The organism is Aliiruegeria lutimaris (genome assembly GCF_900099935.1).
GTDB lineage: Bacteria > Pseudomonadota > Alphaproteobacteria > Rhodobacterales > Rhodobacteraceae > Tropicimonas > Tropicimonas lutimaris.
The window spans coordinates 57,345-170,874 of the sequence record NZ_FNEK01000002.1; the positions used below are offsets into that span (position 1 = coordinate 57,345).

General features: G+C 62.5%; 105 protein-coding genes, 1 pseudogene and 1 riboswitch (2 of these 107 only partly in view). Of the genes and pseudogenes, 54 read left to right on the forward strand and 52 right to left on the reverse strand.

The annotated features are described in order from the left end of the window. Together BLR85_RS01545 and BLR85_RS01550 are read right to left on the reverse strand one after the other, a co-directional pair. On the reverse strand, window positions 1–432 hold the beginning of the coding sequence (locus tag BLR85_RS01545) for a hypothetical protein (protein ID WP_093148080.1). 675 nt of this gene lie to the left of the window's left edge; the window shows 432 of its 1,107 coding nt (coding positions 1–432); the start codon lies at window positions 430–432; its stop codon lies off the left edge, out of view. A gap of 12 nt (window positions 433–444) precedes the next feature. Next, window positions 445–738 carry a hypothetical protein gene (locus tag BLR85_RS01550; RefSeq protein ID WP_093148084.1) on the reverse strand — a complete coding sequence of 98 codons (294 nt, stop codon included), beginning with the start codon at window positions 736–738 and terminating at the stop codon, window positions 445–447. Between BLR85_RS01550 and BLR85_RS28980 the strand changes: the two genes are divergently transcribed. From BLR85_RS28980 to BLR85_RS01565, 4 genes are all read left to right on the forward strand, one after another. After that, window positions 737–877 carry a hypothetical protein gene (locus BLR85_RS28980; RefSeq protein ID WP_170844422.1) on the forward strand — a complete coding sequence of 47 codons (141 nt, stop codon included), beginning with the start codon at window positions 737–739 and terminating at the stop codon, window positions 875–877. The two genes, BLR85_RS01550 and BLR85_RS28980, sit on opposite strands and share 2 nt — an antisense overlap. A 114-nt stretch (window positions 878–991) precedes the next feature. Next, complete coding sequence (locus BLR85_RS01555; protein ID WP_093148088.1) at window positions 992–1,645, forward strand: protein-L-isoaspartate O-methyltransferase family protein; 654 nt, start codon at window positions 992–994, stop codon at window positions 1,643–1,645. Between the two features lie 66 nt (window positions 1,646–1,711). Next, on the forward strand, window positions 1,712–3,124 hold the full coding sequence (locus BLR85_RS01560; protein ID WP_244520573.1) for a TolC family outer membrane protein: 1,413 nt from the start codon (window positions 1,712–1,714) through the stop codon (window positions 3,122–3,124). Window positions 3,125–3,242: 118 nt separating this feature from the next. Further along, a complete protein-coding gene (locus BLR85_RS01565) occupies window positions 3,243–4,307 on the forward strand; it encodes a hypothetical protein (RefSeq protein ID WP_093148092.1) in 1,065 nt (354 codons plus the stop codon). A gap of 398 nt (window positions 4,308–4,705) precedes the next feature. Here BLR85_RS01565 and BLR85_RS01570 read toward each other — a convergent pair whose 3' ends face one another. Further along, window positions 4,706–5,026: a DUF6280 family protein gene (locus BLR85_RS01570; protein WP_068308919.1), complete on the reverse strand. Its 321-nt coding sequence runs from the start codon at window positions 5,024–5,026 to the stop codon at window positions 4,706–4,708. A gap of 213 nt (window positions 5,027–5,239) precedes the next feature. Between BLR85_RS01570 and efp the strand changes: the two genes are divergently transcribed. Continuing rightward, complete coding sequence (gene efp / locus BLR85_RS01575) at window positions 5,240–5,803, forward strand: elongation factor P (RefSeq protein ID WP_093148096.1); 564 nt, start codon at window positions 5,240–5,242, stop codon at window positions 5,801–5,803. Window positions 5,804–5,872: 69 nt separating this feature from the next. On the opposite strand, the gene BLR85_RS01580 is transcribed toward efp, so the two are convergent. After that, window positions 5,873–6,679, reverse strand: coding sequence for a fructosamine kinase family protein (locus BLR85_RS01580; protein WP_093148100.1), 807 nt, complete (start codon window positions 6,677–6,679; stop codon window positions 5,873–5,875). Then, complete coding sequence (ygfZ, locus tag BLR85_RS01585; RefSeq protein WP_425284459.1) at window positions 6,672–7,433, reverse strand: CAF17-like 4Fe-4S cluster assembly/insertion protein YgfZ; 762 nt, start codon at window positions 7,431–7,433, stop codon at window positions 6,672–6,674. Before ygfZ ends, BLR85_RS01580 begins: the two co-directional genes overlap by 8 nt. Before the next feature lie 69 nt (window positions 7,434–7,502). Here ygfZ and BLR85_RS01590 point away from each other — a divergent pair, with 69 nt between their 5' ends. Next, window positions 7,503–8,195, forward strand: a complete 693-nt coding sequence (locus BLR85_RS01590; protein ID WP_093148104.1) for a TIGR04283 family arsenosugar biosynthesis glycosyltransferase — start codon at window positions 7,503–7,505, stop codon at window positions 8,193–8,195. Here the strand turns inward: BLR85_RS01590 and BLR85_RS01595 are convergent. Continuing rightward, window positions 8,192–8,932, reverse strand: coding sequence for a tyrosine-protein phosphatase (locus tag BLR85_RS01595; protein ID WP_139188283.1), 741 nt, complete (start codon window positions 8,930–8,932; stop codon window positions 8,192–8,194). The genes BLR85_RS01590 and BLR85_RS01595 overlap by 4 nt on opposite strands. Before the next feature lie 279 nt (window positions 8,933–9,211). Here BLR85_RS01595 and BLR85_RS01600 point away from each other — a divergent pair, with 279 nt between their 5' ends. After that, a complete protein-coding gene (locus BLR85_RS01600; RefSeq protein WP_093148107.1) occupies window positions 9,212–10,408 on the forward strand; it encodes a pyridoxal-phosphate-dependent aminotransferase family protein in 1,197 nt (398 codons plus the stop codon). Here the strand turns inward: BLR85_RS01600 and BLR85_RS01605 are convergent. Beyond that, entirely contained in the window at window positions 10,405–10,587 is a 183-nt protein-coding gene (locus tag BLR85_RS01605; protein ID WP_231700974.1) for a hypothetical protein, read from the reverse strand. The two genes, BLR85_RS01600 and BLR85_RS01605, sit on opposite strands and share 4 nt — an antisense overlap. Window positions 10,588–10,675: 88 nt before the next feature. Continuing rightward, a complete protein-coding gene (locus BLR85_RS01610; protein ID WP_093148111.1) occupies window positions 10,676–11,779 on the reverse strand; it encodes a pyridoxal phosphate-dependent aminotransferase in 1,104 nt (367 codons plus the stop codon). 92 nt (window positions 11,780–11,871) lie between these two features. Between BLR85_RS01610 and BLR85_RS01615 the strand changes: the two genes are divergently transcribed. The 4 genes from BLR85_RS01615 to BLR85_RS01630 all read left to right on the forward strand — a co-directional run bounded on the left by BLR85_RS01615 (window position 11,872) and on the right by BLR85_RS01630 (window position 14,857). Then, window positions 11,872–12,627: an alpha/beta fold hydrolase gene (locus BLR85_RS01615; RefSeq protein ID WP_093148115.1), complete on the forward strand. Its 756-nt coding sequence runs from the start codon at window positions 11,872–11,874 to the stop codon at window positions 12,625–12,627. Next, complete coding sequence (locus tag BLR85_RS01620; RefSeq protein WP_093148119.1) at window positions 12,624–13,592, forward strand: alpha/beta hydrolase; 969 nt, start codon at window positions 12,624–12,626, stop codon at window positions 13,590–13,592. Before BLR85_RS01615 ends, BLR85_RS01620 begins: the two co-directional genes overlap by 4 nt. A 22-nt stretch (window positions 13,593–13,614) precedes the next feature. Further along, window positions 13,615–14,052 carry a VOC family protein gene (locus tag BLR85_RS01625; RefSeq protein ID WP_093148527.1) on the forward strand — a complete coding sequence of 146 codons (438 nt, stop codon included), beginning with the start codon at window positions 13,615–13,617 and terminating at the stop codon, window positions 14,050–14,052. Between the two features lie 94 nt (window positions 14,053–14,146). After that, window positions 14,147–14,857, forward strand: coding sequence for an alpha/beta fold hydrolase (locus BLR85_RS01630; protein ID WP_093148122.1), 711 nt, complete (start codon window positions 14,147–14,149; stop codon window positions 14,855–14,857). A 41-nt stretch (window positions 14,858–14,898) separates the two neighbouring features. Here the strand turns inward: BLR85_RS01630 and phaZ are convergent, their stop codons facing one another. Next, the gene (gene phaZ / locus BLR85_RS01635; protein WP_093148125.1) at window positions 14,899–16,182 is read right to left on the reverse strand and encodes a polyhydroxyalkanoate depolymerase; all 1,284 of its coding nucleotides are present in this window, start codon (window positions 16,180–16,182) and stop codon (window positions 14,899–14,901) included. A gap of 116 nt (window positions 16,183–16,298) precedes the next feature. Between phaZ and phaC the strand changes: the two genes are divergently transcribed. From phaC to BLR85_RS01655, 4 genes are all read left to right on the forward strand, one after another. After that, on the forward strand, window positions 16,299–18,095 hold the full coding sequence (gene phaC, locus BLR85_RS01640; protein ID WP_093148129.1) for a class I poly(R)-hydroxyalkanoic acid synthase: 1,797 nt from the start codon (window positions 16,299–16,301) through the stop codon (window positions 18,093–18,095). A 144-nt stretch (window positions 18,096–18,239) separates the two neighbouring features. Continuing rightward, window positions 18,240–18,686: a phasin, PhaP gene (locus tag BLR85_RS01645; protein ID WP_093148531.1), complete on the forward strand. Its 447-nt coding sequence runs from the start codon at window positions 18,240–18,242 to the stop codon at window positions 18,684–18,686. Between the two features lie 138 nt (window positions 18,687–18,824). Then, on the forward strand, window positions 18,825–19,376 hold the full coding sequence (phaR, locus tag BLR85_RS01650; protein WP_093148132.1) for a polyhydroxyalkanoate synthesis repressor PhaR: 552 nt from the start codon (window positions 18,825–18,827) through the stop codon (window positions 19,374–19,376). A 39-nt stretch (window positions 19,377–19,415) separates the two neighbouring features. Further along, the gene (locus tag BLR85_RS01655; RefSeq protein ID WP_093148136.1) at window positions 19,416–20,381 is read left to right on the forward strand and encodes a LysR family transcriptional regulator; all 966 of its coding nucleotides are present in this window, start codon (window positions 19,416–19,418) and stop codon (window positions 20,379–20,381) included. A gap of 6 nt (window positions 20,382–20,387) precedes the next feature. Here BLR85_RS01655 and BLR85_RS01660 read toward each other — a convergent pair whose 3' ends face one another. The 15 genes from BLR85_RS01660 to BLR85_RS01730 form a co-directional block, all read right to left on the reverse strand. Beyond that, complete coding sequence (locus tag BLR85_RS01660; RefSeq protein WP_093148140.1) at window positions 20,388–21,590, reverse strand: DegT/DnrJ/EryC1/StrS family aminotransferase; 1,203 nt, start codon at window positions 21,588–21,590, stop codon at window positions 20,388–20,390. A 135-nt stretch (window positions 21,591–21,725) separates the two neighbouring features. Beyond that, the gene (locus BLR85_RS01665; protein WP_093148145.1) at window positions 21,726–23,084 is read right to left on the reverse strand and encodes a glutamine synthetase family protein; all 1,359 of its coding nucleotides are present in this window, start codon (window positions 23,082–23,084) and stop codon (window positions 21,726–21,728) included. A gap of 3 nt (window positions 23,085–23,087) precedes the next feature. Next, window positions 23,088–23,768 (reverse strand): type 1 glutamine amidotransferase, encoded by a 681-nt coding sequence (locus BLR85_RS01670; RefSeq protein ID WP_093148147.1) that lies wholly within the window; start codon window positions 23,766–23,768, stop codon window positions 23,088–23,090. Window positions 23,769–23,811: 43 nt separating this feature from the next. After that, complete coding sequence (locus BLR85_RS01675; protein ID WP_093148151.1) at window positions 23,812–25,146, reverse strand: glutamine synthetase family protein; 1,335 nt, start codon at window positions 25,144–25,146, stop codon at window positions 23,812–23,814. Between the two features lie 51 nt (window positions 25,147–25,197). Then, window positions 25,198–26,037 carry an ABC transporter permease gene (locus BLR85_RS01680; protein WP_093148155.1) on the reverse strand — a complete coding sequence of 280 codons (840 nt, stop codon included), beginning with the start codon at window positions 26,035–26,037 and terminating at the stop codon, window positions 25,198–25,200. Beyond that, entirely contained in the window at window positions 26,034–26,912 is an 879-nt protein-coding gene (locus BLR85_RS01685; RefSeq protein WP_093148159.1) for an ABC transporter permease, read from the reverse strand. The genes BLR85_RS01680 and BLR85_RS01685 overlap by 4 nt, the downstream gene beginning before the upstream one ends. A 95-nt stretch (window positions 26,913–27,007) precedes the next feature. Beyond that, a complete protein-coding gene (locus tag BLR85_RS01690) occupies window positions 27,008–27,724 on the reverse strand; it encodes a transporter substrate-binding domain-containing protein (protein ID WP_093148163.1) in 717 nt (238 codons plus the stop codon). A gap of 37 nt (window positions 27,725–27,761) precedes the next feature. Then, window positions 27,762–28,541: an ABC transporter ATP-binding protein gene (locus BLR85_RS01695; RefSeq protein ID WP_280138459.1), complete on the reverse strand. Its 780-nt coding sequence runs from the start codon at window positions 28,539–28,541 to the stop codon at window positions 27,762–27,764. A gap of 102 nt (window positions 28,542–28,643) precedes the next feature. Beyond that, window positions 28,644–29,402 carry a phosphate/phosphite/phosphonate ABC transporter substrate-binding protein gene (locus BLR85_RS01700; RefSeq protein ID WP_093148171.1) on the reverse strand — a complete coding sequence of 253 codons (759 nt, stop codon included), beginning with the start codon at window positions 29,400–29,402 and terminating at the stop codon, window positions 28,644–28,646. Between the two features lie 2 nt (window positions 29,403–29,404). Further along, window positions 29,405–29,845, reverse strand: coding sequence for a tellurite resistance TerB family protein (locus tag BLR85_RS01705; protein ID WP_093148175.1), 441 nt, complete (start codon window positions 29,843–29,845; stop codon window positions 29,405–29,407). Window positions 29,846–29,884: 39 nt separating this feature from the next. Continuing rightward, complete coding sequence (locus BLR85_RS01710; protein WP_093148179.1) at window positions 29,885–30,337, reverse strand: tellurite resistance TerB family protein; 453 nt, start codon at window positions 30,335–30,337, stop codon at window positions 29,885–29,887. A gap of 69 nt (window positions 30,338–30,406) precedes the next feature. Then, on the reverse strand, window positions 30,407–30,700 hold the full coding sequence (locus BLR85_RS01715) for a DUF1330 domain-containing protein (RefSeq protein ID WP_093148183.1): 294 nt from the start codon (window positions 30,698–30,700) through the stop codon (window positions 30,407–30,409). Between the two features lie 25 nt (window positions 30,701–30,725). After that, complete coding sequence (locus BLR85_RS01720) at window positions 30,726–31,424, reverse strand: hypothetical protein (protein WP_093148188.1); 699 nt, start codon at window positions 31,422–31,424, stop codon at window positions 30,726–30,728. After that, window positions 31,421–32,335, reverse strand: coding sequence for a PhzF family phenazine biosynthesis protein (locus BLR85_RS01725; protein ID WP_244520574.1), 915 nt, complete (start codon window positions 32,333–32,335; stop codon window positions 31,421–31,423). Before BLR85_RS01725 ends, BLR85_RS01720 begins: the two co-directional genes overlap by 4 nt. Before the next feature lie 61 nt (window positions 32,336–32,396). After that, window positions 32,397–33,494, reverse strand: coding sequence for a LacI family DNA-binding transcriptional regulator (locus BLR85_RS01730; RefSeq protein ID WP_244520575.1), 1,098 nt, complete (start codon window positions 33,492–33,494; stop codon window positions 32,397–32,399). Between the two features lie 143 nt (window positions 33,495–33,637). Between BLR85_RS01730 and BLR85_RS01735 the strand changes: the two genes are divergently transcribed. The 3 genes from BLR85_RS01735 to BLR85_RS01745 all read left to right on the forward strand — a co-directional run bounded on the left by BLR85_RS01735 (window position 33,638) and on the right by BLR85_RS01745 (window position 38,095). Further along, on the forward strand, window positions 33,638–34,633 hold the full coding sequence (locus tag BLR85_RS01735; RefSeq protein ID WP_139188284.1) for a phosphate/phosphite/phosphonate ABC transporter substrate-binding protein: 996 nt from the start codon (window positions 33,638–33,640) through the stop codon (window positions 34,631–34,633). Between the two features lie 2 nt (window positions 34,634–34,635). After that, window positions 34,636–36,768, forward strand: a complete 2,133-nt coding sequence (locus tag BLR85_RS01740; protein ID WP_093148197.1) for a putative bifunctional diguanylate cyclase/phosphodiesterase — start codon at window positions 34,636–34,638, stop codon at window positions 36,766–36,768. A gap of 391 nt (window positions 36,769–37,159) precedes the next feature. Beyond that, a complete protein-coding gene (locus BLR85_RS01745; RefSeq protein ID WP_093148202.1) occupies window positions 37,160–38,095 on the forward strand; it encodes a sugar kinase in 936 nt (311 codons plus the stop codon). Between the two features lie 33 nt (window positions 38,096–38,128). On the opposite strand, the gene BLR85_RS01750 is transcribed toward BLR85_RS01745, so the two are convergent. The 3 genes from BLR85_RS01750 to BLR85_RS01755 form a co-directional block, all read right to left on the reverse strand. Beyond that, window positions 38,129–38,824 carry a GntR family transcriptional regulator gene (locus BLR85_RS01750; protein ID WP_093148206.1) on the reverse strand — a complete coding sequence of 232 codons (696 nt, stop codon included), beginning with the start codon at window positions 38,822–38,824 and terminating at the stop codon, window positions 38,129–38,131. A gap of 303 nt (window positions 38,825–39,127) precedes the next feature. Next, on the reverse strand, window positions 39,128–39,577 hold the full coding sequence (locus BLR85_RS28360) for a hypothetical protein (RefSeq protein ID WP_139188285.1): 450 nt from the start codon (window positions 39,575–39,577) through the stop codon (window positions 39,128–39,130). Between the two features lie 169 nt (window positions 39,578–39,746). After that, the gene (locus BLR85_RS01755; RefSeq protein ID WP_093148210.1) at window positions 39,747–39,941 is read right to left on the reverse strand and encodes a heavy-metal-associated domain-containing protein; all 195 of its coding nucleotides are present in this window, start codon (window positions 39,939–39,941) and stop codon (window positions 39,747–39,749) included. Window positions 39,942–40,069: 128 nt separating this feature from the next. Here BLR85_RS01755 and BLR85_RS01760 point away from each other — a divergent pair, with 128 nt between their 5' ends. The 5 genes from BLR85_RS01760 (at window position 40,070) to BLR85_RS01780 (ending at window position 46,514) form a co-directional block, all read left to right on the forward strand. Then, window positions 40,070–42,526, forward strand: coding sequence for a heavy metal translocating P-type ATPase (locus BLR85_RS01760; RefSeq protein ID WP_093148214.1), 2,457 nt, complete (start codon window positions 40,070–40,072; stop codon window positions 42,524–42,526). A gap of 13 nt (window positions 42,527–42,539) precedes the next feature. Beyond that, entirely contained in the window at window positions 42,540–42,947 is a 408-nt protein-coding gene (cueR, locus tag BLR85_RS01765) for a Cu(I)-responsive transcriptional regulator (protein ID WP_093148218.1), read from the forward strand. 237 nt (window positions 42,948–43,184) lie between these two features. Continuing rightward, the gene (locus tag BLR85_RS01770; protein WP_093148224.1) at window positions 43,185–44,186 is read left to right on the forward strand and encodes a tripartite tricarboxylate transporter substrate binding protein; all 1,002 of its coding nucleotides are present in this window, start codon (window positions 43,185–43,187) and stop codon (window positions 44,184–44,186) included. A gap of 60 nt (window positions 44,187–44,246) precedes the next feature. Then, the gene (locus BLR85_RS01775; protein WP_093148228.1) at window positions 44,247–44,996 is read left to right on the forward strand and encodes a tripartite tricarboxylate transporter TctB family protein; all 750 of its coding nucleotides are present in this window, start codon (window positions 44,247–44,249) and stop codon (window positions 44,994–44,996) included. Between the two features lie 9 nt (window positions 44,997–45,005). Then, window positions 45,006–46,514 (forward strand): tripartite tricarboxylate transporter permease, encoded by a 1,509-nt coding sequence (locus tag BLR85_RS01780; RefSeq protein ID WP_093148232.1) that lies wholly within the window; start codon window positions 45,006–45,008, stop codon window positions 46,512–46,514. Between the two features lie 140 nt (window positions 46,515–46,654). On the opposite strand, the gene BLR85_RS01785 is transcribed toward BLR85_RS01780, so the two are convergent. The 6 genes from BLR85_RS01785 to BLR85_RS01810 all read right to left on the reverse strand — a co-directional run bounded on the left by BLR85_RS01785 (window position 46,655) and on the right by BLR85_RS01810 (window position 55,908). Further along, a complete protein-coding gene (locus tag BLR85_RS01785; RefSeq protein WP_093148236.1) occupies window positions 46,655–47,971 on the reverse strand; it encodes a malonyl-CoA decarboxylase in 1,317 nt (438 codons plus the stop codon). A gap of 108 nt (window positions 47,972–48,079) precedes the next feature. After that, complete coding sequence (locus BLR85_RS01790; RefSeq protein ID WP_093148241.1) at window positions 48,080–48,544, reverse strand: Lrp/AsnC family transcriptional regulator; 465 nt, start codon at window positions 48,542–48,544, stop codon at window positions 48,080–48,082. 195 nt (window positions 48,545–48,739) lie between these two features. After that, window positions 48,740–51,181, reverse strand: a complete 2,442-nt coding sequence (locus tag BLR85_RS01795) for a GcvT family protein (protein ID WP_093148246.1) — start codon at window positions 51,179–51,181, stop codon at window positions 48,740–48,742. 136 nt (window positions 51,182–51,317) lie between these two features. Next, a complete protein-coding gene (locus BLR85_RS01800) occupies window positions 51,318–52,862 on the reverse strand; it encodes a trimethylamine methyltransferase family protein (RefSeq protein ID WP_093148251.1) in 1,545 nt (514 codons plus the stop codon). A 36-nt stretch (window positions 52,863–52,898) separates the two neighbouring features. Beyond that, window positions 52,899–55,340, reverse strand: coding sequence for a GcvT family protein (locus BLR85_RS01805; protein WP_093148260.1), 2,442 nt, complete (start codon window positions 55,338–55,340; stop codon window positions 52,899–52,901). 10 nt (window positions 55,341–55,350) lie between these two features. Next, on the reverse strand, window positions 55,351–55,908 hold the full coding sequence (locus BLR85_RS01810; RefSeq protein ID WP_093148537.1) for a helix-turn-helix domain-containing protein: 558 nt from the start codon (window positions 55,906–55,908) through the stop codon (window positions 55,351–55,353). A gap of 16 nt (window positions 55,909–55,924) precedes the next feature. Between BLR85_RS01810 and BLR85_RS28370 the strand changes: the two genes are divergently transcribed. Further along, window positions 55,925–56,149, forward strand: a complete 225-nt coding sequence (locus BLR85_RS28370; RefSeq protein ID WP_139188286.1) for a hypothetical protein — start codon at window positions 55,925–55,927, stop codon at window positions 56,147–56,149. An 8-nt stretch (window positions 56,150–56,157) separates the two neighbouring features. Here BLR85_RS28370 and BLR85_RS01815 read toward each other — a convergent pair whose 3' ends face one another. From BLR85_RS01815 to pdxR, 5 genes are all read right to left on the reverse strand, one after another. Continuing rightward, a complete protein-coding gene (locus tag BLR85_RS01815) occupies window positions 56,158–57,177 on the reverse strand; it encodes a YeiH family protein (protein WP_093148266.1) in 1,020 nt (339 codons plus the stop codon). 229 nt (window positions 57,178–57,406) lie between these two features. Continuing rightward, window positions 57,407–59,182, reverse strand: a complete 1,776-nt coding sequence (gene xsc, locus BLR85_RS01820; protein WP_093148269.1) for a sulfoacetaldehyde acetyltransferase — start codon at window positions 59,180–59,182, stop codon at window positions 57,407–57,409. 286 nt (window positions 59,183–59,468) lie between these two features. Beyond that, complete coding sequence (locus tag BLR85_RS01825; protein ID WP_139188287.1) at window positions 59,469–60,038, reverse strand: hypothetical protein; 570 nt, start codon at window positions 60,036–60,038, stop codon at window positions 59,469–59,471. A 60-nt stretch (window positions 60,039–60,098) separates the two neighbouring features. After that, entirely contained in the window at window positions 60,099–60,773 is a 675-nt protein-coding gene (locus BLR85_RS01830; RefSeq protein WP_093148277.1) for an ArnT family glycosyltransferase, read from the reverse strand. Window positions 60,774–60,947: 174 nt separating this feature from the next. Continuing rightward, a complete protein-coding gene (gene pdxR, locus BLR85_RS01835) occupies window positions 60,948–62,420 on the reverse strand; it encodes a MocR-like pyridoxine biosynthesis transcription factor PdxR (protein WP_093148281.1) in 1,473 nt (490 codons plus the stop codon). Window positions 62,421–62,902: 482 nt separating this feature from the next. Here pdxR and BLR85_RS01845 point away from each other — a divergent pair, with 482 nt between their 5' ends. From BLR85_RS01845 to BLR85_RS01855, 3 genes and pseudogenes are all read left to right on the forward strand, one after another. Continuing rightward, window positions 62,903–63,820, forward strand: coding sequence for a LysR substrate-binding domain-containing protein (locus BLR85_RS01845; protein ID WP_093148289.1), 918 nt, complete (start codon window positions 62,903–62,905; stop codon window positions 63,818–63,820). 254 nt (window positions 63,821–64,074) lie between these two features. Continuing rightward, window positions 64,075–64,971 (forward strand): annotated as a pseudogene (locus BLR85_RS01850) (ABC transporter permease); the annotation flags it as partial. A gap of 111 nt (window positions 64,972–65,082) precedes the next feature. Then, on the forward strand, window positions 65,083–65,514 hold the full coding sequence (locus BLR85_RS01855; RefSeq protein ID WP_244520576.1) for a methylglyoxal synthase: 432 nt from the start codon (window positions 65,083–65,085) through the stop codon (window positions 65,512–65,514). Window positions 65,515–65,528: 14 nt separating this feature from the next. On the opposite strand, the gene BLR85_RS01860 is transcribed toward BLR85_RS01855, so the two are convergent. The 5 genes from BLR85_RS01860 to BLR85_RS01880 all read right to left on the reverse strand — a co-directional run bounded on the left by BLR85_RS01860 (window position 65,529) and on the right by BLR85_RS01880 (window position 71,917). Next, window positions 65,529–66,782 (reverse strand): DNA polymerase IV, encoded by a 1,254-nt coding sequence (locus BLR85_RS01860; RefSeq protein WP_093148293.1) that lies wholly within the window; start codon window positions 66,780–66,782, stop codon window positions 65,529–65,531. A gap of 82 nt (window positions 66,783–66,864) precedes the next feature. Then, on the reverse strand, window positions 66,865–68,166 hold the full coding sequence (locus tag BLR85_RS01865; protein WP_093148297.1) for an NAD(P)/FAD-dependent oxidoreductase: 1,302 nt from the start codon (window positions 68,164–68,166) through the stop codon (window positions 66,865–66,867). A gap of 11 nt (window positions 68,167–68,177) precedes the next feature. After that, window positions 68,178–69,569 (reverse strand): aspartate aminotransferase family protein, encoded by a 1,392-nt coding sequence (locus BLR85_RS01870; RefSeq protein WP_093148301.1) that lies wholly within the window; start codon window positions 69,567–69,569, stop codon window positions 68,178–68,180. An 18-nt stretch (window positions 69,570–69,587) separates the two neighbouring features. Then, window positions 69,588–70,958: a glutamine synthetase family protein gene (locus BLR85_RS01875; RefSeq protein WP_093148305.1), complete on the reverse strand. Its 1,371-nt coding sequence runs from the start codon at window positions 70,956–70,958 to the stop codon at window positions 69,588–69,590. A gap of 119 nt (window positions 70,959–71,077) precedes the next feature. After that, window positions 71,078–71,917, reverse strand: coding sequence for a GntR family transcriptional regulator (locus BLR85_RS01880; RefSeq protein ID WP_244520577.1), 840 nt, complete (start codon window positions 71,915–71,917; stop codon window positions 71,078–71,080). A gap of 2 nt (window positions 71,918–71,919) precedes the next feature. On the opposite strand from BLR85_RS01880, the gene BLR85_RS01885 reads away from it, so the two are divergent. From BLR85_RS01885 to BLR85_RS01910, 6 genes are all read left to right on the forward strand, one after another. Next, window positions 71,920–73,005, forward strand: coding sequence for a polyamine ABC transporter substrate-binding protein (locus tag BLR85_RS01885; protein WP_093148313.1), 1,086 nt, complete (start codon window positions 71,920–71,922; stop codon window positions 73,003–73,005). Between the two features lie 58 nt (window positions 73,006–73,063). Then, entirely contained in the window at window positions 73,064–74,254 is a 1,191-nt protein-coding gene (locus BLR85_RS01890) for an ABC transporter ATP-binding protein (RefSeq protein WP_093148317.1), read from the forward strand. 10 nt (window positions 74,255–74,264) lie between these two features. After that, window positions 74,265–75,161, forward strand: a complete 897-nt coding sequence (locus BLR85_RS01895; protein WP_093148322.1) for an ABC transporter permease subunit — start codon at window positions 74,265–74,267, stop codon at window positions 75,159–75,161. Further along, window positions 75,158–75,973, forward strand: a complete 816-nt coding sequence (locus tag BLR85_RS01900; protein WP_093148327.1) for an ABC transporter permease — start codon at window positions 75,158–75,160, stop codon at window positions 75,971–75,973. The genes BLR85_RS01895 and BLR85_RS01900 overlap by 4 nt, the downstream gene beginning before the upstream one ends. Next, a complete protein-coding gene (locus BLR85_RS01905; RefSeq protein ID WP_093148331.1) occupies window positions 75,970–77,307 on the forward strand; it encodes an NAD(P)/FAD-dependent oxidoreductase in 1,338 nt (445 codons plus the stop codon). Before BLR85_RS01900 ends, BLR85_RS01905 begins: the two co-directional genes overlap by 4 nt. 134 nt (window positions 77,308–77,441) lie before the next feature. After that, entirely contained in the window at window positions 77,442–78,275 is an 834-nt protein-coding gene (locus BLR85_RS01910) for an inositol monophosphatase family protein (RefSeq protein WP_093148335.1), read from the forward strand. Window positions 78,276–78,566: 291 nt separating this feature from the next. Here the strand turns inward: BLR85_RS01910 and BLR85_RS01915 are convergent, their stop codons facing one another. The 3 genes from BLR85_RS01915 to BLR85_RS01925 are packed head-to-tail and all read right to left on the reverse strand — an operon-like array spanning window position 78,567 to window position 83,207. Next, window positions 78,567–81,632: an efflux RND transporter permease subunit gene (locus tag BLR85_RS01915; protein ID WP_093148339.1), complete on the reverse strand. Its 3,066-nt coding sequence runs from the start codon at window positions 81,630–81,632 to the stop codon at window positions 78,567–78,569. Between the two features lie 10 nt (window positions 81,633–81,642). Next, the gene (locus tag BLR85_RS01920) at window positions 81,643–82,725 is read right to left on the reverse strand and encodes an efflux RND transporter periplasmic adaptor subunit (RefSeq protein WP_093148342.1); all 1,083 of its coding nucleotides are present in this window, start codon (window positions 82,723–82,725) and stop codon (window positions 81,643–81,645) included. Then, the gene (locus BLR85_RS01925) at window positions 82,722–83,207 is read right to left on the reverse strand and encodes a MarR family winged helix-turn-helix transcriptional regulator (protein WP_093148346.1); all 486 of its coding nucleotides are present in this window, start codon (window positions 83,205–83,207) and stop codon (window positions 82,722–82,724) included. The genes BLR85_RS01920 and BLR85_RS01925 overlap by 4 nt, the downstream gene beginning before the upstream one ends. Window positions 83,208–83,385: 178 nt before the next feature. On the opposite strand from BLR85_RS01925, the gene BLR85_RS01930 reads away from it, so the two are divergent. Next, window positions 83,386–84,915 carry a UxaA family hydrolase gene (locus BLR85_RS01930; RefSeq protein WP_093148349.1) on the forward strand — a complete coding sequence of 510 codons (1,530 nt, stop codon included), beginning with the start codon at window positions 83,386–83,388 and terminating at the stop codon, window positions 84,913–84,915. Window positions 84,916–85,204: 289 nt separating this feature from the next. Then, a complete protein-coding gene (locus tag BLR85_RS01935) occupies window positions 85,205–85,801 on the forward strand; it encodes a hypothetical protein (RefSeq protein WP_093148351.1) in 597 nt (198 codons plus the stop codon). 51 nt (window positions 85,802–85,852) lie between these two features. Here BLR85_RS01935 and BLR85_RS01940 read toward each other — a convergent pair whose 3' ends face one another. From BLR85_RS01940 to BLR85_RS01965, 6 genes are all read right to left on the reverse strand, one after another. After that, on the reverse strand, window positions 85,853–86,131 hold the full coding sequence (locus BLR85_RS01940) for a metal-sensing transcriptional repressor (RefSeq protein ID WP_093148354.1): 279 nt from the start codon (window positions 86,129–86,131) through the stop codon (window positions 85,853–85,855). Between the two features lie 143 nt (window positions 86,132–86,274). Next, entirely contained in the window at window positions 86,275–86,955 is a 681-nt protein-coding gene (locus BLR85_RS01945; RefSeq protein WP_093148358.1) for an energy-coupling factor ABC transporter ATP-binding protein, read from the reverse strand. Then, on the reverse strand, window positions 86,942–87,736 hold the full coding sequence (gene cbiQ, locus BLR85_RS01950; protein ID WP_093148362.1) for a cobalt ECF transporter T component CbiQ: 795 nt from the start codon (window positions 87,734–87,736) through the stop codon (window positions 86,942–86,944). The genes BLR85_RS01945 and cbiQ overlap by 14 nt, the downstream gene beginning before the upstream one ends. Then, window positions 87,733–88,386 (reverse strand): SH3 domain-containing protein, encoded by a 654-nt coding sequence (locus tag BLR85_RS01955; protein ID WP_093148365.1) that lies wholly within the window; start codon window positions 88,384–88,386, stop codon window positions 87,733–87,735. Before BLR85_RS01955 ends, cbiQ begins: the two co-directional genes overlap by 4 nt. Next, on the reverse strand, window positions 88,383–89,000 hold the full coding sequence (cbiM, locus tag BLR85_RS01960) for a cobalt transporter CbiM (RefSeq protein WP_093148368.1): 618 nt from the start codon (window positions 88,998–89,000) through the stop codon (window positions 88,383–88,385). The genes BLR85_RS01955 and cbiM overlap by 4 nt, the downstream gene beginning before the upstream one ends. 8 nt (window positions 89,001–89,008) lie before the next feature. Continuing rightward, entirely contained in the window at window positions 89,009–89,800 is a 792-nt protein-coding gene (locus BLR85_RS01965; protein ID WP_244520578.1) for a DUF4198 domain-containing protein, read from the reverse strand. A gap of 143 nt (window positions 89,801–89,943) precedes the next feature. Then, window positions 89,944–90,157, reverse strand: a riboswitch (cobalamin riboswitch). 278 nt (window positions 90,158–90,435) lie between these two features. Between BLR85_RS01965 and BLR85_RS01970 the strand changes: the two genes are divergently transcribed. The 19 genes from BLR85_RS01970 to tagH all read left to right on the forward strand — a co-directional run. Next, window positions 90,436–91,962, forward strand: a complete 1,527-nt coding sequence (locus tag BLR85_RS01970; protein WP_170844423.1) for a TadE/TadG family type IV pilus assembly protein — start codon at window positions 90,436–90,438, stop codon at window positions 91,960–91,962. A gap of 282 nt (window positions 91,963–92,244) precedes the next feature. Continuing rightward, window positions 92,245–93,399, forward strand: coding sequence for a sirohydrochlorin chelatase (locus tag BLR85_RS01975; protein ID WP_093148374.1), 1,155 nt, complete (start codon window positions 92,245–92,247; stop codon window positions 93,397–93,399). Further along, window positions 93,396–94,037: a precorrin-8X methylmutase gene (locus BLR85_RS01980; protein ID WP_093148378.1), complete on the forward strand. Its 642-nt coding sequence runs from the start codon at window positions 93,396–93,398 to the stop codon at window positions 94,035–94,037. The genes BLR85_RS01975 and BLR85_RS01980 overlap by 4 nt, the downstream gene beginning before the upstream one ends. After that, the gene (gene cbiE / locus BLR85_RS01985; protein ID WP_093148381.1) at window positions 94,034–95,230 is read left to right on the forward strand and encodes a precorrin-6y C5,15-methyltransferase (decarboxylating) subunit CbiE; all 1,197 of its coding nucleotides are present in this window, start codon (window positions 94,034–94,036) and stop codon (window positions 95,228–95,230) included. Before BLR85_RS01980 ends, cbiE begins: the two co-directional genes overlap by 4 nt. Beyond that, on the forward strand, window positions 95,227–95,925 hold the full coding sequence (gene cobI, locus BLR85_RS01990) for a precorrin-2 C(20)-methyltransferase (RefSeq protein WP_093148385.1): 699 nt from the start codon (window positions 95,227–95,229) through the stop codon (window positions 95,923–95,925). The genes cbiE and cobI overlap by 4 nt, the downstream gene beginning before the upstream one ends. After that, window positions 95,918–97,732, forward strand: coding sequence for a precorrin-3B C(17)-methyltransferase (gene cobJ, locus BLR85_RS01995; RefSeq protein ID WP_093148391.1), 1,815 nt, complete (start codon window positions 95,918–95,920; stop codon window positions 97,730–97,732). The genes cobI and cobJ overlap by 8 nt, the downstream gene beginning before the upstream one ends. After that, a complete protein-coding gene (gene cobM / locus BLR85_RS02000; protein ID WP_093148396.1) occupies window positions 97,729–98,493 on the forward strand; it encodes a precorrin-4 C(11)-methyltransferase in 765 nt (254 codons plus the stop codon). Before cobJ ends, cobM begins: the two co-directional genes overlap by 4 nt. A 273-nt stretch (window positions 98,494–98,766) precedes the next feature. Next, window positions 98,767–99,813, forward strand: coding sequence for a type VI secretion system protein TssA (gene tssA / locus BLR85_RS02005; RefSeq protein ID WP_244520581.1), 1,047 nt, complete (start codon window positions 98,767–98,769; stop codon window positions 99,811–99,813). A gap of 51 nt (window positions 99,814–99,864) precedes the next feature. Beyond that, window positions 99,865–100,395 (forward strand): type VI secretion system contractile sheath small subunit, encoded by a 531-nt coding sequence (tssB, locus tag BLR85_RS02010; RefSeq protein ID WP_170844428.1) that lies wholly within the window; start codon window positions 99,865–99,867, stop codon window positions 100,393–100,395. Window positions 100,396–100,398: 3 nt separating this feature from the next. Beyond that, complete coding sequence (gene tssC / locus BLR85_RS02015) at window positions 100,399–101,895, forward strand: type VI secretion system contractile sheath large subunit (protein WP_093148408.1); 1,497 nt, start codon at window positions 100,399–100,401, stop codon at window positions 101,893–101,895. A gap of 81 nt (window positions 101,896–101,976) precedes the next feature. Next, window positions 101,977–102,462 (forward strand): Hcp family type VI secretion system effector, encoded by a 486-nt coding sequence (locus BLR85_RS02020; RefSeq protein ID WP_093148412.1) that lies wholly within the window; start codon window positions 101,977–101,979, stop codon window positions 102,460–102,462. An 81-nt stretch (window positions 102,463–102,543) separates the two neighbouring features. Next, window positions 102,544–103,371 carry a type VI secretion system accessory protein TagJ gene (locus BLR85_RS02025; protein ID WP_093148415.1) on the forward strand — a complete coding sequence of 276 codons (828 nt, stop codon included), beginning with the start codon at window positions 102,544–102,546 and terminating at the stop codon, window positions 103,369–103,371. Window positions 103,372–103,374: 3 nt separating this feature from the next. Then, entirely contained in the window at window positions 103,375–103,872 is a 498-nt protein-coding gene (gene tssE, locus BLR85_RS02030; RefSeq protein WP_093148418.1) for a type VI secretion system baseplate subunit TssE, read from the forward strand. A 4-nt stretch (window positions 103,873–103,876) separates the two neighbouring features. Further along, a complete protein-coding gene (gene tssF / locus BLR85_RS02035) occupies window positions 103,877–105,751 on the forward strand; it encodes a type VI secretion system baseplate subunit TssF (RefSeq protein ID WP_093148422.1) in 1,875 nt (624 codons plus the stop codon). Further along, complete coding sequence (tssG, locus tag BLR85_RS02040) at window positions 105,715–106,746, forward strand: type VI secretion system baseplate subunit TssG (RefSeq protein WP_093148426.1); 1,032 nt, start codon at window positions 105,715–105,717, stop codon at window positions 106,744–106,746. The genes tssF and tssG overlap by 37 nt, the downstream gene beginning before the upstream one ends. A gap of 35 nt (window positions 106,747–106,781) precedes the next feature. Further along, entirely contained in the window at window positions 106,782–109,565 is a 2,784-nt protein-coding gene (tssH, locus tag BLR85_RS02045) for a type VI secretion system ATPase TssH (protein WP_093148430.1), read from the forward strand. 76 nt (window positions 109,566–109,641) lie between these two features. Beyond that, window positions 109,642–111,783, forward strand: a complete 2,142-nt coding sequence (locus BLR85_RS02050; protein WP_170844424.1) for a type VI secretion system Vgr family protein — start codon at window positions 109,642–109,644, stop codon at window positions 111,781–111,783. 15 nt (window positions 111,784–111,798) lie between these two features. After that, on the forward strand, window positions 111,799–112,407 hold the full coding sequence (locus tag BLR85_RS02055; RefSeq protein WP_093148436.1) for a DUF6931 family protein: 609 nt from the start codon (window positions 111,799–111,801) through the stop codon (window positions 112,405–112,407). A gap of 73 nt (window positions 112,408–112,480) precedes the next feature. Next, window positions 112,481–113,530: the 5' portion of a type VI secretion system-associated FHA domain protein TagH gene (tagH, locus tag BLR85_RS02060; RefSeq protein ID WP_093148440.1), read on the forward strand. The gene runs 585 nt beyond the window's last position; the window shows 1,050 of its 1,635 coding nt (coding positions 1–1,050); it begins with the start codon at window positions 112,481–112,483; the stop codon falls past the right edge of the window.

Sequence of the window (113,530 nt, forward strand, 5' to 3'; positions counted from 1 at the left end):
TCTTGCGTCTTCGGCGGAGATGCGAAACGGGATGAGCGCCATGGCGTCGTAGCCGGAACGGCCCGGAACGAGGACCATCGGACCATTGCAATACGGGCACCGCTCGGACAGCGCCGTGCCGGAAAAGAGCACCGTGCCACCGCAGCCGCTGCATTGATGTTCCTGCGCAGGCGGCACCCCGCGCGGTTCTGTCTCGGGCGAGTTGGGATCGAAGGGGTATTCCCGTCCAGCCCGGTACTGGTTGGCCGCCGCGATCACCTGGGCATTGCCGCACCCGTCGCAGATCAGAGCTTCCTGAGCCGGGTCGAACCGGCATTGGTTGCCGCAGGCGTTGCAGCTCAGCTCGCGTTGCGACGGCGGGCTCTCTTCTGTTGGTGATGGAGAGGGGCTGCGCCTTGAAACACGCAGGATCGCGCTGGAATGGGTAAACATGCTGTCGTCTTCCTACACGGCAGGTCTTGGGAGATCTCGTGTGTTGAAATGCTTCAGTGACCCATTCGGAGGCGTCGTGCTGGCGATGAAATACCCGACGAACAGCGCCAGCCAAAAGACCGTCAGGATCCACACCGTCGGGGCAAGCCACCGGCCCTGCGCACGAACGTGGCTGGCGGACTCAACCTGGGCCTCCCTTTGCGCCTCTCTCCTCCGGATCAAAGACTCCAGTACGAAAACACCGAAATAGGTGGATAATCCGAAGAGCAGGGCGGCGGCTGCAAGGGAGGACAGATAGGTAGACATGAGCGCAAAGAGCCTGGAAACGCGAACTGACCATGCGACCCTGCATGACCAGGATATTTTCAACAAGCATCCGTGGGGCGGCAATTTGGTCTCGGGCATTGCCGCGATCATTCTGACGGCCCGCTACGACCGACATTGATATTGCTGTCCGAAAGCGCTCCCTGATGTCCGACATGCGGCGCGTCGGCAACTTGCCTCATAGGAACGATTGTGCCACAGAACGACGACGCTTCCGGACCGACAGGTGGATCAGATGAGCAGCTTTGAAACCCAACGCACGACGATGGTCGATTCCCAGATCCGCCCCTCGGACGTGACCAAGTACCCCGTCCTCGACGCCCTGCTGGCCGTTCCGAGAGAACTTTATGTCCCGGCCGGTCAGCGCGATGCGGCCTATGTCGGCAATAACCTGCCGCTGTCCAAGGGCCGCGTGCTGCTCGAACCGCGGACCCTGGCAAAGATGCTGGAGGCGCTGAACGTTCAGCCGAACGAAATGGTGCTCGATATCGCGGCCGGCTATGGGTATTCCACGGCGGTTCTCGCGCACTTGGCCGAGGCGGTGATCGCGCTCGAGGAAGACGAATCCATGGCGCATGAAGCAGAGGCGACGCTTTCTTCGGAGGCGGTCGACAATGCTGCCGTCGTCATCGGGCCGCTGGCCGAAGGGGCCGCGCAACACAGTCCCTATGACGTGATCATTCTTCAGGGCGGCGTGGCCAAGCTTCCCGCCGCGATCGAGGAACAACTGAAGGAAGGCGGCCGTATCGCCTGTCTCTTCATGGAAGGTGCGCTCGGCTTGGTTCAGATCGGCTACAAGATCGACGGGCGGATCAACTGGCGTTTCGCATTTAATGCATCTGCGCCTGTTTTGCCCGGTTTCGAAGAGGCGGGCTCTTTCGTGCTGTAAAGGCAATGTTTGAATTGCTATAGTGGCGCCAAATGAAAGCAGGCCCCACGAGAAGGAGCAGTTCGCGTGTGGAAATTTGGCAATAGTTTCAAATATAACTTCGTTGGTATCGCGATAAGTGTTCTCGCGGTCACGTCTCTTCCGGCCACGGGCGAAACCCTGACGGACGCCCTGATCGACGCCTATCGCAACTCCAATCTCCTCGATCAGAACCGCGCATTGCTGCGGGCTGCCGACGAGGATGTCGCCTCCGCTCAATCTGCCCTCAGGCCGACGCTCGACTTCGTGACGAGTTGGAGCGGCGCGCACCCGCATCGCCAGATTTATTCCTCCTTATACAATGCCGGCCTGTCGCGGGACAATTTCGTAGCGACATACCAGCTTCAGGCTTCCATGTTGCTCTATGCCGGCGGTGCGAACCGACTGACCGTCGAGAGCAGCAAGGAAACCGTGCTTGCCACGCGCGAGGCGCTTCGCTCGCTCGAGCAGAGCGTTCTGCTCGGTGCCGTGAACGCCTACATGGAAGTGCTGCGGGCCAAGGCCTTTGTCTCCCTGCGGGAAAACAACGTTCGCGTTCTCACGCAGGAGAAGCAGGCCACCGAGGACCGTTTCGAAGTCGGTGAAGTCACGCGGACGGACGTCGCTCTTGCCGAGAGCCGTCTGGCGGCAGCCGTAAGCCAGCTTGAAGCGGCACGTGGCGATCTCGCGGTGTCGCGCGAGACGTTCCGGACGGCTGTCGGACGTTACCCGGGCAATCTCGAATTCCCCGGGGCCTTGCCGAAAACAGCCCCGAGCGTCGAAGAGGCGATCCGGATCGGTGTGAGGACACACCCGGAAATTCGCCAGGCGCAGCGCCAGGTGACCGTGGCCGAGTTGGGAATGCGGTTGGCGAAGACCAACTACAAGCCCACCATCTCGGCTTCCGTCACTTCGCAGACCGACTCGGAGAACCAGGACGAAGAGCATTACCTGAGCCTCAACTTCACGCAGCCGATCTATCGCGGGGGCGCCTTCGCGGCGCTTGAGCGCAAGGCGATCGCCCAGCGGGATTCGAACCGGGCGATCCTTCTGCAGGTGACCTTGGGGATCGAGGAACAGGTGGCCAGCGCCTGGGCCTTTATCGAATCCGCAACGGCGCAGATACGCGCCTCGGACTTGCAGATCCGCGCGGCCCAGATCGCGTTTGATGGGACGCGGGAGGAAGCAACGCTCGGTGCGCGGACAACTCTCGACGTTCTGGACGCCGAACAGGAACTGCTGGACGCACGGGCGGCACGGATTGATGCAATCGCCACGCAGTACGTAGCGGTTTATTCACTTCTTTCTGCGATGGGTCTGATGACGGTAGATCACCTGAACCTTGGAATTCAGACCTATGACCCCGCAGGGTATTACAACAGCGTCAAGTCTGCGCCCGCGCGGCTGTCCCCGCAGGGACAGAAACTTGACCGCGTGCTGCGAAAGCTGGGTAAGCAATAGGCACAACCGGGACGGGCTTCTCGCTCGCTCGGGCTCGTGGGGTACCGCTCGGCCTTTGTAGCCGGCGGCATGCTGTGTGATTGTACTCGTTAATGTGAGATGAAGAACAGGAGCAGGCATGTCCGACCCAGTAAGCAACGCTGATATCGAAGATGTCCTGTCGTCGATTCGACGCCTTGTTGCAGGGGACAAGCCGGACGAAACTGGCGCTGCTGACGCAACGCAAGCGGAAGCGCCGAAAGATGCGGCACCTCATCAACCGCCCGTTCAGGGCGAGGAGGCGCTGGTTCTGACGCCGTCGCTTCGAGTGGAAGAAACCGAGGAGCAAGATGCGCCGAGTGTTTTGCAGGATCCGGAGACCGATCGCTGGGAAGAGGATGGCGAAATGGATCGTGAGCCATCGGCAAGCGATGCGCCCGATCCGGAAACAGCACGCGGCCTGGAAAGCGAACCCGCCGAGGAATTGGCGTTTTCCGCGGTTTCTCCAAAAGAGCCGGTGGATGCAGAAGATGCTGCCCTCGAGTTGCCGACCTTCATTCGGCCACTGACGACACCAGCCGATTCCGAAGTGCCACCGAAGCGCGTGGCCGCCGAGTCGGATCTGGCTGATTCGGAACATCTGGAAGAACAAATTTCGGATGACGAAACCCTTCAGGCGCGGCCGGCCCCGCGCGCTGGTTTCATGTTCAGTCCGCTCCGCAAGCAGGAAAACGATAGCCCGTTCGACGATGAAGTGGATGAGCCGCAGGCGCCTTTCCTCGACGCATCGGATGCTGTCGAGGCCGGGGAGATCGAGGAACCCGCTGCTGTCGCCGAAGCGGATCGCCCCCCCGCGTCGGAGCCAGAAGCAGAAACGGATATGACAGCGGCGCCACGAGAGTCCCACCTGCACCTGACGGTTGGCAGCGCGGAAGAGGTCGGTGTGCTGGACCCCTGGTCTGCGGACCTTGACGATGCGGTCTCAGCGCGTTCCGAGGAATACGAGGAGTCGCAGCTCGAAGCACCGGACAATCTGTTTGCGTCCGGAACCGTTGCGCTGGACGAAGAAGCATTGCGGGAAATGGTGTCCGAGATGTTGCACAAGGAGTTGCGGGGCGCGCTCGGTGAGCGGATCACGCGGAATGTGCGCAAGCTGGTTCGCCGCGAAATTCACAGGGCACTTGCATCCCGGGATTTCGATTGAATGCCGGATTGGATGTGACGGCTCGAAACCGTGGCGCAGCCGGTCGATAGCTTCGCCATTGTAGCGACACATGTCCTTCCAAGCTATCGCAACATATCTGCCCCGAGGCGCCGGCTACTGGGCGTTCAGGAAATACTCTGAATCACCGCTTCTGGCCTTTTGCGCTCCTGACGAAACCGAAAGGAAATGAAGGTCGGTTTGGTGACCTCTTAAGTCGCCTGACTCATCTCCGGAAATCGGTTGTCATCACAGGTTGAGCACCCGACGCAGCAAAAGTGCTCGGTGTCGCTCCGGTGATCCGGGCACGAGTCCGTCAAGGAAAGTATCAAACGCGATCCAAAAGAAAAAAGCACGCGCCAAAGGCGCGCGCTTTTTTGCGTAGACCGCTTTGAAAAAAATCAGGCGGCTTCGGCCTGTTCGGCGGCCTGGCGACGTTCGCTTTCTTCACGCGAAAGCGCAACCGACGTCCGGACGCCGTTCGATACGAATTCCATCAGGCCGGATACAACCCGTTCATTCGGGTCAATCCCGGCACAACTCAGAACTTCACGTCCATCGCGGGACCGCGCCCAACGGGCGATTTGTTCGGGGCCGTTGCCGTATTTCTTGTCGTCGGCGATGGCATCATCCAGTGCGGCCAACACAACAGCGGCAAAGAGCTTGCGCGCCCGTTGACCCTGTTCGTAGTTGAATGCCGTACCGTCAACGAAATCAGTCATCTCGTCGTCCTTTTTATTCTTGCTCTTGTCTTTTCGGCGTGGGGCCGAATATGACGTTTTTGAAGCGATTCGGTATTTCCGTTTCGGAATGGCTCCTATGCGCTCACGTCATAGCTATCGCGGCCCTAACGCCATATCTAGTCGGCTTGTCAGCACGCAGCCTCCAAGATATAGAAGCCGACAAACTTCGTTCAAGCGCCGTGAAGGTCAAATATGCCGAAAATCAATGGAAACGAGATCCGCCCCGGTAACGTTCTGGAGCATAATGGCGGGCTCTGGGTGGCTGTAAAGGCCGATCACGTGAAACCCGGCAAGGGGGGCGCGTTTGCCCAGGTCGAACTGCGCAACCTGCGCAACGGCTCCAAGCTGAACGAGCGTTTTCGCAGCGCGGACAAAGTCGAGCGCGTGCGCCTCGAGCAGAAAGACCAGCAGTTTCTCTATGAAAACGATGGCATGCTGGTCTTCATGGACAGCGACACTTTCGAGCAGATTGAGCTTCCGGCCGAAATCCTCGGCGATCGTCGCCCCTTCCTGCAGGACGGCATGACGATCCAGATAGAGTATCACGAGAGCGAGGCTCTGAGCGCGACCTTGCCGCAGAAAGTCATCTGCAAGGTCGTGGAAACCGAGCCTGTCGTAAAGGGACAGACCGCGGCGAACTCGTTCAAGCCGGCGATTCTCGATAACGGCGTCAAGGTGATGGTGCCGCCCTTCGTCGGGCAGGACGAGGATATCGTGGTCAATACCGAGACCATGGAATATTCCGAGCGCGCCTGAGCCGACCGGCCAAAAAAACGAAATCAGGAACGGGGTGGCCCAAACGGGCTGCCCCGTTTTTATGGCACCCTAGGCTCCGAGCACGGAGAGGCGCTGTTCGACCATCCCGCGATACCCGGAACCGAACAGACGAAAATGCACCAATGCGGGCCATAGCTGGTAGGCCGCCAGCCGAATCTCGGCGCCGGGTTCGAGCGATCCATATTCCTGCCAGAACGCCACCGGCGGCTGTCCGAAGAGCGTAAGCATCGCCAGGTCCACCTCGCCATGGCCGAAATAGCATGCCGGATCGATCAGATGCGCGCTGCCTTTTGGGCCAAACAGGACATTGCCGCTCCAAAGGTCTCCATGCAGGAGCGCGGCATCGGGCCGGGCAGGCAGAAGGTCCGGAAGCCGGTCAGCGGCGGCTTCAATCCGATGGGCAAGGGGTGCGGGCAAATGGGAGAGAGAGGGCAGAAGGCGGTTTTCAATCCAGAAACTCGGCCAGTCCGCCCGGGCGCTGTTATGGATCGCAACCGAGCCGAAGGCATAGTCCTTGGGCCAGCCGAATGTTTCGCCGTGATGGCTGTGCAGTTGCTTCAGCCCCCGCGCAAGAGCCGCCCAGCCGGCGGTCGAAGCGCGGGATTCGGGGAGGTGTTCGAGAAAGAGATGCTGCCCGGCCACTCCCAAAACGCCGGGTACGGGCGCCTGCGCGGCAGCCATCGCCCGCAGCATGGCCGTTTCGACTCCAACCAGCGGACCCGTCTTGGCGACGATTGAACGCCCATCTTCCAATACCAGGCTTCGAACCTGCGAGAGATCACCACCGTGCAACGGGCGGACAGACTTCGGGTCCTGCCCGAAAAGGGCCTGAACCTGCTGGCCGAGATCACTCATTTTGCCAGTTCACGGTCGCATCGCCCGCCTGCATTTCCCCCGCCGCCCGGTCGAAACGCAGATAGGCAATGGCCTTCGTTCCCGATTGAGTGAAAAGCGTTCCGGCGGGTTTGCCCGCAGCTAGGATTTCGGTGCCGACAGGTGCCCGCCCTTCGACCGCGACGGTCACAAAGCCTTTCCTGAGCTCGGTCTTGTGCTTCATCCGGGCGGTCACTTCCTGCCCGACGTAACAACCCTTGCGGAAATCGACACCGTGCAGGCGTTCGAAATCCGCTTCCAGAATATAGGTTTCGTTCGGAACCAGCTCGATACAGGATTCGGGAATGCAGTTTTCGACCCGGATCGCGTCCCAATCGACGCAATCTTCCAGAGGTCCGTCACTCGTGTAGAGGCGCCAGCCGAGTTCCGGGCTCCGCGGGTCGGCAAAGGCGCCTTCCGGTGGCACTCCAAGGCCGCGCGTGAGGGTCAGCCCGCTCTCTTCAATGGTGACATCGGCCCGCAGCCGGTACATCGACAGCCGCTTGGCGAGGCCATCGGCCAATGGTTCGGCCACGTCGAGAAGGATGCGTTCGTTATCCTGAACCAGGAAGAAATCCGCCAGGTACTTGCCTTGCGGCGAGAGCAGGGCCGCGTAAAGGATCCCGTCCTGGGTCAGACGGTTCACGTCATTTGTCACCAATCCTTGCAGAAAGGAGGCCCTATCGGCACCGCCAATGGCAAGTACCCTGCGTCCGATGATCGCTTCGCTCGTCATTTCGCGCTCCTATCCATCCATTTCGTCATATAGGGGAGAGAGCGCCGCCCTGACAGTCCGGAGTTTGCAATGCCCGCGCCGCTATCGGTCATCATTCCCACCCTGAACGCGGCCCCCAAGGTGGCGGGCCTGCTGGCCGATCTCATGAGAGGTGTCGCGACGGGCCTTGTGCGCGAGGTGATCGTGAGCGATGGCGGCTCCAGCGACGATATCGAGGAGCTTTCCGAAGCGGTTGGCGCGGAATTCCTGTCCGGTCCCGCCGGACGTGGCGGACAGCTCGCTCGGGGCGTCGCGGCGGCGCGCGGCGAATGGGTGCTGGTTCTGCACGCCGACAGCGAATTGCCGGAAGGGTGGAGCAACATTGTGCAGGCGGCGATGGCCGACCCGGCCCACGCGCATGTTTTTCGGTTGAAGTTCCGGGAGCGGGGCGCGGCGGCGCGGATCGTGGCGGGCTGGGCGAACCTGCGGACATGGCTGTTCCGGCTTCCCTACGGTGATCAGGGGATGCTGATTTCACGCGCGCTTTATGCGGAGATCGGAGGCTATCCCGACATCCCGCTCATGGAAGATGTCGCCCTCGCTCGGGCGCTGAAGGGGCGGTTCGACGTGCTTCCAGCCGTGCTGACGACCTCTGCGGAGCGCTATCGTTCCGAAGGCTGGCTACGGCGGGGCGGGCACAACCTGCTGACTTTGATTCGGTATCTTGCCGGGGCCGACCCTGAGCGGCTTGCACGCGGCTACACGCAGTCTCGGCAATCCTAGTCGGCGGTGGCCGGTTTCGCAGGTGCCGGCAACGCCATACTCGCCTTCCAGTCCTTGCCGGCCTGCTTGGCCCGGAAGCTTTTGCCCGCAACCCGATGGTCGTATTCCGTCCGGAACCAGGTTTCCATGTCGATCGGGGAGGCCGCATTGCGCAGCTCGTACATGTCGATGATGTGATCGACGATGCCTGTGTCGGTCCAGTCGAAGTGGATGTATTTCACCGCGAGATGCTTGCGCGCTTCCTCCAGCGGGACGCCTTCGATGATCGCCTTGTAGAGCACGGCGGCGAAACCGGCCCGGTCCGCGCCCGATTTGCAATGCATGACGAAGGGCTTGGGCATCGCGCGCATGGTGTCGATCAGGCGGACGATTTCGTGCCGCTTCGCAGCCTTTCGGGCATAGATCTTGGCCACTCGCAATTCGAGGCCCAGTTCTTCACAGGCTTCCTGCTCGAAGAGCCAGGGCGAATAACCATCGGCTCCGCGCAGGTTCAGGATCGCCCGGATGCCCATTTCCTTGTAGCGCAGCAACCGCCTGGGGCCGGGGTGGTTGGAACGGTAGACATCGTCCGCGACCTTGTCGAAATTGGTCCAGGGGACGCGCAGGAAGGCGTGATCGAACAGGTTGAAGTGCCACTTGGCCTGCCGTCGCAGCTCCGGCGTCGAGATATCGTCGCCGAAGGAACGGCGCAATCGGCGCTCGGTAGTTTCGAACCAGTCTGAAATACGCTTGAACATGACACCTGCCGGATCGTGGAACCTGCCGCGAACACGGCGCCGGGCGGGAATACCCTGAACGGCCGGATCGGGCAAGTTGCGTGACTCCGGGGCATCGTTTCCCGCCTGCGCGCGGGCGTATCCGGGGGGGGGCGATGGCAGACAATTTGGGCCAAGTTGCTCGGAAAAGCAGCAAGATACGCGAGAGATGAATCTTTCTGGGCCTGCCCTTGGCGGGAGATTGACCTGCCGTGGGCGTCGGCTTACGACCAAGCGTCCGATCCCGTGGGAGACCCTGCAATGACCCTGTCCCGAGGCAGCCATTACCTTGCCATTCCCGGCCCCTCCGTCATGCCCGACGAGGTGCTGCGGGAAATGCACCGGCCGGCGCCCAATATCTATACCGGCGAGCTGCACGAGATCGTCGACTCCATCATTCCCGACCTGAAGCAGGTGGCACAAACTTCCGGTCAGGTGGCGGTCTATATTTGCAACGGCCACGGAGCCTGGGAAGCGGCGACGACCAATCTCTTCTCTCGTGGAGACAGGGTTCTGGGGCTCTGCACCGGCCGGTTCACCCATGGCTGGGCCGACATGGTCGCGCCTTTCGGGTTGCAGGTCGAACGGTTGGATTTCGGGCGGCGGGCGGCGATCGATCTGGACGCGGTGGAGGCTGCGCTGGCGGCCGATACCGGCCACGATATCAAGGCGATCTGGGCGGTGCATGTCGATACAGCCACATCGGTTCGCAACGACATTCCCGGGCTCAGGAAGCTGCTGGACCGGCTCGGCCATCCGGCGCTGCTTGTCATCGATGCCGTGGCCAGCCTGGGTGTTGACGAGTTCCGCATGGACGAATGGGGCGTCGACGTGACGATCACGGCCAGCCAGAAGGGGCTGATGACGCCGCCGGGGCTTGGCTTCGTCTATTTCAGCGAGAAGGCGGCGGCGGCACGAGAGCAGGCCGATCTGGTCAGCGGCTACTGGGACTGGAAGCCGCGCGTGTCAGCGGAGGCCTTCTACCAGTATTTCTGTGGTACGGCGCCAACCCATCACCTCTACGGCCTGCGCAAGGCGCTGAATCTGATGATGGACGAAGGCATGGAGCGGATCTGGAAGCGGCACGATGCGCTGGCCGGTGCCGTCTGGGCCGCCGTGGATGGATGGGGTGCCGCCGGCCCGCTGGAGTTGAACATTGCCGATCCGGCGATACGTAGCCGCGGGGTGACATCGATCCGCGCCGGCAAGGAAAACGGCACCCGCCTGCGCGATTGGGTCGGCGCACATGCTGGCGTGACGCTGGGTATTGGCCTGGGCATGGAAACCGAGGCCGATCCGGCCTCGGACGGCTTCTTCCGCATCGGGCATATGGGATATGTAAATGCCCAGATGGTCATGGGGGCGCTCGGAGCGATCGATACCGGGTTGAAGGCCACCGGCATTCCGCACGGCCCCGGTGCACTGGAAGCCGCCTCGCGGGTTCTGTCGAAGGCCTAGCGGCGGCGTCTTTGCAGGAAGTTGAGGGCGCGGTCCGCGGCAAAGCCGAAGAGCAGGACCGCAGCAAAGCCGAACAACGCCCAGATCGCGCAGAGCAGGCAAAACAGGTTGATGCCCAGCGTGACCAGAGCGGCGGTCGTGTAGTCGGGTGCGCTACCAAGCGAGTGGCGTTTCATCATCATCGGTCTCCACCCAAGACGATAACCCGAAGGCAGCCGCTTTCCGGAGTCAAATCTGGAAACCTCTGCGTGATTGGCGGGCAGATGCTCAGGTGATGGACGCCAGCGCCAAAGGAAGCGCTTGTTCGAAAACGGCCAACTCTTCCTCCGGGGCGCAGGAAACGCGAATGCACCGGTCCTGCGGGGCGACAAAGGGCATGCGCACGAAGACATCGCGCGAGATCAGTTCCTGCAGAAGCGCGCGTGCGAATTTTCCGTCCCGTCCGCAATCGAGCGTGACGAAATTGGTCGCCGAAGGGAGCGGCGTCAGGCCGTTGGCGCGGGCAATCCCGGCGATCCGTTCCCGTGCGGCGGCAACGCGGGCGATGGTCTTTTGCAGGTGAGACTGGTCAACGAGGCTGGCGAGTGCGGCCTGCTGGCTGACACGGCTCATCCCGAAATGGTTGCGCACCTTGTTGAAGGCCCGGATCAGTTCCGAATGGCCGATTGCGTAGCCGACGCGCATCCCCGCCAGCCCATGCGCCTTGGAGAAGGTTCGCATCCGGATCACGCGCTCATTGGCAACATCGAGCGGCGGCGCGGTGCCCTCCGGGGCCAGTTCGACATAGGCCTCATCCAGCAGCAACACGCAGCCTTCGGGAATGCCCTCGATCGCTTGTGTGATGGCCTCGGCGCAATGCCACGTGCCCATCGGGTTGTCGGGGTTGGAAAAATAAACGAGCTTCGCATCGACTTCGGCGGCGCGGGCCAGTAGCGCGGGAAGGTCCTCGTGATCGTCGCGATAGGGCACCTTGTGCAGCGTGCCGTCGAAACCGGCCACGTGGTAGTTGAAGGTCGGGTAGGCGCCGTCCGAGGTAACGACCGCATCGCCCGGGCCGACGACCAAACGGACGAGATAGCCCAGAAGCCCGTCAATGCCTTCGCCGACCATGATGTTGTCGGCGGCAACGCCGTGATGTGTCGCGAGCGCCTGTGTCAGGTCGTGGTTTTCCGGATCGCCATACATCCAGGCGCCGCTGGCGGCCTCGGCTATGGCGTCGATGACGGACGGCGCGGGGCCGAAACCGGATTCGTTCGCGCCGATCCGCGCGGCAAAGGGGCGGCCGCGAGCGCGTTCCTGTGCCTCGGGGCCGACGAACGGCACGGTCGCGGGAAGGCTGGCGGCGAGGGGGGTGTAACGAGGGCCTGTCATGGTCGCGGAGATTGGCGCAACCGCGCGGCAACGGCAAGACTTGCGGTGCCGTGACGCTCCGATAGTCTGACGCCAACAAGAAAGAGGAAGCCATGAGCGAGCCGCAATTTCTGACGACGCCGCAGGGGCGCCGCATCGCCTATCATCAAAGCGCGGGAATGGGCCCGACGGTCATGTTCTGCCACGGGCTGCGCTCCGACATGGAAGGGACGAAGGCCCTGCATCTGGAAGAGTGGGCCCGGGCACAGGGCCGCGCCTTTATCCGCTTCGATTGCTCGGGGCATGGGAAGAGCGGTGGTGCGTTCGAGGAAGGCTGCATCGGGGATTGGGCCGAGGATGCCGCCGCCGTGATGAACGGGCTGACCGAGGGCAAGGTCGTGCTCGTCGGCTCCTCCATGGGGGGCTGGCTGTCGCTGCTGCTGGCGCGCGATCTGAGCGAACGTTTGGCAGGGCTGGTGACCATCGCCGCCGCGCCCGATTTCACCGAAGACGGGTTCTGGGCGGAATTCTCCGAGGCGCAGCGCGCGGAGGTGATGGAAGCCGGGCAGGTTTCGCTGCCGTCGGATTATGGCGACCCGCTGATCGTGACCCGCCGCATCATCGAAGATGGCCGCGAGCGGCTTGTCCTGCGCAGCCCGCTGCCGCTGCCTTTCCCGACCCGGTTCCTGCAAGGGACGGCCGATGCCGATGTCGACCCGTCCGTGGCGCTGCGTCTGTTGGATCACGCAACGGGCGACGACATTCGCCTGACTCTGGTCAAGGGCGCCGATCACCGTTTCTCGGAGCCGGACGAGCTTTCGCTGATCGTGACCGCCGTCGAAGAGGTTCTGGCGGGCGGCGCGGCATGAAACTGGTGCTTACCCTGTTGATCGCCTTCGCGATCCTGCTGACCGTTGTGCTGGTATTCGGGCCGCGTGAGCCGGTGGATCGGGAGGTTGCGTTCAAGGCGGACCTGCTGGGCGAGAATCTCGACCTATGGCTCGCCGAGCAGGAAGCCGGGGTGCCATCGCTACGGCCCGGGGTGGAAAAACGTATTCTCTGGGCTGGGGAGGCGGGGCAGAAGACGCCGCTTTCCATCGTCTATCTGCACGGCTTCTCCGCGACCTCCGAGGAGATCCGCCCGGTGCCGGACAAGGTGGCCGAGGCGCTTGGCGCGAATCTGTATTTCGCCCGCCTGAGTGGGCATGGGCAGGACGGGGCGTCGCTTGCGCAGGCAAGGGCGGGCGAGTGGATCGAAGACGCTGCGGAAGCGCTCGAAATCGGCCGCAGGCTGGGCGAGCGCGTTCTGGTCATGGGCACCTCGACCGGGGGAACGCTGGCCGCACTCGTGGCGGCCGACCGGGAATTGTCGCGGGACGTGGCCGGGATCGTCCTGGTCTCGCCGAATTTCGGGCTGGCGAACCCGGCTGCGCGCTTGTTGGCGCTGCCCTGGGCGCGCCAATGGGTGCCGCTCGTCGCGGGGGAGGAGAGAAGTTTCGAGATCCGGAACGAAGATCACGCAGCCTATTGGACATCGAGCTATCCGACGATTGCGACGATCCCGGTGATCGCGCTTGTGCGCCATGTTGCCGGGCTCGACCTTGCCGCAGCCCAGATGCCCGCCCTCTTTATTTATTCTGAGCATGATCAAGTGGTTGCGCCAGGAAAGACCCACGAGGCCGCCGCAAGATGGGGCGGCCCGGTCGAGCAGGAATTGCGCGTGATGGGCGCCGAAGACGACCCCGGATCGCATGTGATCGCCGGCGATATCCTCAGCCCCGGCCAGACAGAGGAAACGGCGAAAATCATCGCCAACTGGGCGAAGGAGCTGTGACATGAGCAAGGAAAATGCAGCGATGGAAAGGCGGGTCAGCCTGATCACCCTCGGCGTGGCCGATCTGGAGCGCGCGGCTGGCTTTTACGAGGCGCTCGGCTGGCAGCGCGAGCCGAGCCCGGAGGGTGTGATCGCTTTCAATCTGCTCGGCCAGACGCTCGGACTTTTCCCGCTCGACAAGCTGGCCGAGGATATCGGCGTGCCGGTGGAACAGCTCAAGCCCGGCGGCTCGACGGTAACGCTTGCCCAAAACGTTCGCAGCGTGGAGGCGGTGGCGGAGCTGCTACAGGCAGCGGAGGCCGCCGGGGGCAGGGTGCTCAAGCCGGCGCAGGACGTGTTCTGGGGCGGGCATCACGGCTATTTCGCCGATCCCGACGGCCATTTCTGGGAGGTGGCCTTCAACCCGTTCTCGCCGCTTGGGCGGGATGGCGCCTTCCAGTGGGGCGGCGGGGCTTCGTGACGCGTTTCGGGCTTTCGGTCGGAGTGGCGGCGCTCTAGCATGGGAGCGAACGCGCGAAAAAAGCGCGAGAGGCAGTTTCGATAAGGTCCAAGGAATGAACGAACCGCTGGTTTTCCTGCCAGAGATGATGTGCGATGCGCGGATGTTCTGGCCGCAGATCCTCGAATTCGGTCTGACACGGGCGGTGATGGTGGCGCCTGTCACCGGGGCGTCCTCGGTGGGGGCGATCGCCGCGCAGGTGCTCGATGCCGCGCCCTCCCGGTTCGCCCTTGTTGGTGCATCGATGGGCGGCGTGATCGCCATGGAGGTGCTGCGCCGGGCGCCGGAGCGCGTGACGCGCGTTGCGCTGATGGATACCAGCCCGCTGCCGGAATCGCCGCAGGTCGCGGCGGGCCGCGAGCCGCAGATCGTCGCGGTCAGGGCCGGACGGTTGGGTGGTCTGGTGCGGGAAGAGATCGGCCCGGCTGCGTTGGCGCATGGGCCCCATCGCGGCGAGATCCTCAACCTGTTGGTCGAGATGGCCGAGACGCTCGGGCCGGACATAATCGTCGCGCAGTCGCGTGCGCTGCAACGCCGCCCCGATCAGCAGAAAATTCTGCGGACGATGCGGGTCCCCGCGCTGGTGCTATGTGGCGAGCATGACAAGGTCTGCCCGGTGAAGCGGCATGAATTCATGGCCGAACTCATCCCCTATTCCGATTTCCAGATCATCCCCAATGCGGGCCATTTCCCGACGCTCGAACAGCCGGAAGCGACCAGCGCGGCACTGGCGACGTGGCTGGACAGCCCGCTGGTCCTGCGCTGAGTAAAACGATGCGGGGCCGCCGAAGCGGCCCCGCATTCTGCCTATCTCGCGTGAAGCGACTTGATATTGGCGAAGTCCATTCGCCGGCGTTCGTGCGTCATGTTGGCGTCGATGAATTCGAGCACCAGCGGGCGGATGTTGTTGCGCCAGGACTTGCCGGCGAAGATACCGTAATGGCCGGCGCCGGGTTCGAGATAGCTCGCCTTCTTGCTGTCATCGAGACCGGTCAGCAGGTCCAGCGCGGCAACGCACTGGCCGGGAGCGGAGATGTCGTCCTTGCCGCCTTCGACGGTCTTGACCGCAACATCCGTGATGGCGCCGATATGGACGCGCTTTCCATTCACCTCGAAAATGTCCTGGGCAATTTCACGGTTCTTGAAGATCCGTTCGACCGTCGACATGTAGAACTCTGCCGTCATGTCCATCACCGCGAGATACTCGTCGTAAAAGCGGTTGTGGCGGTCAAACTCATGCGCCTCGCCGCGCGCCGTGCGCACGATCTGGTCGAAGAAGGCTGCGGAATGCATCTCCGAATTCATCGCCATGAAGGAAGCGAGCTGTTGCAGGCCAGGATAGACCATGCGACCGGCGCCGGCATATTTGAAACCCACGCGTTGCAGGACGTGCTGTTCGAGATGGCCCATGGTCACCGTGCGGCCAAAATCGGTGACCTCCGTCGGGGCGGCGCCGGGATCGATCGGGCCGCCGATCAGGGTCAGGGAGTTTGGCTGCGCTTCCGGATCTTCCTCGGCGAGGTAGGCGGTGGCGGCGAGCGTCAGCGGCGCGGGCTGGCAGACCGCGATCACATGGGTGTCCGGGCCGAGGAGCTTCATGAAATCAACGAGGTAGAGGACGTAATCCTCGACATCGAACTTGCCCGCCGAGACCGGAATGTCGCGCGCATTGTGCCAATCGGTCGTGTAGACCTCGCAGTCGGGAAGCAACGACACCACCGTGCTGCGCAGCAGCGTCGCATAGTGACCCGACATCGGCGCAACCAGAAGAACCTTGCGTGGCTTCTCGGTCCGTCCTTGCACTTCGAAATGGATGAGGTCGCCAAAGGGTTTCTCGAGCTTCTTGATCACGTCGACCAGGTGATCGCGCCCATCGGCGCCAACGACGGAATTGATGTTCCAGTCCGGCTTGGCTTGCATGCGCTGGAACGTCCGTTCGGTTACTTCGCCCCAAGCCGCGGTAAGCTGCAGGAGCGGGTTCATCGACAGACCGAACGCCGGATGGGAGCACGCGGCCTTCGCCGTCGAGCCCAGCCACGCATTGGTGAGCCGGATGCTCTCCATCAGGTCATAGGTTGCCATGTATTTCATGCGTCACTAACTCCTTGTGTGGCGCGCCCCGAGGTCGACCGGAACAATTGGTCGCTTTGCTGGAACATTCCTGCGAATATATTCATCGCGACGAAACTAATGGAAAAGGGCCTTCGATGACAACCGATCATGAGACCGGTGCGCCGGATCAGGACACGCTTACAGCGAATCTGGCGAAAATCGAGTCGCTTTCTCAACGGCTTGTGGCAGCCTTGTCGCATCAGCGCCAGATTGATCCTTCTCTTCAGGGCCCTGGGCAGGATCTCTACATGAAAGCAACCTCGGCCTACTGGACCGAGATGATGAAAAATCCGGCCAAGGTGTTCGAACATCAGGTGGATTTCTGGGGCAAGACCCTCAAGCACTATATCGAAGCGCAACAGGTTCTGGCCGCTGGCAAGCTGCAACCGCCGGAAGACAACACGCCGAGGGATCGACGATTCGCCGGTGAGCTCTGGCAGAGCCATCCGTATTTCAACTTCCTCAAGCAGCAATACCTGATGACGAGCGACGCGATCAGTTCCGCGGTCGCCAATCTCGACTACCTCGATCCAAAGGACAAGCAACGGCTGACCTATTTCACCCAGCAGATCGTGGATATGATGAGCCCGGCGAACTACCTGGGCACCAATCCGGAGGCGTTGCAGAGAGCGGTTGATACCGAGGGACAGTCGCTGGTGGACGGGCTGGAAAACCTCGTGCGGGATCTGGAAAACAATAACGGCGATCTCGTCGTCACACTCGCCGACAAGGATGCATTCCATGTTGGCGAGAATATCGGTTCTTCCAAGGGGGAGGTCGTGTTCCGCAACCGGATGTTCGAGCTGATCCAGTACGCGCCGACCACGGAGAAGGTGCATCGCACGCCGCTGCTGATCTTCCCGCCCTGGATCAACAAATTCTACATTCTGGACCTGAAACCGGCCAACTCGCTGATCAAGTGGATCGTCGATCAGGGCTACAACGTTTTCGTCGTCTCCTGGGTGAACCCGGACGCCTCCTATGCCGATATCGGCATGGATAACTACATCGAGGAAGGTTACCTGACCGCGATCGACGAGGTGAAGTCGATCTGCGGCGAGGACAAGCTCAACGTCATCGGCTACTGCATTGCCGGCACCACCCTGAGCCTGACGCTGTCGCTGATGAAGAAACGCAACGACAAGTCCATCCGCTCGGCGACCTTCTTCACTACGCTGACCGACTTTTCCGACCAGGGAGAGGTGGGCGTCTTCCTCCAGGACGATTTCGTCGACGGGATCGAGGCGGAATGCAACAAGTCGGGCGTGCTCGATTCATTCTACATGTCGCGCACCTTCTCCTTCCTGCGCGCCAATGACCTGATCTACGCCCCGGCGATCCGCAGCTACATGCTGGGAGAGGCGCCGCCCGCTTTCGATCTGCTTTACTGGAACGGGGATGGCACGAACCTGCCGGGCCGGATGGCGGTGGAATACCTGCGAGGCTTGTGCCAGCGCGACGAGTTCGCCACCGGCGAGGGGTTCAAGGTCTGCGGAGAAACGCTCTCGATCAAGGATGTGGATGTGCCGCTCTGTGCCATTGCCTGCGAGACGGATCACATCGCGGCGTGGAAGAGTTCCTACCGCGGGGTTCAGAAGATGGGCTCGAAGCAGAAGACCTTCATCCTGTCCCAGTCCGGCCACATCGCCGGCATCGTGAACCCGCCCAGCAAGAAGAAGTACGGCCATTACACCAATGAGGATCTGAGCCTGTCGCCCGAGGAATGGCAAAAGACGGCGGAGTTCCACGAGGGATCCTGGTGGCCTCGTTGGGAAGCCTGGCTGAAAAAACGCTCGGGCGCCCAGATCCCGGCTCGCACGCCCGGTGATTCGGCGCATCCGCCGCTCGCCCCGGCGCCGGGCACCTACGTGGTAGCAGAAAAAGCGTCGTGACTCCGATGGGTTGGGTGTTCGAAAGGTAAAAAATTCTGCGCTGCAGCAAAAAGGCTTGAAATGCTGCGGTGCAGAAAGTATATCTTGGTCATCGAACAACAGCAGCGCCCGGCGGCCCGGGTCGCACTCGCAAGGAGCAAGACCATGACCAAGACCGATGACATGACCAAGATGATGCAAGACATGCTGTCCGCGTTCCCGGTGGACGCGACCGCCATGCAGGACGCCTTCAAATCCCAGGCTGCCCTGGGCGAGAAGTTCTCCAAGGTTGCGCTGGAAGCTGCCGAGAAGTCGACCGAGATTTCCTCCAAGTGGACCAAGGAAACCATCACCAAGCTGAGTGAAGTCACCAAGCTGAAGGATGAGCCGGCCGATTACTCCAAGGCGATGACCGATTACGCCTCTGCCCAAGCCGAGCTGGTCGCCGAGACCATGGCTGCCTTCGCCGAGGTCGCCAAGAAGGTCCAGATGGAAACCGTCGAACTGATGCTGGCCGCCGGCAAGGACTTCTCCGAGGATGCGCAGGCCGCCGTCAAGAAGGCCACCGACGAGGTGACGTCCGCTGCCAAGAAAGCCACCGCCGCCAAGTAAGGCTCAAGGTGAGAGGTTCAATGCGGGTGTCCTCCTCCCTAACCCGTGAGAACCTGAGGGTGGGCGTTTACGCCCACCCTTTTCTTTTGAGCATACGTGGTTTAGGCTTTGCTGCACTGCAACAGGGGAGGGAAATGCGTGGCCGATGATACACCGCTTCTGATCAAGCGCTACGCCAGCCGGCGGCTCTACAATACCGAGACAAGCGACTACGTGACGCTTGAGAATATTGCCGGTTTCATTCGCGAGGGGCGCGAGGTTCAGATCATCGATCTGAAGTCCGGTGATGACCTGACACGCCAGTATCTCCTCCAGATCATTGCCGAACACGAGAGCAAGGGCGACAGCGTCCTGCCGATCAACGTTCTCACCGATCTCGTGCGCAGCTACACCTCGTCGGCCAATTCGGTCGTGCCGCAATTCCTGGCCATGTCTTTCGAGATGCTCCGCGACGGGCAGTCGAAGATGATGGAGAACATGGGCAAGATACACCCCATGGCCTCAATGCCCGGTTTCGAGGCGATGCAGGCACAGCAAGCCGCATTTCTCAAGGCGATGACCGGCGGCATGGGGCCTTGGCCGCCGCAAAAGGGCGACGAAGCGCCGAAGGAAACCACCGGCGAAGATCTGAACGAGATCAAGAGCCAGCTTGCCGATCTTCAGGCCAAACTGGCGCGGATGAACAAGTAACCGCCTCCGGTTGGTCGGGGCTTTGGTTCGAGGACGAAGATGACCGACACGGCCGGTCGCGTGACCCTATGGGGAATCGAAGTGTTCCTGGCCGTGGCCGAGGAAGGCTCCGTTTCGTCCGCCGCGCGCAGGCTTGGCGCGAGCCCGTCCGGGGTCAGTCAGCAATTGAGCAACCTGGAATCGGCGCTTGGCCGGGTTCTGATCGACCGAAGCCGACGACCGGCGCAGTTGACTGCGGCCGGAAGCATTTTCCGTAAAAGGGCGCAACGGATCTGGAACGAGGCGCTGCGCGCGCGCGCGGAACTGGCCACGGGTGATCTGCGGGCGTTGACGGATCTGCGTCTCGGCATGATCGAGGATTTCGATGCCGATGTGACGCCCCGCCTTCTGTCGAACATGGCCGAGGAGCTGCGCGACTGCCGTTTCCTGCTGGAAACCGGCGCCAGCCACCGTCTGTTCGACCTGCTGGAGGCGCGGGCGCTGGACGTGATCGTGGCAGCGCAGCTTGCCGAGACAGAAGCGGACTGGACCGAGGTACACCCGCTGATGGAGGAGCCTTTCGTAGCCGCCGTGCCGCGCGGATTATCCGGCGGCGAGGACCTGCTGCAGCGGCTTCAGAAGATCCCCTTCATCCACTACACTCAACGGCATTTGATGGGGCGGCAGATCTCGGTTCATCTGGAGCAAAACCGGATCGAGCTCTCGCGCCGTTTCGAACTCGACAGCTATCACGCCATCATGGCCATGGTCGCCGCCGAGGCTGGCTGGACTATCCTGACGCCGCTGGGCTACCTGCGCGCGCGCAGGTTCCGTGATGCGGTGGACGTGTTGCCGCTGCCGATGAAACCGCTCTCGCGACGTATCTCCTTGATCGCACGCTCCGCCGAGATTCAGGACATGCCGGGCAGGTTGGTGGAGCGGCTCAAGCCGCTCCTTCAGGAGATGATCGTGACACCCGCCGTGGAACGCATGCCGTGGCTCGACGGAGAATTGAAGCTGCTCTAGTGCCCCTCAAGTGCCGTAGGCGCGTTGTTCTTCCATTGCAGTTGCGGCAGCCCCCACCAGCGCTTCGGCGATGAAATCGAGCTCCGGCTTTTTCAACCGGGCCGGCAGGCGCACATCGCAGGCACGCATCAGCATCGCGCGGGTCGTCGGAAGCTCCGGTGTTTCGCCCTCGATGAACTGCCAGTTCCAGAAGGCGCGCGCATTATCCGTGCTCTTGCCAAAAACCTGGACCTTCACGCCCGCGGCTTCTGCAGCGGTGATGAAGGCCGTCACCTCGTCATCCGACATGTCGACGAGGTTGAACTGGATTGAATCCGGCGCGCGCAGTTCCTGCGCCAGCGGCGGCGGCACGTCGAGCCAGGGCGAGAGGTTCAGTTGGTCGGCGACGTAGTCGTGATTGGAGCGACCGTCATTCACTCGACGGGCCAGCTCTTTCAGCTGCGGGCGGATCACAGCCGCGGAGAGGTTCTGAAGCCGAAGGTTGTAAAGCGGCAGCTTGTTCTGCCAGCGTTCGAACGCCTCCTTCAGGCCGTCATGCTTCTTCCAGTTATGCTCGTAGGCGCCGGACATGATCACGGCACGCGCCACCAGATCGGCGTCGTCGGTGATCATGACACCGCCTTCGCCCGCGTTGAGCAGCTTGTAGGACTGGAAGGAGAAGCAGCCGATCTTGCCGATGGTGCCTATCTTGCGGCCGGACCAGAGCGTGCCGAGCGAATGCGCCGCGTCCTCGATCACGGGCACGCCGCGCATATCGGCCAGTGCCATGATCACGTCCATGTCCGAGGTATGGCCGCGCATGTGGCTTATGATAATCGCGCCGATGTCGTCGGTGAACTTGGCCTCGAAATCCTTCAGGTCGATCCGGTAGTTCGAGCCACATTCCACGAGGACGGGCTGGCATTCGGCATGAACAATGGCGGAAGGCACCGCGGCAAAGGTGAAGGCAGGGATCATCACCTTGGTCCCCCGCGGCAGGCCGAGCGCCCTGAGCGACAGGAACAGCGCCGCCGAACAGGACGAGACCGCCAGGGCGTATTTGCAGCCCATTGCCTCGGCAAACTCGCGCTCCAACAGCGTGACCGGCGCGTCCGCAGCAGCCGTGTAGCGGAACAGGTCCCCCGTTCTCAGAAGCCGGTCGATTTCCGTGCGGGCGGCTTCGGGGATCGGTTCGGCGTCATAGACATTGGGGGCGTCGATCTGGGGCATATGCAATGGTCTCACTTTTGTTTCAGAAAATCTTTAAAGATCATTCGGAAAACTGGAAAGAAAAAATTTCACGACGAAAAGGCCCTCCTGCGGAAACTCTCCGCCGGGCAGGCATCCGAAAGTAAGAGACTCAGGTCAGACGTTGAGCAGCAGGTGCTCGCGTTCCCACGGGCTGATCACCTGCAGGAATTCGCTATATTCGGTTTCCTTGACCGCGCTGTAGATGCGGCAGAATTCCTCGCCCAGAACCTCGTGCACCTCGGTGGCCTCGGCAAAGAGCGGTAGCGCCTCGCCGAAAGTCCGGGGAATGCCCTCGTTGCTGTTATAGGCGTCGCCCTCGAACTCGGGCGCGGGGTCGAGCGCCTCCTTCATGCCCAGCCAGCCACAGGCAAGCGAACCGGCAATGGCGAGATAGGGATTGCAGTCCATCCCTGCCAGCCGGTTCTCGACACGGCGCGAGGCGATGCCGGAGACGGGCACCCGCAGCCCGGTCGTCCGGTTGTCATGGCCCCATTCGAGATTGATAGGGGCGGCGAAGTCCGGGACGTAGCGGCGGTAGGAATTCACATAAGGCGCGATCAGCGCGATGATCGATGGCACATGGCGCTGCAACCCGCCGATGAAATGCCGGAACGCGACGGAATCCTGCCCGGTCTCGTCGGTGAAGATATTGCGGCCCGTGGCCGTCTCCACCACCGAGTGGTGGATATGCATGGCACTGCCCGGTTCGTCCTGGATCGGCTTGGCCATGAAGGTAGCATAGCAGTTGTGCCGTAGCGCCGCCTCGCGGATTAGCCGCTTGAAAAAGAAGATCTCGTCGGCCAGTCGCACCGGGTCGCCGTGGCGCATGTTCAGCTCGATCTGGCCCGCGCCGCCCTCCTGCATGATGCCGTCGATCTCGAAACCCTGCGCCTCGGCGAAATCATAGATGTCGTCGATCACGGGACCGTATTCGTCCACCGCGGAGAGTGAATAGGCCTGCCGCGCCGCTGCGCGCCGTCCGGAACGGCCCATGGGCGGCTCGACGGCCTTGGCCGGGTCGGTGTTGGGCGCAACGAGATAGAACTCCATCTCCGGGGCAACGATCGGCGACAGCCCCTTTTCTTCGAACAGCGCCACCACGCGCTTGAGCACGTTGCGCGGCGCGGTCGGCACCGGGGTGCCCTCTTGATCATTGACGTCGTGAATGACTTGCAGCGTCCAGTCCGCAGTCCAGGGCGCGGCCGTGGCCGTGGACAGGTCCGGCGTCAGCACCATGTCCGGCTCGGTATAGGCCATGCCCGGAATATTGGTCCAATCGCCGGTGATCGTTTGCAGGAAGACCGAGTTCGGCAAGTAGAAATGCGACTGCTTGGCGAACTTGCTGCCGGGCATCGCCTTGCCGCGCGCGACGCCGGCAAGATCCGAGATCACGCATTCCACTTCGTCCAGCTTGCCATGCGCCAGATAGGCCTGCGCGGCCTCCGGCAGCTTCTCTATCAGACTACGAACCATGGGCTATCCCTTTCGTTCGGCGAGGAAAAACGAAGCGATCCTTTGTCCGAAACTGTCATTGTCCGTAGGCGTTGCCAATGTCTCGTGCGCCCTCTTGACGATCGGTGCCGGAAGCAGGTTGCCGCGTATCCGGATCAATCCGTCGATCACGGTGGCGTTGAACTCGGGATGCGGCTGGATGGACAGGATCGTGTCGCCATAGAGCAGCGCGGCATTCTCGCAGAAATTGGACGAACCGATCACCGTCGCTCCTTCAGGCAGCTCGACGACCTGATCCTGGTGCCAAGCATTGAGCGCGATTTGTTCGCCTTCGAGTTCATAGACCGTCGGTCCGACGGACCATCCGCCGGCGAATTTCTCGACCTTGCCGCCAAGCGCCTGGGCGATGACCTGATGACCGAAGCAAATACCGACCAACGGACGGCCGCTTGCATGAACGTCCCGAATGAAATCCTCCAGCGGGGGAATCCACGGGTGGTCCTCGTAGGCACCATGCTTGGAGCCGGTGATCAGCCAGCCATCGGCGTCGCCGATGCTGTTCGGAAAAACACCGTCTACGACGGCCCAACTCTGAAATTCGAAACCATGCCCGTCGAGGAGTCTGCGGAACATCGAAGGGTAATCGCCGATCTCGGAGATCAGTTCTTCCGGCGCGTGGCCGGTCATCAGGATGCCGATACGCATCTGTCCATTCCCGTTTTCAGTGTTCGTAGCGTGCCGCACTGGCTCAGACCGTGTCGATATAAAGCTCGATCTGTTCCTGCCTGGTAGTCTCCGCCATGTAGCGAAGTTCCTGCCGCTTGGTCATCAGGTAGTTCCGCACGAGGTCGGGCGAAAAGATTCGGGCAACCTCCGAACAGTTCTCGAACCGGTTGATCGCGCTTTCCCAGTCGGTTGGGATGCGCGGAAGTTCCTGGTTATAGGCGTTGCCGCGGATCGGATCGGGCGGCAATTTGCCATCCTCTATCCCGTTCAGCGCCGCCCCCAGCACCGCCGCGATGGTCAGGTAGGGGTTCACGTCGCCGCCCGACAGGCGGTGCTCGATCCGGCGCGCCTTGTGACTGCCGCTGGGGATCCGAACGGCAGTGGTGCGATTCTCATAGGCCCAGCAGATGCCGGTCGGCGCATGGGCGCCGGGCACCATCCGCTCGTAGCTGTTGGCGTGGGGCGCAAAGATCAGCGTCGAGCCGGGCATCGCGTTCAGGCAGCCATTGACCGCGTGCAGCAGCAGGTTGGAGCCTTGATCGGTGCCGTCGTCGAAGACATTGGCGCCATTCTTGTCGAGCACAGAAAAATGCATGTGCAGCCCGGAGCCGGCGTAGTCATCGTAAGGTTTCGCCATGAAACTCGCCGCGAAACCGTGCCGGCGAGCCAGCCCCTTGACCAGCATTTTGAACAGCCATGCGTCGTCGGCGGCGCGCAGCGCATCTTCCTGGTGCATCAGGTTGATCTCGAACTGGCCCGAGCCGGCTTCCGAGATCGCCGTGTCGGCGGGAATGTCCATCGCCTCGCAGGCGTCGTAAAGCTCGGTGAAGAAGCTGTCGAACTGGTCCAGCGCGCGCAACGACAGGATCTCACCCATCATCCGCCGCTTGCCGGTATTCGGCGAGGCGGGCACCTGGAATTTCTTGCCGCTGTCGTCGATGAGGAAAAACTCCAGCTCCACCGCCACCACCGGCGTCAGCCCGCGTTCGGCATAGCGGGCGACCACGTTGGCCAGCGCGTGGCGCGGGTCGCCGGCAAAGGGGCGGCCATCTTCGTGGAACATCCAGATCGGCAGCAGACCCGTCTTCGTATCGAGCCAGGGCATCGGCATGAACCCCCGCTCGGTCGGCAGCAGCACGCCGTCCCGGTCGCCGGTGGCCAGAACCAACGGGCTGTCGTCGATATCCTCGCCCCAGATGTCGAGGTTGAGCACCGACATCGGAAAGCGGGTGCCGTCTTCGATCACCTTGTCGGCAAATCGCACCGGCACACGTTTGCCGCGCGGCTGGCCGTTGAGGTCGGCCGCAGCCACCCGGATTGCCTGGACATGCGGGTTCTTCCGCAGCCAGTTCTTCATCAGCAATTGATCTCGTATCACAGGCGCCTCCGGAATTTGATCAAATTGCTACTACCTGATCAGGTTGAGACGCAAGCTAATTTTCCTGCGTCGAGCCCGTGGTAGGTGCCGGTTGAGCCTTTTATTGATCAAACCGAAGATCGCGATGATGATCAGCGTCCCGAGGATGAAATAACCGGCGACGATCGGATAGGGCACGAAGGGGTTGAACGTCTTGTCGGCGAAGTAACTCGCGTAATAGAGCGCGTCGCCCATCTGTTTGCGGGCCGGGAAGCCTGAGAAATACACCAGCGTCGTGGCGTGGAACAGGAAGATCGCCTCGTTGGTATAGGCCGGCCAGGCCAGCCGCAGCATGGTTGGCCAGACGACGCGGCGGAACCGGTGCCAGCCCGTGAGCCCGTAGGCGTCGGCGGCTTCCAGGTCGCCCTTGGGAACCGAGCGCAGCGCGCCATAGAAGATCTCGCCCGAATAGGCCGCAGTGTTCATCACCAGAACCAGCGTCGCCCCGAGCCAGGCGCGGGTGAGCCAATGCGTGCCGGCGTCGAACTCGACGCCCATCAGGCTGAATTCCACGCCCACCTTGGGCAATTGCACGAAGGCGAGATAGGCAAGGAAGAACTGGATAAACAGCGGCGAGCCGCGGAAGACGAAAATGAACCACTCCGCCGGCTTGCGCGTCCAGCGGCTCTTCGTGCCCTTGGCGACGGCCAGGACGGTGGCGAGGATGAAACCGGCCAGCAACGCGATGGCGGCGAAGTAGATGTTCCAGATCAACCCCGAGCCGATCAGCACGACCTGATCGCAGAGCGTGATGTCGGTTTTGGGCAGCAGGCGTTCGCCGAAACCCAGGGAGCGCAGCGCATAGGCCTGAAATGTTTCAACGCAGGTCATGCTTCGCGCCTCAATGCTTCGCCACCGGCGGTTGCCTGCCCGTGCGAGAGTTTCCGTGTCATCCGTTCGATGAAAATCTCGGAGACGCGGGTGAAAGCCAGATAGAAGACCAGCAGGAACAGGAAGTAATAGATCCGCCAGTCGCCATGTGGATAGTCATAAACCGGTGTTTTGGAGCCACCCAGCTCGCGCGCCCAGTAGACGATATCGCGCACGCCCAGCAGGAACAGAAGCGGCGTCGCCTTGATCAGGATCATCCACAGGTTGCCGAGGCCGGGCAGGGCATAGACCCACATCTGCGGTACGAGGATGCGCCAGAAGGTCTGCCGGTTGTTCATGCCATAGGCATGCGCGGTTTCGAGTTGCGCATGCGGCACGGCATTCATCGCACCGTAGAGCACGTTGGCCGCGAAAGCGCCGAAGACGATGGCGAAGGTGAAGACGGCCAGCGAAAAGTTGTAGACCTCGTGGATCCATTGCGGCGCGGTCGAGAGCGGAGCCTTGGCTTGCGGGCAGACGAGGAAATCGCTGCCTTGCCGGATCGGCTCGGTCCAGTCGGGGCAGAGCGCCTGGTGGCGTACCCATTCGATGCCCTGGTCCAGGGCGATCACGAAGAAGAGGAAGAAGACGATGTCCGGTACGCCCCGCACGATGGAGGTGTAGAGCTTTCCGAACCACGCCAGGGGCAGGAAATGCGACCGCGACGCCACGGCGCCGCCAAATCCGAAGGCTAGCGAGACCGGCGCGGTGATCGCCAGCAGCAACAGAACCGTCAGGAAGGACTGGTAGAACAGCATGTGCTTGCCATTGGTCAGGTAGCACGAGAGCCAGGTCAGGCCTTCAAGGGTCTTGGGGTCCGAACAAAAGGAAAAAATGGCAATCCGTCCCGCGGGCTGTTGTCTTTCGGCCCGTCAATTCTGTTTTTCGGGGTGCCGGGGCGCAGCGATGGCGCGCGCCCCGGCGGAAGTCCTTACCACAAGGTGGAGACTTCCCACTTCTTGATCAGCTCGTTCAGGCTGCCATCGTCCTTCATGGACTGGATGGCGGCGTCGAACTTGGCTTTCAGCCCAGTATCGCTCTCGCGCAGGCCCATGCCCACGCCGCCGCCGAGGGCGACCGGATCGCCGACGATCATCAGTGAGCTGTCGGCGGCCACGACACCTTCGAGGAAGGAGTTGTCGGCCAGAACCGCGTCGGCTTCGCCGTTGCGGACAGCGGCGACGGTGTCCTCGGGAACCGGGAACTCGACCAGCGTGGCACCGCTCTCGGCAACGTAAGCGGCCTGGATGGTGCCCGTCTGGGCGGCGACGACGCCGCCGGTCAGGTCAACGTCCGCGTCCATCGCCACGAAGATGGACGGATCCGGCGGCGTGTAGGGCTGGGTGAAGTCGATGACCTCATCGCGCTCGTCGGTGATCGACATGCCGGCGATGATGGTGTCGTAGTTGCCCGACACCAGGTTCGGGATGATCGAATCCCAGTCATTGGTGACCCATTCGCAGGTCAACTCGGCACGCTTGCAAAGCTCGTCGCCCAACTCGCGCTCGAAACCGCCGACCTCGCCGTTATCGTCGATGAGGTTCCACGGAGGGTAGGCGCCTTCGGTGCCCATGCGGACGACATCGGCCGCGGTCGCAGCTCCGGCGACGAGCGCCAGCGCAGCGGTAGATAGGATCAGTTTGTGCATGGATATTCTCCCATCTTGGTCAGTGATTAGTGGTGTTTCATCTGTCCTGGCTATGAGACAGGAATTGTTGCAAGCGTTCGGTCTGCGGATTGCCGAACAGGCTCTCGGGGGGGCCCTCTTCCTCGATCTTGCCTTGGTGCAGGAAGACGACATGGTCTGACACATCCGCGGCCAGCCGCATGTCATGTGTCACCAGCAGCATGGTGCGCCCCTCCTGGGCCAGTGCCTTGATGACCTTGACCACTTCCTGCTCCAGCTCGGGGTCGAGCGCCGAGGTCGGTTCGTCGAAGAGCAGTGCCTTCGGTTCCATTGCCAGCGCGCGGGCAATGGCGGCGCGCTGCTGCTGGCCTCCCGAAAGCTGCGCGGGATAGGCGTCGCACTTGTCGCCGATGCCGACCTTGGCCAGCAATTCCCGGCCGAGCGCCTCGGCCTCGTGGCGGTCGCGCTTGAGCACGGTCACGGGCGCTTCGATGACATTTTCGAGGATCGTCATATGGGCCCAGAGGTTGAACTGCTGAAAGACCATAGACAGGTTGGTGCGAATGCGGATGAGTTGCTTGTGATCGCCCGGGCGGCGGCCAAGGCCAGTGCCGTGCCACAGCACTGGCTCGCCTTCGAAACGAATTTCTCCCTGCTGGCTGTCTTCCAGCAGGTTGGCGCAGCGCAGAAGCGTGGATTTGCCGGACCCCGAGGAGCCGATCAGCGACACCACCTCGCCTTTCTCGGCGACCATGTCCACACCCTTGAGGACTTCCAGCGCTCCATACGCCTTGTGCAAATCGCGGATTTCGATGACGGGCGGTGTGGTTTCAGTCACGGGCACTTCACTTTTAATGGCTATTTCGGGGGCAGAGTAGGGCGCAAAAACAGGGCAATTGCAACGCGGAAAGGCAATTTGACCCTACGGCACGCGCCTTTATCACGCCGCTGCGGAACCATATGCCTCAGGACTAGGCGGATTGGGGACCGAGAGATAGTCCTGCGGGGAGGTCCGCAAGAAACCGCGAATCCCGAGCGCGGATTTTGCCTTTTCCGGCAGGGCGGCGATTCCCGCGACCAGAGCGGAGCGCACAGCGGTTTCGTATTCCGGGACGGCGGTGATGATCGCCTGACCGGGGCTGGTTCCGCTGCGTCCGAGGCGTTTCAGGCCCCGCACAAGATCGGTGTGTTCCTCGAGCAGGCGCAGCGAAATCGCATCGAGCGCGGCAATATCGGCTTCTCCGGATGTCACGGCGCGGGCGCTGTCGCGATGGCTGCCCGTTTCGGGGCCGGGCCGAAAACGAACTGGCGCCGCGCAGGCCGTGGCCCAGCCGGAATGGGATCGGCGGTCGTTATAGGCGAGCAAGGCACCCCTGAACTCGGTGACGTGGCTCCGCGAGTCGTCGTTCCGGGCAACGAAAATCGAGTGATAATGCCCCGGCGGCGTCTCCGGCAGGTCGTAGTCGATGGAGCCCAGCAGGGTCACGCGGTAGTGCAGGTCGGTCCGGAAGGGCAGCCCGCAGGTCTGTCCCAGCAGCAGCTCCGGGCTCTCCCATTGCGCATGCAGGTCGTCCTTGCGCAGCAGGTCCTGCGGGGCATCGATCCCGGCGTCGCGCAGACGGTCCCGGATCGCGGCCCAGAGCGCGTCGGTCTCGGCTCGAACGCCCGGGTGGTCATACATCGGGAGCGCCGCGAACATGTTCAGCCCTTCGCCTCGACCCGCTGGCGGGCAAGCGCGCTGTCGCGGTCATTGATACCGAGCAGGTTCGCCACCAGCCGGATCAACGCGTCTTCTTCCTCGTCGCGGGTCCCGTCGGCCAGTACCACGGCCCAGAGCGCCTCCACCACGGCGGAGCGCTCCTCGTAGGGCACGGCGTCCTTGATGGCGCGGGTGAAGCGCACGGTATCGGGCGCCTCGTCCTCCAGCGCCTCGGCCTGCACGCGCAGATCGGTGGCCTCGAAGGGAGACAATTCATAGCGCTTGGCGACAATCCGGTCGATCCGGTCGATCTCGGCCTCGGCATAATCGTTGTCGGAGCGCGCCACCCGAACCAGAAGCGCCGTCAGCGCGAGCCGGGCGTCCGGGTCCGGCAGTTGCGCGGGGTCCGGAGAAACGAGCCGTTTGAGCAGGTCTGCAAACATCACCAATTCCCAAGTATTCGAGGTGCCGGCGCTTGCCGGTCAGCGGTTCAACGGGTCCGCCTGTTCGGCGGCCTTGTGGGCGCGAAGTATGGCGTCGGCGTCGAGCCCCAGCCGTTCGCCGGCTCGGGCGAGATATGCCTGTTCCTCGTCTTTTTCCACCCCGTCGGACAGGGCAACCCGCCACATCGCGACCAGCACCGCCTCGCGATGCTCCGGGTCAAGCCTTTCGCGGACCGCGGCGGCGAAGCGGCCATCCTCGGGGGCCTGCGCCTCGAGCTTCTCGGCACGTGCCCTCAGTTGGGCGGCCTTTACCGGGTTCAGGTCATAGGTCGCGGCCAGGATGCGGTCGATCCGGCGGATCTCCTCCACGGCATAGCTTTTGTCCGTCTTGGCAGTGCGTACCAGCAATCCGGCCAGTGCGTGGCGTCCGTCCAGTTCGGGGAGCGGGGCGGGATCGGGGTGAAACAATCGGTTGAGCAGATCGGTGAACATTTTTCTCCTATGCCGATCCCGTCTGCGGGCATCAAGCCCGGAAATCGCGGAGCCAGCAACTGCGGTGCTTCAGACGCTGTGGCCTTCGACGATCACGAGGTCGCCTTCGGCAATCGGATCGCGGATCGCCTTGGCCGCCTGGTGCTCGGGGTCGTCGTAACAGGCCAGCGCATCGGCAAAGGTCGGAAACTCGATCACCACCGTGCGCGGGTGCAGCTCGCCTTCGCGCAGATCATATTGCCCGGCCCGGACAAGGAATTTCGCGCCGTAACGGGCAAAGGGCCTGGCGGCGGCTTGCTTGTACTCCTCGAAGATCCGTTGGTCTTTCACGTCGACATGCGCGACCCAATAGCCTTTTTGCATGGTCTTCTCCTCCGATATCCCATTGCTAGCCCAGCAATGGCGGCATGGCAAAGATGATATCGTCAACAGCGATGCCGCCGGGATCGGTATTCAGGATCACGAGGCCGGCGATACCGGGCGCGCCGGTCGAGAGCCTGTAGCCAAAGCTGGAAATGCCGGGGCCGGGGCTGTGCCGCAGGCGGTCGATCAACTGGCCATCGCGGGAGTAGAACAGAACCTCGATGCCGTCTTGCGTGGACGGACGCGAACCGAGCGGGTCGGCATAGTCGGTGTGAACACGGAAGCCCGTGGCCTTCTGGTCGTGATCGAAAAGGATGGCGAGCGATCCTTCGCCGCGGGCCGAAATCTCGGGAAAGCCGGCCTCTCCGAGCGGAAAGACCGCGTTGGAGCCGAAGCCCCGGTGAAAGGCGACATTCAGGTTTCGCCGCGGCGCGCCGCCGGCGATGCGCAGCCAGTCTCCCACATCGTCGGCCGCAATCCGGTCATGGCCCTTGGGGTCTGTTTCGACAGACTGCCCTTCGAACCGCTCGCCCAGCCACGCACCGCTCGCATAGAGCGGCATGTCGAGGTTGAAGCCGGGCTCCTCGCGCCGTGGCAGGCGTTCGAAATCGACCCGTTCCGTCAATTCCCTGGTCAGCGCATCGTAGGGCGCTTCGGCAATCTCGCCTGCCGCGGCGGGCAGGGTGGTCAGCCCGATGAGGGCGAGCGCCCCGGTAATCTTCATGGGGCCTCCGGGGGAGGAAAGATTTCCCCGCGCGCCAGTGTAACTGCGGATCCTGTGATTCGGACTTCGGCCAGTGCCCCGTCGGTCACGCGAATGCTCAGCCCGATCTGGCTTTCCCGTCCCATCTCCACGCCTTGCACGAGCGAAAAACGGCTCTCGCCTTCCGGCAGGACGCCGCTTTGCAGAAGCTGGGCCGCAAGGATGGCCGAGGCCGAACCGGTCGCGGGATCCTCCGGGACGCCGGCGGTGGGAGAGAACATCCGGGCACGGAAACTGCCGGTGCTGGCGAGCGTGTAGAGATAGGCCGAGTCCACCTGTCCGGCTTCCATCAGCTCAGACCAATAGGGCTCGATCGGGCGTGCGGCGGCGAGCGCATCAAGGTCGGCCACTGGGGCATAGAGAAAGGCCGGCCCGCCCTGGTAGGTCGCCGGCTGGTGGTTGGCAAAGCCGATCTTTTCTTCGGGCAGGCCAAGGGCCTGTTCCAGCAGCCCGACCGGCGCCGCGCCTGCGTGGGTATGCGGAAGGACGGGCGCGCAGAACCGGCCGGTCACGAGGTCGTCCTTGCGGGCAAGTTCCACCGGCACCAGCCCGGCTTCCTCTTCCAGAACGATCTTGTCGGTGAAATCTCCCTCGCCGTTGCGAAGCGTCGCCAGCAGCACCGCGCAGCCGAGTGTCGGGTGGCCCGCGAAGGGGATCTCCGCCGTCGGAAAGAAAATGCGGACCCGGGCCGTGTTCGCCGGGTCGCGCGGCGCCATGACGAAGATCGTCTCGGAAAGGTTGAATTCCCGCGCCATGGCTTGCATCCGGGCGGTGCTCAGCCCGTCGGCTTCCAGCACAACGGCCAGCGGATTGCCCCGATAGGGTTTGTCGGTAAAAACATCGAGCGTGTGAAAGGACAGGGGACGAAACAAGGCAGACCTCCGAAGCCGGGCGGCGCCACTCTGGCCAATGGAACGTCTGCCGTAAACCCGTCTAGACTGCCTCGGGAGGCGGCGCGATCGAGTCCCGCTCCACCAACTCGCATTCCAGCTTCACGAGCGCACCGGCATCGTCGGATTCCATGTCCCCCTGCATGATCCGCTCCACGCACCAGCGCCCCATCGCGCGGCTCGGCAGGATCAGCGAGGTCAGCGGCGGCGAGAGGTGGCGGGCAATCTCCTCGTCGTCGTAACCGACCACCGAGATGTCTTCCGGGATACGCTTGCCCATCTCCTTGAGCGCCTCGTAGCAGCCGACCGCCATGCGGTCGTTCTGACAGAAGATCGCCGTCGGTGGCTGATCGAGCGCCATGAGTTTCCGTGTGCCGCGGTAACCCGCACTGGCGGACCAGTCGCCCTCGACGACCAGTTCCGGCGCGAAGGGAATGTCGGCCGTGGCCAGCGCATTGCGATAGCCTTGAAGCCGGTCCCGCGTGGCCTCCATGAAAACCTCGCCGGTGATCGTGCCCACGCGGCGATGGCCCGCTGCCAGCAGGGCCGCGGTGGCCCGGTGGCCGCCCGCGATCTCGCCGGGAACGACGGCGGGGCGCTGGCCGTCCGGTGTGTAGCAATTGAGCAGGACAACCGGGGTTGTCGTTTCGACCAAGGCGTTGGGCAGGCTGACTTCGCGGGTGAAGATGCAGGCATAGATGATGGCCTGCACGCCCATCTCGATGAACATTTCCAGCGTGCGCGGCTCCAGCATCGGGTCGCCATCGGTTTCGGCCACCAGCACAATGGCCCCGAGATTTCGCGCGATCTGGCGCACCCCGTCCAGGGCCACGATGCCTTCGGGGCTGGTCGAGATCTTGTCGATCACGAAAGCGATCGTGCCTTCGCTGCGGCCCCGGTTTCGGTTGAGGCCGGGCAGGCTGGCCGGCCGGTACCCCAATTCCCGCGCCACTTCGAGCACCCGCCGGCGCGTCGGCTCGGAGATCTTTACCGACGTGTTGGCGTTCAGAACGAAGGAAACCGTCGATTGCGAGCAACCGGCAATTCGGGAGATGTCCTGCATCGTAACGCGCTGTTTTCCGGAGACCTTGCCCAGTCCGGAGCCCCGCTCGCGCTGTTTTCCATTGCTGTCTTGTGGCATGATTTCTGTCTAGACCTCTCGCCGCGAAGTGCAAGCGTTTTGAATAATCGGAATTAGCGCGGCACAAATGAAGATTAGCTGCGCGTACCTGCCCCTCCAGGATCGAAATCGTGAACAATTTGAATCGCTTTTCTCCCGCCTGAGTGGCCCGTGTTTCCCCTTTGTTTACAGGCCGCGCGCGACAACAGCCGGTGAGTGGTTGGACGTGTCTGGCGGAAACGGGAGTGGGTTCCATGGCTTTGAAATCTGTTTTGCGGGTGCTGGCGCTTGCTCTTGGTCTTCTTGCCGCGCAGGCACCCGCCGGGGAGCTGGTGCTTGGAAGCGTGAACGACAATGTGCGGAAGCATGTGAAACGCTACTTGCCGCTGGCGGAATATCTCGAAATAGAACTGGCCGGTCAGGGGATCGATTCGGTCAAGATCTCCGTATACCCCACTTCCGCTGCGATGACGGAGGCGCTGACCAATGGGGAGGTCGATTTCTACTTCGACAGCCCGGTCGTGGCGGCGAAAATCTCCCGGCAAGCCGGCGCGATTCCCGTTTTGCGCCGCTGGAAACGGGGCGTGGCCAGCTATCATTCCGTGATGGTCGTGCCTTGGGGCAGCGATGTCCAAGAGCTTGAAGACCTCGTGGGGCGCAAGATCGGCTTTCAGGATCCTGATTCGACCTCTGGTTACCTGTTGCCTCTGGGAATGATCCTGCGGAAGAACCTGCCCGTTCGGGAAATCGCGAATTTCAAGGCAAAGGGCCCTGAGGATGCGGTCGGGTACGTGTTCACGCGTGACGACAAGAACACGATCCTGTGGTTGTCTCGCGGTTGGATCGATGCTGCCGCAACCGATCCGAAAGGGTTTCGCAAGCTGGAGGACGCGTTTCCCGGGGGATACCGGGAGCTGACCCGGAGCATAGAAGTGCCGCGTCAGACCGTGATCATGAACTCGCGCACGGATCCGGCGCTGGCAGCGGCGGTCTGCGATGTTCTTCTCGCCATGGACCAGAGCCCGCAGGGAGAGGAAGCCTTAAACAAATTCCACAAGACCACGAAATTCGACCGTTTTCCCGAAGGCGTCGAAGCAACCTTTTCTCCGATTTACCAACTGCTCGATGATCTCGATCGCTGGAGTGCCTCGGGCAGCTGAAGATGAATCGGCACGTCTACAAGGCATTTTCCGACCGGGCCCGAATGGCGACATCGGGGCTCGGCCGGCGTTTATCCTATGTATTTGGTGCGCTGATCACGGCCATCGTTGCCGCGGTCATCCTCATCAATGTGCAGACCCAGCTTCAACTAGTCAGGGAGCGGCTGGAGCTTCGCGTTCTTCATCTTCTGGAAATAGCAACCGAGGTATCGCTTCCCTACCTGATCGAGGGGCGGGCGGCCGAGCTCGATGTCATTTTCGAGGAGTTGAGAAAACAACCCGATGTGATCGACATCTTCATCATCGATCAGGACGGGATCATGGTGGTCGAGAGCGAGGAGCAGGGCGACGTCGATTTCCTCAAGCCTGCCAACGATCCCCTGGCGAACAAAGCCGCGGAAACGTCGGAAATCCAGCGGCTGGACCTGCCGGAAATCCGCAAGGTCGCAAAGCCTCTCATGATCGGCAGCGTGAATTATGGCACGCTGCGGTTGGATTTCGATCCCCACGAGGAGCGTTCCGAAATCGTCAAGGTCTGGTCGCGGAATGCGCTTGGCGGTGTCCTGTTCGTGCTCGTCGGCCTGTTCACGTCGAATCTCGTCGCGACCCGCTTGGTCGGGCCGCTCAACCGGCTGACTCGCGCCACGGAACGCGCCGCCAATGGTGATCTCGACCAGACCATCTGCGTGCGGACGAATGACGAGATCGAGCGGTTGGCAAGTTCGTTCAACACCATGCTGGTCGCCTTGCGTCGTTCGATCCAGGAAATCCACGAGATCGCCTACAGGGACAAGCTAACCGGCGTTCCCAACCGGACCTGGCTCAGCCTGCAACTGGACCAGATCGCCATCGAAGCGTCCGCGAAAAAGGAAAGCTTCTCGGTTCTTTTCCTGGATCTTGATGATTTCAAATCCGTGAATGACAACCACGGGCACCATGTCGGCGATCGGCTTCTCGTTCTGTTCGCCGAAAGGCTGCGCCGCTGCGTTTCCGAGATCGGGCTAGCCGCCCTTAAAGTCGGATCGGATCGAAATGCCGCGAAATACCGTTTCGACGGCGATGCGGTGGTAGCGCGGCTGGGAGGTGACGAATTCACGATCATCGTGCCCACACTTTTGTGCCGGGAGCTTGTCGAAGGCATCATCGAAGCGATGCAGTCGGAATTCGTCCTCGAGGAGTTGAGTTTGCGGGCGACGACGAGCATTGGCGTCGCCAATTTTCCAGAACATGCACCGAACTCTGAGCTTCTCCTGAAACATGCCGATGTTGCCATGTACCAGGCCAAGCGGGCGGGGCGGAACACCTTTGCCTTCTATGATGGCGACCAGCACAAATTGTCGATCGAGCGGCTGGAGCTTGCCGCCGAGATCCGCAGTGCCGTGGAGCAGGACCAGTTCAGTATTTTTCTTCAGCCGCAGTTCTTCGTCGCGACCGGTCAGGTGTCGGGTGCGGAGGCGCTTGTGCGTTGGAACCACCCGACACGCGGCCTCCTGAGGCCGGACATGTTCCTGCCCGTGGCCGCGGGTGCCGGCCTGCTTCCCGAGATCGGGCGGCTTGTTGTCAGAAAGACGCTGGCGTCCGCTTTCGAGATACTTCCCCGCGTCGATGTTCCGTTGACCTTCGCGATGAACCTCTCCGTGGACGAGTTGGCCGATGAAGCTTTTGTCGAGGAACTGCTTTGGCAGATCGATGGTGCGAACCTGCTTCCCGGCACGATCGAGATCGAGATCACGGAAAACACGGCGATGACGGACGGGGCGGCCATTGAGCGGCAACTGGAGCGGCTGCGGCAGGTCGGAACCCGGCTCGCGATCGACGATTTCGGCGTCGGCTATTCGAATCTTGGCCGCCTGAAGGGATTAGCTTTCGATACGCTCAAGCTGGATCGAAGCCTGCTTCAGGATGTGGGCGAAGACGAGGAGGCGGAAAACCTGATGGCCACGATACTTGCCATGGCCCAGGTCATGAAGGCCGATGTGGTTGCCGAAGGCATCGAGACGCGCACGCAGTTATCCGTGTTGGAAAAATATCATTGTCGCTACTACCAGGGCTATCTCGGGGCGCGACCGATGCCGGCTGAACGTTTTGCGACATGGTTGCTCGCCAACATGAGGCACCATGAGCGTCAGGCGTGAGGTTTGATCTGATATCGGCGCGGGCTTGCAAGGGCGAAAATGCGCAACTGTCCGAACCGAGAAACAAGGCAGAATCATATCAATGAGAGGCGCAAACCGCGGGCGAAACTTCAGATGACGAAATGTCTGCAAAGGAGATCGCGCCGTAAAAAAGCACCGGTGACGGCCCGCCGTTTCGGGAGTTCGATTCCAAATCCGTTGTTTCGTCGCTAAACGGCATGCCTTTCGGGCCCTCCGAGAGGGGTTCGCAAGGCAGGATGTGTTTGGCGCAAACCCGATTTTCACACGGGAGGCATTTCATCCCGGTACGCAATTTGGTACGACCAACTGACCGGACCTGCACAAGCGGTGACGGAAGCTTGCCAGGGCCGGAGCACGGGAGAATACGAGAATGCCGGAGACCTTTAAACGGATTGCCTGCGTCGGTGAGGCAATGATCGAATTGTCGCTTGGGGCCTCCGAGGGCGCCGCGCGAGTCGGATACGCCGGCGATACGCTGAATACCGCGATCTATCTCCGTCGGCTCCTGCCCGAGGATTACGAAGTGGAGTTCGTCTCTGCGGTTGGCGTTGACCCGCTCTCCGACAGGATGCTGGCCTTCATCGAGAGCGAAGGGGTGGGCGTGGCACATATGCGCCGCCATCCGGATCGCATTCCGGGCCTGTATGCCATAACGACGGATGACGCGGGTGAGCGCAGTTTTACTTACTGGCGCAGTGCTTCGGCGGCGCGGACGCTGTTTGCAGATGATGGTGGGGAAACTTTTGCGGCGCTGTCGAGGTTTGATCTCGTTTATTTCTCGGCAATCACCCTTGCGATCCTGAGCCCGGCACAGCGGGCGGACCTGTTTGCCTGGATAGATGGTTTCCGCGCCGCCGGTGGCAAGGTCGCCTTTGACTCCAACTTTCGGCCAAAACTGTGGGAAAATCTCGCCACCGCGCAGAAGGATGTCGAGATCGCGTGGCGCAAATGCGACATCGCCTTCCCGTCGGTCGATGACGAGATGGATCTGTTCGGCGATGCCGACGCCGAAGCGGTGATGCAACGTTTCGAAGGCTATGGCGTGCCCTATGGTGCACTCAAGCGTGGCGGTGAAGGCCCGCTGCCTATCGGGGTTTCTCTGGATACGCCCAATAGTTACCGGATGGTCGACAAGGTGGTCGATACGACGGCTGCGGGCGATAGCTTTATCGGCGGGTTCCTGTCGCAATATGCCCAAGGAGCCGGGATCGGTGCCGCACTTCTGGCTGGCCATGAATGTGCCGCGCGTGTCATTACCTGCCCGGGCGCGATCATCCCCAAGGAGATATGGAACGCCGGGGCCTGAAGCCCGGCGCGGATCAACCGCTGGTTCGGGACGTTACTCCTCGGCGAAAAAGTCGGGGTTTTCGGACCGGATCCGGTTGATCTCGTGATAGAGCCGCGAGAGGTGGTCGCGCATTCTCTTTTCCGCCCCATCGGCGTCGCCTTCCAAAAGGGCCGTAACGAGCCCCTTGTGTTCTTCCAGCGTGAACTGCTGGTTGAAGGAGAGCGACAGCAGCCGGACACGGTCGAGATGCGCCTTGCTCTCCTGGATGATCTGCCAGGCAAAGGCGTGGTCCGACAGAAGGCATAGCATTTCGTGGAACTCGTCGTCGAGTTGATGAAACCTGTTCCGGTCGTCCTTTCGAACCGCGTCTTCCTGCTGTGCGAGATTGTCGTTCAACCGTTTCTTCCACGGCTCGGAAATGGCGCCGCAGGCCGCGCGGACAATTTCGACTTCGAGCGCGGTGCGGACAAAACGCGCCTGCAAGACGGCGTCGACGGAAATCAGGCTTACCCGCGTCGCCCTTTGTGGCCGGATCTCGAGAAACCCCAACTGGGACAACCTGTAGAACGCATCCCGCACCGGCTGGCGCGACACGCCGAGAACCTTCGAGACCTCCACTTCCGACAGGCGCGCGCCCGGCGGCAGGGTCAGCCAGACGATCTGCTTGTGAAGTTCCTGAAACACCTGGTCGGCCACGCTTGGGCGAACGATCGGATCGAGAGAACGGAAAGAGGGTTGATCGGACATGGTGTCTCGCTGACTAGACTTGACTCTAACGCTAGCATATCAGTTGGCTAGGTTCCAGTGGCCGGAACGGCCGCGAACCTGTGGAAGGAGAAGGTGCTTGGCCCTTCTGAATCCGGTCTCATGATTTCCCTTAGATATGCAGGCGCGAAGCCTTGCCAGAGAGCTTTAACCTACCGTTGCAGAGATGCCAATCGCAAGCCCGCTCGGCCATGCGGATCCGCGCTGGTGTGCTCTGAGGGAGGCTTTCCCGATCCGGCCCAACATATCGTTCTCCCCGGACAACGACATCTACCGCATGAACTTTCAGATAGGCGTTTCGCTGGAGCCGCTGGCTGATGAACCCGGATGGAAGCGGTCGTCCGCGAGACCTGGTGCCTGTTGGCCGAACAGGAAGTCCGCCCGATCGGCACTTATTGTGACCGCTTGACCTTTGGCAGAGTGGTGCCTGCAGGAGCGGGCTATCTGGTGTTCGACGAATTTGATGCTGTGGTCACCTGATCCATCCTCGACAGGCGGGAGATGGTGTACCAGTCGGGCCTTTGCTCGCAGGATGGGATCAATCGCCGCTCGATGCCGTAGGTCATCCAACGCGATAGCGTCGATTTCACCCAACGGATCATGGAGGAAAATCCCCGCTTCGACGCCGATATGGACAGGATCGCGATTGCGGAAGTGAAGTAACCGTCCTTCTTTTCCATCGGTTCGCGTTTCGTACGCGGCTTCTTTCAATGGTGTGAGCGGCGCGCGCGTCAACGATCCTTTGGATCGTGCCTCCGGAGGGGATATTTTCAGTCAGAAGAAACCTGACGTGCCAATTTGCATTCTTCTGACGAGAAATATCCCGAGGGTTTGGGGGCAGCGCCCCCAATACTTGGAATCGGGACATTGATGACCGTCCTGGTTTTCAGACGGCGGAAACCAATCAAGCGGCTTCGGCCTCGTATCCGGCATCCAAAAGCAGTTTGGCAACGGCATCGGCCTGAAGGCCGCTCTCGATCGTTACGCTCCGGCTATCCAGATCACAGGTCACATTTGCAGACGAGTCTGCCTCCAGGATCGCTTTTTCAATGGCGGCCGTGCAATGGCCACAGCTCATATCGGGTACGTTGAATTTCACGGTTGTCTCTCCTTTTTCGGGTTGATGAACCCTTCCCCCACTGGAAGGTCAAGAGAAATTCGATTGGCACTTGACCTTCCAGTAGATGGAAGCATTACCTGCTAGTGCAAAGCCACGAGGTGAAGCCCATGAGCATGCATGAAACGCTGTCTTTCAACATTGACGGAATGTCCTGTGCGGCCTGTTCGGGACGGGTCGAACGAACATTGAAATCAACGCAGGGGGTCGAGTCTGCATCGGTCAATCTCGCCGGAGAAAGCGCACTCGTAGAGTTCCAAGGCGCGGCGGATGCGGGCCTGATCGTGCAGGTGTTGGACAAGGCGGGCTACCCGGCAAGGGTACAAGAAGCCGTTTTGAGCGTGGAATCCATGTCCTGCGCGGCTTGCGTGGGGCGTGTCGAACGCATTCTGAAAAAACAGCCGGCCGTGCTGGAGGCGAGTGTAAACCTTGCCGACGAATCCGCACGGGTGCGTTTCCTGGAGGGGCAGATCACCGCGCAGGAACTGGCACAGGTGGTAACCGCCGCGGGCTATCAGGCTACGACGTCTGCGCGGGAGGCTTCGGACAAGGGCGCGCGCAAGCAGGCGGAGGCGGAAGAACTCCGCCGGCAGATGCTGATCGCGGCTGCGTTGACGTTGCCCGTGTTTGTACTGGAGATGGGCGGACATCTTGTCCCGGCCTTCCACCACTGGGTCATGGCGACTATCGGCCAGCAGGCGAGTTGGCTCTTCCAGATGCTGTTGACCACGCTTGTGCTGGTTGGGCCTGGCCGCCGCTTCTATACCAAGGGCCTGCCGGCGTTGCTTCGCGGCGCGCCGGACATGAACAGCCTCGTGGCGGTCGGAACGCTCGCGGCCTACGGCTTTTCCGTTGTCGCCACGCTGTTGCCGGCGTTGCTGCCGGCGGAAACGCGGGCCGTGTATTTCGAGGCGGCCGCCGTCATCGTTGTCCTGATCTTGCTGGGGCGGTCGCTCGAAGCGCGGGCCAAGGGGCGCACCGGGGCGGCGATCAGCAACCTCGTCGGCCTGCGGCCCAAGACTGCGATGGTCTTGCGCGATGGTACGGAAGCGGAGCGGCCGGTCGAGGAAGTTCGCGTGGGCGACCATCTGCGCCTGCGTCCGGGCGAACGGGTTGCCGTTGACGGTGTGGTCGTGAGCGGCGCGAGCCATATTGACGAATCCATGCTGACGGGCGAGCCGCTGCCGGTATCGAAAGGCGAGGGCGACGAGGTCGTGGCCGGGACCGTAAATGGCCAGGGCAGCCTGGAGTTTCGGGCAACGCGGGTTGGAAGCGATACGGTGCTGGCTCAGATCGTGCGCATGGTCGAAGAAGCGCAATCGGCGAAGCTGCCGATCCAGGGGCTGGTGGACCGGATCACGCTCTGGTTCGTTCCGGTCGTCATGACGGTCGCGGCGGTGACATTCGGTATCTGGCTGGTCTTCGGGCCCGATCCGGTGCTGAGTTACGCGCTGACTGCGGCGGTGTCGGTGCTGATCATCGCCTGCCCCTGTGCGATGGGGCTCGCCACGCCGACCTCGATCATGGTCGGAACGGGGCGTGCGGCGGAACTCGGCGTTCTTTTCCGCAAGGGCGATGCGTTGCAGGCGTTGCAGGGCGTGGGCGTCGTGGCTTTCGACAAGACTGGCACGCTGACGGAAGGCCGCCCGCGCCTGACCGACATCGCCGTCGCACCCGGCTGGACAAAGGAGCGCATTCTGGAACTGGCGGCGTCCGTCGAACGGCTCTCGGAGCATCCTCTTGCGCGCGCCATTGTCGAGGCGGCTCCGGAAACACTGCCAACGGCCGAGGGCTTCACGAACCTTGCTGGCCGGGGAGTTCGGGCGACGGTCGATGGGCAGGTCGTCACCATCGGGGCGCCGCGTTTCATGGACGAGGAGCGGCACCGGGCAGGACCGCTGAACGCGGATACGGCGCTCTTTGCCGCGAAGGGTTGTACAGTCGTTCACGTGGCGGTCGGTCAGCGCGTTTGCGGTGTGCTGGCGATCTCCGACGAGGTGAAACCGACGGCAAAGGCCGCGATTTCGGCGCTGCACGCGCAAGGGATCTCCGTCGCCATGATCACTGGCGACAGCAAGGCAGCGGCCGAGGCAATTGCTGGCCCGCTTGGAATCGACCAGATCACCGCCGAGGTTCTGCCCGAGGGCAAGGTTGCGGCAATGGAGGCGTTGCGCGCAGGCGGGCAGCGTCTGGCCTTTGTCGGTGACGGGATCAACGATGCGCCGGCTCTGGCCCGCGCCGATATCGGCATCGCGCTTGGCACCGGCACGGATGTGGCCATTGAAAGCGCGGATGTCGTGCTGATGACCGGCGACCCGCGCAGCGTGGTCAACGCCATCGACCTTTCCCGGCGGACCATGCGGAATATCCGCCAGAACCTGTTCTGGGCCTTTGGCTATAACGTGGCCCTGATCCCGGTTGCGGCGGGGCTGCTCTACCCGGCCTTTGGCATCCTGCTCTCGCCGATGCTGGGGGCGGGCGCTATGGCGGCCTCGTCGGTGCTGGTGGTCAGCAACGCGCTCCGGCTGCGCCGTATGCAGCCGGTTCTGGAACCGGGCGTGGCCTGAGAAGGAGGGTAAGATGAATATCGGTGACGTGTCCCGCCTGTCCGGCCTGCCGGCCAAGACGATCCGCTATTACGAGGAAATCGGCCTCGTAACGCCGCTGCGCGACGACAATGGCTATCGCCGCTTCCGCGAGAGCGACCTGCACCGGCTGGCTTTCCTGAACCGCGCGCGGTCGCTGGGCTTTACCATCGAGGATTGCCGCGGCCTGCTGGCGCTGTATCAGGACGACCATCGTGCCAGTGCGGATGTGAAGCGGATCGCCCGAGAACACCTGGCCCGGATCGACGAGAAACTCGTGGAGCTGAAGGCCATGCGGAAGACGCTTGCGCATCTGGTCCATTGCTGTGCCGGCGACAACCGCCCCGACTGCCCGATCCTCGATGATCTGGCGGGCGCACGTCCGGAACAGTCCGAGCAGTAGGCTTCACCGCGTCTGAAGCCGCGGGTGCCCTCGCTTAACTCTGCTTCCGGATACCTAACTCGACCGAAATGGCCCTGCCTGCATATCAGGCAGGGCCATTTTCCCATGCGTTTTCCGGAAATTCCACGTCAGGGGTGTGACAAAAGTGGCTAAATCTTCGTATCCGACAAGATATACATTGAATGTATACGTAAGCCAATGCATAGATAATTTGGGTTTTCAAACGGGAGGAGAATCATGAGAATCGCACTGACCGGTATTGCCGCTGCTGCCACCCTTGCCATGGCCGGGACCGGCTTCGCGCAGGACTATCCGTTCCGCGACATCACCACAGCTGTCGTCTGGGGCGCTGGCGGCGGCACGGACACGATCAACCGGATGATCATGGCAGAGATGGAGAAGGAACTTCCTGTCTCGATCAACGTGATCAACCAGACCGGCGGCGTCGCGGGTTCAAACGGCATGGTCTATGTCATGAACCAGCCCGACGACGGCTACACGCTTGTGGGCCTGTCCGAATCCAACGTCACCGCGGCTGTTCAAGGCGGCTGGGACAAGAAGTTCGATTATTGGTACCCGTTCATCGTCGGCGGCTCGCCGGACCTGATCTCGGTCGGCAAGGACTCGCCCTACAACACGCTCCAGGAACTGGTCGACGCCGCCAAGGCCGATCCGGGCTCGATCCCGGCTGCCGCGTCGGGCGCAGGCTCGATCCACCACCTGAACCTGCTCGCCATCGAGAAGGGCGCGGAAGCCAGCTTCAAGTTCGTTCCCTACAAGGGTTCGGCCCCCGGTCAGGAAGCGGCCCTTGCCGGTGAAGTCGCGCTGGTCGTGACCTCGCTTGCCGAACAGGCCCCGCTGATCCTGGGCGGCGAGCTCAAGCCGCTTGCCACGCTGACACCGGAATCCGCCAAGATCGGCGATATGGAAATCCCCTCCGCCTTCGACATCTATGACGGGTTGGATGCCTATCTGCCGCTCAAGCAGGCCATCGGCTTTGCCGTGCACAATTCGGCTCCCAACGATGTCAAAGCCGCCCTGGGCGCCGCTTTCGAAAAGGCCATCGCGTCCGAGATCGTCGCCAACTGGGCGGCCGACAACTACTACGACGTGGGCGGCCAATATGGCGAGGAAGCCCAGAAGCTCTTCAGCGCGCTGGAAAGCAACTTTGCCTACACGTTGCAGGATCTCGGCAATGCCAAGGTCGACCCGGCATCGCTCGGCATCGAGAAACCGTAAAAGTTGCAACCTGCTGAACGGGGCCCGCGTGGCCCCGTTCTTCCTTCCCCGGGAGCGAACATGGAAGACAAGACCGCCCTGAGAGCGCGGGATTTCTGGACCTCCCTGGTCCTAATCGCCGCCTGCGTCTTCTTTCTCTGGTGTACCACCGATATTCCACTATTCGACACCCAGACCGGCGGCGTGACCTCCGGCGACTGGTACAACTCCGCCGCCGTCGTTCCCTACGGGATCTTTGGCCTGATGCTGCTTTGCGCGCTCGGCCTGCTGACGATCTCGATCAAGGATGGTGGCGCTGAACGCGCCCTGCGCGGCGCCGGTGTCGGCTGGGAACGGGCTGAACTCATCCGCATGGGCTGCATCGCCATCATCCTCTTTTTCTACATCTTCGCGCTGGTGCCACGGGTCGATTTCGTGATCTGCTCGGCGCTCCTGATCACCTCGATGATCTACGGCTTTCATGACGGCCACCCGGAGCGGACGAAGCGCGCTGCCGCCATCGTCGCCGCCGCCGGCCTGTATGCGTTCGTCATGAATTTCCCGCAGTCCGAATGGGCCAAGCCGCATGATGACGACTGGGTCACGCTGGCGCTCTGGCTCGGCCTGACGATCTACACGCTGATCAATCACCGCGACGAATATGCCGTCCGGATCGCACCGGTCATGGCGATCCTGGTGCCGCTGATCCTCGTTCTCGCCATGGCCTTCGGCTTCCGCCAGAACGTGCCGAACCGTTCCGGGCTGCTCTTCAGCCAGATCGAATACCACTACTACGTCACCCTGAAACCGCTCTGGGCCAAGAAGAAGTAAGGGGGCGACATGGAATTCTTCATTCACCAGATCTCGGAATTCGGAACCGCGCTGACGAACCTCGCGCTGGATCCGATCACTTATCCCTACCTGATCTGCTCGGTCTTCCTGGGCATCGTCTTCGGGGCCCTGCCGGGGCTGACGGCGACGCTGGCCGTCACCATCCTCACGGGCTTCTTCGGCAACAAGTTCCCGCTGGAGCAGTCCCTCATCGCCCTGATCGGCGCCTATGTCGGCGCGATCTATGGCGGCTCCTACCCTTCGATTCTTCTCAACATCCCCGGCACGGCGGCTTCGGCCGCGACGGCGATGGATGGCCACCCGCTGGCGAAGAAGGGCAGGGGCGGTGAGGCGCTCGGCATGACGACAACCGCGAGCTTCATCGGCACGCTGATCGGCACGCTCTTTCTGCTGGTCTTCGTTTGGCTCCTGCTGATGATCTCCAAGAACATCGCCAGCCCGGAAAAGGCGCTGCTCGCGCTCTTCGGTATCCTCCTCTCGGGCACCCTGATGAGCAAGGATCTTGTTCTGAAAGGATGGATCAGCGGCCTGATCGGGCTGGCGATGGCCATGGTCGGGCTCGACCCGATCCTCAGCGAGACTCGTTATGTGTTTGGCTGGTCCTATCTCATGTCCGGTTTCCAGGTGGTTCCCGTGCTCATGGGCGCCTTTGCCGTGCCGCAGATCATGGACGGGATGCGCGCCGCAGGTTCCATTGGCCAGAAGGTCGATGTGGGCAAGATCGTCCCCAAGGTCGGGACGGTTCTCAAACGCTTCCCGACGATTGCCCGCTCGGGCGTGATCGGCACCGGCGTCGGCGCACTGCCGGGGGTGGGCGAGGACGTGGCCGGCTGGGTCTCCTACGGTGTCGGCAAGGCCGTTTGCAAGGATGGCAAGGATTTCGGCACCGGTTCGGTCAACGGTCTGCTCTCGGCGGAGGCCGCCAACAACGCGGCCATCGGCGGGGCGCTGATCCCGCTTCTCGTGCTCGGCATTCCCGGCTCGCCCCCGGCGGCGGCGCTGCTCGGCGCGCTCAAGATCAACAACGTGATCCCGGGCCCTACCATCGACCCCGCGCTTATCGTGCATGTCGTGGCGATCCTGGTCATGGCGTCCTTTACCATGGCGATCATGGGGCTGCTCACCGCACGGGTCTTCATCAACGTGCTGCGCATCCCGCAGACCATCTTCCTGCCGGTCGTCATGGTGCTGACCACCATCGGCTCTTTCTCGGTCGGCGGCGGCATCAACGATCTCTACCTGATGCTGGCGGTGGGTTTTGTCGCCTACGCGATGAACAAGATGGATTACCCGATCGCGCCGCTGGTGATCGGCGTCATCCTCGGCCCGCTCTTCGACGAGACCTTCCGGCGCTCGCTGCTGATCTCGGATGGAGAACTCTCCACCTTCTGGACCCGGCCGGGCGCGGCGATCCTGCTGTCGCTCAACATCGCGCTGGTGTTGAGCCAGATCCCGACGGTGAAGCGGTTGTTCGGAAAACTGAGTTTCACCAGTTGAACCTGTCGAGCCGGCCTTCCCGCGCCACGAGATCAGCGGGAAGCAACGTCGAACAAGCTCCGTGCCGCTGTTGAAGCGTACGCAAACAGAAAGCGCCTTACGTGTCCGCACACGGAAGGCGTTTTGTCTCCAAGCCTCTGTTACTTGGCGTCGGCTTCCGCCGGAGCCAGCAAGGGCGTGGCTGGCGCGGCCGGGGCGGCTTTCTCCGCTCGGCTCTTCGCGCGAACCCCACGGCTCGACGCGATTTTCTTGTCGGCGGTAAAGGCCTCGTGGTTCTTCTCGGTCTGGCCAAGATCGTAGAGGTAGTTCACCATCAACCCGCTCGACTGCGCCATACCATTGGCGCTGGTATCGGCGCCGGCATGGACATCATGCACGATGGCGCCGTTGCCAAGATGGAAGCGGGCGACCGGATCGCGCGGGAACCCGTCAGGCCGTCGGGCCTCAAGCAGGTAGCGCGCCGCGAGCGCCATGGCTTCGGTGTCGCTGGCCTTGCCCGCCAGCAGCCGTTCCGCGCGCTTGTCGCCATCGAGTGTCTCCAGCCAGCGGTTCAGACCGGGGATGGGCGAGAGCGTCACGAAGGTATTCAGGCCCGGCAGTTCCTGACTCAACTCGGCCACGACCTGCTTGATCAGGAAATTGCCGAAGGAGATCCCCTTCAGGCCCTTCTGACAGTTCGAAATCGAGTAGAACACGGCTGTGTTGGCCTCTTCCGCCGCGAGCGCTTCCCGGTCTTCGGCCAGAAGCCCCTGGATCGAGTTCGGAACACCCTTGGTCAGGGCGACCTCGACGAAGATCAGCGGCTCATCCGGCATTGCCGGGTGGAAGAAGGCGAAGCAGCGCCGGTCCGTCGGGTGCAGGCGGCGGCGCAGGTCGTCCCAGTCGTGGATCTCGTGCACTGCCTCGTAGGCGACAATCTTCTCCAGAAGCGTGGCGGAGGTGTGCCAGTCGATCTGCTCGATGCGCAGGAAGCCCCTGTTGAACCAACTCCGCAGCAGGTGGACCAGGTCCAGATCCGTGCGCTTCAGCTCCGGGTGTTCCTTGAGCAGCTCCAGCAGGTCCACACGGGCCGAAACCAGCTCCGCCGTTGCGGCGGGCATTTCATGAAGCCGCCGGAAAAGCTCCTGCCGGCGCGGCTCCGCCGCCCGAACAAGGGCCGTGAAGTTTTCGGTGCTTGGGTCTTCGGAATAGGCCTGTGCAAGGCCGGCAACCCGGCCCGCATCCACGTCCAGCTTGTCGTTGAGAAACTTGAAAAATGCGAGGCGATCCGCGGTATTCATCTGCTTGTAGCGGGCGAGGATCGTCGCGGAAAGGCGCAGGCCGGAGACTTCGCCTGCGGTCGAGAGCAATGCGCGACACAGGTCCTCTATTGAGCGGCGGTCACCGCCACCGCCCAATGGCCATCTGGTCTTGGTGAGCGAAGTGAGCAGGTCTCCGAGAAAGCTTGTACGTGCCATGAATGACTCCTTGCTGCCGAAAGTGGTCGGCTATGCTCGGAACTTAGCGCGGCAGGTAGCGGCATTCATCCCCCAGCCATGTCATGGGACGAATGCACCGTGCGGGTATCACAACGGGAGCGGTCTTTGCTCGGAAATTGCCTCCATTGCAAAATATGACGTCACCGAGTCGAGCTCGACCCCCGCGATGAGCCGCTGGTAAACAGAATCGTAGCTCTCCATGGATTCGGTCACGACTTTGAGCAGGTAGTCGTAATCGCCGCCGATCCGAAAGAAATCGATCACTTCCGGGATGGTTTTTACGTGACGACGAAAGGCCTCCAGCCAGTCGACCGAATGGTGCCGTGTGCGCAGCATGACGAAGACGACGAGGCCCAGTCCAAGCGCCTTGCGGTCCACCCGCGCGGTCGAGCCTTGCAGGATGCCGTTTTCATTCAGGGCTTTCAGGCGCCGCCAACAGGCATTTTGAGAGATGCCGACCCTGTCGGCCAGATCCCGTTGCGAAAGTGATGCGTCCCGCTGGAGGCTCCGCAGGATGGCACGGTCTATATGATCGAGAGTGGTCTGTTTCATAGACCGATTGACACACAAGCTGCACGAATCTGCAAGAGAATGTCTGAAATATCCCGAAATCTTGGTGACAACCTTGCGAAAGGAGAAAGTCCTGTAGCCACAACCTTGCTGGTTGCGCTCACCTTCGGTGATCGCGCTTGGGGGCCGGGGGGGGGGGCGGTCGCCAGCGTCAGCAGGCGAAACGCCACAAGCAGCTCAGGCTCTCACCCTTTCGGATGTCGGATCATACAAGGGCTTGAGCGACGCTTCGGCCTGGACACGTGCTCCAGCTACCTCGATCTCGAAACTGGAGGACAGGAGCTCGGCCGGCTTCTCGCCTGGGCAGTGGACATACCCCATACCTACCGCCCCGCCGAGTGTATGACCGTAATTTCCGCTGCTCAGATGGCCAACGACCTCCCCATCCCGCAGGATTGGCTCGGCGTGATAGAGCAGCGGCTCGGGATCCTTCAGGCGGAACTGCACCATCCGGCGCTGCAGGCCTTGCTCGCGTTTGCGCTCCACTGCGGCGCGGCCAATGTAGTCGGGCTTGTCCTTTGCCACGGCGAAGCCCAGGCCGGCCTCCAGCACATGGTCCTCACTGGTGATGTCATGACCGAAATGGCGGAAAGCCTTCTCGATCCGGCAGGAATCCATCATGTGCATGCCGCAGAGCTTCGCGCCCATGCCTTCGCCCGCCTGCATCAGCGTCTCGAAGACATGGCCTGCCATATCGGCGGAGGCATAGATCTCCCAGCCGAGTTCGCCCACATAGGTCACCCGATGCACCCGCGCGAGCCCCATGCCGATCTCGATCTCTTGCGCGGTGCCGAAGGGGTTCACCGCATTGGAGAAGTCGTTGGGCGAGACGGCCTGCAACAGCGCGCGCGACGCGGGCCCCATCACCGCCATGACCGCCTCGCCGGCTGTCACATCGGTAATCACCACCCGGTAATCGCCGACATGCCGGCGTAGCCAGGTCTCGTCGGCATATCGCGTCGCGGCAGGCGTGACGACGAGGTAGGCTGTCTCGCTCAGGCGTGTCACCGTCACGTCCGCCTCGATCCCGGCGCGGGCGTTCAACAGTTGCGTATAGACGATCTTGCCCACCGGCACCGCGTAATTCCCGCCGCCCACGTAGTTCAGAAACGCCTCCGCATCCGGCCCCTCCACGCGCAGCTTGCCGAAGGAGGACATGTCGTAGATGCCGACATTCTCCCGCACCGCCTTGTGCTCGCGCGCCGAATTCTCGAACCAATTCTGCCGCTTCCAGCTATAACGATATTCCCGCTCCTGCCCCGCGCCGGCAAACCAGTTCGCCCGCTCCCAGCCGGCCAGTTCGCCGAAAACCGCTCCGCGCGCCTTCAGGTGCTCATGCAGGGGCGTGCGTCGCACGCCGCGCGCTGTGGCCTTCTGGCGATAAGGGAAGTGGTCGGCATAGAGCAGGCCAAGCGTCTCCTTGGAGCGCTCGAAGAGGTAATGCTTGTTGCCCTGAAACGGTTGCATGCGGGAGATGTCCACATCGCCCAGATCGAAGGGCTTCTGCCCCGTCTCCATCCATTCGGCCAGCGCCATCCCGGCGCCGCCAGCGGACTGGATGCCCACCGAGTTGAAACCGGCGGCGACCCAGACATTGTCCATCTCCGGGCAGAGCCCGAGGTGATAGGCATCGTCCGGCGTGAAGCTTTCCGGGCCGTTGAAAAAGGTCTGGATGCCGGCCTCCGCCAACATCGGCATCCGGTTGACGGCCCATTCCAGGATCGGCTCGAAATGGTCGAAATCATCCGGCAACTGGTCGAACTCGAAATCCTCGGGAATGCCTTTCATCCCCCATGGCTTGGCGTTCGGCTCGAAGGCACCCAGCATGATCGACCCGGCATCCTCCTTGTAATAGGCGCATTCATCCGGCACGCGCAGGACTGGCAACTGCGAAAGGCCCGGGATCTTGTCCGAGACTATGTAGAAATGCTCGCAGGCATGCAGCGGCACATTGGTCCCCGCCATCCGCCCGACCTCGTGGCCCCACATGCCGCCGCAATTGACCACGTGCTCGCATTCGATCTCGCCGGTCCCCTCGGCGCTTTCCCATGAGACGCTTGTCAACCGGCGACCGGTCTTCGCCATGCCAGTCACCTTGATATGCTCGCAAACCACCGCGCCGCGCGTCTTGGCGCCGCGCATCATTGCCAGCGTGATATTGGACGGATCGCCCTGGCCATCCTTGGGCAGGTAGACACCGCCCACGACGTCATCGCAATTCAGATGCTCATAGCGAGCCTTCACCTCTGTGGTGGAAATCGGCTCCACATCGACCCCGAAGGCGCGTGCCATGGAGGCCTGGCGCAGGATCTCCTCGTGCCGTTCTTCGGTCAGCGCCACGGTGATGGAACCAACGCGGCGGAAACCCGTCGCCATGCCGGTCTCGGCTTCCAACTCGCCGTAGAGTTCCTGCGAGTATTTCGCCAGCCGCGTCATGTTCTGCGTCGCGCGCAGTTGCGCGATCAACCCGGCGGCGTGCCACGTTGTGCCCGAGCAGAACTGCTTGCGGTCCAGCAGAACGACGTCCTTCCAGCCGAGCTTGGTCAGGTGATAGGCAACAGACGCGCCGACAATGCCGCCGCCGACGATAACGACGCGGGCTTTGGAAGGGATTTCCATTCGAGTCTCCATAGTGCGGGCCGCGGGCCCTCAGACAATCCTGTGACCAGCCGCGCGCGGGCGGCGGGCGAGTTCTGCGATATGTTCGGGGCGAACCTCGCAGCAGCCGTCGAGCGGAACGATATCCGCCATTGGGTCACTCCCGTTTCAATGGCCGCAAATCGAATCTCTCCCGAAGCCGGGCTTCCAGATCGGGGGCGAACATGTGCCCATCCCGGCCAAGGATCTCCTCCTTGCGCTGGCGCGCACGGTCGAGCAGCATCGGCTGGCCTTTCTCGACCCATTCCTTGGGCGAGGAGCGGTCGGCAAGCTCGGGGTATATGTACTCGGTCTGCATCAACCGCAGCGTCTGTGCATGGCCGAGGTAATGGCCCGGCCCCTCCAGGATCACCGATTTCATGACGTCGATGGAGACGTATTCGTCGCGGACCTCAACGCCACGCACGCAGCGTTGCACCTGTCCAAGCAGGTCATTCCCGAGCACGAGGCTCTCAAGACAGAAGCCCATGAGCGAGGCGTGCATTCCGGCCGCCTCGTAGATCATGTTCAGCCCTGAAAGCCCGGCCATGACATTGGAAATGGCCTGCTCCCAGCCTGCCTGCATGTCCGGCAGCTTGGAATCGGCGATGCCCGCGGCGGCGCCACCGGGCAGGCCGTAGAACTGGTGCATCTGGGCGCAGGCGGCTGTCAGCAGGGCCTGTTCGCCCGACCCGCCCGACATTGCCCCGGTGCGCAGGTCGGAGACGAAGGGCCATGTGCCGAAGATGGCCGTGTGCCCGGGTGCGAGTGCGTTGACGTAGACGACACCCGCGAGGCATTCTGCCACCGCCTGTACCACGGCCGTGGCGATGGGCGCGGGGGCCGTTGCCCCGGCCTGTCCGGCCGAGAGCAACAGCACCGGCATGCCGGCCCGGATGCAGGCCTCCATCACCTCGCAGCTTTCCTCGGCAAAGGTGAACGGCGGCACAACGAAGCAGTTGGAATTGGAGACGAAGGGCCGCTCCCGCCATGCCGCTTCTCCGCCCGCGATTTCGTGCAACATCTCGATACAGGCCGGCACGTTGGCGGCCTCGGTAAAGGAGGTGCCGACATGCTTTGTCGTTCCCGCGCAGGCCGCGTAGAGCGTGTGCAGGTCCAGCTCCGCATTATCCGTGAATTCCCGGCAGACAACCGGGCGCTGAAGGAAATGCACGTTGTCGAGTGCCTGTACCAGTCGCGCGGCATCATACAGATCCTGCATCCCCGGATCGCGATAGGTGCCGGTGAAAGGGTCCACCATGTGAACGGCAGCGCCCGCCGTGCCGTAATGGGTGTTGGTCCTCTCGAGGTGGAGGTCATACGCCGGGTCGCGGCCATGCAGGGTGATGCCGCGGCTGGCCTTGGCCAGCATGTCCTCGACCAGCGCACGCGGGAAACGGATGCGGCCATCCGCGCCCATCTCGGCGCCCGCTCCGGTCAGGATCCTGACCCCCGATGGCGGCGCCTTGGCAAAGCCGATCTCTTCCAGCGCGGCAAGTGCGGCCTCGTGGATGCGCAGGACATCCGTGTCCGACAACGGCCTGTATTGGCCGCCCGGAAGGCCGGGGCGAACGGGCCGGATATCTGCATGGAGCTTCTGGGAACGCGCCGCCGTTCTCGCGGCGCGGCCCCCGGAACGGCGGCGGGTTGGAGTTTCGGTCATGCTCACCTCTTCGCGCTGGAGGGCATCGGTTGCGGTTCAGGCCCGGAGGCGCGTGTTCGCCGGATCCCAAAGAGGGTGGTCGGGCTGGACGACGGCCTTGCAGCGCTGCCCGAAGATCTCGATTTCAAGCTCCGTGCCGGGTTCGGCGAGATCGGCCCGCACCGTCCCGAAGGCGATGGAAGCCCCCACGCGATGTCCCCAATCGCCCGAGGTCGTCTCGCCCACCACGGTGTCGCCGTGCCAGACGGTCGACATGTAAGGCGCGTCGCTCTCCCCGGCGTCGACGATCATCTGCACGAAGCGCTTCCTGACGCCCTGCCGCCGCTCTTCCGCCAGTGCAGTCTTGCCGGGGAAGTCCTGCGTCTTGTCGAGCTTGACGAACCGGTCGAGGCCGGCTTCGAGCAGGGTGTAGTCGGTCGAAAGATCGCCCTTCCAGGTGCGGTAGCCCTTTTCCATCCTTAGTGAGTTCAGCGCATACATGCCAAAGGGTTTTGCGCCCCCGGCCAGTACTGCATCATAGATTGTCGGCATGTCTTCGAAGGAAGCATGCACCTCCCAGCCAAGCTCGCCCGCAAAGGAGACGCGCACCAGCATCGCCGGCTTGCCCGCGACCTTGGCCTGCTGATGGCTCAGCCAACCCGCCTGCAGGTCAGCCTCGGCAATCGCGGTGAAGAGATCCCGCGATCCGGGGCCCGTCACGATCAGCGTGGACAGCTCCCTTGTGCGGTCCACCAGCGCCAGCCCCTCCGGCAGGTCCTTCTTCAGCAGTTCGTAATCATGCCATTGCGCGGCGGCGGCGGTGATCAGGGTGAAATCGTCCTCGCCGTGGCGCAGGATCGACATTTCGGTCAGGATTCGTCCGCGCCTGTCGGGGAAATAGGCCAGCGTCATCCGGCCCACCTTGCAGAGAGACCCCGCGATCCTGCCCCGCAGCCACTCGGCCGCTCCTTCGCCGGAAAGCGCGAAACGCGAGAATCCCGGCAGGTCCAGCACGCCGACGCCGTCGCGCACCGCCTCGCATTCTTCCTTGATCCGGATCTCCCACGGGCCGGAGCGGTTCCATGTCTGCGTTGCGTCCTCGGAGGTATCGTCGCCGGCTTTAGCGAACCAGTTCGCCCGCTCCCAACCGTTATAGGCGCCCATCTGGCCGCCAAGCCCGACGACCTTATCGTGGACCGGCGACAGCTTGCGATTCCGCGCCGCCGGCCAGGCGTGATGCGGGAAATGCATCGCGTATTCGTTGCCATAGATCTCCATGGCCTTGTCGATGCAATATTGCGGGTCTGTGTAATCGGTGAAGCGGCGCGGGTCGCAGGACCACATGTCCCACTCTGTCATGCCATGGATGATCCATTCCGCGGCCACCTTGCCCGCACCTCCGCCCTGCGCGATGCCGAAGGTGAAGCTGTGCGCCTCGAAGGCGTTCGGCACGCCTGGCATCGGGCCGAGCATCGGGTTGCCATCGGGCGCATAGGGAATGGGCCCGTTGATATTGCGCTGCACACCCTGGCTGCCGAGGATCGGCACGCGCGCCATGGCGTCTTCGATATGCCACTCGATCCGGTCGAAATCGTCCGGGTAGAGCTGGAAGGAGAAATCCTCGGGGAATGGGTCGTCCGGCGTGTTCCAATGCGATTTGCAGGTTCTTTCATAGGGACCGAGATTGAGGCTGAACGTGTCTTGCCGCAGGTAGTAGGAACTATCCACGTCGCGCAGGATCGGCAGCTTGTGCCCCTTTTCCTGTGTCCAGGCCTTCAACTCGGGGATCTCCTCGGTCAGGAAATACTGGTGCGCCATGGTCGCCGCTGGTGCCACGCGCCCGCCATGAGGGACAAACCATTCGGAGACCTTCTGGGCGTAATAGCCCGCCGCGTTCACCACGTATTCGCAGCGCAGATCACCCTTGTCGGTATGCACGACCCACTCGCCATTCGCGCGGCTGACCCCGGTCGCCGGGCAGAAGCGCTCGATATGGCAGCCGAGATCCCGCGCCCCCTTGGCCATGGCCTGCGTCAGCTGCGAGGGGTCGATATCGCCATCCACCGGGTCCCAGAGGCCACCGGCGAGATCGTGGGTCTCCATGAACGGATGGTAATGCTGCAGCTCCTCCGGGGAGCAGACCTTCATCTCTATCCCCTGGTAGCGGCCCATCCCGGCCACCTTCTCGAATTCCTTCATTCGGTTGTCGCTGTGGGCGAGGCGGACGGAGCCGGTCACATTGTAGTTGATCGGGTAGTCGGTCGCCTCGGCCAGCGTCCGGTACATCTCCAGCCCGTAGCGCTGCATGTTCATCACCGACCATGACGCCGAGAAACTTGGGCAGTTGCCCGCCGCGTGCCAGGTGGAGCCGGCCGTCAGCTCGTTCTTCTCCAGAAGGACACAATCCGTCCAGCCGGCGCGTGCGAGGTGATAGAGCGTGGAGACGCCGACAACGCCGCCGCCGATGATGACGACACGAGCGGTAGAAGGAAGTGACATGCGCGTTTCCTCAGTAGACGGGGGGTGAAATCACCCAGATTGCGATGGCGGGTTCGGAATAGGGGTTGGCCCAGCGATAGGACTGCTCCCGGATGCGGAAGGAGTCACCGGCCTTGAGCGTGAAGGGATCCTCGTCGAGCCAGATGTCGAGCTTGCCCGAGACGAGATAGGCGACCTCCTGTGTCGGGCGTGAAATCGGCTTCGCGCGGCGGGAGCCGGGCTGAAATGTCGAGTGGATCACCTCGAAGCTATCCGTGAGGTCGGGCGAGATGAGCGTCTCCACCAGCCCCATATCCGCCTCGCCCATCACCCGGCGCGCGGCGGCACGCACGATACGGCCCTGTTCCTCCTCCGGCGCCTTGGCATTTCCAAAGAGCAGGGAGAGCGGCACGCCGAATACGTCCGCGATCTCTCGCAGGTCCGACATGCGCGGCGTGGAGATGTCCCGCTCCACCTGGCTCAGCCAGCCGACGGAACGATCCAGCTGCGCGGCAAGCTCCTCCAGCGTCATCTTGCGGGAGGTGCGCAGCGCACGCAGGTCGCGTCCGAGAGTATTGGCGTCATTCATGGCGAGGGGCGTATCCGTGAAATTCTTGCGCGAAATTTCATATCGGCGCGTGAAATTGTCAAAGAAAATTTCACGCGCCGGCTTCTTTGGTCTTGCGGGCCGCCACGCCCGCGGCAAAAAAAGTGAGGCTAAAGACGCGGTTCGGGATGAAAAACGATCAGCAAACGAAACGCTGTCCCGGGGTGACGCGTTCAAAGCCGGAGCCCTTGCCGATCAAGCTCGCGGCTGTGATTCGAGATGACACCGGCGTCAGCCGATGAGCTTCACGCCAACAAGGATGAAGACCGCGATGAACAGCGTTTCGGCCACGATCTGCGCAATTGCGAGCCGGCCCACGCTCAGCACTTCCTTGAGATGGGTCTTCATGCCGACCGCGGCGATGGCCGTCAGCAGTAACCAGCGGGAGGCTTGCGACAGGAACAAGACCGCAGCGGCCGGGATGAGATGGAACGAATTCAGCGCGGCTAGGACGAGGAAGCCGATGACAAAACTGGGCAGCAGGGGAGGGCGCTTGCCATCAGCCGGGGCATCGGCAAAGCGGCGGATGAGCAGCGAGGCGACAAGCACGACGGGCGCCAGCATCGACACCCGGATGAGCTTGACCAGCGTGGCCGTATCGCCCGTCGTTTCCGAAATCGAGAACCCGGCGCCCACGACCTGCGCCACATCGTGGATCGTGCCGCCGAGGAAGACACCGCCTTGCCGCTGGTCGAGCCCGATGGTCTCCACGAGGATCGGGTAGGCGATCATGGCGATGGTCGAGAGTACGGTGACACCGAGAACGGTAAAGATGAGCCGTTCCTCGGAGCGCTCATCCTTGGGCAGGATGGCGGAGATGGCCATCGCGGCGGAGGCCCCGCAGATTGCGACGGAACCGGCGGTAAGCAGCGAGAAACGCCATTTGTGGCCGAAGAGTTTCCCAATCGCGAGGCCGAACAGGATGGTGAAAAAGACGCCGGCGATCACAAGACCTATGAGTTCTGCTCCAAGATCGGCCATGAGGTCCACTGAGATCCGCACACCAAGCAGCGCCACACCGAGTCGCAGCAAGCTGCGGGCAGAGAAAGCGATGCCGGGGGCGTTGGCGCCCTCTTCCCCGAGGAAGTTGACCGCGATGCCAAGTAGCAATGCGAGGAGCATGGCCGGAGTGGCGTAATGCTCTGCGAGGAATTGCGCGGTGACGGCGACCAGGGCGGATACCGCGATGCCGGGCGCGAGCCTTTGGGCCTGTCCACGGAGGCTTTCGACAGAAATGATGGCGTCGGACATTGGAGTTCCTCGTGGGGGATATCTGCCAGAAGAGGGGGGCGGGGAGGAAGGGGGCGTTGTCCCCCGCGCTCATTCGAGCGCTCCCCCCAGGATATTTGAGAAAGATGATGACATACGAGGTGCGCATTCATCTTTCTCAAGATATCTCCGCCGGAGGCACGATCCGCAGGATCGTTCACATCCGCGAATGGTCCGGGAGCTGCCGTCCCTCTGGCCGCAGCTTTTTGTCCTACGCTTCCTGTTGTTTCACCATGTCGGCGGGGGCGATACCGCTTACCTCAACCGGCTTCTTCATCGCGTCGCGCCGGAAGGGCTCCCCAAGCTCCTGGTTGATCATTGCCTCGATCAGCGTGGTCTTGCCTTCGGCCTGATCCTTGAGCGCCTGGGTGAGGGCAGCGGTGAGTTCCTCCATGGTCCGCGCCTGCACGCCCTGCAGCCCGCAAGCCTTGGCGATGCCGGCATAGGATACGCCCTCGTTCAACTCGGTGCCGACGAAATTGTCGTAATACCAGAGCGTGGAATTCCGCTTTTCTGCGCCCCACTGGTAGTTTCGGAACACGATCTGGGTGATGGCTGGCCATTCCGGGCGACCGATGGCGGTCAGCTCGGTCACGGCGATGCCGAAGGCGCCATCGCCCGAGAAGCCGACAACCGGCGAGTCGGGTTTGGCGATCTTGGCGCCGATGATCGAGGGCAGCCCGTAGCCGCAGGGGCCGAAAAGGCCCGGGGCCAGGTATTTCCGGCCCTCTTCGAAGGTCGGGTAGGCGTTGCCGATGGCGCAGTTATTGCCGATATCGGAGGAAATGATCGCCTCCTTGGGCAGGGCGGCCTGAATGGCGCGCCAGGCCATGCGCGGGCTCATCCAGTCCGGCTTGTCCGCGCGGGCGCGTTCGTTCCAGGTGGTGCCGGGATCGTCCTCCTCGTGATCCATCGAGGAAAGCTGCTGGGCCCAGGTGGATTTCGTCGTCGCGATCAGGTTCTTGCGCTCTTCGCGGCCCTCGTCGCCGGCGGTTCCGGAGAGCTTGGCCAGGATCGCGGTGGCGACCTTCTTGCTATCGCCCACGATGCCGACGCTGACCGGCTTGGTCAGACCGATCCTGTCGGGGTTGATATCAACCTGGATGATCTTGGCTTTGGTCGGCCAGTAGTCGATGCCGTAACCGGGCAGGGTGGAGAAGGGGTTGAGCCGGGTGCCGAGCGCCAGCACCACGTCCGCCTGCGCGATCAGCTCCATCCCGGCCTTGTTGCCGTTATAGCCAAGCGGGCCGGCAAAGAGCGGGTGCGAGCCGGGGAAGGCGTCGTTGTGCTGGTAACCGCAGCAAACCGGCGCGGTCAGCCGCTCGGCCAGTTCCATCGAAGCCGGGATCGCGCCGCCGAGCACGACACCGGCACCGTTGAGGATCACCGGGAAGCGGGCGTTCGAAAGCAGCTCTGCCGCCTGCGCGACAGCGGCCTCGCCGCCCGAGGGGCGCTCGAATTCGACGATGGCGGGAAGCTCGATATCGATCTGGTGAGTGAAGAAATCGCGCGGCACGTTGATCTGCGCCGGCGCCGAAGCGCGCTTGGCATTCATGATCACCCGGTTCAGGACCTCGGCCATGCGGGAGGGGTCGCGGACCTCCTCCTGATAGGCGACCATGTCCTTGAACAACGCCATTTGCTCGACTTCCTGGAATCCGCCTTGGCCGAGGGTCTTGTTGGCCGCCTGCGGCGTGACCAGCAGGAGGGGCGTATGGTTCCAGTAGGCGGTCTTCACCGCGGTGACGAAATTGGTGACGCCGGGCCCGTTCTGGGCGATCATCATCGACATCTTGCCGGAGGCGCGGGTGTAGCCATCGGCCATCATCCCGCCGGACCCCTCATGCGCACAATCCCAGAAGGTGATCCCGGCCTTGGGAAACAGGTCGGAAATCGGCATGAAGGCCGAGCCGATGATGCCGAATGCATGTTCGATGCCGTGCATCTGGAGGGTTTTGACGAAGGCCTCTTCGGTCGTCATCTTCATCGGTAAACTCCTAAATCGCCTGCCCCCGGAATGGGGCAGAGTCACCAGCTTTGTAACGACCTTGGCCCCGGTTTCGTTAGGTCCAGATGTCTGTGCGCGTTAATGCCAGAGTGGCGAAGGGCGCCGATCTCCGCGTCTATTGCGCTCCGGGAGCGGTCCAGATGACGTATGGCGGCAAATCCTGCACGGTTTCAAGGCCCGGGAAGCGATCCTCGTAGGCTTCGAGATCCTCGGGCGCGCAGATGCCACGCAATGGGCCCTCAAGGCGTCCGCCCGCATACTGCTCCTAGAATTGTCGGCCGGGGTCCCGCAGCCCGACGAAAGGACGCCGGTTTGCGGCATAACGGGAAGCAAGCGCAGGAGTGATGCGGGCATGGGAGCCGGGCATGGCACAGATAACGAGCGTTTCGGAGGGCTTAAGAGAGGCGCTGAGCGCCGTGAGCGCGTTGATCTGCGTGGCGTCGCTGGCGCTGGGCGCGATCTCGATCATGGCCTGGGTCTTTATCGGCCCTCCGGCCAGCATGGCGATGCCCGCGGAAGGGGCGAGAGCGCCCCATTCGCGCCGCGGCAGGAACGAGACGAATATGCAGGAGAGCGCGGCGGCCAGCAGCGGCAGGAAGACCAGCGTGTAGCGCGGGGTGACATGGGCGCCCGCGACGGTCATGGCCAGCGCGTAGAGGGCGAAGAGCATCGGCAAAGGCAGCAGTTCCGGCCGCCTGAGCCGCCAGGGCAACCAGGCGAGGGCAGCGATGCCAAGCCCGCGGAGCAAGGCTTCACCACTGATGAGCAATTCGTTGAGGTCTGCCATGGAACGGATGTCATCGCCCTTGTCGGTCGGTGTGAAGCGCTGGAGCATTTGCTTGCCGAAAGAATCCTCGAAGGCGCTGAAACCATAAGTGAAACTTTGCAGCAACGGTCAGGAAAAAGTGCCGGCCAGCGCGATCCAGAACCCGATGCGGAAGGCCTGTTCAGAGCGGATGGTGCGGAAATCCCGCCCGTGCCAACGCTGCGTGAGCGACAGAAAAAGTAGGAAAAAGCCGACAAGGACTAGGCCGATCGGCGCCTTCTGCAGGGCGCCGAGGGCGATGGTGATTCCCGCGAAATACCACCATGCGGGGCGCTTCAGCGCGAGAATGGCTGCTGCGAGCGGAAGTGTCGCAAAAAGTGCCGCGCCGATGTCGAGCATGGCCGAGAGCGCGTGGTCCCAGTACATGCTGGAGCTTGCAAGCAGAAGGACCGCGCCGGGCGGGGCCCAAAGGCTTTGAGGCATCATGGCTGCCGCCAGCATCGCTACGGCGAAGAAACTGCCCAGCGAGAACATGACGGACGGAAGTCGCAGGGCGGTCAATTCGTCAACACCGGCTTCCAGCAACACCGCCCCGATCCAGTATTGCAGCGGCGGTTTGCGGAAACTCGGTTCCTGGTAGGAATAGACGGTGAACCAGTCATCATGCGCGGCGAAGGCCATCGTGCGGTCCAGCGTGTGGTACTCGTCGTAATAATGGTAGCCGCCCGCCGGCAGAAGCTGGAGTTGTGCGGCCCAAAAAAGGCCGATCAGCAGCGCCGTGAGTGCCCATGGTATCAAGCGCATGGCAGACGAATCGTTCCGTACGAAAATTGCTATCAGGTGGCGTTGCGCTCATGGTCGATCTCTGCTCTGCGGCCAGGCAAAATAATAGATTCTCCAGTAAATCTGGCTAGCACAGCTTGCACCGGGATCAATCGTCCCGGTCTTGATGAGCGGTCTACCGCTGCAACACGCGCATCAGGTTGGCTCGGCCGCTTGGATCGCCTCTGAAATAAGCCGAATGCCCTCAGGGATGCGTTCCGAAGCGATGGAAGAATAGGCGATTCGATAACAGCGCCGCTTCGTTGTGCCGGGGCCGAAAAAGACCTGCCCCGGTTCGATCAGAACGCAATCGGCACGTAGCCGCCGCGAAAGCTCGCCGGTGTCCACGTTTTCGGGCGCCTGCATCCAGTAGGACGACCCGCCATAGGTTTCTGTGCCGGCCAATGTCAGGCCGTGTTCCCGGAGGCTCTGCTCCATCACCCCGCGCCGCTTGCGATAGGCCCGGCCCATCCGGTTGATCTGGGCGTCGTAATGGCCGAGCGAGAGGAAATAGGCCACGGTTCGCTGGATATGCCCGGGCGGATGGCGCAGCACCAGTGTGCGCAGGGCGCGAGCCTCCTGGATGAACGGCTCGGGGGCAACGAGATAGCCAAGCCGAAGCCCCGGAAAGAGCGATTTCGAGAAGGACCCGGTATAGATGACCGTGCCGGCCTTATCGAGCGACTTGAGCGCTGGCGAGGGAGATTTGACGAAAGACAGTTCGAACTCGTAATCGTCCTCGACGATCAGGAACCCTTCCTGGACGGAGCGTTCCAGCAGCGCCTTGCGCCGTTCGATCGGCATCGTCGCGTTGGTCGGACAATGGTGGCTGGGGGTGGTGAAGACGACGTCCACTCCCGACGGCAATTTCTCTGGCGGAAGGCCCTCGGAATCGACATCCACAGCAACGGTGTTGCAGCGGGTCTGGGTCAGGATTTCCCGAAGGCCCGGGTAGCACGGGCTTTCATGCGCGGCCGTGCGCCGCTGCGTCAGCAGAATCTGTGCCGCCGTCCAAAGCGCATTTTGCGCCCCCATCGTCAACAGGATCTCCTCCGGACGCGCCGCGATTCCGCGCCGGGGCAGGATATGGCGCAGGATATATTCCACCAGGTGCGGGTCGTCGCGCTCGTAGTAATCCGAGGTGAGCGCCTCGAAATCCTTCTGCCCGAGTGCCTGAAGCGCGCAGAGACGCCAGTTCTGGTGGTCGAAAAGCCTCGGGTCGGCCTGTCCGTAGATGAAGGGGAAACGAAAGCTGTTCCAATCGGGCGGGCGGGTGATCGAGACATAGCCGGAATAGCGCCGTCCCAGGGCCCGGTTCCAGTCGACCTGCGCCGAGGGTTTGGATTGAGAGGAGGGGAAATCGGGCGGGCGGGGCGCGTTTTCCGAGATGAAATAGCCCGACCGGCCGCGCGAGGTGAGATAGTCGTTCGCCACCAGTTCGGTATAGGCGATGGTCACCGTGATCCGGGCGATGCCCAGATGCTCCGCGAGCTTTCGGGTCGAGGGCATCTTTTCGCCGGGCCGGAAACGCCCGGACAGGATCGCTTCCGCGGTGCATTTCTGGATCTGCTGCTGCAGTGTCCGGTCGCTATCCGGATCGAGAAAGAAGGTTTCCGCGGGAATTGCCATATCTGGCCCTATGACGGGAGAGACTGGACTTATCTTACCGCGCTGCCCGCTCTCAGGCCATCACAACTGTTTGGCGGCCTCGGGGCACGGAAGGAAATACGCTTGTCCGGTCTTTGCCTCCAGCGCGATGCGCATCCCGTCCTGCTCCCAGATGCTGCGTTCCGGGGAGCTGAGCCGCGCGTTCCGACGAAACCCGATATCCTCCAGCAGGTGAGGCGCAGTCGCCGCAAACCGTTCGAACGCGCACAGGAGGTCCCGACGATGCGATTCCATTGGGTGAGGGTGAGTATTCATCACCTTCATAGGCTTGGAATGCCGAAGGAGTGGACAAGCAAGCGGTCGGAATCTTGGGAAGCTCTCGGCAATCGACATCTCTATTTCCTCGAAAATGATCTCAAGGACGAGCGTAGCGCGACACGGCACTTTCCCTCAAACCAGTAAAACTGCTAGGATGGACCAGGAAAACTGATCCATGGGCTAGTATGAAACTTCCCCCTCTCAATGCATTGAAAGCGTTCGAGGCCGCCGCCCGGCATGGCGGTTTCATCGCTGCCGCCGATGAGCTTTGCGTGACGCGCGGCGCCGTCAGCCGTCATGTAAAAACCCTGGAAACCCATGTGGGCGTGCCGCTTTTCCGGCGCCATGCGCGGGGCGTCGAGCTGACCGAAGCAGGCAGGGAGTTTCTGCCCGTGCTCACCAATGCCTTCGGTCAGATCGCCGAAGCTTCGGACAGGCTGGCGGAGCGGGCCGCGGATCTGCGGATCATTTGCCCGCCGGCCACCTCGATCCGCTGGCTGATTCCACGGCTGGAGGCGTTCCGGGCCGAGTATCCCGAGATCCGGCTGCGCCTGACGACGGATTTTCACGGCGGCGATGGCTACGTGTCTACCGATTACGATATCGGCTTTTCCTGCGAGTTCTGGCCCGGCCGGCACCCCGAGATCGAGAACCGCCCGCTCTTCCCGATCCTGCTGTCGCCAGCCTGCGCGCCGGCGATGATGGAAGGTATGAACCGGCTGTCGGAACCCGAGGACCTGGTCCGGTACAAACTGCTGCACGAGACCGCGGACCGTGCGGATTGGCGTGCCTGGCTCGACGCCTTCCCCGTGGCCGGGGTGAACGCCGGGTCCGGCGACGTGTTCCCGAATCTCGACATGGCGACGCGCGCGGCGGTGTTGGGCGCAGGGGTCGTCATGGGCGACCTCGTCCTGTGTCGGGAGGAACTCGAGCGCGGATTGCTGTGCCTGCCTTTCCCCGAGCGGGTCTGTGCCTCGCCTCTTGGGGATATCTCCCTGATTGCCCACCGGGACAAATGGCACGATCCCAAGGTCCGGATCTTTTCCGACTGGATCCATGCCGCCGCCGGCGAAGATCGCGAAAGATGTGCGAGCCTTCTGTGATGGGCAGATGATCGACCCGCCCTTGCAACGGCCGCCGCGCCGAAGGCGCGGCCACCCCCAACCGTTTTCAGAGCTTCTTTGAAGCGAGGGAAACCGGCGGGAGCGCTCCTTGCCGGTGGGATCGTGGCCGCTGGGAGCAAAAAAACAGGCGGCTGGAAGCCCTCGAACCGCTCGCAGGATGCATTTTCGAAGGCCAGAAGGCCGGGGCATCCATCGACCGACGAAATTATCGTCAAACTGCACGGAAACTGGCCCCCGCAGACGGCTGGGCGCAAGACGATGCCGCCACCGTCGGTGCCTGGCGCTCGGTGCTGATCCGGGCGGTGAAGAATGATGGCGAGGGCGTACAGGTCGTCGACGTGGATGGCCAGCCCATCGCACCGGAGCAGAGCGTGAAAGTGGCCGATGGCAAGGTGACGATGACGGCCAAGGGCTCGCTAAATTTCGAGCCCGACAAGGGGTTGCAGATGGAGCCGATCTGGATGCTGTCGCCGGAAGCCGTTCTGGAACGCTTCTTCGAGATCGCCACGGACGGCTACCAGAACTTTACCCTATGGGAGCATCTGGGTTGGTCGCTCCTGCGGGTGATCGCGGGCTTCGTGCTCGGCTCGCTCGTCGGGATTCCACTCGGCTACGCGATGGGGCTTTCGGGCTGGGTGCGCGGCTGGTTCGATCCGATTGTCGAATTCATGCGCCCGGTTCCGCCATTGGCGCTGATCCCGCTGGTGATCATCTGGTTCGGGATCTGGGAGACGGGAAAGATCGTGCTGCTCTTCCTCGCCGCGTTGTGGATCATGACCATCGCCGCACGGGCCGGGGTGTCGGGCGTGAACATCTCGAAAGTGCACGCTGCCTATTCCCTCGGCGCTTCGAAACGCCAGGTGCTCAGCCACGTGATCGTTCCCAACTCGCTGCCGGAGATATTCACCGGTGCGCGCGTTGCCATGGGCGTCTGTTGGGGCACGGTGGTCGCGGCCGAACTGGTCGCCGCCCAGAAGGGCGCCGGCATGATGATCATCGCTGCGTCCAAGTTCCAGCTCACCGATATTGTCATCATGGGCATCATCCTGATCGGGATCATCGGCTACGGGATCGACATCCTCATGCGGCAGGCCGAGCGCGTGCTCGTGCCGTGGAAAGGGCGCTCCTAGGTCGCGGGGGAAGCTGTTGCAAGCAGCGCGACGCTGGTCGATATGACAGAGGAGGGTCTCGGCTGTTGCGACCGGGACCCTGTTTTCACCAAGCAGCCTGGGAGCTTTCCGATGACTATCATGCCCGCGCGCAAGCGCATCGCGCTGGTTGCGCATGACGCGATGAAACCGGCGATCGTCGCCTGGGCAAAGCGCAACCGCGAGGTGCTGTCGCGCCACGAGCTCTTCGGTACCGGCACCACGGGCGGCAAGGTCGCGGAAGGCGCGCAGCTTGAGGTGACGCGGCTCAAGAGCGGCCCGCTCGGCGGTGATCAGCAACTTGGCGCCATGATCGCCGAAGGCCGGCTCGACGTGCTGATCTTTTTCACGGACCCACTGACCTCTATGCCGCATGATGTGGATGTGAAGGCTTTGACCCGGATCGCCACGCTCGAACAGGTGGTCATGGCCTGCAATGCAGCCTCGGCGGATTTCGTGATCGCCTCTGACATGATCGACGCGGAATACGAGCCGCATGCGGATGAAGCCGCGCACGCCCGCTGACCCCTTGGCCGGTCTCAGCGGATCGACCGGCCCTTGAAAATCGCATCTTTGCCGAAACGCTCGCGAATGGCGTCGGTCGCACGTTCGGCGGCCGCCCTGGTGCTGGCCTTGGGATCCAGAAGGTCTTGTGTCAGGTCCGCCATGGCGGCCGGAACCAGCTCCGACAGGCCAATACCCAGCAGGCGGAACGGGCCGGCCTCCAGCGCCTGCGCCAATAGCGGCGCCGCCTCCGCATAGATCCGCTGGGCGAGTTGCGTCGGCTCCTCCAGCGCGTGGCGCCGCGTCAGGATCTTGTGGTCGGCGCGCTTGAGCTTGAGCGTGACAACCCGCCCGGCCAGTTCCTTGTCCTTGGCGCGGTCCGAAACCTTCTCGGCAAGGCGCCATGCATGGCCCTGCAAAGCGTCCAAGGCGCCGATATCCGCCTGGAACGTGGTTTCGTTGGATATGGATTTTACCGGAGAGCGGCTGGACACCCGGCGGGCATCCTCCCCCCGGGCCAGGTGCCATAGCCTGTCGCCCTGTTTTCCGAACCTGTCGTGAAGCGCCTTGCGGTCCCAACGGCGCAGATCGGAAAAAGTGCGAATGCCCGCGCGCGACAGGGCCTGCTGCGTCACGGCTCCAACGCCCCAGATCAGCGAGACCGGTTTGTCGGAGAGGAAATCCAGCGTCTCGGCTTCTCCGATCACCGAGAACCCCCGGGGCTTTTCCAGATCGCTCGCCACCTTGGCCAGGAACTTGCAATGGCTGAGACCGATGGAGCCGGAAACGCCAATCTCCTCTTCCATGCGGCGGACAAGGCGCGCCAACATCACAGCCGGCGGCGCATGATGGAGGCGCGCTGTTCCGGTCATATCCAGAAAGGCCTCGTCAAGCGAAAGCGGTTCGATGGAGGGCGTTAACTCTTCCATCATCTCACGGATCTGCCGCGAAACATGGGTGTAGATATCGTGCCTCGGTTTCACCCAAACGGCCTCCGGGCAAAGCTTTCGCGCCTGGAAGGCCGGCATGGCCGAGCGAACGCCATAGAGCCGCGCAATATAGCAGCAGGTTGAAACAACCCCGCGCTCTCCACCGCCGACGATCACCGGCTTGTCGGCCAGCTCGGGCTCCATCGCCTTGTGCACGGATGCGAAAAACGCATCGCAATCCATGTGGGCGATGGACAACTCGAACAATTCGGGATGCGAGAGCACGCGCGGGCTGCCGCAAGCCGGACAACGGCGACCGGTCTCGAAACTCTCTAGGCAATCTCGGCAAAGGGCGGGCATGGCCCAAGACTAACGCTTTCCGCTGTCTGCTTCGAGGGGGAACCGCACCGGGGCGGGGGGCAGACAGCCCCCTGGCCCAAGCTCAGAGCTTGTCCCGCATCGAATACCAGAGCATTGCCAGAACCAGCAATGGCGAGCGCAACGTCGCGCCGCCCGGGAAGCGGGGCGTCGGCACGGAAGCCATGACGTCGAACCGTTCGGCCTGCCCGGCAACGGTTTCCGCCGCGATCTGCCCCGCGAGGGTGCCAAGCGCTAGACCATGGCCAGAATAGCCGGAAAAACTCAGGATATTGCCCGCCAGCCGGGCGAAATGCGGCATGCGGTTCATGGTGATTGCCAGCGTTCCACCCCAGGCATGGGAGAGCTTCGCTCCCTTGAGCTGTGGATAGATCTCCAGCATCGGTTTCATGACCTTCGCCCGTATGTCGGAAGGGAAGCGATAGCCATAGCTCTCGCCGCCACCAAAAATCAGACGGTGATCATCGGAGAAACGGAAGTAATTGACCACGAACTTGCTGTCCGAGACAGCGTGGTTATCGCGGATTAAGCTTTCCTGCTCCTCCGGGCTCATCGGTTCCGTGGTTGCGACGAAATTGTTGATCGGCATGACGCGGGCGGCGACATGCGCGTTCAGCCCGCCCAGGTACCCGTTACAGCCCAGGATCACGTGATCGGCGGTCACCTCGGCACTTTCTGTCCGAACCCGGGCCGGTTCGCCTTCCTCGATGTGCGTCACCTTGGATGCTTCGAAGATCCGTGCGCCCGCAGAGACGGCCATCCGCGCCAGGCCGAGCGCAAATTGCAGCGGGTCGATATGGCCCGAGCCCATGTCCAGCGTGCCGCCGTGATAGGCCGGGCTGCCGACCATGTGGCGCATTTCGTCGCGATCGAGCGGGCGTATCAGGTCATACCCATACTCTTCTTGCAGCTTGCGGGCATAGGCGTGGCCATGGGCGACGTGGCGGGCGCGGTGGTCGGCATGGATGATACCGTCATGGAAATCGGTCTCTACCGCCGGGTCGCGCGACAGCGTGCGGACCAGATCCACGGCCTGATTGCCGATATCCCAAAGCTTGTGGGCCGTTTCCTTGCCCATCATCGCTTCGAGGTCGTCCTGTTCGATGCGCTGGCCAGCGGTAACGTGCCCACCATTGCGTCCGGATGCCCCAAAACCCACCCGTTGGGCTTCCAGCACCACCACGTCGTAGCCGCGCTGGCGCAGGTGCAGGGCAGCCGACAGCCCGGTATAGCCTGCGCCGATAATGCAGACATCCGCCCGCATCGTGCCTTCGGCCTTCGGGAAGGGCGGCAATTGCCGGGCAATGGATGCGTGGTACGACCCGGGGTACTCCCCGGGCCGGTCATTGGCTGTCAGCAGGTCCATGGCGGACACCTTTACTTGTAAAGACCCTTGTCCTTGATCTCGGCCAGCGTGAGATCCAGCGCCTTGACCGCGCGTTCGATCAGCACATCCACGTCCGAACGGCTCAGAATGAGCGGCGGGGCAATGATCATCCGGTCGCCGACATGGCGCATGATCAGGTTGCCGCCGAAGCAGTGGCCACGTGCGATCAGGCCGACAGTTCCCTTCGGAGCTTCGAAGGGCGCGCGGGCGGCCTTGTTCGGGGTCATGGCGAGAGAGGCCATGAAACCCTTGATCTTCGCCTCTCCAACCAGCGGGTGGTCGGCCAGTTGCTCCCATCTTTCCTTGAGATAGGGGCCGGTGACCGAGGCCACGTTCTCCACCATCTTCTTCTCTTCGAGGATGCGCAGGTTCTCCAGCGCGACGGCGCAGGAGACCGGGTGGCCGGAATAGGTGTAGCCGTGGTTGAAATCGCCGGCTTCGCCGACCGTGTTCGCCACCTCGTCGCAGACGATGGAGGCGCCGATGGGCGCGTAACCGGAAGAAAGCCCCTTGGCCACCGTCATGATATGCGGGCGAATGTCATAGGTCAGAGAGCCGAACATCTTGCCGGTGCGGCCGAAGCCACAGATCACCTCGTCGGCGATCAGCAGGATCTCGTGGGCGTCGCAGATCTTCTGGATCTCCGGCCAGTAGCTCTCGGGCGGGATGATCACGCCGCCGGCGCCCTGGATCGGCTCGGCGATGAAGGCGGCAACATTGTCCTCGCCCAGCTCGGCGATCTTCGCCTCCAGCTCGCGGGCGCGCATCAGGCCGAATTCCTCCGGGCTCATCTCGCCACCCTCGGAATACCAGTCGGGCTGGCCGATATGGACGATATCGGGGATCGGCAGCCCGCCCTGCGCGTGCATCCCCGTCATGCCACCCAGCGAGGCGCCAGCCATGGTCGAGCCGTGATAGGCATTCATGCGGCTGATGATCGTCTTTTTCGTGGGCTTGCCCTTGGCCGCCCAGTAGTGACGCACGAGGCGGACATTGGTGTCATTCGCATCCGAGCCGCCGGAGGCATAGAAGACGTGGTTCAGATCGCCCGGCGCCAGTTCGGCGAGTTTCTGGCTCAGCGCGATCACCGGCACGTGGGAGGTCTGGAAGAAGGTGTTGTAATAGGGCAGTTCGCGCATCTGGCGGGCGGCGACCTCGGCGATGCTGTCCCAGCCATAGCCGATATTGACGCACCACAGGCCCGCCATCGCGTCGAGGATCTGGTTGCCGTCGCTATCGGTCAGCGTCACGCCCTTGGCGCGGGTAATGATCCGCGCGCCTTTCCTGGCCAGCTCCGCGCCGGCGGTGAAGGGGTGCATGTGGTGGGCGGAATCCAGCGCCTGAAGCTCGGCGGTGGGTAGGTGGTTGGTGATCATGTTCATGTCTGTATCCTCTCCGTCTCAGGCGTTCAGCAGCAGGTGCTGGCGCTCCCAGGGCGAAATTTCACGTTTGTATTCATCATGTTCTGCATGCTTGATGTCAGAGTAGAGTTGGCAGAAGTCTTTTCCGAGCACCTCGCGTACCTCGTGATCCTCATCGAAGAGATCGAGCGCAGAAGCCAACCCCTCGGGGAGTTGGTGCTCGCACTCGAACACCTCGTGCACGGCGGCCGGACGCGGGGCGATCTTGTTCACCAGGCCGAGATAGCCGCAGGCGAGGCTCGCGGCGATGGCGAGGTAGGGGTTGGAATCGATACCGATCACCCGGTTCTCGACCCGCCGCGCGATCGGCTTGGAATTGGGGATGCGCAGGCCGGTGGTCCGGTTGTCACTGCCCCATTCGAGGTTTGTGGGCGCGCTCATTCCTTCGGCATTGAAGCGGCGGAAGGAGTTCACATAGGGCGCCAGCAGCGGCACGACCGACATCAGGTATTTCTGGCTGCCGCCGATGAAATGGTGGAAGGCCGCCGAGGGGCTGCCGTCCGAATCCGAGAAGATGTTCTTGCCCTTCACGTCGACGACCGATTGGTGGATGTGCATCGCCGAGCCCGGCTCGTCGCGCATGGGCTTCGCCATGAAGGTGGCGAAGACGCCGTTCTTCAGCGCCGCCTCTCGGATCGTCCGCTTGAAATAGAACACCTGGTCGGCCTGCTTCAGCGGATCGTCGTGCATCAGGTTGATTTCGATCTGGCCGGCGCCACCTTCCTGGATCACGGTGTCGATCTGCAGTCCCTGCGCCTCTGCGTAATCGTAGATGGTGTCGATCACCTCGCCGTATTCATCGACAGCGACCATCGAATAGGCCTGGCGGGAGGCGCCCTTGCGGCCGGTCCGACCGAGTGGCGGTTCGATCGGCTCGTTGGGATCGGTGTTGGGCTTGGTGAGGTAGAATTCGACCTCCGGCGCGACCACCGGCTTCCAGCCACGCTTGGAATAAAGGTCGAGCACGCGCTTCAGAACGTTGCGCGGCGCGATGGGCAGCGGCGCGCCCTCGCGGGTCTCCAAGTCACAGATCACCTGCAGCGTTGCGTCTTCAGCCCACGGCGCGGCGACCGCGGTGCTCATGTCGGGGCGAAGAACTATGTCGCGCTCGAGCCACTGGTCCTCGATCTCCATGTCGACATATTCGCCCGAAATCGTCTGGTAGAAGAGCGAGATCGGCAGGAAAAACGTCTCGTCCGGGCGGAACTTGTGGCTGGGCATCGCCTTCCCGCGCGACATGCCGACGATGTCGGGAATGATCGCCTCGACCTCTTCAAGCCGACGGTCGCCAAGATATTCCTGGAAAGCCTCTGGCAGATTTTCGATCCAGCTGGTGCGATGGCGAGACATCGGTTGTCCTTTTGCGGCACTAAACGGGCGGTGCGGCTCTTGTGTTATGAATTGGGGGCAGGCGGCACTCGGGGCCGCGCCGATCTTGCGTCAAAGTTATGATCAAATTTTTTAGGCTGTCAATCTGTGCCCGTTGAACCGTCGAGCGAGTTTGATTCGATCATGGATTGCCGAATCTGATCGAGGCCCTGGGCGATATCCTGTTCCATGGCTGCCTGAACTTTGTGCGGATCGCCCGCTGCGAGTGCATCGAGTGTCGCGCCATGTTGGTCGGGGAGATTCGAGGTTCCGTAACGTCCACAAACGATTCGAAGAGACGGCCCCACGCGCATCCACATCCCCTTGGCAAGGGTCTCCAGAACCTCCGCTCCGGCTCTTTCGTAGAGGTGAAAATGGAAGCGATAATTCTGTTCGAGATAGCCGCGGATATGGCCTTTCTCGATCGCCTCGTCGAGCTTGGAGTCAATGGCCCGAAGCTCGGAAATCATTCTCGAATCGGCGATTTTTGCGGCGCGGAACGCCAGCTCCGGTTCGATGGAAAGACGCGCATAAGCAATCTGTTCAAGGTGGTTTTCGGTCAGGACGGGCACACAGATTCGCCTGTTGCCAAGCGTGGTCAGAGCCCCTTCGGCGGTCAGGCGGCGGATGGCTTCCCGGATCGGGGTCATGCCTGCGCCGATCCTCTCGGCCAGTCCCATGATCGTAACCGGTTGTCCTGGCTCAACCTCTCCGAAAAGGATGAGGTCGCGCAGGCGCTGATAAATTGCCTGATGCTCCGGTGTTTTCGCCTCTTGCGTGGTCACGAGCGTTGCCTTCTTCTTGGTCACGGGTGTCCGGAGCGCGCTGGCGCCATGACGATGGGGTTGCTTTCCGACCCATTCTCGGGAAGCTTGCAGTGAAACGCAACATTTGATCAAATAAAAACCGGACAACGACCTACAACCTAACGGGGGAACCACGAATGAAACTGAGAATCGCGACGCTGCTTCTGTCCGCTTCGGCCATCGGCACGGTGGCTCAGGCGGACGAAGTGCGTGTCTACAACTGGTCGGATTATATCGACGAGGAGCTGCTGGAGAAATTCGAGCAGGAGACCGGCCTTGACCTGATCTATGACGTATTCGACAGCAACGAAGTGCTGGAAACCAAGTTGCTGGCCGGTGGCTCCGGCTATGACGTTGTGGTTCCCTCGGGGACCTTCCTGCAGCGCCAGATCACGGCCGGCGCCTTCCAGAAGCTTGACATGTCCAAGCTGCCCAACCACGGCAACATGTGGGAAGTCGTCGCCTCGCGCACCGAGCAGTACGACCCCGAGAATGCCTATTCCATCAACTACATGTGGGGCACCACCGGGATCGGCGTGAATGTCGGCAAGGTGACGGAAGCCCTTGGCGAAGGCGCCCCGATCGACAGCCTGGCGCTCGTCTTCGATCCCGCCAACATGGAAAAGCTGGCCCAGTGCGGCGTCTATTTCCTCGACGCTCCGGCCGAGATGATCCCGGCGGCGCTGAAATATATCGGTGAAGACCCCGACAGCCACGATCCCGACGTGATCGCCAAGGCCGAAGCGGTGTTCATGGGGGTTCGGCCCTATATCGCCAAATTCAACAGCTCCGAATACATCAATGCCCTCGCCAATGGCGATATCTGCGTGGCCGTCGGCTGGTCCGGCGACGTGCTGCAGGCCCGCGACCGCGCGGCCGAGGCCGATAACGGCGTCGAGATCGCCTATCACGCGGCCAAGGAAGGCGCCCAGATGTGGTTCGACCAGATGGCCATTCCGGTCGATGCGCCTAATCCGGACGGTGCCCACGCGTTCCTGAACTTCATCATGGACGCCCAGAACATGGCGGCGGCCTCCAACTACGTCTACTACGCCAATGGCAACAAGGCGTCGCAGGAGTTCCTGGAAGAGGACGTGATCGGCGATCCGGCGATCTACCCGGATGCGGCGACGCTGGACAACCTCTTCACCACCACGCCTTATCCGGCAAAGGTGCAGCGCGTGGTCACGCGCCTGTGGACCAAGATCAAGTCCGGCGCCTGATTCGATACCGGCCTCGCGCATCTTGCGCGGGGCCACTTTCTTTCCGGGAAGGAAATAGATGTCCGAATTCGAAGCCCACGCCCCTGTCGAGGCTCCTCCGTCGGAGGATACCGCGCCAATCGGGCCGCCCGCTTTCGCCCCCTGGAACGATCCGGACCAGAAGCCGCTGATCCAGTTCCGCAACGTGACCAAGCGTTTCGGGGATTTTACGGCAATCGACAAGCTGACGATCGATATCTACGCGAAGGAATTTTTCGCGCTGCTGGGCCCGTCGGGCTGTGGCAAGACCACGCTGATGCGGATGCTCGCCGGGTTCGAGACGCCGACCGAGGGGGATATCCTGCTTGATGGCAAGAATATCGTGCCGGTGCCGCCGAACAAGCGCCCGGTCAACATGATGTTCCAGTCCTACGCGCTGTTTCCGCATCTGACAGTGGCCCAGAACATCGCTTTCGGGCTGGAGCGCTCGAACATGCCGAAGGACAAGGTCGCCGCGCGGGTGGACGAGATGCTGAAGCTCGTCCAGCTGCAGAAATTCGGCGGGCGCAAGCCGCACCAGATCTCGGGTGGCCAGCGGCAGCGGGTGGCGCTCGCGCGCAGCCTGGCCAAGGCGCCCAAGCTGTTGCTACTCGACGAGCCGCTGGGCGCGCTGGACAAGAAGCTGCGCGGCGAGACCCAGTTCGAACTGATGGAGATCCAGGAAAAGACCGGCACCACCTTCGTGATCGTGACCCACGACCAGGAAGAGGCGATGACCGTTGCCAGCCGCATTGCGGTGATGGATCACGGCCGCATGGTGCAGGTGGACACGCCCGACCGGATCTACGAGTTGCCCAATTCGGTCTACGTGGCCGATTTCATTGGTGACGTGAACCTGATCGAGGGCAATGCAGCCAGCCATCACAAGGATGGCAAAGTCGAGATCCACTGGGCCGAGGGGGCCCCGCCCATCGTCGGAACGCCGATGGTGCCAGTGGCGAACGGCACGCGCTGCACCTTCGGCATCCGGCCGGAAAAAGTGCATATCACCAAGAAGCTTCCCGAGGGAAAAGCCAATATCGTGCGCGGAAAAATCGTCGATATCGCCTATCTGGGGAATATCTCGACCTATCACGTGGCGCTTCCGACCGGCGAGATCATCAAGGCCCAGGCCTCCAATAACCGCCGTATCGAGCGGCGCCGGTTTACCTGGGATGACGAGGTCTGGCTCTGGTGGTCGGAGACCGCCGGCGTCGTACTGACAGGGTGAGGATGCAAGCATGAGAGCGGGTAAATCCTTCCTGATCCTGGTGCCTTATCTATGGCTGCTGGCGCTGTTCCTCGTGCCGTTCGGGATCGTCTTCAAGATCTCGCTCAGCGACACGGCGCTCGCCATTCCGCCCTATATGCCCACGCTGGACCTCTCGGCCGGCTGGGCCGGGGTTCGGGAATTCCTGAGCGAACTGGATTTCGAGAATTACGTCTTCCTGACGGAGGACGACCTCTATTTCAAAGCCTACATGTCGAGCCTCGGCATCGCCATCGTCTCGACCCTGCTGACGCTGATGGTGGGCTACCCGATTGCCTATGGCATGGCCAATGCATCCGAGCGGTTTCGGCCGATGCTGATGATGCTGGTGATCCTGCCCTTCTGGACCTCCTTCCTGATCCGCGTTTACGCCTGGATGGGGATCCTGTCGAACGAGGGCTTCCTCAACCAGTTCCTGCTCTGGACGGGCATCATCTCGGACCCGCTGGTGATCATGAACACCAACACGGCGGTCTATATCGGCATCGTCTATACCTATCTGCCGTTCATGGTGCTGCCGATCTACGCGACGCTGGAAAAGCTCGACGGATCGCTGCTGGAGGCGGCAGAGGATCTCGGCTGTGGCCGGATCGAGGCGTTCTGGCGTGTAACCGTTCCACTGTCGCGCCCCGGCGCGCTGGCGGGCTCCTTCCTCGTCTTCATCCCGGCACTGGGCGAGTTTGTCATCCCTTCGCTGCTCGGCGGCTCCAGCACGCTGATGATCGGCAAGGTGCTTTGGGAAGAGTTCTTCTCCAACCGTGACTGGCCGGTGGCTTCGGCCGTGGCCGTCGTGCTGCTGATGATCCTGATCGTCCCGATCATCCTGTTCCAGCGCAACCAGCAGGCAGCGCAGGAGGCGGACAAATGAAGCGTTTTACCTGGTTCAACGCCGTCTCGCTGACGCTGGGCTTCGCCTTTCTCTACATCCCGATGCTGATCCTCATCATCTTCTCCTTCAACGAGAGCAAGCTGGTGACGGTCTGGGCCGGGTTCTCGACCAAGTGGTATGGCGAGCTGCTCCAGAACGAGGCCTTTCTCGACGCCGCCTGGGTGACGATCAAGGTGGCGGTACTATCCTCCACCGCGGCGACCGTGCTAGGCACGATGGCGGCCTATGTCATCGTGCGCGGCGGGCGTTTTTATGGCCGGACGCTGTTTTCCGGCATGATCTATGCTCCGCTGGTCATGCCGGAGGTCATCACCGGCCTGAGCCTGCTGCTGCTCTTCATCGCCATCGGGCTTGACCGGGGTGTCTTCACCATCGTGCTGGCCCATACGACCTTCTCCATGTGCTACGTGTCGGTGGTCGTATCCTCCCGGCTGGTCTCCTTCGACCGGTCCGTCGAGGAAGCCGCGCTCGATCTCGGCTGTACGCCGTTCGAGGCGTTCCGCCTCGTAACGCTCCCGATTATCTTTCCCGCGGTTCTTTCAGGCTGGCTGTTGGCCTTCACCTTGTCGCTGGACGACCTGGTGATCGCCTCCTTCACGGCGGGACCCTCATCGACGACCTTGCCGATCAAGATCTTCTCGTCTGTCCGCCTCGGCGTGTCGCCCGAAATCAATGCGCTCTCAACGATCATGATCGCCATCGTGGCCGTGGGTGTGATCTCGGCGTCGCTCGTTTCCAAGCGCGCAATCGCCCGGCAGGCAAAGGAGACGCAAGAAGCGGTCCGAGCATGAAGCGCATCTATGAGCCGTACGCCTACGAAGACGGGCCGGCAGCGGACAGTTTCTGGCCAAGGACCGTCCGCCGGAAGAACAACTGGGATCAGCTCGACGGCGAGGCGCGTTGCGACACGGCCATCGTCGGAGGTGGCTATACCGGGCTTTCGGCGGCACTCCACCTGGCGGAAGCGGGCGTCGATGTCGCCTTGCTGGAGGCAAAGACCCCCGGATGGGGCGCCTCCGGGCGCAACGGTGGGTTCTGTTGTCTCGGCGGCTCGGCGTTGGACGCCGATACGCTGGTGCGCAAGCATGGCGAGGCGGAAGCGCGGAGCTATTACAATGCTGAACGCGGCGCGGTGGAACTGGTCGCGGAGCTGCTGGAACGGCTCGGCATCGAGGCCGATCTGCATTCGCGCGGCGAGACCATGCTCGCCCACCGCCCGGAGGCCGTTTCCGAACTCAAGGCCTTCGCCCGCAAGATGGGCGCCTTTCACGGTGCCACCTGCGAGATCCTGCCGCGCGAGGCGCTCGCCGAGCACGGCTTCAACTCTCCGGAATTCCACGGCGCCATTACCTCGCCGATCGGCTTCGCGCTCAATCCGTTGAAATACGCGATTGGTCTGGCGCGGGCGGCAGATCATGCTGGCGTCCGGATTTTCGCCCATTCCCCCGCCGAGGAGATGCGGCGCGTCGACGGGTACTGGGAGTTCACGACGCCGTCTGGGCGCCTGCGCGCGCGCAGGGTGATTTTCGCCACCAATGGTTACAGCTCCGACGCCCTGCCGCGCTGGTTCGCTGGGCGCTATATGCCGTTGCAATCCAATATCATCGTCACCCGCCCCATGAGCGCGGCCGAACGCGCCGAGCAGGGCTGGACAAGCAACCAGATGTGCTATGACAGCCGCAACCTGTTGCACTATTTCCGCCTTATGCCGGATGGCAGGATGCTGTTCGGCATGCGCGGCGCGATCCGGGGCACGCCGGAGGCGCTGGCGGAGGTTCTGCGGCAGACTCGCGTCGATTTCGATCGTTTCTTCCCCGCGTGGCGCGGGGTGGAAACCGAACATTCCTGGTCCGGCTTTGTCGCGCTCTCCCGCAACCAAACACCGTTCGTTGGAGCGGTTCCGGGCATGCAAAATGTCTTCGCCGGGATGTGCTATCACGGAAACGGGGTGGCCATGGGCAGCTATGCTGGCCGGCTTCTCGCCGAAATCGTGCATTCCGGCCGACCGACGCTGCCGTGGCCCAATCTGATGGCGCGTCCGCCAGCGCGCTTCCCGTTTGGGCGGTTCCGGCGGATCCTCCTGCGCCCGGTTCTCTACGCGCGCGCGCGTCAGGACGGCAGCTGAACCGCCTTGGTGCGGTGCGCCGGATCAACACGATGACAGCGATGGTCATCAGGACCTATACCGGCGTCGCGGCATCTGGCCACCGGTAGCGATTCCCGACGGCATTGCTGCAAAGAACTGGAAGAGGAAAATGCATGATCCCTACGGTTGAACAGGAAAATGCCCTGATCGAAGCCGTGCGTGCCGCCGCCAAGGCCGAAATCCTGCCGCGTTTCCGAAATCTGGACGCAGGTTCCATCGGCTCCAAGGCGAATGCCGACGACCTCGTGACCGTTGCGGATCGCGGCTCTGAGGCGATGATCGGCGCCGCCGTGAAGGAGATCCTGCCGGAGGCGGAGGTGATCGGCGAGGAAGCCGTGTCCGAGAACCCAGCACTCTTGGATCGCATCGTCGAGGCCGAAACCTGCGTGATCATCGACCCGATCGACGGGACGTGGAATTTCGCCCGCGGGCTGGCGATCTTCGGCGTTCTGCTGGCTGTGGTGGAAAAGGGCGAGACGGTCTTCGGGCTTCTCTACGATCCCGTGGTCGATGACTGGATCCTTGCGCGAAAGGGCGGCGGCGCCTGGTTCTGCACGCCCGGGGGAAAATGCGAAAGGCTCGATATCACCGGACCGCAGCCGCAGACCGACTTTGCCGGTTTCGGCGCGCCCTGGCTTCTGCCGGAACATATGCGCGTGCGCATGGCCGGTGAGTTGGTGGAGTTCGGGCGGGTGATGGATATCCGCTGTGCCTGCCACGTCTACAGGATGATGTGCTTCGGTAATGGCCGCTTCTCCATCGATCTCAAGCTCATGCCATGGGACCACGCCGCGGGCGCGCTGGCGTTGACCGAGGCGGGCGGAAAGGTAGGCCTGATGGATGGCCGTGACTATTCTCCAACGATCACGGATGGCTACATGCTCGGCGCGCGAAACGCAGAAACTCATGCGAAGATGCGGGCGAAATTCGGCTGGATCGTCGAATAGTACAGAGCACATTTCCAAGGCCCGGTTGCTCCGCTACGATCAGGTGGCGGAAATGGGGGCGCTGCCCCCAAACCCCCGGGATATATGAGGTCAGAAGAAAACGGCGCGGGTTTCGCGTCTTCTTCTGACAGAAAATATCCCCGCCGGAGGCACGATCCGCAGGATCGTTTTCGCGCGCGCCTCGCGCGCCACGAACCGGCAGAAAGGTCCGAAAGGCGGAAGTGCCGGACCGACGGGAATGATGTTCCGCCGGTCCTTGGACTGCCTATGAAAGCAGTGCTGCGCCGTGGCTCAGGCAGTACCCGCCTGCGCTTCTCGTGCAAGCCGTGCCCGCTTCTCCCGGATCTCGCTTCGCCGGAAGAAGATGTAGTAGAGCACCGGTGCCGCCAGCAAGGTGAGAACCGAGGCAAAGGCCAGCCCGCCCATGATGGTTACCGCCATGGAGACGAAGAACGCATCTGTCAGCAGCGGGATCATGCCGAGGATCGTTGTCGCCGCCGCCAGCATCACTGGCCGCAGGCGCGAGGTCGATGCGCGGATGATGGCGGGTTTCAGTTCCTGGCCCTCGGAGCGCAGTAGGTCGATCTCCTCCACCAGAACGATCCCGTTCTTGATCAGCATCCCCGAAAGCGACAGCAACCCGAGCAGCGCGGTGAAGCTGAAGGGCAGGCCGGTCATGCCGAGCCCGATCACCACGCCGTTGACCGACATCGGCACCAGCAGCCAGATCACCAGGGGTTGGCGGAGGGCGTTGAAGAGCAGGATCGAGATCAGCACCATGATCAGGAAGGAAATGGGAAGCTGGGTGCCGAGCGCTGCCTGCGCGTCCGAAGAGCTTTCGAACTCGCCACCCCATTCCATCTTGTAGCCGATGGGCAATTTCATTGCCTCGATCGCGGCCCGTACTTCGGTATGCACGGTTGCCGGCGTCACGCCATCGGCAGTGTCGGCCCCCACGGTTATGGTCAACTGCCGATCTTTCCGATGCACCAACGTGTTCTCGGAAATGTATTCGAACCCGTCGATCACCTGTTCCAGCGGCAGGAAAGACTGCGCCGAGGAGGAATAGACGACCTGGTCCATCAGCGTCAGGTCGGAGTCGCGCGCCTCGCGGAGAATGATCGGGATGAGACGCTCATTCTCGCGATAGGTGCCGCCACGGGTGCCGTCGGTTGCATATTGCAACGTGTCGGAAACGTCGTCGCGGGTGATGCCGGCGGATTGGGCGCGGTCGGTCGAATAGATCGGGCGGAGCACCAGTTCCTGCTCGCGCCAGTCGGTACGAGTGCGGGTGATGTTGTCGCTTGTGGTTTCGAGGATCTTCCGTGCTTCGTCGGCGAGATTGCGCAAAACCTCAGGATCGTTGCCGGACAGGCGCACCTCGATATCGGCGCCGCTGCCTGGACCGAAGACCAGCCGTTTCGTTCGGAATTCGCCCTCCGGAAGGGCCTCGGTGCCGAAGCGGTCGAGATCGGCCTTGATCTGCGGGATCTCCTCGAGGTCATGCGTGCGAACGATCAAGTGCCCATAGGTCGGGTTCTGGTTCTCGGCCGAATAGGTCAGCATGAAGCGTGACGCGCCCTGGCCGACGAACGTGGTAACCGAGACGACCTCGTCGCGCTCTTCCAGCCAGTCTTCGAGTATTCGCATCTGTTGCGATGTCGCCTCGATGGAATGGCCCTGTGGCAGCTTGTAGTGCACGAAGAAGATCGGCGTGTTGCTGTCGGGGAAGAATTGCTGCGGCAGCTTGGCGAAGGCGTTGAAACAGATCGCTGTCAGCGCGACGAGCCCGATCACAACCAGCCAGCGCAGCCGCAGGGCGATCTCGAGCGTCCGCCCGAAAAGGCGGAAGAGCGGCCCGCCATAGGCGTCATGTTCGCCCTCGTCGATCTCGCGGAAGAGCTTGTTGCCCAGATAGGGCGTGACCGTGATTGCCAGGATCCAGGACAGCATCAGCGAAATGCCGATGACGGCGAAGAGCGAGAACAGGAACTCGCCGGTTGCGTCTGGGCTGGTGCCAATCCCGGCAAAGGCCATGATGCCGATGACGGTTGCGCCGAGCAGCGGGATCTGCGTTTTCCGCGTGGCCTCGTCAGCGGCTTGCGGCCCCTTGCGCCCGTGCAACATGGCGACCTGCATACCCTCGGCCACGACGATGGCATTGTCCACCAACATGCCCATGGCGATGATCAGCGCCCCGAGCGAGATCCGTTCGAGTTCGATGGAGAACATGTTCATGAAGAACACCGTGCCGACAACGGTCAGCAGCAGCGTCGCGCCAACCACGATAGCCGCCCGCCAGCCCATGGCGATGGCGAGCACCAGCACGACGATCCCGACGGACAGGGCGAGGCTGTTGAGGAAATTGTTGACCGATTGCTCGACCACCACGTGCTGTTGATAGATCGGGTGGATCTGCACGCCGAACGGGATCTCGTTGTTCAGTTCCGCCAGCCGCGCATCGACACGGTGCCCGACGGCAACGATATTCTCGGTCGACAGGCCGGCAACACCCAGGGTGAAGGCATCCTGGCCGTCGTGACGGATGATCAGCGAGGGATTGTCCTGCCGGGCCCGGTAGACATTGGCCAGGTCGAACAGGTTGATCACCTCGCCGCTGACGCCGACCGTCAGCCCGGCGATGGCCGATACCGAGTCGTCGCCTTGCGGGCGCTGGATGATGGTCCGGTTGGCGCCATGGTCCACGGCGCCCGGATCCGAGACGGAATCGGCTGTTGCGATGGCCGCGGCGAGCGCGGCAGGCGATATGTTCTGGTTGACCGCGAGCGCCATGTTCGGCTCGACGAAGATGGCTTCGTCGGGCAGCCCGGACAGTTCGACATCCGCAACCCCTTCCACCGCCAGCAATTCCCGCCGCAGGAAGGTCGACAATTCGTGTTTTTCCGCGTCGGAGAAACCGGGCGCGGTGATGGCGTAGAACAGGCCGAACACGTCGCCGAAACTGTCGTTCACAAACGGCGTTCTGACCCCGTCGGGCAGGGACGCATCGGCCACGCGGTTGCGCAGATCGGTCCAGATCCGGGGAAGTTTATCGCCGTCATAGGTGGATTTGACTTCCACCTCGATCAGCGAATAGCCGGGGCGGTTCATGGAGGTGATCGTGTCCACCTCGCCCATCTTCTGGATCTCGGACTCGATGGGTTCGGAGACCTCGGTCGCGACCTGTTCGGCGGTGGCGCCGGGATAGGTGGTGACGATCACGGCGTTCTTGATGGTAAAGGCCGGATCTTCGAGCCGTCCGATGGAGTTGAACCCCCAGAGCCCGCCCAGCAGACAGCCGAGGATCACGAGCCATGTATAAATAGGCTTCTCGATGGAAGCGCGTGCAATCGTCATCGGAATGTCCCTACTTGCCGAAGCCGGTGAAACGGCGCGCTTTCTGGCCGTGTTCCAGCTCGTTCACACCTGCGAGCACGATCTCGTCGCCGATACTGATGCCGGCAACGATCTCGACCCGTCCGTCCTCGGTCGGAGAGACGGAGACGGGAATACGGCTCAGGGTGCCTTCTTCGGCGCCTTTGGGGTCGTAGCGAAAGACATGGGTCGAGCCGTCATTGTCGATCATGACCGCCGAGGCGGGCACGATGATCCGTTGGCCTTCGCGGTTCATCGAGACCGAAACCGTGACCGAGGAACCGGGCAGCAGGTCAAGCCCGTCCGGCGGCGGCATGCCGAACGTGGCGCGATAGGTTTGGCCGATGGCGGCGGTTTCCGCCGTCAATTCGCGCACTGTCATCGCATAGGAGGCGTCCGAGGCCGGGAACTTGGCCAGAACGGTCAGATTGTCGGCGATCTGGGCTTTTTGCACCAAAACTTCGGGCACATCGATTTCGACCCGGATCTCCGACATGTCATGCAAACGCACCACCGGTGTGCCAGCGCCGATCGTGGTGAAATTCTCGACGCTCCGGGAGGCTACAAGCGCGTCGAACGGGGCGAGCAGGCTCGCATCGTCCAGGGCGATCTCGGCGTTCTCGACGGCGATTTCAGCCAGTTGCGCCGAGGTGACGGCATCGTCGATGGCGACCTGTCCTACGGTGCTGCCCTTGAGTTTCTCGAGCCGGTCGACGGTACGGTCCGCCTGCTCCTTGGACAGTTTCGCTTGTTGCAGGGCAAGCTCGAAGGGGCGCAGGTCAAGCTCGGCGATCATGGCGCCTTTCCCGATCCGGCTGCCTTCGGTCACCGGCAGTTTCTGGATCTGGCCGCTGACCTGAAAGGCGAGGTCCACGGTGCGGCGCGCGACGACCTTGCCGAAGAACTGGCGCTTGAGCACCCGGTCCTCGCCTTCGATCACCATCAGCTTGACCGGTTTGAGCGTTTGCTCGACAAACTTGGGTTCCGTTTCGGAGCTCATGGTCGTCTGTGCGAAGGCCGCGAGCGCGACGATACCGGCACCCAGTGCCAACACGATGGCGTTTCTCGTTTTCATAATGTCATACCCTTGGGGAAACCGGTCTCCAGAACATGTGCGGTCACACGATCCATGAGAGCGGAAAGGTCTTCGATTTCGGTTGACGAAAGGCCGGTAACGTCCTGGAATATCTTGACCGTCAACGCGATCAGTTCAGTGCGTGCCTGCTGGCCGCGTTCGGTGAGCCGCAATTGCCAGGCGCGGCGATCGTCGGGGTCCCGTTCGCGTATGACCAGTTCTTTCTTTTCCAGCAGGTCAGCGATTGCCGTCACCTTGGACGGGAGGGTGTTGAGGTCCTCCGCCATTTGTCCCATGCGGCGCGGGATCCCGAGATTGATCAGCATATGCCGTTCGGACTTGGTCAGTTGCTCCCGGTCCTGAACGTCGCCGATCCGCTCTTCGAGCGCATGGGTCAGGACGAAATTTCCGAAAATGATCCGCAGCTCCTGTGGAATCCGCTGGATCTCGTCACCGAACAAGCAGTTCTTCGGGTCGTTCACGGTCGTCTCCTTCTGTCCAGCCGCTTAATTACTTCGTATTTTGAAAGATTCAATACACAAATTATTTGATATGCAAATTTTTGAGCCCCGTTATGCGATGCTTGCAGAAATGTTTTTTACCGATTGAAAGCTAAAACGGACACGCTATGGTGCGCCGAACGAATCCCGCAGGTGAGCCATGACAAGCCATACCCATTCCACCCTCCGCCTTCACGACAGCGACAACGTGCTTGTCGCGCTCCGCGCGATTGAAGCGGGTGAGACACTTGACGGAGGCCTCGTGGCCGCGTCCGGCATGCCACGGGGGCACAAGATCGCCGTGGAAGAAATCGCCGCAGGAGAGGTGATCCGAAAATATGGTCAGGTCATTGGTTTTGCAGGAAAAACGATTTCTCCAGGTGATCACGTGCACACCGAGAACTGCGTTTATCGCGGCGATTTCGAACGCAATTTCGAGCCTTGCGCCGGTGCCACACCGACCGCTTTCGTCCCGCAGAATCAGCGCGCGACCTTCCGTGGATACCGCCGGCCCGGCGGCGGCGTCGGCACCCGCAACTATATCGCTGTCATCAGTACGGTGAACTGCTCGGCCACCGTCTGTCGTATGATCGCCGCGCATTTCACGCCGGAAAAACTTGCCGACTATCCCAATGTCGATGGTGTGTCGGCCTATGTGCACTCGACAGGCTGCGGCCAGGTCATGGGCGGCGAAGGCTACCGCATGTTCATGCGCACTCTGGCGGGTTACGCGACGCACCCCAATTTCGCGGGAGTCCTGATGGTCGGGCTTGGTTGCGAGATGGCGCAGGTCTCGCTGCTGATGGAAACCTATGGCCTGTCCGAAAGCGCAGGCTTCCACCGCATGGTCATTCAGGAGTCGGGGGGCACCCGCAAGACGGTCGAGGAAGGCATCGCCCGCGTGGAGGCGATGTTGCCGGCGGCGAACGCCGCTCAGCGTGAAGAGGTCGGCGCCGAGCATCTCAGCGTAGCGCTGCAATGTGGTGGCTCGGACGGATATTCCGGCATTACCGCCAACCCTTCCCTCGGCCACGCAGCGGACCTTGTCGTGCGCCATGGCGGCACGGCGATTCTCGCCGAAACGCCCGAGATATTTGGCGCGGAACATTTGCTCACTCGCCGTGCCGAACGCCCCGAAGTGGCCCAGAAACTGCTCGAACGTATCGAGTGGTGGAAAGCCTACATGGAGCGCAATGGCGGCTCGTTGGACAATAATCCTAGCCCCGGCAACAAGGCCGGCGGCCTGACCACGATCCTGGAGAAATCGCTTGGAGCCTCTGCCAAGGGCGGATCGACCAATCTCGTCGGCGTCTACGAATACGCCGAGAAGGTCACGACGCCGGGCTTTGTTTTCATGGACAGCCCCGGCTACGATCCCGCTTCGGTCACCGGGCAGGTTGCCTCGGGCGCCAATATCGTCTGTTTTACCACCGGGCGCGGCTCGGTCTTCGGCTACAAGCCGGCGCCCTCGTTGAAACTTGCAACCAATTCGGCACTCTATGCGCGCATGTCAGAAGACATGGACATCGATTGCGGCGCGGTGATCTCCGAAGGCGTCAGCACCGAGGAGATGGGCCAGCGGATATTCGAGCGCTTCCTCACGATGGCTTCGGGCGAGAAGAGCAAGAGCGAGGCGCTCGGCTTCGGCGATAACGAGTTTCTGCCCTGGCTGGTCGGCGCGGTGACCTGAGGCGGTGTTCGCGGCCGGTTCGGGGCGATAGACACGCTGGCGATCCCTCGACTTGCGGTTGTCCAATTGCCTTCTGGAGATGAAAACTCCCTGTAAGCGCCTCTTCGCAGACCGGTCGTTTACCGGCCGGTCTGCTTCCATGCTGGATCAAATGTCGGAACAAGCCTGAAGTGCGCAGCGCATTTGGTGCGGAAAACCTGCCGGGTCATTGATCCAGCGCATGGCTCGCTCTGCGCGCAGAGACTAACGTAACGGAAGAATTCTTCGTGTCGATCGGGGAGGTTCGGACATGGCTGGCGGTTGGACAAAGCTCGCAGGGCCGCCGCTCGAAAGAGTGGCCGCGATTTTCCGCGAGAACGAGGTGCGGCGGATCAATTTCGAGATTGCAGGCCTCGCGATACAGGGCGTGGAACTCGCGGAGGTCGGAGAAGCTCTGAGGATCGGAAAGGTCAAATGTTTCATCGGACCGGTTCCCGGTGGTGATGCGCATGCGGTCTACCACCAAGGGCACAACGCGATCGTTCTGCAAACCGGGTTCAATACCAGCAAACCTTCGCTACGGGAAAGCGGGATCATCGTTCATGAAGGTGTTCACGCGTTGAACGATCTCAGGAAATGGAAGAACACCTCGCGAGGGCAGGACGAAGCTGCGGCATATCTGGCGGAGGCGATCTACTACAAAAACAACAAGCTGCCCGAACCCGCGACATATGGGACATCCCTGGTGGACGAAGCCTTCAAGCTGGCAACCCTTTACCGCATGGAGACGGGCAGTATTAAGCTGTCCTGGAAAGAGATCCTGCCGTTTATGATCAAGATCAGATCGAAGTATCGCTCCGCGACGGATCCGTTCAATATAACCGACAAGGTTCTGGCGGACGGGTAGACCGAGCAGCAGGTCGAGAGGAATCCGCGCATCCAGTGGCGCTTGCGGTTCTTACAGGTATTTCGAAATCTCGCGGAACTCGGTGACCAGCGCTTGCGGGTCGTCATGCTCGGCCGGGTTGCTCAGGCAATGGTCTATGCGGTCGTGGATCAGCGTCTTCTTGGCCTGCTGTACCGCCTTTTCCACCGCGTAAAGCTGCTGGGCGATCTCGGCACAGGGGCGTCCCTCCTCGATCATCTCGATGACCTTGCGCAGATGTCCATGCGAGCGTTTCAACCGCTTTGAAATGGCCGGGTCGCTTGCATGATGCCTGTCGGGCGTTGCCTCCATGTCATCTGGATATCCCTCCGCCGGAGGCAGGGGGCTCCCGCCCGCTTGCGCCGCATCGAAGATGCGTCGCCTTCGGGCGGGCGTGGCCGCGCGCTTCGCGCCCGGCGGACATCGGAGAGGGCCGGCCGCAGGGCCGCGGAGGATCACGCGTTTAGAGCGTGGCGGCAGTTCGGGTCCGGGGCGGCCAGCAACCCGTCCTGCAGGCGCAGGGTGCGGGTGCCCAGCCGGTTGCGGAAATGCGGGTTGTGGCTGACGATGATCATCGCTTGCGGCAGGCTCAGCAGGATCTCTACCAGCCGAGCTTCGTTCTTCTCGTCCAGCGCATTGGTTGGCTCGTCCAGCAGCAACACCTCCGGATCCATGGCAAGGACTGTCGCCAGCGTCACCAGCCGCTTCTCGCCGCCCGAAAGCTTGTGCGTGATCCGGTCGCGCAGATGCATCAGGTCCAGCCGTTCCAGCGTCCGGTCGACGATCTCCATGGCCTCGCCACGACTTGCGCCCAGATTGAGCGGTCCGAAAGCCACGTCCTCGGCCACTGTGGGGCAGAAGAGCTGGTCGTCGGGATCCTGGAACACGAAGCCTGCACGGCGGCGCACGTCGTGGAAATCCGCATCCGCATGCCGTTCTTCCCCAAAGCAGGTGACGCGGCCGGCGGACGGGCTCAAGAGGCCCACCACAATACGCAGCAGGGTCGATTTTCCGGCGCCGTTATGCCCGGTGATGCAGAGCCGCTCCCCCGCCGCCAGCGCCATGTCGGCGCCGTGCAGCACCGGGGCGTGGTGCGGATAGGCGAAGTGAACGCCGGACAGCTCAATAAGCGCCATAGGCGAGCTCCATTGCGCCGATGGCGAAGAGGACAAGGACGAAGCCGGTGACGAAAAGCACGTCCGACGGGCCGAAGGCCATCCGGTCGAGAAGCGGGATGCGCCCGGTGAAGCCGCGGCATTTCATGGCGCCCAGGATCCGTTCGGAGCGTTCCAGCGAGCGCACGAGCATCATGCCGACGAGATAGCCATAGGTTCGGTAGCTGTGCCGATTGGTGCCGGGGCGAAAGCCGCGTGCCTTCGTCGCCTGCTTCAGGCGCAGGTACTCCTCCCGCAACACGTCGATATAGCGCACGGTGAACATCAGCAGATGCACCAGCCCTTCGGGCACTTTGAGCGCATGCAGGGCGTGGCCCAGCGTGACCGGCTCCATGGTGCTGACCAGCGCCATGAGCGCCAGCACGATGGCATTGGCCTTGAGCGCGATCTCGATGGCCTGCCATAGCCCTTCCCAGGAGGCCGCGAAGCCCCAGAGCGTGAAGATCGGCTCGCCGGGCACGGTGAAGGGCAGCAGCAGCAGGATGAACAGGATGAAGGAATCCATCGTCGCCACTCGCATCATCGTGCGGCGGGCGGGCAGGCGGGAGGCCGAGAGCAGGAAGAGCGAAATCGCCACCGCCAGCCCGAGCGGGGCGAAATCCTCGCAGGCCACGACGACAACCGCAAAGGCGGCGGCACAGAGGATGCGTATCCGTGGATCGATACGGCCGAGCCAGCTCAGCTGTCGGTTGGCGCCGGTTGCCGTCAGCGGCTTGTCGAGGGTGGAGATGACGGGCGTCATGCGGCGTCCTTCAATTTGCGGCGGGCGGCGATGTAGAAACCGAACCCGAACAGACCGACGATATAACCGATCCCGCCAAGGATCGTCTGCAGATCGTTCTTTTCCTTGTAGGCGGCGATTTCCTGCCGCAGCGGACGGGTCTCGTCGCGCACGGCCTTGGCGATGGCGTCCAACTCCGCCTGGTTCAGCGCGGCGACAACCACCTGTGGCACGACTTGTGGTGTCGTCGCTGTCACTGCCGGGGCGGATGCCGATGTTTCGGGCTGTGCCGCCGCGACCGGTTTGTCGGTCCAGGAGATCGTGGCCGCTGCGCTCCCGTTCGACTTGGCGACGATCGGCGCGACCTCTTCGGCGAGCATGACCCTTTCGGCAACATGGCCCGCGCCCATATCGGCTCTGAAGCGGTGAGAGACAGGCTCGCTCGGTGTGAACAGGAAAAACCCATCGGCATCGGTGACAGTCTCGCCAAGTTTGTCTCCAGCCTTGTCGAAAACCTCGATCAGCTGGCCTTCGGGGGCGTCGCCGCTGGAGAAGCCGAGTTCCCCCTCGATCTGGTTGCCGGAGGGGAAGATCCCCATGATGAGCTTATGGGCCAGCGCAGGCAGGGGGGCGATGGCGAGGGAGAGGGCGAGAATGGCAGGGCGGATCACTGGAGGGCCCCCTGGAAATCGTCGAAAAGCTCGGGTTTGACCTGCTTGGCAAGGTAGACGGCGGCACCGGTCAGCATCGCCTCTACGAACATGACCGGGGCATGGGCGAAAAAGACCAGCTTTGCCGCGGGCAGGAATTCGTCGCCCGTGATCGCGAGGGCGAGGGCCACGAAAACCGTCGTCAGCGCGATGGCGAGCCCGCCGGCGATGGCGGCCCAGATCGCGGCGGGGCGCGGCGCGGCGCCCTGAACACGCGGCCGGATCAGCAGTCCGACCAGAACGGACGGCCCGGCGATGAGGAGCGTGTTGACCCCCAGCACGGTCAGCCCGCCGAAGCCGAAGAACACCGCCTGCAGCAGCAGGCCCACGAAAAGCGCGGGGAAGGCGGCCCAGCCGAGCACGAGCCCGGCAAGACCGTTCATGATCAGGTGCACCGATGACGGCCCGACCGGAACGTGGATAAGGGAGGCCACGAAGAATGTGGCCGACAGCACGCCCGCCACCGGGATCTTTTCCATCGGCAGCTTGCGCAAACCCTGCGCAAGCCCGCCGATTGTCAGCGCGGCTCCGGCAATCACCACCGGGTTGGAAAGGGCTCCGTCAACGATATGCATGGCGGCTCCTACTCGATGTCCCAGGCCCGGATCCAGATCACGGCATCCTGGCTGAGTTCCTTGCCCTCGAATTCCTTTTCCGGCCCGGTTCCGAGCGCGGCAAAGCCCCAGAAGCCGGCCTTCGGAATGCCGAAGGTGAAGTAGCCGTTCTCGTCGGACATAACCACGAGCGTTCCGGCCGGGGGCGGCACGATGGTGGCCGGGCCTGCCGTGTTGGTCGTCATGTCCGGCTCGGCCGCCATGTATTCGACCTCGATCCCCACACCCGGTATGGATTTTCCCGCCGACAGCACGCGGCCGGTAAAGGTGGAGCCGGCGATCACATTGGTCGGCTTGTTGAGCGGCAGGATCTCCGTCGGCAGGCCCTGCGGCGCCTCCCAATCCGTCGGGATCGTGTTGCGATTGAGGTAGGATTTCGTGATCTGCTGGATGTAGATCTCTTCGCTCGGTTCGAAATAGGGCGCCGGCACCACCACCAGCACGTAGTCGCCGGAACGCTTTACAGGAACCGATGCATCGAAAGCCGCCCCCGCATTGCTCGCGCCCGTGAAGGTGATCGGGCTGAGCCGGTCCATCAGGTCGATCTTCTCGCCACGATGCACAGCATAGAATTCGAGCGGCCGCGCCATATCCATGACATGACCGTTCTCGAACGGATGCCAGAAGATCAGCTTGACCGGCACATCGCCGGGCCGCGCGATCATGGTTTCGGGAGTGTAGGCCAGTTGGAAATGCGCCGAAGCGGCACCAGACATGCACAGGCTGGCGATGCCGGCCAGCAAGGGTCTCACAACGTTCATTACGTCGCCTCTCAAATATCGCCACGAATGCGGCCGATCTGAAAAGACGGACGGGGTTTTGGCTCGAATCGGACGGGCTGCGCCTGACCGCTTCGCGCCAGACGCTCACCCCGGCGCCCGGTGGAAATGAACGCGCGGCGCAAACCGTGCATCCTTCCTCGGCAGGTCTCCTGGCTCGCGGGTCTCTGCTTGGCCGGCCTTCCCGGGATTGCCCCAGTGGCATGATCGACCGCGCTCGCCGCTCACAGTTGCGGGGGCAGCCACGGATTTGGTCCCTGATGGGTACGCCGCACCGTGTTCCCTCTTTCGTCCCCTCGCGCTTGCTGCGTCCGGGGAACCGAAGATGAAAATCTTGTGCTCACGTCGGGTAATGAATGTCAATCCGGGACGGACGCGACTTGGTGCTTCGGGAGTGTGTCTCGGCGACAATGCGGCAGAGCGGCGCGAAACTGTTAACGTGTTGTTGTCTATGTCCTCTTGCTTCCTCGCATTTGCCGCAAAAGGCTCACAATGGTTACATAAATAGCTGTCAGGGTTGTTCGTGACGGCGACCGCATGCACCGCTTTCTGGGGGGAGAGCGGAGCTTGGAAAAGGTTTGATCGAGGGAAGCGCTGGCGCAGAAATGGAGTGCTGGATGTTAAAGAGTATCGTGTCAGGGGGGCATCGCCTGGCAGTGGAAGAAGATGGTAGTGCCGGCGTCTGGAGCCTGTTTGTTTTCCTCATCTGCGTGGTCGTGGCTGGCTTGGCGATCGACGGCACGAACGGCCTTCGCGCGCGTGAGCAATTGCAGACAACCGCCGACATCGCCGCCCATGCCGGCGTGGTCGAGCTGTATAATGGTGGTTCGGACCAGGAGGTCCGGGAGCGCGTGGCCGAGATCGTCGAAGCGAACATGCCAGTGGGCCTGTTCGGCAATTCCCTTGGAACATCTTCGGCAACCATCACCATCGGCACCTACGAGAATGGCGTTGTCTCCCAGGGCCTGACATCCATGAACGATGCGGTCTATGTGTCGCTCGGGCGGACATCACGGCTCGGCAATGCCGTTCCGACCTTCCTGCTGGATTTCGTCGGGATGGACTCGTGGAACATCATCGCGAACAGCGCGGCGCATTTCGGCGAAATCGACAGCTGCGCCGGCAATGACGGCATCTATGTACAAGGCGAGATCAAGATCACCTCACATCTCGAAATCGGCAGCGGTTTCTGCATCTACTCGAAGGATGCGGTCGAGCTTTCCAATCATAACGAGTTTATAACCGGCTCCGGCATCGGCATGCCGGACACGGATGATTGCTCGAAATGCACCTACGATCACAACCCCGGGGTCGAGGATGCCCTGTTCGAAGGCAACCTGCTGCTCACGGATGTCTCCACGCATATCAATACCGTCATGAATTCCCTGCTCGGGCTGAGTGACGACTACGAGCCCGCGGATGATTTCGTCGATTCCGTGGTGCTCGACACGGATATGAGCCCGCTGACGGATCTGGGCTATCAGGCCAACAAGATCGGCAAGGGTTCGATCATCTCCATCGCCGCCGGCGATTTCGAGAGCCTCGACCGCGTTCCCTCCGGGTTGGTCTACGCGGTGTATTGCGACTCCGAACTGGATGCCGATGGTGCATTGAGCCCGACGGGGGCGAGTTCCGACTGCAATGGCAACAGCAAGAAGAAGGACTGTTCCACCAGCACCGGAAACGTCAAGACGCTGTCGATGGAGACCGGCTCGGGCACTGCCATGTCCGATATTGCCGTTATCACCGATTGCCAGATCAAGTTCGGCACGGAAGCCCATATCACGAACTCCGTCGTGATCACGACTTCGACCTCCAACCAGTCGATCAGCGCCTTTGCCAAGGCCAGGATCGGCTCGAACCTGCTGACCTGCCCGTCGACCGAAAAGGTCATCGTCATGACACAGGGCGATTTCAGCGTGCCCGCCGGCGTGGAAACCAACAACGTGGATTTCTATATTGCGGGCGATGCGCATCTTGCCTCGGGCACGTCGAGCCAGGCGAGCAAGCTGGGAACCAGTTTCCATGTCGGCGGCGAGATGCATATTTCCGCGCAGGGAACCTGGGAGGCCTGCGGCGACGAACTCGACTCGCTCAATTCGGATATCGAAGTGATCCGCTACGTGATCGCATCGCAGGAATAGGCGTCAAATCCCGTGAAATCGGCCCGGTGCTCAAACATGTCGCGCCACTGCGGCAAGCGCGGTGGCTTGCCGTGCATCGGGCGCGCTGCTAGGCAACCCGCGACGATGCCGAAAGGCTGAACGGGAGAAAGGACGCTCCGACCCACACCGGGGGAGCGACCGATCGTCGTCCGGGTGAGCGCTTGCGGCGCTTGCGATGGCCCCGTATTGCCCAAGGCCAGGCAAGCGAAGGAGCCAGACCATGCGAGCTGTCCAGACGACCCTTCGTGGGGAGACCCGCGGATGAGCAAGATCGGTGTGATGCTGTGCGGGCATGGATCGCGGTCTCAAGCGGCGGTGGATGAGTTCGCCGTCCTGGCGCAGAAACTGCCTGCGCTGCTACCCGAGGACTGGATGGTCGATTATGGCTATCTCGAATTTGCCAACCCGGTGATCCGCGTCGGCCTCGACAACCTGCGCGAAGCTGGCTGCGAGCGTATCCTCGCCGTGCCGGGCATGCTTTTTGCCGCCATGCATGCCAAGAATGACATTCCCTCGGTGCTGAACGCCTATTCCGCCGAACATGGCATCACGGTCGACTATGGCCGCGACCTTGGCGTCGACGCAAAGATGATCGCCGCCGCCGCCGAGCGCGTACAGGCCGCCGTTGCCAAGGCCGATGCCGAGCAGGGCGAGGTGCCGCTGCACGAGACCTGCCTCGTGGTGATCGGCCGGGGTGCGTCGGATCCAGACGCCAATGCCAACGTGTCCAAGGTCGCGCGGATGCTCTGGGAAGGCATGGGCTTCGGCTGGTGCGAAGTCGGCTATTCCGGCGTCACCTTCCCACTGGTGGAGCCGGCGCTGGAACAGGCCGCCAAGCTTGGCTTCAAGCGCTACGTCGTGTTCCCGTATTTCCTTTTCACCGGGGTTTTGATCGACCGCATCTATGGCTTCACCGACATGGTGGCCGCGGCCAATCCGCAAGCGCAGTGGGTCAAGGCCGACTACCTGAACGACCACCCGCTGGTGCTGGCAACCTTTGCTGAACGGATCACCGAGATCCTTGAGGGCAAGAACGACATGAATTGCGGGCTCTGCAAGTACCGCACGCAGGTGCTCGGCTTTGAGAGCGAGGTCGGTGCCCCGCAGGAGAGCCATCACCACCACGTCGAAGGGCAGGGCGCGAGCGCGCCGGGTTCCAATGTCGAGGATTGCGCGCTGTGCGACACGTTCTGCACCGGTGCCTGCCGCCTCGATGCCGGGCATGATCACCACCATCATCATGATCACGATCACGACCATGATCACGGCCACAGCCACGATCACGATCATGGCCACGGGCATCACCATCACGGCCACGCGGACGGGCATGACCACGGTCACCACCACCCGCGCTATCCCCACGCCGACCACCCGTTGGGCCCGGAAAGCGTGCGCAAGCATCTGAAGAGCGAATGACGCTGAGCTACGAGCGCGATCCGAAGGCGATCTACGCCCAGAGTTTCGCGACCATCGAGAAAGAGGCGGATCTGGCGGCGCTGCCCGAACAGATCCGCCCGCTTGCCGTCCGCGTGATCCATTCCTGCGGGATGGTGGATGCGCTGGATGATCTGCGTTCCACGCCCGATGCCGTTGCGGCCGGGGGGGCAGCCCTTCAAGCGGGTGCCCCGATCCTTTGCGATGCGGAGATGGTTGCGCGCGGCATCATCGCCCGCGCGCTTCCCGATGGCGTTGAAGCGGTCGTCACGCTCAACCACCCCTCCGTGCCGGAACTCGCCAAGGCCCTCGGTACCACCCGTTCCGCCGCCGCCGTCGAGCTGTGGAAGCATAGGCTGGAAGGCAGCATCGTCGCCATTGGTAACGCGCCCACAGCGCTCTTTCGCCTACTGGAGCGGCTCGAGGAGGGCTGGCCGAAACCGGCATTGATCCTCGGCTTCCCCGTCGGCTTCGTCGGCGCGGCGGAGAGCAAGCTGGCGCTCTGCACGCTTCCCCACGGCGTGCCTTTCGTGACGCTTCTGGGCCGTCGCGGCGGCTCGGCCATAGCGGCGGCGGCGGTGAACGCGCTGACGCTCGGTCTAAAGGGAGACGGAACATGAATGCGCCCTGGCTGGACGTGATCGGCATTGGTGAGGATGGCTGGGAGGGGCTTTCCCCGTCGGCCCGCGTGCGGCTGGAGGCGGCAGAGATCATCATCGGTGGCCCGCGCCACCACAAGCTTGTTGAACACCTACCAGCAGAACGGGTCGAATGGCCCTCGCCTTTCCGGGAACTGGCCGAGGAGCTTGACGGCTGGCGTGGCCGCAAGGTGGCTGTGCTGGTGACGGGCGATCCGCTCTGGTATTCCGCCGGCGCGCTCTTCCTGCGCCGCTTCGGCCCGGATGCGGTACTCTTTCACCCGCAGCTATCCGCCTTCCAGCTTGCCGCCGTGCGGATGAAGTGGTCGCTGGCCGACGTGGAGACGCTCACCGTCCATGGCCGCCCCGCCGAACAGGCGATCCCCTTCTTTGGCCACGGTCAACGCCTGCTACTGCTCACTCAGGATGCCGGCACGCCGGCCAAGATCGCGAGCCTGCTGCGCGAATGTGGGCTGGGTGCCAGCCGCCTGACGGTTCTGGGTGCGATGGGCGGTCCCGACGAATGCCGGATCGAGGGGACCGCGGCGGACTGGTCGGCGCAGCCGCCGGATTTCCACCTTCTTGCTGTCGAATGCCTTGGCGAGCAGGGCGCGACCGTGCCGCCGCGCACCGGCTTGGCCGACGATCTCTTCATCCATGACGGCAAGATGACCAAGCGCGAGATCCGCGCGCTGACGCTCTCTGCGCTCGCACCGCGGCGGGGACAGATGCTGTGGGATATCGGCGTCGGCTGCGGCTCGGTGGCGATCGAATGGATGCGTGCCGCGCGCGATACGCGCGCCGTCGGCATCGACACATCGCGCGACCGGCTCGCCATGGCTGCGGCCAATTCCGTCCAACTCGGAGCGCCCCGGCTGGACTTCAAGGTGGGGCGCGTGCCCGAAGCGCTGGCCGACCTGCCCGAACCCGATGCCATCTTCATCGGCGGTGGCCTGTCGCAGGAAGTGGCCCACGCCGCCCTCGACGCCCTGCCACCGCACGGCCGTCTCGTGGCCAACGCGGTCACGCTCGAATCCGAAGCAGTCCTCGCCGCGCTGTATGCACGCCATGGCGGCTCTCTGATCCGCATCGCGGTCTCCCGTGCCTCGCCTGTCGGCAGGATGCACGGTTGGAAGCCGGCGATGCCCGTAACCCAATGGAGTCTCACCAAATGAGCGGAACCCTCTATGGCCTAGGCGTTGGCCCCGGCGACCCGGAATTGCTGACCCTGAAGGCGCATCGCCTGCTGTGCGCGGTGGGCGTGGTGGCCTATCCGGCTCCCGATAGCGGCGAGAGCTTTGCCCGTGCCATTGTGGCAGACTACATCCCCGAGGGCGCACGCGAGATCCCCATCGTCATCCCGATGCGGGTCGAACGTTTCCCCGCGCAGGATGTCTATGACGCCGCCGCCGAGACTATCGCCGCCGCGCTGGAGGCCGGTGAGGACGTGGTCGTGCTCTGCGAAGGCGACCCGTTCTTCTACGGCTCGTTCATGTATCTCTTCTCGCGGCTTGCCGAGCGTTTCCCGACCGAGATCGTGCCCGGCGTCTCCTCGCTCGGCGCGGTGACAGCCGTTGCTCGCCAGCCGCTGATTGCCCGCGAAGAGGTGCTGACCGTGGTCCCGGCGACGCTGGAGGAGGCCGAGCTGGAGAAGCATCTGCGCGACGCCAATGCCGCCGCGATCATGAAGATCGGCCGCCATTTCGAGCGCACCCGCGCCGTGCTGGAGCGTCTCGGCATGGCCGAGCGCGCCGTCTTCGTCTCCCATGCCTCCCTGCCGCAGCAGGTCGTCTGCCCGCTGGCCGAGGCACCGGAGAAGGCGCCCTATTTCTCCATGATCCTCGTGCCGGGAAGGGACGCGCATGTCTGAGCTGGCTCCGGTTGTTCTCTGCCTGCTTCCCACAGCCGAACCACTCGGGCGCCGTATTGCCGAGGCGCTTGGTGCCCGGCTCGATATTCGCGGCAGCGATTTTGACGCGGTCGCGCCGCATCTGGGCTCGCTGTTTCAGGCCGGGCACCCTGTGATCGGCATCGCCTCCGCCGGGATCCTGATCCGCGTTCTTGCCCCATATCTCGGCGACAAGCGCAAGGAGCCGCCGGTTCTGGCCGTGGCCGAGGATGGTTCGGCCGTGGTGCCGCTTCTGGGCGGGCATCGCGGGGCCAATGCGCTGGCCCGCCGGATCGCCGATGTGATCGGTGGCGAGGCGGCGGTGACCACCGCCGGAGACGTCACTCTCGGCGTGGCGCTGGACGAGCCGCCCGAGGGGTGGAAGCTGGACAATCCTGAAGACGCAAAGTCGGTCATGTCCGCGTTGCTGTCGGGCAAGAAGGTGCGGATCTCGGGACCCGAGGCCGCCTGGCTCGCGCCGCTGGAAGAGAGCGGTGCGGTGGATCGGCTGCCCACCGATTCCGAGGCACCGCTCGTTCTGAGCGTGCCGGGGGCGGCGCCCCTGATTTATCGCCAACGCTCGGTGGTTCTGGGCGTCGGCAGTGCGCGCGGCTGCGACCCCGATCAACTGATCGGCCTTGCCGGCCAGACCCTCGCCGAGGCGGGCATCGCGGCGGGCGAAGTCGCCGCGATCCATTCCATCGACCTCAAATCGGACGAGGCGGCCATCCACGCGCTGGCCGCGCATCTGGACGTACCGGTGCGGTTTCATACAGCCGAGCGGCTCGAAGCGGAGGCTCCGCGGCTGGCAAATCCCTCCGAGGTGGTCTTTGCCGAGGTCGGCTGCCACGGCGTGGCCGAAGGCGCAGCGCTGGCCGCCGCCGGGCCGGATGGCTTCCTGATCGTGGACAAGGTGAAATCGGCAGATGCGACCTGTGCCGTTGCACGGCTGGAGGCGGGCGGTGCAGAGGGTGCTCGACGTGGCCAGCTTTCCGTCATCGGCATCGGGCCGGGGCAGCAGGAATGGCGCACACCGGAAGCGACCCGGCTGATTGCCGAGGCAGACGAGCTTGTCGGCTACGGCTTCTATATCGATCTGCTGGGCCGCGAGGCGCGCGGCCGGATGCGGCGCGATTTCGCGCTGGGCGAGGAAGAGGCACGCTGCCGCTACGCGCTGGAAGCCGCCGGCGAGGGGCGCAAGGTGGCGCTGATCTGTTCCGGCGATGGCGGAATCTTCGCCATGGGGGCGCTGGTCATGGAGCTTCTGGACCGCGACGAGAGCGAGGGCGGTGTGTCCGCTGCCGCGCGGCGGGTGGCGCTGACCCATGTGCCCGGTATCTCCGCGCTTCAGGCCGCGTCGGCGCGGGCCGGCGCGCTTCTCGGGCATGATTTCTGCGCGATCTCGCTCTCGGATCTTCTGACCCCGCGCGAGACTATAGTCCAACGCCTGCACGCGGCGGCGCAGGGCGATTTCGTCATCGCCTTCTACAACCCGGTCTCTCGCCGCCGCCGGACGCTTCTGGCCGAGGCGCGCGAGATCCTGCTCGAGCACCGCCCGGCCGATACGCCGGTCCTGCTGGCGACCTCGCTCGGGCGGCCGGAGGAACGACTTACCTTGAGGCGGCTTGACCAACTGGAAGTGGACGAGGTGGACATGATGACCATCGTCCTCATCGGCTCTTCCGCCTCGCGGCGCATCACCAGCGGCGACATTTCCGCAGGTGCGAACGGCGAGTGGATCTATACCCCGCGCGGCTATGCCAAGCGGATCGACGGAGAAACAGCATGACGGTTCATTTCATTGGTGCAGGTCCCGGCGACCCCGAACTGCTCACGCTCAAGGCGCAGCGGCTGATCGGCTCCTGCCCGGTCTGCCTTTATGCCGGTTCGCTGGTTCCGGCCGAGGTTGTTGCAGGTGCCCCTGAGGGCGCGCGGGTGATCGACACCGCGCCGCTGGCGCTGGACGAGATAATCGACGAGATCGAAGCCGCCCATGCGCGCGGTGAAGACGTCGCCCGCGTCCATTCCGGCGACCCGTCGCTCTATGGCGCCATCGCCGAGCAGGTGCGCCGCCTGCGCGCGCTCGGCATTCCCTATGACATCACGCCCGGCGTGCCGGCCTATTGCGCCGCCGCCGCCGGAATGGGGCAGGAGTTGACGGTTCCGGAAGTGGCGCAGAGCGTCATCCTGACCCGGACCTCGATGAAATCCACTGGCATGCCCGAGGGTGAGGACCTGGCCACGCTCGGTGCCTCGCGGGCCACGCTGGCAATTCACCTCTCTGTGCGCAACCTGCTGGAGATCGAGCGGCAACTGTCGCCGATCTATGGGCCGGACTGCCCGGTGATCGTTGCCTATCGCGTCGGTTGGCCGGACGAGATGTATATCCGGGGCACTCTGTCGGACATCCGGAACAAGGTGCGCGCCGAAAAGCTCACCCGCACCGCGCTTGTCTTCGTGGGGCGGGTGTTCGAGGACCATGACTTCCCGGATTCGGCGCTCTACGACCCGGAAATTCCGCACGTCCTGCGCCCTAGGCCAAAGCGCTGACCCGGTTCGCCCGGGCGTCCATCCGCCCGGCCACACTCCTGGAGAATATGGCAATTCCAGAGAGTTGAGCGCGCCACCCACTCCCGTGCGCAATTTTTTATCCGCGTGATTCCGCTCGGTGACCGGATCGGTTGGTTCGGGCCCTTTCCCGATGCGGAAAATGTCGCGCGTGAAAAATGAATCGTAGATTTGTACGAATGTTCTGTTACCGTAACATAAGGTGCTGCGGCATTATTTCGTCGCTGGCGCCCTAGGGAGATTGAAAACTTGGTCTTGGAACTCGTCAGTTTTGGAGAAGAGTCACCAAGCGGTGAAAACCTTGAATACGAGTCGGTTTTTACTGAGTTGGAGATTGCGGCACAGCCCGGTCAGGAGCGCCAGATGGGCTCTGAGATCGTGGCCGCGGAAGAGCCCGACTATGGCGATGTGATCCAGAAAGCGAAGGCGGTTCTGGAGCACAGTCATGATGTGCGTGCCGCCATTCACCTGGCGAATGCGGAATTGCGTCGGAACGGCTTCGTCGGCTTTGCCGAGGCCACCAGCTATATCCGTGGATGCGTCACGCAGTTCTGGGATACGTTCCACCCGCAACTGGACGAGGATGACGGCGATCCGACGATGCGTGTGAACGCCGTGCGTGGGCTGGCGGCGCCCGAAACCATAATCCACGCGCTCCGCCTCGCAAACATGACCGACAGCAACAATTTCGGTCGGATGTGCCTGCGCCACAAGATGATCCTCGACGGCGAGATCGACCCGCATGGCGACGAGCACCTTCCCGACTCGGGCGGGTTCTCGGCGGCGTTCAGGGATACCGACGAAGAGGTGATGAAGGGGATCATCGACGCTGTCCGTCAGGCGTCTGAAGATATTGCCGCGATCGAGGCGACGTTCGATGAAAAGATCGGAAGCCTCGGCCCGGATCTGAGCGAGGCGAGAAAGACCCTCTTGCGGATACTTTCGATCCTTTCGGCGGAAACCGGCATGGATGTCCAGGCCGCGCCAGAAGTGGAGGAGGCGGCTGAAGAGGCTGCACCCGCAGGACGCCCCGGCGGCTCCGGTGGCCCGCCCGGTGCCATTCTGAACGACCGCGACGTGCTCGCGGCCATCGACAAGATTATCGAGTATTATGCCCGTTACGAGCCGTCCAACCCGGTGCCTATTCTGCTGAAGCGCGCGCGCCGATTGGTGGGCGCGGATTTCATTACGATCGTCAACGACCTCGCACCGCTCGGGCTGGATCATGTCCGGCTGGTTGGTGGTCTGGAAACTGACGAAAAAGCCGATCCGAAGCCCGAAAAAGGCGGAAAGAAAGGCTAGCGAATAACGAGGTCGGCCCTGGCCGGAGGCTGACCGAAATAAAGGGAGAATCTGATGTCCAGTTCACAGAAGTTTCTTGGTCGTAACCGCGCGCCAAGAGTCCAGATCGAATATGACGTGGAACTCTATGGCGCACAGAAAAAGGTACAATTGCCTTTCGTCATGGGCGTCATGGCCGACCTCGCCGGCAAATCCGAGGTTGAACAGCCCGGCGTTGCCGACCGCAAGTTCCTTGAGATTGACGTGGATAATTTCGACAGCCGCATGAAGGCGATGAAGCCGCGCGCGGCCTTCTCCGTTCCGAACACGTTGACCGGCGAGGGCAACCTGTCGGTCGACCTGACCTTCGAGAGCATGGAAGATTTCTCGCCGGCTGCCGTCGCCGAGAAGGTCGCACCGCTCCGGCAACTGCTCGAGGCCCGCAAGGAGCTGTCCAACCTGATGACCTACATGGATGGCAAGCCCGGAGCAGAGAACCTGATGGCCAAGGTCATGGCCGATCCGGCGCTGATGAAGTCGCTCGCGGCGCAGGCCGCTCCGACCGAAGAAGGCGATAGTGGCGACAGTGAGGGAAAGGAATAAGCCATGGCAGAAGAAGCCCTCGAATCCGCGGCCGGTGCACAGGCCGCAGTAACAACGGAATCCGATTTCTCGGCACTGCTTCAGCAGGAATTCCGCCCACGCACGGACACGGCGAAGGCGGCCGTGGAAAGCGCGGTCAAGACGCTTGCCCAGCAGGCGCTCGAAAGCACCGCGACGATTTCCGATGACGTGCTGGAATCGCTTGAGGCGATCATCGCCGAGATCGACCAGAAACTGACCGCCCAGATCAACAAGATCCTCCACCACGAAGAATACCAGCAGCTCGAAAGCGCCTGGCGTGGCCTGCATCACCTGGTGAACAACACCGAATCCGACGAGATGCTGAAGATCCGGGTGATGAACATCTCCAAGAAGGAGCTGCACAGGACCCTGAAGCGCTACAAGGGCACCGCCTGGGACCAGTCGCCGATCTTCAAGAAGCTCTACGAGGAAGAATACGGTGTCTTCGGTGGCGAGCCTTATGGCTGCCTTGTCGGCGACTATCATTTCAACCACAGCCCGCCCGATGTCGAGCTGCTGGGCGAAATGGCCAAGATCTCGGCCGCGATCCACGCGCCCTTCATCACAGGGGCAGATCCCTCGCTTATGCAGTTCGATAGCTGGCAGGAACTCAGCAATCCGCGCGATCTGACCAAGATCTTCCAGACGCCGGAATATGCCGCCTGGCGTAGCCTGCGCGACAGCGAGGATTCCCGGTATCTCGGCCTTACCATGCCGCGTTTCCTGGCCCGCCAGCCCTATGGCGCCAAGGGCGATCCGGTGGACGAGTTCGACTTCGAGGAAGAGACTGGCAACGCCGAATCCGAGTATTTCAGCTGGGCCAACTCGGCCTATGCGATGGCGGCCAACATCACCCGGTCCTTCAAGCTCTATGGCTGGTGCTCGCGCATCCGTGGCGTGGAATCGGGTGGCGTCGTGGAAGGGTTGCCGACCCATACCTTCCCAACGGCGGACGGTGGCGTGGACATGAAATGCCCGACCGAAATCTCGATCCCGGAACGTCGGGAGGCCGAGCTTTCCAAGAACGGCATGATGGCCCTGATCCACCGCAAGAATTCGGATCTTGCCGCATTCATCGGCGCGCAGTCTCTGCACAAGCCGGTCGAGTACGATGATCCGGATGCGACGGCGAATGCCAATCTTGCCGCGCGCCTGCCCTACCTCTTCGCGACCTGCCGCTTCGCGCACTACCTGAAGAAAATGGTCCACGACAAGATCGGCTCCTTCAAGAGCCGTGACGACATGGAGACGTGGCTGAAGAAGTGGATCAATGAGTACGTGGACTATAACGCGGCGCACTCCACCGAAGAGACCAAGGCTAGAAAGCCACTCACGGCGGCCGAGGTGAGAGTGGAAGAGGTCGAAGGAAATCCCGGATATTATACCTCGCAGTTTTTCCTTCGGCCTCATTACCAGCTCGAGGGACTTACCGTGTCTCTCCGGCTGGTAGCCAAATTGCCGTCCGAAAAGGGACAGTGATCGTAGATCGGGCGTCATCGGCCGTCGCCCGATCATTCTCAAAGGCGGAAAGACCGCCGGATTATTTAAGGAGAGAGCACTATGGCTGTTGACATGTTCCTCGATATCGAGGGTGAGATCGAAGGTGAATCTCAAGACTACGAACATTCGAAAGAAATCGACGTTCTGGCATGGTCATGGGGTATGTCCCAGTCCGGCACCTTCCACGTCGGTGGCGGTGGCGGTTCCGGCAAGGCCAATTTTCAGGATATCTCCGTGACCAAGTGGGTCGATGTGTCGTCCCCTGTCCTGATGCTATATTGCGCAAACGGGGATCACTTCAAGAGTGCGGTCCTGACAGTCCGCAAGGCTGGCAAAACGCCCGTTGAGTACATCGTCATGACGATGACCGACGTCCTGATCACGTCCGTTTCGACCGGCGGTTCCGGCGGTGAAGATCGTCTTACCGAGAACGTGACGCTGAACTTCCGTCAGATCGAAGTGAACTACAAGCAGCAGAGCCCGGCTGGCGATGTAGAGAGTGAGAAGGACTTCGGCTGGAATATCGCCGAGAACGTGCAAGTCTAAGACTTTGCGCAAGAATTGCACCACCGGAGATTTATACGGTGGTGCATCTCGACCTGAACGACCTGAAGATTGGAGACCCCCGTGCAAAGCCGTGCCCATGAGCTTCTGCTTGCCAATGACCTGAACGGGGCTCTTGAAGAGTTGCAGGATGCCGTGCGTGCAAAACCTGCTGACCCGAAGTTGAGAGTATTCCTTTTCCAACTGCTCTGCGTGTTGGGCGACTGGAAACGGGCGATCAATCAACTGAAGCTTTCCGCGACCATGGATGAAGACGCGCTGGAGATGGCGCAGGCCTATCGCGAGGTCATCCGCTGCGAGGTCTTCCGCGAGAAGGTCTTCGTCGGAGAGCGCGAGCCGCTCGTCTTTGGAGAGCCCAATAGCTGGATTGCGCTGCTGATGGAGGCGCTCAAGCTGCTTGCCGCCGGCAAGGCGGAGCAGGCAGCCGAGCTGCGTGCCCAGGCCTTCGAAGCGGCACCGGCCATCGCCGGCGAGGTGAATGGCAAGGCCTTCGAATGGATCGCCGACGCGGATATGCGTCTTGGCCCGGTTCTGGAAGCGGTCGTCAACGGCCGGTATTTCTGGATGCCGTTTGCCGCGATCCACGAAATGCATGTCGATGAACCGACCGACCTGCGTGACGCCGTCTGGACCGGCGCGCGGATCACGCTGCGCAATGGTGGCGAAGTCACGGCTTTCATTCCCACCCGTTATCCCGGAACGACCGAGGCGGGCGACGGGGCTGAAATGCTGGCTCGGATGACGACGTGGTCGGATGCGGGGGCAGAGACTTTTATCGGCCGTGGCCAGCGCCTGCTGGCAACCGATAGCGAAGATGTTGCCCTAATGGATCTGCGCAACCTGCGGTTTGAAGACTCTGAGGAGGCTTCCGAGCCCCCATCCGGGGGCTGATCCATGGCCGACAAGACCATCGACGACAGGCTACAGCCGTCCTTGCTCGACCGGCTCACGGATGACGCGCCCGACCAGATGTCGGAGTCTCGGGACACGAGGGTCATCGATGTTCGTAAACTGCGTGAGATCCTGAAGCGTGACCTCGCCTGGCTGTTGAACACGACCAATAACGAGAGTTTCATTGACCGGAAGAAATATCCCCACGCCTTCAGGTCTGTATTGAATTATGGCGTCAAACCCGTTGCGGGTGGAAGCACGACGCAGCGGCGGGTCGAGAACATCCGGCAAGCCATCATGCAGGCCGTGCGGGAGTTCGAGCCGCGGATGCGACCGGAATCGCTCGAAGTTCTGCTCCGGGACGAGGAAAGCGCCACGAATATGTCCGTGTTCTTCGATATTCACGGGGATATGTGGGCGCAGCCCTTGCCGATGGAGCTTTACCTGCGTTCCGAGATCGACCTGATGACTGGCCACATGACTCTGGAACAGGGAAGCTGAACGGATGGACACCCGGCTGCTGCGCCATTACGAATCCGAGCTGGCCTATCTGCGGGAGATGGGCGCGAACTTCGCGGAAACCTATCCCAAGATCGCCGCCCGTTTGGGCATGGACGGGCTCGAGGTTCTCGACCCTTACGTGGAACGGCTTCTGGAAGGCTCCGCCTTCCTTTCGGCGCGCGTCCAGCTCGAACTGGAACTGCAATATCCGCAATTCACCAGCCATCTGCTGGAGCTGGTCTATCCGCATTACCTGGCGCCCACGCCATCGATGATGGTCGCGCAGCTTCATCCGGATCTCGATAACACCGTGCTGACCGATGGCTATGTCGTGGAGCGTGGAACCGCGCTGCGCTCCAGTTCGCCCGACGGCTCCACGGTGCCTTGCATCTTTCGCACCGGGATGGACCTGACGCTCTGGCCGGTGGAGATTTCCGAGGCCGAATATATCGAGAGCCGCGCCGATGTGCTCGCTGCGCAGGTCGACTGCAATACCGAGGCCCGTGCCGCGATCCGGCTGCGTATCCGCCGCCCCGATGGCAACCCGCTCAACGAATTGTCGCTCGACGCGCTGACCTTTTTTGTCGGCGGGCAGGGGGCGCCGGGCTGGAAGCTGCTGGAACTTCTCTGCACCGAGACGCTGGGCCTTGTCGCGCGCTCGACCGACCGGCGCGCGGATTGGGTGGAGCCGCTGAAGGGCGAGTTGCGCCACCGTGGTTTCTCCCCCCGCGAGGCGTTGTTGCCGACACCGCGGCGCAGTTTCGACGGCTACCGGCTGTTGCAGGAATATTTCGCCATGCCGGAGCGGTTCTTCTTCGTCGAGGCGACGGGCCTGTCGAGGGCCATCCTGCAGACCGCCGATGCGCAGGTGGATCTCTACATCCTGCTGCGCGACGGGATGCCGGAAATCGCGCCCACGGTGCGGCCCGAAGCCTTCAAGCTGAACTGCGTGCCGGCGGTGAACCTCTTTCACAAGCGCTGCGACCGGGTGCATGTCGTCAACCAGGATTTCGAGCAGCATATCGTGGTCGACCGGACCGCACCGCTCGACTACGAGGTCTATTCGCTGGAGAGCGTCACCGCGATCGGCACCGAGGGAGAGCTGGATGTTCCGTTCCAACCCTTCTACTCGGTCGATGACCTGACGCCGCTGGGCGAGGGCGGGCGCTGTTTCTATACCATCCGGCGCAAGATGCGCCAGCGCACGGAGCGTGAGCGGCTGCGGGGCGGACGGACGAATTACCTTGGCTCGGAAACCTTCGTCTCGCTCGTGGATGGCGACAACGCGCCGTACAAGTCCGAAGTTAGCCAGCTTGCGGTTCGGGCGATGGTGACCAACCGCGACCTTCCGATGTTGCTCACCACCGGGGCGCCGGATGTGTTCCACCTGCCCGATGGGGGGCCGGTGGGCATGGTGACGACCCCGGTCTCGCCCACGCGGCCGCGCCCGTCCTTCGCGCATGGCGACGCGGCTTGGCGGTTGATCTCGCATCTGGGGCTCAACTACCTGTCGATTGCCGATAGCGAGGGCGGCACTGCGGCGGCCACGATCCGGGAGCTGATCGGGCTTTACGTGCCCGAGGGAGACCGCGGCATGCGCCGGCAGCTCGAAGGACTGACCCGCGTCTCCTCCTCGCCAAAGGTGCGCCGGATGACGGACGAGGTCCTCTCCACTGCCGTGCGCGGGCTTGAAGTGAAGCTGGAATTCGACGAGAGCTTCTTCGAGGGTGGTTCCGTCTATCTTCTGGGCGCGGTGCTCGAGCATTTCTTCCGCGGCCATGCAACGATCAATTCCTTTACCGAAACCGCTTTGTTTAGCCAGCAGCGAGGAGAGCTGAAGCGATGGCGTCCTCAGACGGGCCACGGCCGGATCATCTGAACTGGTTCGCCGGGCTGCAGGAGCGCCCCGGCGACTACCACATCTACCTGGCGATGCGGCTGCTCGACGCCGCTCGGGAGGGCAAGCGCGGGCTGGGTGCAACCCATCGGCCGGTGGAAGACAAGATGCGCTTCGGCCAGGAGCCGTCCCTGTCCTTCCCGCCGACGACCCTTACGAAGTTTCGCCCCGCCGAAGGCGAAACGCCGGCCGTGCTCATCAATCGCTTCTTCGGCTTTTTCGGTCCGAACGGACCGTTGCCGCTGCATCTGACCGAATTTGCCCATGACCGGCTGGTAAACGAGCGCGACCCGACACTCGTGGCTTTCGCCGACATGCTTACCCACCGCTTGGCCACGCTGCTTTTCCGGGCCTGGAAGACGGGGCAGCCGGCAGCAGATTTCGACCGTGGTCCGGGTGGACCGGTGGAAGTTGCGGTGGCGGCGCTGTCGCGGCTGCATGGCAGCGCGCTCAGGGACCGCGATGCCATGCCGGACCTGGCAAAACGGCATTTCGCGGGCCACCTGGCGCCGGGGCCGCGCACGCCCGAGGCGCTGGTCTCCATGCTGTCGCTGTTCTTCGGAACGGATGCCCATATCGAGGAATTCATCGGCTCTTGGCTGGAGCTGGAACCGGAAGACACCTGGCAGTTGGGCGCGCCCGCGGGCCTTGGGCAGGCGACGGCCATCGGCAGCCGGGTCTGGACGCGCTCGGCCAAGTTTCGGCTCACGCTCGGCCCGCTGTCCAGGGAGGCCTATCAGCGGCTTCTGCCGGGCGGCGAGTCGCTCAGGCGGCTCGCGGCGATCGTGCGCAACCATGTCGGGGACACGCTCGACTGGGACGTGAACCTGGTGCTGCGGGCAGAGGACGTACCGCCGGCCAAGCTGGGCGCGGATACGCAGCTGGGACTGACAAGTTGGATCGGGGACCGGGCAGAGATGGGCGACGCGGATGATCTGTTCGTGGCGCCCGAGAGGGATATTCGACCGGCGGCTTGAACAGGGCCGCGGTTCTTGGAGGGAAGGGACATTTCATGTCGGAAATCAGCAGGGTAGCACTTTTCGGTAAGCTCAACGAGCTGGGGTACAAGGCGGTCGAGGGGGCCACGGTTTTCTGCAAGATGCGTGGGAACCCCTATGTCGAAATCGTGCATTGGTTGACGCAGATCGTGCAGCTGCCTGATAGCGATATTCACCGTATCATGAAGCATTACGATCTGGAGCCGGCGCGACTGGCCGCGGACATGCAGCGCGCGCTCGATGCGCTGCCGCGGGGGGCGACCTCGATCAGCGACCTCTCCACGCATCTGGAAAACGCGATGGAACGGGCCTGGGTCTATGGCTCGCTTATGTTCAATTCCAACCAGGTCCGCACCGGCCACCTGATCCTCGGCATGGTCAAGACCTCCGAGCTGCGCCACGTGCTTCACGGCATTTCGGGCGAGTTCAAGAAGGTCGGCGCGGATGACCTCTCCGACAATTTCCCGACCGTCGTGGATGGCTCGCCGGAGGACAGGCTGCGCCCGCAGGACGGCTCCGTCACCGGCGGCGGCGCGGTGCCTGGCGAGGCATCGGGCGCGATGGCGCCGGCGCAGATGGGCAAGGAGGAAGCGCTCAAGCAATTCTGCACCGACATGACGGCGCAGGCGCGAGAGGGCAAGATGGACCCGATTGTCGGGCGCGATGACGAGATCCGCCAGATCGTCGATATCCTGATGCGGCGGCGGCAGAACAACCCGATCCTCACCGGCGAGGCTGGCGTGGGCAAGACAGCCGTCGTGGAGGGGTTCGCCCAGCGGATCGCGCGGGGCGATGTGCCGCCTTCGCTCAAGGATGCGCGGTTGCTCTCGCTCGACGTGGGCCTTTTGCAGGCCGGTGCCTCGATGAAGGGCGAGTTCGAGAACCGGCTGCGCTCGGTGATCGACGAGGTGCAGGCGTCGACAGTGCCGATCATCCTCTTCGTTGACGAGGCGCACACGCTGATCGGTGCCGGTGGTGCGGCGGGAACGGGCGACGCGGCGAACCTGCTGAAGCCGGCGCTTGCACGCGGCACGCTCCGCACCGTGGCCGCGACCACCTGGGCCGAGTACAAGAAGCATATCGAGAAGGATCCGGCGCTCACCCGGCGTTTCCAGGTGATCCAGGTCGACGAACCGGACGTCAAGAAGGGCGTCCAGATGATGCGCGGCATCGCCTCCATGCTGGAGAAGCACCACAAGGTGCAGGTGCTCGACGAGGGCATCGAGTCGGCGGTGAAGCTTTCCGCGCGTTATATCCCGGCGCGGCAATTGCCGGACAAGTCGGTCTCGGTGCTTGATACGGCCTGCGCCCGCGTGGCGGTGAGCCAGCACGCGGTTCCCGCCGAGGTGGATGATTGCCGCAAGCGGATCGACGCGCTGACGACCGAGCTGGAGATTATCGACCGCGACGAGACTGCCGGTTATGACGTGGACGAGCGCCGCGCCGCAACCATCGAAATGAAAGCCGCCGAAGAGGAACGGCTGAAAGGGTTGGACGAACGCTGGCAGCAGGAAAGGGGCGTGGTCGAGGCCATCCTCGCGCTCCGGGCGAAGCTGCGCGAAGGCGGGATGCCTGTTGACGAACACCTGGAAGAGAGTTCCGCGTCAGAGGGCGAGGCCGCCACAGCCGAGGAAGCTGCCACCGACGCGGCCGCCGAAGCGGGCGATGCGCCCGAAGCGGCAGAAGACGCTCCTGAGCAGAGCATCGATCGTGCAGCGCTCATTGCGGAGCTGCGCGCCAAGAACAAGGAACTGGAGGCGATCCAGGGCGAGCACCCGCTGATCCTGCCCATCGTTGATGCGCAGGCGGTGGCGAGCGTCATCGGCGACTGGACGGGCATCCCCGTGGGCCGGATGGTCCGCAACGAGATCGACACTGTCCTGCACCTGCAGGATCACCTCGCCAAGCGGGTGATCGGGCAGGACCACGCGATGCAAATGATTTCCAAGCGCATCCAGACCAGCCGTGCCGGGCTCGACAACCCCAAGAAACCGATCGGTGTCTTCCTGCTGGCCGGTACTTCGGGCGTCGGCAAGACGGAGACGGCGCTGGCGCTGGCCGAAGTGCTCTATGGCGGCGAGCAGAACGTCATCACCATCAACATGTCCGAATACCAGGAGGCACATACGGTCAGCTCGCTCAAGGGCGCCCCTCCGGGTTATGTCGGCTATGGCGAGGGTGGCGTTCTGACCGAAGCCGTGCGGCGCAAGCCCTATTCGGTGGTGCTGCTCGACGAGGTCGAGAAGGCGCACCCGGACGTGCATGAACTGTTCTTCCAGGTCTTCGACAAGGGCCAGATGGAAGACGGCGAAGGCCGCGTGATCGATTTCAAGAACACGCTGATTCTGCTGACCTCGAATGCGGGGTCCGAGCTGATCATGGACATGTGCTCCGATCCGGACCTGCTGCCGGAACCGGAGGGGATCGGGCAGGCGCTACGCGACCCGCTGCTCAAGATCTTCCCTGCGGCACTGCTCGGCCGGCTCGTGACCATCCCCTATTACCCGCTGACCCCGGAGGTGATCGGAAAGATCGCCGTTCTCCAGCTCGACCGCATCAAGAAGCGGGTGGAGGAAAGCCATGGCGTGCCCTTCAACTATACCGACGCCGTGGTCGACACCATTGTCGGGCGCTGCCAGGAACTGGAGTCAGGTGGGCGGATGATCGACGCCATTGTCACCAACACCATGCTGCCCGAGGTCTCGGCAGAGTTCCTGCGGCGGATGATGATGGAAGAGGAAATCAACGGCGTGACGGTGGACGCGGCCAACGGCGATTTCACCTATGATTTCGTCTGAACGCTCAGGCGTCTGGATATTTGGAGCATTGCCTGCCCGGGTGTAGACTCGGGCAGGTTGAATGATTGGATTGGCCATGAGTATTAAAATTGACAAGAGCAAGATTAAGGACTTCCCGATCCGGATGGAGTGCAGCTCGTGTTCCGACCCGCTGGTGCTTGTGGCGGCGCGTATCGACGAAGGTTTCAACGAGCCTTCCAGGGCCCGGATCGAGTTCATCTCCGATACTCCCAATATCGATCTGGACGATCTCATGGGCCGCGGTATCTCGCTGACGGCCAAGGTGCCGGACGGCGCCGACAGGCTCGAATCGGGCGCCCGCGAGCGCAAGCATGTCGGTATATGCGTCAATGCGCGTTTCGTCGGCACCTATGACGGGGCCTGCCATTACTGGGCCGAAATCCGGCCCAGGATGTGGTTCCTTTCGCTCAACAAGGATTGCCGGATCTTCCAAGACAAAACCGCGCCGGACATCATCAAGGAAGTGCTGCAGGATTACGGCGTGACTTTCGACGAGCGGCTGAGCGAAAGTTATCGGTCCCGCGTTATCTGCGTGCAGTATCGGGAGACCGATCTCGCTTTCATCCATCGCCTGATGGAGGAGGAGGGGATCCATTATTTCTTCGAGTACGATGGCGACGAAAAGATGGTGCTGCATGACGATTCTGCGGCCCATACCCCAGTGCCCGCCGATGACACGATCCGTTTCCTGGAATTGAACGATCCCAGCCGGCGTGACCTCGAGCATTTCTTCGAGTGGTATATCGACCATGCCGCCACCACCGGAAAATACACCCAGACGGATTACAATTTCGAGAAACCCAAGGCGGATCTGGAAACCTTCCGCTCCCTGCCCAAGGGAAAGCACGACCTGAAAGAACGCGAGATATACGACTATCCCGGCCATTACCGGGAAACCTCGGATGGCGAGTTCTATTCCAAGGTGCGGATGGAAGAACGCGCGATCCATTACCGCACATGGCGCGGCACGGGGCTGGTGTCGAATATCGAGGTCGGCAAGGTATTCAAGGTCTCCAAGCACGAGGTGACGGGAGAGGGCGAGGAATTCGTCGTGCGCTCCGCGACCCATCTGTTCCAGCTCAACGAACGCGAGCTGAACACGTTGGAAATCAGCCATTTCCCCTCCGGTTCCGTGCGTGCCGAGATCGACTTCAACGATCCCTACCAGGTTCGGGTCCTGGCGATTCCAAAGCAGGAGAAATTCCGCCCCGCACCGGTCACCCCCTGGCCCGAGATTGCCGGATGTCACACCGCCGTGGTCACCGGACCGAGCGGCGAGGAGATCTATACCGACAAGTATGGCCGCATCCGGATCCAGTTCCACTGGGACCGGCTGGGCAAGATGGACGAGAAATCCACCTGTTGGGTGCGTTGCATGATGCCCTGGACGGGAAAGAAATGGGGCATGATCGGCATCCCGCGGATGGGCCAGGAAGTCGTTGTCCAGTTCGAGGAGGGCGATCCGGACCGGCCGCTCGTCATCGGCATGCTCTACAATGCAGACACGATGCCGCCCTATGAGCTGCCCGCCAACATGACCCAGACAGGGATCAAGTCCCGCTCCACGAAAGAGGGCAGCAACCAGAATTTCAACGAGCTGCGTTTCGAGGACAAGAAGGGCGAGGAGGAGGTCTATTTCCACGCCGAGAAGAATTACAACCAGGTCGTCGAGAATGACGCGACGATCAAGATCGGCTTCGACGACATGGACAAGGGCGATCTCACGCAGGAGATCTACCACGACAAGACCGAGGAAGTCGGCAACGATCTGAAGGTGAAGATCGGCTATGGCGACGGGGGCAAGAGCCCGGGCGACATGACGCACGAGGTCTATAATGACCGCACCGAGACCATTGGCAACAATTTCAAGACAACGGTCCAGAAGGGCGACCACGAGAACACCGTCAAGAAGGGCAACATGAAGAACACCGTCTCGATGGGCAATTTCGAAGAGACGATCTCGATGGGCAACCACACGACGAAAGTGTCGCTGGGCAAGACCGAGCATGAGGCAATGCAGTCGATCGAACTCAAAGTAGGAGCGAACTCGATCAAGATCGACCAATCGGGCGTCACCATCAAAGGCATCATGGTCAAGATTGAGGCGCAGGCGATGGCCCAGACCAATGCGCCGATGGTCAAGATTAATGGTAGCGGGATGGTCATGATCCAGGGCGGCCTGGTGAAGATCAACTAAGGCTGGGAGCACGAGATGGGCGGACGGTTCGAAGACCTCAACAAGATACCGCAAGTGCCGGCAGCGCGGATAATGGCCCAGACCAACCTGTCGCTGGAGACCGAGTTGGAAGGACCGGCATCGGCGGGTGTGTCGCAAGTGCTGGCTGAGTTGGGCGGGCGGGAAGCCGTGACCGCGAAGGTGGATATGCTCAAGGTTATGGCGGCGAGCCTGCCGCCGCGGGAACTGACATGGTGGGCCTGTCTGGCGGGCCGCGACGTGATCGGGCAGGAGGCCACGCCGCCAGCGACACTGGCGGCTGCCGAAGCGTGGGTTTTCCGACCGTCGGAAGAGACCCGCGAAGCCGCCTTTCGTGCCAGCGAGGCCGCCGGGCCGAGGGACAATACCTCGCTCTGCGCCTTGCTTGCCGTCTATGCGGACGGAACATTGGGTCCCGGCGATCTCAAGGAATTTCCGGCCCCCGAGGGCGGGGCCGCCGCGATCGCCTTCGGGATGAACGTCATGGCGATCGACGCACGCGGTGGCGATTTTACCGAGGCGGCAGACCTGATGCTGGATCGGGCGCTGGATATCGCACGGGGCGGCAACGGGCATGTGGAGCAGAAGAACGGGGAGGACGAATGACGTCTCGACCGTTGCTTTCGTCGCGTAAGTGCCTGAAAGTTACGGGGTACGGAAAGACACGCGGGTATCCTCAATGAATGTGGTTTTGCACTTCCAGTCGTCGGGCTCGATCCCGGGCGATGGCCGACCGGTCGCCATGGTCGGCAACTCGCTGACGATCGGGCGGGGCAAGAATAATGACCTCGTTCTGCCCGACCCGGACCGGCTGATTTCGTCAAATCACTGCGCCATCGAGGACCAGAACGGAAATGTCGTGGTCATCGACCTGTCGACCAACGGCACATTCCTGAATTACGGCAAGATCCCTCTGGGCAAGGTGCCGACCCCGCTCAACGACGGCGATATTCTGAGCATCGGGAATTACGAACTGGCCGTGGCTATCTCGACGGGAAAGGAGACCGGGCAGCCGGCCCTGCTGGATCCGGTCCAGGGCAGGTCCGTTTCGCCACGCGGCGCGCGTCCCGACCAGGACCTGGAGGGGCTGCTGGATGCGCCCTCGATGAGCCAGCAAAAGGATGTGATCAACGAACTGCTCGACTCTCCCGGAGGCCCGGTCGGCCCCAAGGGCATCATGCGGCCCGAGCTGGGCGAGGACGGGCTACTGCCGCCGCTGGGCGAGGGGGAGGAAGATGACATCCTTGGCAAGGGGCCCGATCCGGACTCGCTGTTGGGCGCCAGTCAGGGCTTGGACAGCTCCTCGTTGAATGACCACATGAACCTGCCGAAAACGGCGAGTTCCACCATACCTGACGATTGGGACCTGGATCTGCCCGTCAGCCCGCTCGGCCGGGATGCGCCGGCCGACAACAAAAACCCCTTTGCCGAAGACCCCTTTGCCGAATCCTCCATACCGGGAAGCGCACCGTCCGGGGTTGGGTCCGGCGCGGCCTTCATTCCGGAGGATCTCGATCTCGGTATCGGTGCGCCCGGAGGCGGGACGCCCGCGAAAACCACGCCCGCGCCCGAAACAGCGGCGGAAAAGCCGGCGCCACTGGCGTCCGAGCCCGCCCCACCGGTTGCGCCCCCGGCCGAACCTGTCATTGCACCTTCGCCCGCGCAGGCTACACCGCCCGCACCCGCAGCCGCACCCGCAGCGCCCCAACCCGGAACGCAGGATGCGGAA

Excerpts from the sequence above, each read along its gene's own strand:
- BLR85_RS01810 (WP_093148537.1), bottom strand. The coding sequence starts at position 55,908 with ATGAATGACGCCAATACTCTCGGACGCGACCTGCGTGCGCTGCGCACC.
- BLR85_RS01760 (WP_093148214.1), top strand. The coding sequence starts at position 40,070 with ATGAGCATGCATGAAACGCTGTCTTTCAACATTGACGGAATGTCCTGT.
- efp (WP_093148096.1), top strand. The coding sequence starts at position 5,240 with ATGCCGAAAATCAATGGAAACGAGATCCGCCCCGGTAACGTTCTGGAG.
- tssC (WP_093148408.1), top strand. The coding sequence starts at position 100,399 with ATGGCAGAAGAAGCCCTCGAATCCGCGGCCGGTGCACAGGCCGCAGTA.
- BLR85_RS01720 (WP_093148188.1), bottom strand. The coding sequence starts at position 31,424 with ATGAAGATTACCGGGGCGCTCGCCCTCATCGGGCTGACCACCCTGCCC.
- tssE (WP_093148418.1), top strand. The coding sequence starts at position 103,375 with ATGGCCGACAAGACCATCGACGACAGGCTACAGCCGTCCTTGCTCGAC.
- BLR85_RS01805 (WP_093148260.1), bottom strand. The coding sequence starts at position 55,340 with ATGTCACTTCCTTCTACCGCTCGTGTCGTCATCATCGGCGGCGGCGTT.
- cobI (WP_093148385.1), top strand. The coding sequence starts at position 95,227 with ATGAGCGGAACCCTCTATGGCCTAGGCGTTGGCCCCGGCGACCCGGAA.
- cbiE (WP_093148381.1), top strand. The coding sequence starts at position 94,034 with ATGAATGCGCCCTGGCTGGACGTGATCGGCATTGGTGAGGATGGCTGG.
- BLR85_RS01945 (WP_093148358.1), bottom strand. The coding sequence starts at position 86,955 with ATGGCGCTTATTGAGCTGTCCGGCGTTCACTTCGCCTATCCGCACCAC.
- BLR85_RS01680 (WP_093148155.1), bottom strand. The coding sequence starts at position 26,037 with ATGACCTGCGTTGAAACATTTCAGGCCTATGCGCTGCGCTCCCTGGGT.
- BLR85_RS01620 (WP_093148119.1), top strand. The coding sequence starts at position 12,624 with ATGAAACTGGTGCTTACCCTGTTGATCGCCTTCGCGATCCTGCTGACC.
- BLR85_RS01830 (WP_093148277.1), bottom strand. The coding sequence starts at position 60,773 with ATGCGCTTGATACCATGGGCACTCACGGCGCTGCTGATCGGCCTTTTT.
- BLR85_RS01665 (WP_093148145.1), bottom strand. The coding sequence starts at position 23,084 with ATGGTTCGTAGTCTGATAGAGAAGCTGCCGGAGGCCGCGCAGGCCTAT.
- BLR85_RS01815 (WP_093148266.1), bottom strand. The coding sequence starts at position 57,177 with ATGTCCGACGCCATCATTTCTGTCGAAAGCCTCCGTGGACAGGCCCAA.
- tssH (WP_093148430.1), top strand. The coding sequence starts at position 106,782 with ATGTCGGAAATCAGCAGGGTAGCACTTTTCGGTAAGCTCAACGAGCTG.
- ygfZ (WP_425284459.1), bottom strand. The coding sequence starts at position 7,433 with ATGACGAGCGAAGCGATCATCGGACGCAGGGTACTTGCCATTGGCGGT.
- cobJ (WP_093148391.1), top strand. The coding sequence starts at position 95,918 with ATGTCTGAGCTGGCTCCGGTTGTTCTCTGCCTGCTTCCCACAGCCGAA.
- BLR85_RS01655 (WP_093148136.1), top strand. The coding sequence starts at position 19,416 with ATGACCGACACGGCCGGTCGCGTGACCCTATGGGGAATCGAAGTGTTC.
- BLR85_RS01775 (WP_093148228.1), top strand. The coding sequence starts at position 44,247 with ATGGAAGACAAGACCGCCCTGAGAGCGCGGGATTTCTGGACCTCCCTG.
- BLR85_RS01865 (WP_093148297.1), bottom strand. The coding sequence starts at position 68,166 with ATGGACCTGCTGACAGCCAATGACCGGCCCGGGGAGTACCCCGGGTCG.
- BLR85_RS01595 (WP_139188283.1), bottom strand. The coding sequence starts at position 8,932 with ATGTTCAAGCGTATTTCAGACTGGTTCGAAACTACCGAGCGCCGATTG.
- BLR85_RS01600 (WP_093148107.1), top strand. The coding sequence starts at position 9,212 with ATGACCCTGTCCCGAGGCAGCCATTACCTTGCCATTCCCGGCCCCTCC.
- BLR85_RS01885 (WP_093148313.1), top strand. The coding sequence starts at position 71,920 with ATGAAACTGAGAATCGCGACGCTGCTTCTGTCCGCTTCGGCCATCGGC.
- BLR85_RS01610 (WP_093148111.1), bottom strand. The coding sequence starts at position 11,779 with ATGACAGGCCCTCGTTACACCCCCCTCGCCGCCAGCCTTCCCGCGACC.
- BLR85_RS01690 (WP_093148163.1), bottom strand. The coding sequence starts at position 27,724 with ATGCACAAACTGATCCTATCTACCGCTGCGCTGGCGCTCGTCGCCGGA.
- BLR85_RS01660 (WP_093148140.1), bottom strand. The coding sequence starts at position 21,590 with ATGCCCCAGATCGACGCCCCCAATGTCTATGACGCCGAACCGATCCCC.
- BLR85_RS01770 (WP_093148224.1), top strand. The coding sequence starts at position 43,185 with ATGAGAATCGCACTGACCGGTATTGCCGCTGCTGCCACCCTTGCCATG.
- cueR (WP_093148218.1), top strand. The coding sequence starts at position 42,540 with ATGAATATCGGTGACGTGTCCCGCCTGTCCGGCCTGCCGGCCAAGACG.
- BLR85_RS01980 (WP_093148378.1), top strand. The coding sequence starts at position 93,396 with ATGACGCTGAGCTACGAGCGCGATCCGAAGGCGATCTACGCCCAGAGT.
- BLR85_RS01565 (WP_093148092.1), top strand. The coding sequence starts at position 3,243 with ATGTCCGACCCAGTAAGCAACGCTGATATCGAAGATGTCCTGTCGTCG.
- BLR85_RS01890 (WP_093148317.1), top strand. The coding sequence starts at position 73,064 with ATGTCCGAATTCGAAGCCCACGCCCCTGTCGAGGCTCCTCCGTCGGAG.
- phaC (WP_093148129.1), top strand. The coding sequence starts at position 16,299 with ATGACAACCGATCATGAGACCGGTGCGCCGGATCAGGACACGCTTACA.
- BLR85_RS01800 (WP_093148251.1), bottom strand. The coding sequence starts at position 52,862 with ATGACCGAAACTCCAACCCGCCGCCGTTCCGGGGGCCGCGCCGCGAGA.
- BLR85_RS01900 (WP_093148327.1), top strand. The coding sequence starts at position 75,158 with ATGAAGCGTTTTACCTGGTTCAACGCCGTCTCGCTGACGCTGGGCTTC.
- BLR85_RS01895 (WP_093148322.1), top strand. The coding sequence starts at position 74,265 with ATGAGAGCGGGTAAATCCTTCCTGATCCTGGTGCCTTATCTATGGCTG.
- BLR85_RS01975 (WP_093148374.1), top strand. The coding sequence starts at position 92,245 with ATGAGCAAGATCGGTGTGATGCTGTGCGGGCATGGATCGCGGTCTCAA.
- xsc (WP_093148269.1), bottom strand. The coding sequence starts at position 59,182 with ATGAAGATGACGACCGAAGAGGCCTTCGTCAAAACCCTCCAGATGCAC.
- pdxR (WP_093148281.1), bottom strand. The coding sequence starts at position 62,420 with ATGGCAATTCCCGCGGAAACCTTCTTTCTCGATCCGGATAGCGACCGG.
- BLR85_RS01555 (WP_093148088.1), top strand. The coding sequence starts at position 992 with ATGAGCAGCTTTGAAACCCAACGCACGACGATGGTCGATTCCCAGATC.
- BLR85_RS01920 (WP_093148342.1), bottom strand. The coding sequence starts at position 82,725 with ATGAAAACGAGAAACGCCATCGTGTTGGCACTGGGTGCCGGTATCGTC.
- BLR85_RS01845 (WP_093148289.1), top strand. The coding sequence starts at position 62,903 with ATGAAACTTCCCCCTCTCAATGCATTGAAAGCGTTCGAGGCCGCCGCC.
- BLR85_RS01570 (WP_068308919.1), bottom strand. The coding sequence starts at position 5,026 with ATGACTGATTTCGTTGACGGTACGGCATTCAACTACGAACAGGGTCAA.
- cbiQ (WP_093148362.1), bottom strand. The coding sequence starts at position 87,736 with ATGACGCCCGTCATCTCCACCCTCGACAAGCCGCTGACGGCAACCGGC.
- cbiM (WP_093148368.1), bottom strand. The coding sequence starts at position 89,000 with ATGCATATCGTTGACGGAGCCCTTTCCAACCCGGTGGTGATTGCCGGA.
- BLR85_RS01965 (WP_244520578.1), bottom strand. The coding sequence starts at position 89,800 with ATGAACGTTGTGAGACCCTTGCTGGCCGGCATCGCCAGCCTGTGCATG.
- BLR85_RS01580 (WP_093148100.1), bottom strand. The coding sequence starts at position 6,679 with ATGAGTGATCTCGGCCAGCAGGTTCAGGCCCTTTTCGGGCAGGACCCG.
- BLR85_RS01670 (WP_093148147.1), bottom strand. The coding sequence starts at position 23,768 with ATGCGTATCGGCATCCTGATGACCGGCCACGCGCCGGAAGAACTGATC.
- BLR85_RS01625 (WP_093148527.1), top strand. The coding sequence starts at position 13,615 with ATGGAAAGGCGGGTCAGCCTGATCACCCTCGGCGTGGCCGATCTGGAG.
- BLR85_RS01705 (WP_093148175.1), bottom strand. The coding sequence starts at position 29,845 with ATGTTTGCAGACCTGCTCAAACGGCTCGTTTCTCCGGACCCCGCGCAA.
- BLR85_RS01910 (WP_093148335.1), top strand. The coding sequence starts at position 77,442 with ATGATCCCTACGGTTGAACAGGAAAATGCCCTGATCGAAGCCGTGCGT.
- cobM (WP_093148396.1), top strand. The coding sequence starts at position 97,729 with ATGACGGTTCATTTCATTGGTGCAGGTCCCGGCGACCCCGAACTGCTC.
- BLR85_RS01590 (WP_093148104.1), top strand. The coding sequence starts at position 7,503 with ATGCCCGCGCCGCTATCGGTCATCATTCCCACCCTGAACGCGGCCCCC.
- BLR85_RS01630 (WP_093148122.1), top strand. The coding sequence starts at position 14,147 with ATGAACGAACCGCTGGTTTTCCTGCCAGAGATGATGTGCGATGCGCGG.
- BLR85_RS01935 (WP_093148351.1), top strand. The coding sequence starts at position 85,205 with ATGGCTGGCGGTTGGACAAAGCTCGCAGGGCCGCCGCTCGAAAGAGTG.
- tssG (WP_093148426.1), top strand. The coding sequence starts at position 105,715 with ATGGCGTCCTCAGACGGGCCACGGCCGGATCATCTGAACTGGTTCGCC.
- BLR85_RS02020 (WP_093148412.1), top strand. The coding sequence starts at position 101,977 with ATGGCTGTTGACATGTTCCTCGATATCGAGGGTGAGATCGAAGGTGAA.
- BLR85_RS01790 (WP_093148241.1), bottom strand. The coding sequence starts at position 48,544 with ATGAAACAGACCACTCTCGATCATATAGACCGTGCCATCCTGCGGAGC.
- BLR85_RS01605 (WP_231700974.1), bottom strand. The coding sequence starts at position 10,587 with ATGATGAAACGCCACTCGCTTGGTAGCGCACCCGACTACACGACCGCC.
- BLR85_RS01740 (WP_093148197.1), top strand. The coding sequence starts at position 34,636 with ATGAATCGGCACGTCTACAAGGCATTTTCCGACCGGGCCCGAATGGCG.
- BLR85_RS02050 (WP_170844424.1), top strand. The coding sequence starts at position 109,642 with ATGAGTATTAAAATTGACAAGAGCAAGATTAAGGACTTCCCGATCCGG.
- BLR85_RS28980 (WP_170844422.1), top strand. The coding sequence starts at position 737 with ATGAGCGCAAAGAGCCTGGAAACGCGAACTGACCATGCGACCCTGCAT.
- BLR85_RS02055 (WP_093148436.1), top strand. The coding sequence starts at position 111,799 with ATGGGCGGACGGTTCGAAGACCTCAACAAGATACCGCAAGTGCCGGCA.
- BLR85_RS01550 (WP_093148084.1), bottom strand. The coding sequence starts at position 738 with ATGTCTACCTATCTGTCCTCCCTTGCAGCCGCCGCCCTGCTCTTCGGA.
- BLR85_RS01745 (WP_093148202.1), top strand. The coding sequence starts at position 37,160 with ATGCCGGAGACCTTTAAACGGATTGCCTGCGTCGGTGAGGCAATGATC.
- BLR85_RS01825 (WP_139188287.1), bottom strand. The coding sequence starts at position 60,038 with ATGCTCCAGCGCTTCACACCGACCGACAAGGGCGATGACATCCGTTCC.
- BLR85_RS01860 (WP_093148293.1), bottom strand. The coding sequence starts at position 66,782 with ATGCCCGCCCTTTGCCGAGATTGCCTAGAGAGTTTCGAGACCGGTCGC.
- BLR85_RS01915 (WP_093148339.1), bottom strand. The coding sequence starts at position 81,632 with ATGACGATTGCACGCGCTTCCATCGAGAAGCCTATTTATACATGGCTC.
- BLR85_RS01750 (WP_093148206.1), bottom strand. The coding sequence starts at position 38,824 with ATGTCCGATCAACCCTCTTTCCGTTCTCTCGATCCGATCGTTCGCCCA.
- BLR85_RS01700 (WP_093148171.1), bottom strand. The coding sequence starts at position 29,402 with ATGTTCGCGGCGCTCCCGATGTATGACCACCCGGGCGTTCGAGCCGAG.
- phaZ (WP_093148125.1), bottom strand. The coding sequence starts at position 16,182 with ATGAAATACATGGCAACCTATGACCTGATGGAGAGCATCCGGCTCACC.
- BLR85_RS01940 (WP_093148354.1), bottom strand. The coding sequence starts at position 86,131 with ATGGAGGCAACGCCCGACAGGCATCATGCAAGCGACCCGGCCATTTCA.
- BLR85_RS01930 (WP_093148349.1), top strand. The coding sequence starts at position 83,386 with ATGACAAGCCATACCCATTCCACCCTCCGCCTTCACGACAGCGACAAC.
- BLR85_RS01870 (WP_093148301.1), bottom strand. The coding sequence starts at position 69,569 with ATGAACATGATCACCAACCACCTACCCACCGCCGAGCTTCAGGCGCTG.
- BLR85_RS01730 (WP_244520575.1), bottom strand. The coding sequence starts at position 33,494 with ATGCCACAAGACAGCAATGGAAAACAGCGCGAGCGGGGCTCCGGACTG.
- BLR85_RS01785 (WP_093148236.1), bottom strand. The coding sequence starts at position 47,971 with ATGGCACGTACAAGCTTTCTCGGAGACCTGCTCACTTCGCTCACCAAG.
- BLR85_RS01905 (WP_093148331.1), top strand. The coding sequence starts at position 75,970 with ATGAAGCGCATCTATGAGCCGTACGCCTACGAAGACGGGCCGGCAGCG.
- BLR85_RS01795 (WP_093148246.1), bottom strand. The coding sequence starts at position 51,181 with ATGGAAATCCCTTCCAAAGCCCGCGTCGTTATCGTCGGCGGCGGCATT.
- BLR85_RS01645 (WP_093148531.1), top strand. The coding sequence starts at position 18,240 with ATGACCAAGACCGATGACATGACCAAGATGATGCAAGACATGCTGTCC.
- BLR85_RS01715 (WP_093148183.1), bottom strand. The coding sequence starts at position 30,700 with ATGCAAAAAGGCTATTGGGTCGCGCATGTCGACGTGAAAGACCAACGG.
- BLR85_RS01780 (WP_093148232.1), top strand. The coding sequence starts at position 45,006 with ATGGAATTCTTCATTCACCAGATCTCGGAATTCGGAACCGCGCTGACG.
- BLR85_RS01970 (WP_170844423.1), top strand. The coding sequence starts at position 90,436 with ATGTTAAAGAGTATCGTGTCAGGGGGGCATCGCCTGGCAGTGGAAGAA.
- BLR85_RS01615 (WP_093148115.1), top strand. The coding sequence starts at position 11,872 with ATGAGCGAGCCGCAATTTCTGACGACGCCGCAGGGGCGCCGCATCGCC.
- BLR85_RS01855 (WP_244520576.1), top strand. The coding sequence starts at position 65,083 with ATGACTATCATGCCCGCGCGCAAGCGCATCGCGCTGGTTGCGCATGAC.
- BLR85_RS01675 (WP_093148151.1), bottom strand. The coding sequence starts at position 25,146 with ATGAAGAACTGGCTGCGGAAGAACCCGCATGTCCAGGCAATCCGGGTG.
- BLR85_RS01710 (WP_093148179.1), bottom strand. The coding sequence starts at position 30,337 with ATGTTCACCGATCTGCTCAACCGATTGTTTCACCCCGATCCCGCCCCG.
- tssF (WP_093148422.1), top strand. The coding sequence starts at position 103,877 with ATGGACACCCGGCTGCTGCGCCATTACGAATCCGAGCTGGCCTATCTG.
- BLR85_RS01875 (WP_093148305.1), bottom strand. The coding sequence starts at position 70,958 with ATGTCTCGCCATCGCACCAGCTGGATCGAAAATCTGCCAGAGGCTTTC.